Consider the following 115343-nt stretch of genomic DNA (forward strand, 5'->3'; position numbering starts at 1 on the left):
AGATGTGTATAAGAGACAGGCCCCCGCCTCAGCACGGACGCGATCGGCACCCTGCAGAGCCTCGCCGGACGCCGGTGGAACCCCACGCTCCTCCGCACCGCGGCGGGCCGCGAACTCATCGAGGCGGGCCTCGTCGGTCGGCTCGGCACGCTGCCGGAGTCGACCCAGACCCTGCTCGAACCCTGGCAGGGCGATGCCCAGCCGGTCACGCTGGAACAGCACCTGCCCGACGGTGGCGAGTCGCGCCTCCAGGCCTGGTCGCAGACCGTCGTCGACGGGACCGACGCGGCGGGTGCCGTGGTCGCGTCCGTCACGCCCGACCGGGCCGTCGCGCTGCTGGCCGGGAGGCTCGGCATCGGTCCGACGTGGACCTTCCCGCTCCGCACGGGGTCGCTCCCAGGGCACCTGCTCGGCCGCAAGCTGGCCGGCGGTCCGGACGCACCGGACCTGCCGGAGGCCCTCGCCGAGGCGGACCCGCGCCTCGCGCGGTTCTGGGCCGCGCCGTGGACCGTCTCGTACCTGCGTCGACCGGGCAAGCCGAAGCCGATCACGATCGTGCGTGCCGAGGGGCACGGGTTCGCGCGGGTGGGCGCGACGAAGGCCGGGGAGACCGCCTTCCGGACGGACTCCCCGGCCAACGTCTACCGGTCGGTGGTGCGGGCGCTGCTGGGCTGAGCGCGCCCGGGTTCTCCCACTACGCGGCGGGGCCGGCGGTCAGGGTGATCGTGACCGTCTTCGCGGCGCCGGTGCTGTCGGTGTAGCGGACGCTCACCTTGTCGCCCACCGAGTGAGACTGCACGACCTTGGTGAGCTGGTCCGAGCTCGTGACCGCGGTGCCGTCGATGCTCGTGATCGTGTCCCCGGCGGTCAGGCCGGCGCTCGCGGCGCCGGAGCCCTCGACCGTGCCGGCGACGGCGACGCCGCCCGTGGTGCCGGAGGTGTTGCTGACCTCGACCCCGAGGAACGCGGGCAGCCCGATGGTGATCGTGCTCGAGGACTCCCCGGCGAGGATCTTCTCGGCGATCGTCTTCGCGGTGGTGATCGGGATGGCGTAGCCGGTGACCTCGGCGGTGCCGGAGGAGGCCGCCGTGGCCATGCCGACGACCTCGCCCTCGCTGTCGAGCACCGGTCCGCCGGAGTCGCCGGAGACGATGTCCGCCGAGATCTCGATCAGGCCGGTCAGGGACTCGGTGCCGGTGCCGGACTCGCTCTGCACCTGGATGTCCTGGTCGGTCGCGGTGACGGTGCCCTCGGCGGCGACGAGGTTGCCGGTGCCCTCGGCGTTGCCGACGTCCTTGACGGTGTCACCGGTGCTCGGCTCGCCGTCGTCGTCGAGCGTGACCGTGGACAGTCCGGAGGCGTTCTCGAGCTTCAGGACGGCGACGTCGTTGGTGGCGTCGGCCCCGACCACGTCGGCCTTGTACTCCTTGCCGGTGGTCTCGTCGGTGACGGTGATGCTCGTCGCGCCCTGGATCACGTGGTTGTTCGTCAGGATCGTGCCGTCGGAGGTCAGGACCATGCCGGTGCCGGCCGCCTGTGACGACTCGTCGTAGTTCAGGACGGTGTTGATGGTCACGACGCCCTTCTTGTCGGCGGCCGTCGCCGCGGTGGCGGGGGACTGGGTCGTGCCGGTGCCGGTGCTGCCGTCGCCGCTGGTGCCGCTGCCGTCCCCGGGCACCGTGAAGCCGTTCGTGCCGTCGCTGCTGCCGGTGCCGTCGGTCCCGTCGGTGCCGGATCCGGTGCCGGGGAGCGTGGTGGTGCCCTGCGACTGGCTCGACGTCGTGGTCGTCCCCTGCGAGGACAGGCCGAGGGCGGTGCCACCGGCCGCACCGACGATGGCGAGTGCAGCGATGCCGGAGCCGATCATCAGTCCCAGGCGACGCGGACGCTTCGTCGTACCGGGGTGGTTCGCGGTCGCCGCCGAGTACGCCCAGGCGTGGTTCGCGCCGGCGAGGGCGGGGCTGCCGATCAGGTACGGTCCACGGCCGTCCGGCGTGTAGGCGTAGGGGCCGGAGCCGTCCGGACCGTAGAGGTAGGGACCCGAGCCGTCGAACGCGTACGCCGGGCGCAGGGAGGCCGGGTCGGCGTGCGGCGCCTCCCAGTGCATCCCGGGAGCCTGCTGCTGCGCGGCGGGGGTGCCGTCCTCGTCGTGGTCGGCGGCTGCGGGGTTCGGGGTCTCGTTCATCGGTGCTCTCCGGTCGTCCCTCGACGACCCGGTCGGGCGTCGATGGAGACCAGTACAGGGCGCTTCCCCATGACGAGCCTATGAACGAACCCTGCGCACGCTCCGGGCTTGCTCGGGGGACGCCGAGTGGGGCTCCGGCGTTAGGGTGGCCTTACTTCCATGCCTCCGTCGACGTCCACGCCCCCGGCTCCCAGCTCCGTCCCCCGACTCGTCGGTGCGACCGTGCTGGCGGTCGTCGTCCTCGCCGTGGCGTGTGCGCTGTCGATCGCGTACGGCTCGCGGCCGATCCCGCTCGGCACCGTCCTCGACACGGTGATGCACCCCGGGCGGAGCGACGAGATCGGGCTCATCGTGCTCGGCAACCGCGTGCCCCGCACCGTCGTCGGACTGCTCGCCGGGGCCGCGCTCGGGGTGGCCGGGGCGGTCATGCAGGGCGTGACGCGGAACCCGCTCGCCGACCCGAGCGTCCTCGGCATCAACTCCGGAGCGACCCTGGCCGTGGTGGCCGGGATCGCGGTCTTCGGCGTGAGCGGCACGGCTGCCTACCTGCCGTTCGCGTTCGTCGGGGCCGCCCTCGCCGCCGTGCTCGTGTACGGGATCGCGACCGTCGCCCGACGCGGCCTCTCTCCTGTCGGGCTCGCCCTCGCCGGAGCCGTGGTCGCCGCAGCGCTGTCGTCGGTCACCACCGCGGTGCTCGTGACCGACCAGAGCCTGCTCGACCAGCTGCGGTTCTGGCAGGTCGGTGCCCTCGCCGGCAAGGACCTCGGCACGGCGGGGATCATCACGGCGCCGGTGCTCGTCGGGCTGGTGATCGCGTTCGGTCTCGGTCGGTCGCTCAACACCCTCGCGCTCGGGGACGAACTCGCGGCGTCGCTCGGGCAGCGGGTCGTGCTCGTCCGCGCCGTCGGCGGTCTGGTCGCGGTGCTGCTGGCCGGCTCCGCGGTGGCCGCCGCCGGGCCGATCGCCTTCGTCGGGCTCGCTGTGCCGCACGCCGTCCGCCGGCTGAGCGGCCCGGACCACCGCTGGACCATCCTGCTGTCGGCGATCGTCGCCCCCGCACTGCTGCTCGTCGCCGACGTCATCGGCCGCGTCGTGGCGTACCCGGGGGAGCTGCAGGTCGGCATCGTCACGGCGTTGATCGGGGCGCCGGTGTTCATCGCGCTCGTGCGGTCGAGGGCGGTGCGGGGACTGTGAGGCAGTTGTTCGGCTCCGGCCGCCCGCGGTCCGGCGGTCTGCGCCGCTCGGCCGGCCTGCGTCGTGAGGTCGCGGTGCTCGTCGCCGTGCTCGTGGTCGTCGTGGTGCTCGTCCTGGTCGGGCTCAGCGCCGGTTCGATCCCGCTCACCCCGGGCCAGGTGCTCGCCTCCCTGTTCGGCCAGGGGGACCGGATCTCGGACTTCGTGATCGGGCAGCTCCGCGGGCCGCGGGTGCTCGGTGCCGTCCTCGTCGGCGCCAGTCTCGGCGTCGCCGGCGCGATCGTGCAGAGCGTCGTGCGGAACCCGATCGCAAGCCCCGACGTCATCGGGATCACCTCGGGGGCCAGTGCCGCCGGACTCACCGCCATCGTGCTGTTCGGTGCCAGCGGTGGAACGCTCTTCTCGGTCGTGCTCGTCGGCGCCGTGGTGGTCTCGATCGTCATCGCCGGGCTCGCCTGGCGACGGGGGATCACCGGCAACCGGGTGATCCTCGTCGGGATCGGCGTCGCGGCGATCTGCCTGAGCATCACGGGCTGGATGCTCACGAGCGGCACCGTCACCCAGGCAGGCACCGCGCTGCTCTGGCTCTCGGGCAGCCTGAACGCCGTCGACCGCGACCTGGTCGGGGTGCTCGGCGTCGCGTTCGTCGTGCTCGGCGTGCTCGCGCTGCTGCAGTCCGCCCGTCTGCAGGTGCTGAGCCTCGGGGACGAGGTCGCCGCCGCACTCGGACTCCGGCCGGACCGGGCGAAGGTGCTCCTGCTCCTCACCGCCGTGTGCCTGACCGCCGCAGCCGTCGCCACCGCGGGGCCGGTCTCGTTCGTGGCGCTGATGGCCGCGCCGATCGCCCGACGCCTGGTCGGCGGTGGACGGGTGGCACTCGCGCCGGCCGCTGCCGTCGGAGCCGCGATCACGCTCGGCAGCGACCTCCTGGCACAGTTCGCCTTCCCCGGCACCGCGCTGCCGGTGGGCGTCGTGACGGGCGTCGTGGGGGCGCCGTACCTGCTCTGGTTGCTCGCGCGGGGACGGTGACGCCGGGTCGCACGAGTCGATGACGTCGGGTCCCACGGGTCGCAGACGCGGCTCGTGCGTTCGCGGATCGCGGAAGTCCCTCCACAGTCCCAGATCGGGGCTGCCGCTCGGGCCGTCGTTTCCGATACGCTGGTGGGCCAAGAGGAGGAGGTCCACCGATGCCAGATCCAGTGGTCCCGCAGCCGGGCGGTCAGAAGACCCCGGAGCAGCGGCTGGTCGACACCACGCTGACCTTCAGCATGGACATGGGCGCGGCGCTCACCGCCGAGTCCGGTGTCTCGACCGAAGAACGTGAAGCCGTCAACGCCCTGCCCTCCGGGTCAGCGCTGCTCGTGGTCCGTCGCGGCCCCAACGTGGGTGCGCGGTTCCTCCTCGACTCCGACGTCACGACGGCCGGTCGACACCCCGACGCCGACATCTTCCTCGACGACGTCACCGTGTCGCGCAAGCACGCGCAGTTCCTGCGTCATGGCACGAGCTTCAGCGTCAAGGACAACGGCTCGCTGAACGGCACGTACTTCGACGGTGTCCGCATCGACGAAGCGCTGCTCACCGACGGGGCCGAGGTCCAGGTCGGCAAGTTCCGCCTGACGTTCTACGCATCTCGGGTCGACCTGGCGCGCCTGGCGAACGCGTAGTGGCCGCACGGTCCGCTGCGGCCCGGGCGGGGTCCGCGGCACCGGACCTGCTCACCATCGGGCAGGTCCTCGCTCGCCTCAAGCCCGAGTTCCCGGACCTGTCGAGCTCCAAGCTGCGGTTCCTGGAAGAGCGTGAGCTCGTCACCCCGATCCGCACGGCCAGCGGGTACCGCAAGTTCTCCGCTGCCGACCTCGAGCGGCTCCGGGTGATCCTCGGACTGCAGCGTGACCACTACCTGCCGCTCAAGGTCATCAAGGAGTACCTCGCCGACCTCGATGCCGGACGCGAACCCGTCCTGCCTGGCGGAGGCGACGCGCCGAAGCCGTCGATCCTCGGTCGTGAGCGTCGGTACACCCGCGACGAGACGGTCCGGGCAGCCGGCGCCTCCCCGATGCTCCTCGCCGACGCGGTCTCGGCTTCGCTGCTCCCGGCCACTGACACCTACGGCGACGACGGCGTCTCCGTGCTGAAGGCCCTGGTCGAACTGCAGCGCACGGGTATCGAGCCGCGCCACCTCCGCACGCTGCGCAGCACCGCCGAGCGCGAGGTCGGTCTCATCGAGTCCGCTCTCATGCCGGTCTCCCGCCGGGGCGACGCCACCTCGCGGGCCAAGGCCACGGAGCTCGCGCGTGAGATCGCCGGGCACCTCGAGATCATCCGGTCGAACCTCATCCGCCAGGCCATCGGTCGTCTCGACGCATGACGCCGTCCGGTGCTCCGACAGGGCTTGTGTGTCAGTGGCCGAGGCGTATCCTCGACACGCCGGACGCGCCGGGTCGGATGTCCCGCGCGGGAGCGGTCGGAGTCGCTACCGTGGACCTCGGAACAACTCTCAACCCGTCGTTGAAGCTTCGGGTGGGAGCTCGATCGTCGTGGAAGGCAAGCTCATGAGTGGGAACGACACCCCTGGCACCGAGTCTGATGTGACCCGGTACGACCTCGGGCTGCTCTTCACCGATGGTCTGCCCGAGCACGACGAGCAGAACGGCTACCGTGGCACCGTCGCCGCACGGGCAGCCGGCATCTCGTACCGCCAGCTCGACTACTGGGCCCGCACCGAACTCGTGCAGCCGACGATCCGTGGGGCCGCTGGCTCCGGATCGCAGCGCCTGTACGGGTTCCGCGACATCCTCGTGCTCAAGCTCGTGAAGCGCCTGCTCGACACCGGCATCTCGCTGCAGCAGATCCGCACCGCGGTCAACCAGCTCCGTGAGTCCGGCGTCTCCGACCTGGCGCAGACCACGCTGATGTCTGACGGCGCCTCGGTGTACCTGTGCACCTCCGACGACGAGGTCATCGACCTCGTGTCCCGCGGCCAGGGTGTCTTCGGCATCGCGGTCGGCAAGGTCTTGCGTGAGGTCGAGAGCTCCCTGGTCGAGCTCGACGCCACCGCCGCGGCCGACCCCTCCGACGAGCTCGCCGCTCGTCGCGCTTCCCGCGCTTCCTGACCTTTCGGGTTCGGGCCGCGCGGTCACGAACCGTCGTCTGCGTCTCGCCGAGGTGTCACGAACTGTCGGCTGCGACGCTGCCTGCCGACAGTTGGTGACCTTTCGGCGGACGTGAGCGGCATGTTGTGGCCGCTGGGCGAGCCGGGGTCGGGCGTGCCTGCCGGGGTCGGGGTGGGCCTCCCGGCAGTCGGCGCGCGGTCACGAACCGTCGTGTGCGCGGCGCCGAGGGGTCACGAACTGTCGCCTGCGACGCCGCCTGCCGACAGTTGGTGACCGCTCGGCGGATGTGAGCGGCATGTCACGCGACCGCGACCGCGACCGCGAACACGCGACCGCACGAGCAGCGACCTACGCGGCGCCCCCCTCGGCGTACGGACCGATCTTGCCGGTGCGCATGATGCGCTCGAGCAGCTGGTCGAAGTTCTTCGCCATCTCCTGCGCGGACTCGCCGGGCCAAACGTGCAGCGGCTTCGCGGCACCCTGCGCCTGCTGCAGCGACGTGCGCTCCGGCAGCTGCGGGGAGAGCACGAGCGGGCCGAACATGTCCCGGAGTTCCTTGATGCGGAACTGGTGCTCGAGCGACTGCACCCGGGCACGGTTCACGATGATGCCGAGGGGCTGCAGGCGTGGGGAGAGGCCGCGGCGGATCTCCTCGATGGCGCGCAGCGCACGGTCGGCGGCGGCGACGGAGAACAGGCCGGGCTCGGTGACGACGGTGACGCGGTCGGACGCGGCCCACGCGGTGCGGGTCAGGGCGTTCAGCGACGGCGCACAGTCGATGAGGACGAGCTCGTAGTCCTGCTCGACGTTGGCCAGGGCCTCTTCGAGCTTCCAGATGTCGCGGATCGACGGGTGCGGCCCGTCGAAGTTGATGGCGGAGGGCGACCCGACCATGACGTCGATCTTGCCCTGCGACCCCTTCGTCCAGCCCGAGGGGGCGATCGCCTGACGGACGATCTTCTCCTTCGGGTTCTCGAGGACGTCGGCGACGTTGAGATGGCCGGCGAGGTTGATGTCGAGGCCCGTGGAGACGTCGGACTGCGGGTCCAGATCCACCACCAGCGTGCGCAGTCCCTTGGCGAACGCGGCCGAGGTCAGGCCGAGCGTCACCGTCGTCTTGCCGACACCACCCTTGAGGGAGCTCACGCTGAGTACATGCACGTTGAGCAACGTTACCGCCACTAGGGTTGTCTCACCTCAACCCGGGCTGAAAGGGACGTCGTGTTCACGAAGATCCTCGTTGCGAACCGTGGCGAGATCGCCATCCGCGCGTTCCGTGCCGCCTACGAGTTGGGGGCCCGTACGGTGGCCGTCTACCCGTACGAAGACCGGAACTCCCTGCACCGTCTCAAGGCCGACGAGGCCTACCTGATCGGGGAGCGGGGCCACCCGGTCCGGGCGTACCTGGACGTCTCCGAGATCATCCGCGTCGCCCGCGAGTCGGGGGCCGACGCAATCTACCCGGGGTACGGGTTCCTGTCCGAGAACCCCGAGCTCGCCGCGGCAGCAGCCGCGAACGGCATCACCTTCATCGGTCCGGGCGAGCACGTGCTCGAGATGGCCGGCAACAAGGTCACCGCGAAGGAGCACGCGATCGCGGCCGGCGTCCCGGTCCTCGCGAGCACCCCGGCGAGCCGCGACATCGACGAACTGATCGCCGGCGCGGACGCGATCGGGTTCCCGGTCTTCGCCAAGGCCGTCGCCGGTGGTGGTGGACGTGGCATGCGCCGGGTGGAGACGAAGCCCGAGCTGCGCGAAGCCCTCGAAGCCGCCATGCGCGAGGCCGACAGTGCGTTCGGCGACCCGACGATGTTCCTCGAGCAGGCCGTCATCCGTCCGCGCCACATCGAGGTGCAGATCCTCGCCGACGCGACCGGCACCGACGCGGGCACGATCCACCTGTTCGAGCGGGACTGCTCGGTGCAGCGGCGCAACCAGAAGGTCGTCGAGATCGCGCCGGCGCCCAACCTCGACCCCGCGATCGCACAGGCACTGCACCGTGATGCCGTGGCCTTCGCCCGGTCGATCGGGTACGTGAACGCCGGCACCGTGGAGTTCCTGCTCGACACCGAGGGCGAGCGCGAGGGGCAGCACGTCTTCATCGAGATGAACCCGCGCATCCAGGTCGAGCACACGGTCACCGAAGAGGTCACCGACGTCGACCTGGTGCAGTCGCAGATGCGCATCGCGGCGGGGGAGACCCTCGCCGACCTCGGCCTGTCGCAGGACACCGTCGCCGTGCACGGCGCCGCGCTGCAGACCCGCATCACGACCGAGGACCCGACGCAGGGCTTCCGTCCGGACACCGGCCGGATCAGCACCTACCGCAGCCCCGGCGGTGCCGGCGTCCGGCTCGACGGCGGCACGGTCGCCACCGGCGCACAGATCAGCCCGCACTTCGACTCGATGCTCGCGAAGATGACGTGCCGCGGTCGGGACTTCCCGGCGGCGGTGTCCCGTGCCAAGCGCGCCCTCGCCGAGTTCCGCATCCGCGGCGTCAGCACGAACATCCCGTTCCTGCAGGCCGTGCTCGAGGACCCGGACTTCGCCCGCGGCGACGTCTCGACGAAGTTCATCGAGGAACGCCCGCAGCTCTTCGGCGGCCACGTCTCGAAGGACCGCGGCACGAAGGTGCTCACCTGGCTCGCCGACGTCACGGTGAACAAGCCGAACGGGGAGCGGTCGCCGCTGGTCACCGACCCGGCCGACAAGCTCCCGGCCACGGACCTGACGGCGCCGGTGCCCGAGGGACAGCGCGACCGCCTGCTGGCCATGGGGCCGGCCGAGTGGTCGAAGGCCCTGCGCGCCCAGACGGCCCTCGCGGTGACCGAGACGACGATGCGCGACGCCCACCAGTCGCTCCTCGCCACCCGGGTCCGCACGAAGGACCTCGTCGCCGTCGCGCCGCACGTCGCGCGGCTCACCCCGCAGCTGCTCAGCGTCGAGGCCTGGGGAGGTGCCACGTACGACGTGGCACTCCGGTTCCTTGGTGAGGACCCCTGGGAGCGCCTGTCCTCGCTGCGCGAAGCGATGCCGAACATCCCGATCCAGATGCTGCTGCGTGGCCGCAACACCGTCGGGTACACGCCGTACCCGACCGAGGTCACCGACGCCTTCGTCGACGAGGCTGCTCGGTCCGGCGTGGACGTCTTCCGCGTGTTCGACGCGCTGAACGACGTCAGCCAGCTGCGTCCAGCCCTGGAGGCCGTGCTCGCGACCGGCACGGCCGTCGCCGAGGCGGCGCTCTGCTACACCGCCGACCTCCTCGACCCCGCCGAGGACCTCTACACGCTCGACTACTACCTCCGCCTGGCGGAGCAGATGGTCGAGGCCGGCGCGCACGTCATCGGCATCAAGGACATGGCGGGGCTCCTCCGTGCCGGTGCGGCCGAGAAGCTCGTCACCGCCCTGCGCGAGCGCTTCGACCAGCCAGTGCACGTGCACACCCACGACACCGCCGGCGGCCAGCTCGCGACCCTGCTCGCCGCCTCGCGCGCCGGGGCCGACGCCGTCGACGTGGCCGCAGCACCCATGGCCGGCACGACCAGCCAGCCGAGCATGTCCGCCCTGGTCGCCGCCCTGGCCCACACCGAGCGCGACACCGGCCTGTCCCTCGACGCCGTCGGTGACCTCGAGCCGTACTGGGAGTCGGTCCGTCGCGTGTACGCCCCGTTCGAGTCCGGGCTCGCCGGTCCGACCGGGCGTGTCTACAAGCACGAGATCCCCGGCGGTCAGCTGTCGAACCTCCGGCAGCAGGCGATCGCCCTGGGCCTGGGTGACCGGTTCGAGCAGGTCGAGGACTGGTACGCCGAGGCGAACCGGATCCTCGGACGCCCGACCAAGGTCACGCCGTCGTCGAAGGTCGTCGGCGACCTCGCGCTGCAACTCGCCGCGGTCGGTGCCGACCCGGTCGACTTCGAGCAGAACCCCGACAAGTACGACATCCCGGACTCCGTCGTTGGGTTCATGGCCGGCGAACTGGGCGACCTGCCCGGCGGCTGGCCCGAGCCGTTCCGCTCGAAGGTCCTGGCCGGGCGCGACGTCCGCCTCGAGATCACCCCGGTGCCCGCGGACGAGCGCGCGCACCTCGAGACTCCCGGGCCGGAGCGTCAGCAGGCGCTCAACCGCCTGCTCTTCCCGCAGCCGACGCAGCAGTTCCAGCGCGTGCGGGAGCAGTACGGCGACCTGTCCGTCGTGCCGACCGTCGACTACCTGTACGGGCTGCGCCCCGGGCAGGAGCACAGCGTCCCGCTCGGCAAGGGCGTCGACCTGTTCGTCGGGCTCGAGGCGATCGGCGAGGTGGACGCCAAGGGCATCCGCACGGTCATGGCGACGATGAACGGGCAGCTCCGCCCGGTCGCCGTCCGCGACCGTTCGGTCGAGGTCGAGACGAAGGCGGCCGAGAAGGCCGACGCGTCCGACCCCAAGCACGTGGCCGCGCCGTTCTCCGGCGTGGTGACGCTCAAGGTCGCCGTCGGTGACGTCGTCGAGGCCGGTACGCCGGTGGCGAGCATCGAGGCGATGAAGATGGAAGCGGCCATCACGGCGCCCGTGTCGGGCACCGTCGGCCGACTCGCGATCCCGGTGACCCAGCAGGTGGACGCCGGCGACCTCCTGGTGGTGCTGCAGTAAATTGACCGTTCGTCCCATCCGCCTGTTCGGCGACCCCGTCCTCCGCTCGCCGGCCGACCCGATCCGCCCCGAACTGCTCGGGAGCGCCGGGGTCCGTGACCTCGTGCAGGACCTCATCGACACCGTCAAGGAACCCGGACGTGCCGGGGTGGCCGCGCCCCAGATCGGCGTCGGACTCCGTGCGTTCTCGTACAACGTGGACGGTGAGGTCGGCTACGTCCTCAACCCCGAGATCGTCGAGGTCTCCGGCGAGCCCGAGCTCATGGAGGAAGGCTGCCTCTCCGTCCCGGGGCTCGGCTACCCGACGCGTCGCTCCCCGTACGCGAAGGTGCGGGGTGTCGACGTCGACGGCGACGAGGTCGTCCTCGAGGGCACGGGCTTGATGGCCGAGGCGCTCCAACACGAGTGCGACCACCTCGACGGCACCGTCTACGTGATGACGCTCGACCCCGAGGTCCGCCGTCAGGCACTGCGCGACATCCGTGCGCAGGACTGGTTCCACTGAGCGCTTGCACAGTCCCGCGTTCGCCGGCTGTGAACAGTGGTGTGACACCCCCACGGGGGATTGTCGCTTTGTCCTGACGAGGGGGTACCGTGCTGCTGTCGGCCTCCCACCGATGACCATCCCATCCCCCCAGGACTCCCGCATGACCAGTCAGAACGACGAGCTCAGCTCGCACCGCACCCGCACCAACCGTCGACCAGCCGAGACCACCGTCACGACCGGTTCGACCGCCGTCCTCGACGCCCCCGCGACGGAGCAGTCGCAGGAGGCCTGAGCCCCGCAGGTGCCTCCGGCGCCCGCTGAACGGCCTGGAGGCCCGGATCACGTCCGACGGACGTGATCCGGGCCTCCAGGCCGTTGCGTCCACACCCGCGCGTACCTGGCGGAATCGGGCGTACCTGGTCGGAAGAATCGACCCGGTACGCCCGAATCGACCCGGTCCGCCCGAATCGACCCGGTACGCCCGGGGCTGGTCGTTCGGCGGGGCGGCCGCGCGCGTACCTGGCGGAATCGGGCGTACCTGGTCGGAAGAATCGACGCGGTACGCCCGAAACGACCAGGTACGCCCGGAGCTGGTCGCTCAGCGGGGCGGCCGCGCGCGTACCTGGCGGAATCGGGCGTACCTGGTCGGAAGAACCGTCCCGGGACGCCCGGAACGACCAGGTACGCCCGGAGCTGGTCGCTCAGCGGGGCGGCCGCGCGCGTACCTGGCGGAATCGGGCGTACCTGGTCGGAAGAATCGACCCGGTACGCCCGGAACGACCTGGTACGCCCGGAACGAGCTGGTACGCCCGAATCGACCCGGTACGCCCGGGGCTGGTCGCTCAGCGGGGCGGCCGCGCGTGTACCTGGCGGAATCGGGTGTACCTGGTCAGAAGAATCGACCCGGTACGCCCGAAACGACCAGGTACGCCCGAAAGCTGCCAGCCGCACGCGCGGCGACCGCCTGGAGGCCCGGTGCCAGTCCGGCGGACCGGCGCCGGGCCTCCAGGTCGTCGCGTCCACGACCACGCGCACCTTACGCAATCGGGCGTACCTGGTCGGAAGAACCGACCCGGTACGCCCGGAACGACCAGGTACGCCCGGCGGGCGCTACGCGCGGTTGCGGCGCCGACCCTCGATCACCGGGGTCGCCGTCGTCTGCACTTTCGACCCGGAGTAGATGTGGTCGATGTCCGCGGCGAAGTCCTTGAGGATCACCGACCGCTTGATCGTGAGCTTCGGCGTGAGGTGCCCGGAGGCCTCGGTCAGGTCCGTGTCGAGGATCGTGAACGACCGGACCGACTCGGCGCGGGAGACCCGGCCGTTGGCGGCGTCGATGGCCTCTTGGACGGCGGAGAGCACTCGCTCGTCGTAGGCGGCCTCGTGCCCGCTCAGCGCCGGGGTGATCCCGCGGGACTCGCACCAGCCGGGGAGCATCTCGCGGTCGAGCGTCACGAGTGCTGCGACGAACGGCTTGCCCTCGCCGACGACCACGACCTGGCCGATGAGCGGGTGCTCGCGGATGCCGTCCTCGAGCGGTGCCGGCGCGACGTTCTTGCCGCTCGCGGTGACGATGAGCTCCTTGGCGCGTCCGGTGACCGTGAGGACCCCGTCGGCGTCGATCCGGCCGAGGTCGCCGGTGCGGAACCAGCCGTCGGCGAATGCGTGCTCGGTCGCCTCGTCGTTCCGCCAGTACCGGTCGAAGACGTCGACGCCGCGGATCAGGATCTCGCCGTCGTCGGCGATCCGGACCTCGATGCCGGGCAGCGCCCGCCCGACCGTCCCGATGCGGAGTTCCCGGGCACGGTTGACGGTGGCGGGAGCGGTGGTCTCGGTCAGGCCGTAGCCCTCGAGGATGAGCACCCCGATCGATCGGAAGAAGTGCGACAGCCGCGGGGAGAGGGGTGCCGAACCGCTGACGGCGTACTCGACGCGGCCGCCGAGGGCGTCGCGGAGCTTGGCGTACACGAGCCGGTCGAACAGCTTGAACTTCAGCCCGAGCAGGAACGGCACCCTGCCGGCTGCGAGGGCCTCGGAGTGGGCGACCGCGGTGTCGGCCGCCGCGCGGAAGATCCTGCCCTTGCCGCCGAGGTCGGCCTTCTGCTCGGCGGAGTTGTAGATCTTCTCGAACACCCGGGGGACTGCGAGCAGGAACGTCGGCTTGAAGGTCGACACCGCCCGCATCAGGTCCTTGGTGTCCGGCTCGTGGCCGACGAGGACGCCGGCGGACACCGACATCGCGGCGATGAACCGGGCGAAGACGTGGGCGAGCGGGATGAACAGCAGGGTCGAGGCGCCGTCGGCGACGACCTCGGGCATGGCTTCGCTCGCGCCCTCCACCGTGGCGGTGAAGTTGTCGTGCCGCAGGACGCAGCCCTTCGGTCGACCGGTGCTGCCCGAGGTGTAGATGATCGTGGCGTCGTCGTGGCCGTGCACGTTCGCGGTCCGGGCGTCGAGTTCGTCGTCGGTGACGTCCTCGCCGAGCCGGGTCAGGTCGTCGAGGCCGCCGCCGTCGATCGTCCAGTGCTGGCCCAGGGACGGCAGGTCGGGTGCGATGGAGGCGACGCGGCGCGCGTGTTCCTCTTGCTCCACGATGATCGCGACCGACTCGGAGTCGGACAGGATCCAGCGCACCTGGTCGGGGGAGCTCGTCTCGTACACGGGCACGGACACCAGGCCGGCTGTCCACACGGCGAAGTCGACCAGGGTCCACTCCAGACGGGTGCGGGACAGGATCGCGACGTGCGCGCCCGGTTCGAGCCCGGCGGCGACGAAGCCCTTCGCGATGCCGCGCACCCGGGCGAGCGTCTCCGCCGCGGTGAAGGTGGTCCAGGTGTCGCCGTGGCGCTGGGCCAGGATCGGACGGTCGGGCGTCAGCCGGACGCGGTCGCCGAGGAGCCGCGCTGCCGAGCCGTGGTCCGGGGCGACGGGACCGGCGCTGGGCGGTGTGGCGTGCCTCCCGGCCGACGGCGTGGTCCCGGTGGCGGCGCTGCCAACGGTGGACGTGTCGGTGGAGGCGCTGCTGCGTGCAGGACGCTGATCGTTCACGGTGACTCCCTTGTCTGCCGGTTCGACTCGAGTGCGCCTCAACACCGAGGCGACACCGCCAGCATAGGACGCGTCACCGGGCGTTCCGTGACTTCGCGGCGAACCGGTAGGCTCGTTGCTCGTGCACGCCATCGGAATCGACATCGGGGGCACCAAGATCGCGGGTGCGGTCGTGACGGAACTGGGCGAGATCGTCGCCGAGGACCGCGTGGCCACCAACGCTGCGGACCCGAACGCCATGCTCGACGACGTCGTCTCGATGGTCGAGCGACTCAGCTCGCTCCACCAGGTCGGCGCCGTGGGGGTCGCTGCCCCCGGGTTCATCGACGCCTCGCAGTCGATCGTCTACTACACGCCGAACATCCGGTGGCGGAACGAACCGCTCCGGCAGAAGCTGCAGCAGCGCCTCGGCGACCTGCACATCACGGTGGACAACGACGCGAACGCCGCCGGCTGGGCCGAGTTCCGGTTCGGCGCCGGTCGACTCGTGTCCGACATGACCATGCTGACCATCGGCACGGGCGTCGGTGGGGCCATCGTGACCGAGGACCGCCTGTTCCGCGGGGGCTTCGGCACCGGCGGCGAGATCGGCCACCTGCGCATCGTCCCGAACGGGCTGCCCTGCGGCTGCGGCGCCCGCGGCTGCATCGAGCAGTACGGCTCGGGCCGCGCCCTGCAGCGCATGGCGAACGACGTCGCCGACGCCGGTGGCATCGGTTCGGCCCTGGCCGACGCCCGCGCCGACAACGGCGGCCAGCTCGACGGCAAGATCGTCGGCGACCTGATCCTGGCCGATGACCCGGGTGCCCTCGCGGCCCTCCGTCGGCTCGGTCGACACCTCGGCGAGGCGTGCGCGTCGCTGTCCGCGGTGCTCGACCCGCAGCTCTTCGTGTTCGGCGGCGGCGTCGCCAGCGCGGGGGACCGGCTGCTCGACCCGATCAAGCAGGCGTACCTCAACAACCTGCCGGCCCGCGGGTACCACCCCGAGCCGGACTTCGTGATCGCCGAACTCGTCAACGACGCCGGCGTCGTCGGTGCCGCCGACCTCGCCCGCATCCACGCCCGCACGGCGTAGGGTCGGCGCGCACACGCGCACACGCGCACACGCGCACACGCACACACGAACGACCGCCCACCCCGGGCCGTGCACCACCCGGACCTTCTCACCACCTGGAGTCGTCGATGACCTACTGGCTGCTGAAGAACTTCGTGCTCGGCCCGCTCATCCTCACCCTGTTCCGGCCGTGGGTCGTCGGGCGTGAGCACGTCCCGACCTCGGGCCCGGTCATCTTCGCCTCGAACCACATCTCGTTCATCGACTCGGTGATCCTGCCGGCGGTGCTCGACCGTCGACTCTCGTTCCTGGCGAAGAGCGACTACTTCACCGGCCGTGGCCTGAAGGGCTGGGCGACGAAGACGTTCTTCAACGCCATCGGCCAGCTGCCGATCGACCGCTCCGGCGGCAAGGCGTCCGAGGCATCGCTCCGCACCGGCCTGCAGGTCCTGGCGCGCGGTGAGCAGCTCGGCATCTACCCCGAGGGCACCCGCAGCCCCGACGGCAAGCTCTACCGCGGCCGCACCGGCATCGCTCGGATGATCCTCGAGGGGCGCGTGCTCGTCGTCCCCGTGGCCATGGTCGGCACGCGCGAGGTGCAGCAGATCGGGCAGCGGTTCCCGAAGATCAAGCGCGTCGGGGTCGTGTTCGGCAAGCCGCTCGACTTCTCGCGGTTCCAGGGGTTCGAGACCGACCGCTTCATCCTGCGCAGCGTCACGGACGAGGTCATGCACGAGCTCGCCGGCCTGAGCCGTCAGGAGTACGTGGACGTCTACGCGACCAGCGTGAAGGAGCGGGCGAGCTCCGCGCGCGAGGCCGTCATGCGGGAACGGAAGTCGACGCCTGCACGTTAGGCTCTGATGGTCCCGGCACCCCGCCAGGACGCCCATCGACGACGCGCGGCCCGGTGCCGGTCAGCGTCGTCGGGCCGCCCGCACAGAACACCGAGGTAACGCCCTTGCCCGAGTCGACCGACTTCGTCGCCCTGCAGGATCCGGACGTCATCGAGGGACTCGACTATTGGCGGACGCTCCCGATCAAGCAGCAGCCGACCTGGCCGGACGCCGCCGCGGCCGAGGCCGCCTCGGCCGAGATCGCCACGCTCCCGCCGCTCGTGTTCGCGGGCGAGGTCGACAAGCTGCGTGAGCGGCTCGCCGCCGCCGCCCAGGGCAAGGCGTTCCTGCTGCAGGGCGGTGACTGCGCCGAGACCTTCGCCGGTGCCACCGCCGACTCCATCCGCGACCGGGTCAAGACGATCCTGCAGATGGCCGTCGTGCTGACCTACGGTGCCTCGATGCCCGTGATCAAGATGGGGCGCATGGCCGGGCAGTTCGCCAAGCCCCGCTCGAGCGACTTCGAGACCCGCGGCGACGTCACGCTGCCCGCCTACCGCGGCGACATCGTGAACGGCTACGACTTCACGCCGGAGAGCCGGACGGCCGACCCGCGCCGCCTGGTGCAGGGGTACCACACCGCTGCTTCCACGCTGAACCTCGTCCGGGCCTTCACCCAGGGGGGCTTCGCCGACCTGCGCCAGGTGCACTCCTGGAACAAGGGCTTCGCCTCGAACCCCGCGAACGCCCGCTACGAGCACCTCGCCAAGGAGATCGACCGCGCGATCCGCTTCATGGACGCCTGCGGTGCCGACTTCGAGGCGCTCAAGCACGTCGAGTTCTACGCCTCGCACGAGGGGCTGCTGATGGACTACGAGCGCCCGATGACCCGCATCGACTCGCGCTCCGGCCTGGCGTACGACACGTCCGGGCACTTCATCTGGATCGGTGAGCGCACGCGCGACATCGACGGCGCCCACGTGGACTTCCTGTCGCGGGTGCGCAACCCGATCGGCGTGAAGCTCGGCCCGACGACGAGCGTCGACGACATGAAGGCGCTCGTCGACAAGCTCGACCCCAACCGTGAGCCGGGTCGCCTGACCTTCATCACGCGGATGGGCGCCGGCAAGATCCGCGACGAGCTGCCCAAGCTGCTCGAGGCGATCAAGGGCATGGACGCCAACCCGCTGTGGGTCACCGACCCGATGCACGGCAACGGCCTGACCACGCCGACGGGCTACAAGACCCGCCGGTTCGACGACGTCGTGGACGAGGTCCTCGGCTTCTTCGAGGCGCACCGCCAGGTCGGGACGTACCCGGGGGGCATGCACGTCGAGCTCACCGGTGACGACGTCACCGAGTGCCTCGGCGGCTCGGAGCACATCGACGAGGCCACCCTCGCCACCCGCTACGAGTCGCTGTGCGACCCGCGCCTCAACCACATGCAGTCCCTCGAGCTCGCCTTCCTGGTGGCCGAGGAACTCGGCGCGCACCAGCCCGACCGCTCGTAACGCAGGAACCGTTTCGTCAGAGCGACAGAACCCCGCGGCATGTTCGCGGGGTTCTGTCGCTTTCGCGTGTCGGACGGGAGGCCCGTGACGGCGCCGCCACGGGCCTCCCGTCCGTCCTGGGGTCGCGTCCAGGGCCGAGGGTGCGGTGTCCGCACCTACTGGTCGTAGGACAGGGTGATCGTGTCGCCGCGGTAGACGGTGGCGCCGGCGCCCGGGTCGGTGCCGGTGACGGGCAGCTTCGACTTCCAGTCGTAGAAGCCGCAGAGGATGTTCGTGCAGTCGGGCACGGACACCTTGAGGCCGAGGTCCTCGAGGGTCTTCGTCGCCTCGTTGATCGTGGGCCGCTCCGCTCCGAGGTCCGGCACGGTGATCGGCGTCGGCCCCTTCGACACGACGACGTCCACCGCCGACCCGCGCACGGCGGGGGAGTCCTGCACGGCGGCGGAGACGATCTGGCCCGAGAGCACGGTGTCGCTGTACTCCTCGGTGCGGGCGCCGAGGATCAGGCCGACCTCGTCGAGTGCGGCGGAGGCCTCGTCGACCGTCTTGCCGACCACGTCGGGAACCGGCCCGAGCGAGACGGTCAGGGTGACCGGCCCGGTCTCGCCGTAGGCCTGCACCGTCGTGAGGTCGAGGGCCTTGCCGCCGGACGCCCGACCGGTCGCCGCGACCACGGTGTCCTTCGGGGCATCGGCGGAGAACTCGTACCGGTCGTCCTGCAGCTCGAAGTCGTCGTCGAGCGCGGCCGTCACGGTGGAGAGCGGCTGGCCGACGATCGCCGGCAGCGGGATCATCCGGGGGCCGTTCGACACGACGATCTGCACCGCCGTGCCCTTCTGCACCTCGCGCTCCGCGGCCGGCTTCGTCGTGGAGACCTGCCCCTTCGCGACGACGGCGTCGAACCGTGTCCCGGTCTTCGACGCCGCCTGCAGGCCCTGTGCTTCGAGCAGCTGCCGGGCCTGCGAGACCGACTTGCCCGTGACTTCCGGGATCCGCACGTTGCCACCCGGCCCCGGGCCGAAGTACCAGCCGAAGCCGGCTCCGATCAGCGCGAGCACGACGACCACGGACAGCAGGATCCAGCCGCGCTTCCGACGCTTCGCCGACTGGTCGGCGAGCCGCTGTCCGGCGGGGGAGAGCACGCCCGGCTGGGCCCCGGTGCGACGGGGACCCGGAGCGTTGCCGCGGGCACGGGCGGGCGCTCGACCGCGGTCGCCGGTGTCCCGGTCGCCGGACCGGTCGATGATCGCGGTCTCGTCCGCTCCTGCGGCTCCTGCAGCCCCCACCGAGGCGGCGGCCGCTGCGGCACCGAGCGTGCCGGCGCCACCGGACGGCAGGATCGCGGTCCCGTTCTCGGGGCGGAGCACGGCCGTGCGGTACTGGCCGGTCGCGCGCTGCTGGTTGCCCGACATGTGGTCGAGCATCTCGCGGGCGTCGCGGGGGCGGTCCTCGGGGTCGCGTGCGGTCGACCAGGCGACCAGCTCGTCGAGCTCGGGCGGCACCCCGGACACGGCGGCACTCGGTGCCGGCACGGAGTCGTTGGCGTGCTGGTAGGCGATCTGCATCGGCTGCTCGCCCTTGTAGGGCTGCTCGCCGGTGAGCATCTCGTAGAGCATGATGCCGAGCGCGTAGATGTCGCTGCGCGAGTCGGCGGCGCCGCGCGTCACGAGCTCGGGGGACAGGTAGGCGATCGTGCCGAGGAGTGCCGCGCCGGTTGCCGTGTTCGCGGTCGTGGCGCGGGCCAGGCCGAAGTCGCCGAGCTTGATTCGGCCGTCGTCGGCGAGCAGGACGTTCTCGGGCTTCAGGTCGCGGTGCACGATGCCGGCGCGGTGGGCCGAGGCGAGGCCGGCCAGCACGGCGCGCAGGATGTCGGTCGCCTGCTCGGGCGTCAGGGCGTGGTGTTCCTGCAGCAGGTCCCGCAGCGTGATGCCGGGGATGTACTCCATGACGATGTAGGCGATCTCGCCCTCGGCGCCCTGGTCGTAGACGCCCACCAGGTTCGGGTGCGACAGCCGGGCGGCCGAACGGGCTTCCTGGATGAAGCGCTCACGGAACGCCTGGTCGTCGGCCAGGTGCCCGTGCATGATCTTGATCGCGACGCGTCGCTCGAGGCGCACGTCGGTCGCGAGGTAGACGGTCGCCATGCCCCCGCGCGCGATGCGGGAGCGGACGCGGTACCGCTGATCGATCATGCGACCGATCATCGGGTCCGTGGCGGCGTTGGTGGTCATCGGCGGCATTCTACGAATCGAGACCGCACTCGGACGCACCGGCGCACCGGCCGTGACCCAATCTCGATCTTCCGGATGAGGCTCAGAGGGTCGCCAGCCAGCCCTCGGCGGCGCTCGCCCAGGTGGCGTAGGCCTTCGGGTAAGCGGAGAGCTGCACGGCCTGGGCCGCGTCGGTGATGCTCATCGAGGACCAGCCGGGCACGTCGAGCAGCCCGCGGGTCTTGCCGGCGTTCGGGTTGTTCCGCCCGCCGAAGAACAGCGCGGTGGCGTGCGCCGGATCCTGCAGCTTCAGCGCGCTGCCCCAACCCTGGCTCGGGCGCTGCTGGAACAGGCCGACCGAGTCGCGGTCGCCGTGCGGCAGGTTCCGGAGGCTCGACTCCTGCATCGCGGCGGCGAGGGCCACGACGATGCCGCGGTCCGGGACGCCGAGCGATCGACCCACGGCGACGATGGTCGCGGCGTTCTGGCGCTGCTCGGCGCTCAGGCCGACGGCACCGCTGACCGCAGCACTCGCGGCGACCGCGGGCGCGGCGGTGGCGTTCGACGACGGGATGACGAGCGTCTTGCCGGCGTAGATCGTGCTCGTGTACGACAGGCCGTTCGCCGACAGGAGCGACTTGACCGAGACGTGGTGCGCGGCGGCGATCGAGGCCACGGTGTCGCCGGCGCTGATCTGCACGCTCGACTTGGTCGACGGGGCCGAGGCGGTGGAGACCGACGGCGTCGACGACGTGCCGTGCGGCACCCGCAGCGTCTGGCCGGGGTAGATGACGCTGCGCTGCGACAGATTGTTCGCGCTGAGGAGCGCCGTGGTCGACACGCCGACGCGGGACGCGATGCCGGAGGCGGTGTCGCCGTGCTTCACGTGGTAGCTCGAGGTGTCCGAGCCGGAGCCGCCGGTCGACCCGGAGGTCCGGACCGCGGCGGTGGTGACTGCGGGGGTCGATGCCAGGTGGAGGGTCTGCCCGGGGTGGATGATCGTGTTCCAGCCGAGGCCGTTGCGCACGAGGATCTCCTGCGCCGACAGGTCGAAGCGGGCGGCGATGCCCGAGACCGTGTCGCCGTGGTGGACGGTGTATGTGGTGGGGGCCTTCGTGGTCGCGGCGACGGTCCGCACGACGGTCTGCGACGGCCGGGCGACGGCGGTGCCGAACACCGGGCGGTCGGTCACGGTGCGGTCCTGGTCGACGTGGCGCTTGTGGTTCGCGTCGGCGTCGTCGTGCCGGGGCTCGGCGTGCGCGACCGGGCCGGTGAGGCCTGCGGTCACGGCGATGGTGCCCGCGAGGACGATGGGCATGGTGGCGAACCGGGCGGATCGTGCGCGCCGGGCGACTTCGTCTGCAGCGTGGTCCACGGGTTTCTCCTGATCTCGACTGAGCCGTGCGCACGCATGCGCGCACTCACAGGTGCCACAACGCTGGCATGGCCTGATTCCCAAGTCAACCAGAGAGTCAGATGGGGTGGATGTGACGAATGTGACGAACGAGGCGCATTCACTCCGGCGGTCACTCTGGCACCATGGGCGTGTGAGTGCCGCACCCGTCGACGACCTGTCCCTCTCCGAACGCTGGCTGACCGTCCCCGAGCTGGTGGACATGTTCAGCACCAGTCCCGGACGGATCCACCGACTCTTCGAGCAGAAGACCCTGCTCGCAGCCCGCGTCGGCGGTGTGCTGCGCGTGCCCGTCGAGTTCCTCGAGGACGGCGAGCCCATGCCCGAACTCCGCGGCACGCTGATCGTGCTCGGTGACAACGGCTTCACCGACGACGAGGCCGTGCGCTGGATGCTCACCGTCGACGACGCGATGGGCACCACGCCGATCGCGGCGCTGCGCGCCGGTCGCAAGGCCGAGGTGCGTCGCATCGCCCAGTCGTTGCTCTAGACGCGTTCCGGACAGACGGGAGGCCCGGTGCCAGCTGGCACCGGGCCTCCCGTCTGTCCTGGGGGTGTGTCTAGGACGACCGGCGGCTGACCGTGTCGGCCAGCGACGCGAGCTGCTCGCGTGCCGACGGCGTCAGCGGCGAGGCGTCCAGCGCCGCCTTCGCGCGCTGGACGTGCCGCTCGATCGACCGTTCCACGGCGGCGACGGCACCCGACTCGGTGAGGGTCGCGCGGAGCATCTGCACCTGTTCCTCGTCGAGGTCGGGGTCGCCGAGGAGCTCGTCGAGGAGCTGCCGCGGGCCGCTCGCCAGCGTCTTGCGCGCCGAGGCGATGAGGACGGTGCGCTTGCCCTCGCGCAGGTCGTCGCCGGCCGGCTTGCCGGTGACCTCGGGATCCCCGAAGACGCCGAGCATGTCGTCGCGGAGCTGGTACGCCACGCCGAGGGGGAGTCCGAAGGCGCGGAGGCCCTCGAGCTGGGAGTCGCTCGCGCCGGCGACCAGGGCGCCGATGACCAGCGGGGCCTCGATCGAGTACTTCGCCGACTTGAAGACGATGACGCGCTGGGCGCGGAGCAGGTGCTCGGACTCGTCGATGACGGGCCAGGCGGTTTCCTCGTGCACGTCGAGGTACTGCCCCGCCGTGACGTCGAGGCGCATCGCGTGGAATTCCTGGCGGACGATGCGGGCCCGCACCGGGTCGAGGAGCGCGAGGCCCTCGTCGAACACCGAGTCGCTCAGCGAGAGCAGCAGGTCGCCGAGCAGCAGCGCGGAGTTCGTGCCGTACTGCCCGCGGTCGCCGACGAAGCCGGACTCCTCGTGCAGGGACTCGAAGCGGCGGTGCGCGGCCGGACGCCCACGACGGGTGTCCGAGCGGTCCATGATGTCGTCGTGCACCAGGGCTGCGGCGTGGAAGACCTCGAGCGCTGCGGCGACCGTGACGACGGCCTCGGCGGTGGTCTGCCGGGACCCTTCGGCCAGCGGGTCGAACGAGCCCGAACGGCCCGCCACCGACTGCCATCCCCAGTAGCAGAACAGCGCCCGGAAGCGCTTGCCGCCGGACAACAGGTCTCGGGCGTACCGGTCGAACGGCGCGAGGTCGGGGCTGATCGCGAGGAGCCGTTCACGCTGCTCGTCGAGTGCCCGGTCGATACGCGCCGATACGAGGTCCACTAATCGCGTACTCTCAGCCACGATCCCTACCCTAGTGGAGTGGTCGAGGCATAGAATCGGTCCACTCAACCCGCGTTTTTCAACCCCGCGTCGATCCCAGGAACAGAGGGAACCAAGATGCCGCTCTCGGAACAGGAGCAGCGCCTTCTCGAAGAGATGGAGCGCAGCCTCTACCAGAACGATTCCGATTTCGTGGCTCGTGTCACACGTCGACAGGGTCGTCCGACGTACACAGCCATCACGCTCGGTGTCCTCGGCGCACTCGCCGGGGTCGCCATCGTCATCGTCGGCCTCGTGATCAAGGCGCCGCTGCTGGGCATCCTCGGTTTCGTCGTGATGCTCGCTGGTGTCCTGTTCGCGCTGCGCCCGGGCATGCGTGCCCCGAAGGCGAAGCCCGCTCGGCCGGGCAAGCCCGCGTCCGGTGGGTCGGCGCGTCCGTCCGCCGGTGGTGGCGGGTCCTTCATGGACCGGATGAACGAGCGCTGGGACAAGCGCAACGACCAGAGTCAGTAGCTGACGGGGGTCGCCAGGACTCCCTCCACACTCCTCCACGGGGTCGGCCTTCGGGTCGGCCCCGTTTCGTGTTCCCGGTGGCCTGTGGGTCGGGCGGGCCGGGGTCGTGCCGGCGCGAGTGGTCACGACATGCCGTGTGCTGGCCGCCGAGGTCGCAGGAACCGTCGGCTGGGGCCCGCGCGAGCGACAGTTCGTGACCACTCGGCGTCGCGGTGGCGGTGCGTCGTGACCACGCCCTGACCGGCGGCCGGGCGTGGTGGAGCCGACCGTGCGCCCGCGTGAGCGCCGCGGCCGAGGTGGGACGGGCCTCCAGGCCGGGGAGGCCGGGGTGGACCGCCGCGGGTGCGTGCGCGAGTGGTCACGACGTGCCGCGCGGTGGACGCCGAGGGTGCAGGAACTGTCGGCTGGGGCCCGCGCGAGCGACAGTTCGTGACCACTCGGCGTCGTGGGCCCGCGGCGCGCCCCGAGGCGCTCCACCGGCTGCGAAAGTCCTCCACTTTCCTCCACGCCTGCTCCGGCCCTCGCGAACCGCATGGATCCGGGCATCCGCGGTCATCCCTGTGGGGTGCATTCCGGCTTCGATGCCCCCAGTAGGGGTGTTGCGGGCGGAAAAGGGAGCGGATTCCTGGTCGAGGGGAGGGGAGTGGAGTAAAGTGGGGCTCGCAACGGTCCGGTGGAGCGGAGGGGAGGCCCGACGTGCTGCTCGGTACTCATGCCCCGAAGCTCGACGAGAAGGGTCGCGTGATCCTCCCCGCCAAGTTCCGGGACGAACTGTCCGGCGGGCTCGTGATGACCCGCGGCCAGGAACGCTGCGTCGTGGTCTTCAGCGCCCGGACGTTCGAGGAACTCCACGAGCGCATCCGGACCGCCCCGATGACGTCGAAGCGCACCAGGGACTACATGCGTCTGTTCCTCTCGGGGGCCAGCGCCGAACAGCCCGACAAGCAGAACCGCGTGACGATCCCGCAGAACCTCCGCGAGTACGCGGGGCTCGAGCGGGACCTCACGGTCATCGGCAGCGGTGACCGTGCCGAGATCTGGTCCACCCCGGCGTGGGAGGCCTACTACGCCGAAGCCGAAGAGGCATTCGCCGACAACGACGAGGAGGTGATCCCGGGGATCTTCTGATCCGCGGATCGGGACTCCCAGCCGTGAAGCCCTGACGCCACTTCCCCGGTGTCAGGTCGCATGGATGGGGATCCGGACCCACGGCCCAGGAGACGAGGGGCTGCACATGGCCGACAACGACAACGAGACGCCACGCTTCCCGCACACGCCGGTGATGCTCCAGCGCATCGTCGACCTCTTCACGCCGACGCTCGAGGGCCCGGGCAAGGTCGTCGTCGACGCCACGCTCGGCATGGGCGGCCACTCCGAGGGCCTGCTCGAGCGGTTCCCGGAGCTGACGCTCATCGGACTCGACCGCGACACCGACGCACTCGGCATCGCGGGGGAGCGCCTGGCCCGCTTCGGCGACCGCGTCCGCCTCGTGCACACGGTGTACGACGGCATCGTCGACGCGATCGAGGGCGAGGGCTTCACGAAGGTCGACGGTGTGCTGTTCGACCTCGGCGTGAGCTCGCTGCAGCTCGACCGGGCCGAGCGCGGGTTCGCGTACAGCCAGGACGCACCGCTCGACATGCGCATGGACCGGACCGAGGGGCAGACCGCCGCCGACGTCCTGGCCACCTACGACGAGGGCGAACTCCGCCGCATCTTCCAGCGCTACGGCGAGGAGAAGCTCGCCGGCCGCTACGCCCGAGCGATCGTCGAGCGGCGGGCGACGAAGCCGTTCGAGATGTCCGGCGACCTGGTCCAGGTGCTCCACGACGCGACCCCGGTCGCCATCCAGCGTCAGGGGCACCCGGCCAAGCGCGTCTTCCAGGCACTCCGCATCGAGGTCAACGCCGAACTGAGCGTGCTCGAGCGGGCGATCCCGGCGGCGCTGGACGCCATCGCGGTCGGCGGCCGGATCGTCGTCGAGTCGTACCAGTCCCTCGAGGACCGCATCGTCAAGCGGGCCCTGGTGGAGCGCACGAAGTCGAGCGCCCCCGCCGGCCTGCCGGTGGAGCTGCCCGAGCACGCCCCAACCTTCTCCCTGATCGTCAAGGGCGCCGAGCTGGCCGACGAGGCCGAACGCGCCGCCAACCCCCGAGCAACCCCCGTGCGCCTGCGCGCGGCCGAGCGGATCCGGAACTGACATGAGCACGAACCTCGCACTCGTCGACCCTGCGGTCGTCCCGTCGCGGGCCCCGCGCCCCGACCGTCAGCACCGCCCCGAGCTGGTCGAGGTCACCCCGACCGCGGCCCAGCGCCGGGCACGCCCCCGCATCGGGTACGCCGTGGTGGCCGTCGCCGCGCTCGGGATCCTGCTGCTGGCCCAGCTCGGCATCAGCATGGTGCTCAGCCAGGGCGCCTACACGCTCAACTCGCTGTCGGCCGAGCAGACGAACCTGTCCCGCACGCAGCAGTCGCTGTCCGAGCAGCTCCGGGTCCTCGACTCGCCGCAGAACCTGGCCCGCAACGCCCAGTCGCTCGGCATGATCGCCAACTCGACGCCGGTGTACCTCGACCCGAAGACCGGTCGGGTGTACGGCACGCCGACGCCGGCGAAGCCCGACGAGGCCACGGCGTCCACCGAGAACCAGGTGCCGAACTCGCTGCTGAACGACGTCCCGCTGGCCACGAAGCCGGGGGACACCTCCACCAGCAAGGAGACGGGCACGACGAGCACGACGGACACGTCGGGCACGTCGAGCACGAAGGAGTCGTCGGGCACCACGGGCACAACGGGATCGACCGACAGCACCGCCACGTCTGAGAAGACGAGCGGCGCCAGCGCGTCGGACCAGGGGACGGCGAAGTCGTCCGTAGAGTCCGACGCGAACCCGCTCCAGGCGCCCTCCACCCGGTGACCGGCGGGTCCGCCGCACCCTCAGCACCGCCCGGGAAGGACCGCACCGCGTGACGAAGACGATCCGCAACCGACGCCTGCGCTACAGCATCGTGATGCTCGCCGTGATCGCCCTCGTCGGGGTGTTCGTGGTGCGGCTCGTCGACATCCAGGTCGTCCAGGCGTCCGAGCTGAACAAGGCGTCGGCCCAGAAGCGCAGCATCCCCGTGACGATCTACGGCACCCGGGGGTCGATCGTGGACCGCAACGGCACCGAACTCGCCGACAGCGTCACCCGGTACAACATCACGACCTCGCCGCGTCTGGTCAAGCAGTTCACGGGCAAGCTCGGCGGCACCCGCATCAAGGACGTCAGCGTCGGCACCGCCCTCAGCGCGTTGGCGAAGGCCTCCGGTGGCGACGTCGCGACCATGCGGAAGAACATCGCCGCGAACCCGAAGTCCGACTTCGCCTACCTGGTCAAGGGCCTCGACGTGCAGCACTACGAGGCCGTGCGGGCACTCGGCATCCCCTGGCTGTACCCGGAGCCGCAGGCGGCGCGGGTGTACCCGACGGGTGCGACCACGGGCAACCTGACCGGCTTCATGGGCACCGACGGTGCCCAGGCCGGCCTGGAGTACTCCTACAACCAGTGCCTGGCGGGCACCAACGGGTCCGAGACCTACGAGCGCGGCGAGGACGGCGTGCAGCTCCCGGGCAGCACCGTGACCACGAAGAAGGCCAAGGACGGCGGCACGCTCGAGACCACGATCGACAGCGACCTGCAGTACATGGCGCAGCAGACCATCGCGTCCGCCGCAAAGACCCTGCAGGCGGAGTCCGCTACGGCGACGGTCACGAGCGTCAAGACGGGTGAGCTGCTCGCGGTCGCCGACTACCCGACGGTGGACCCGAACGACGTCGACGCCACGACCGACAAGGGCGCCTTCGGTTCCCGTGCCCTGACGGCGTCGTACGAGCCGGGGTCCACGATCAAGGCCGCCATCGCCGCGGCACTGCTCGACCAGGGCAAGTCGAACCCCACCGACCAGGCGGTCGTGCCCTACTCGCGCACGTTCCCCTGGGGCGGCACGATCCACGACTCGGAGTTCCACCCCACCGAGAACCTCACGCTCACCGGCATCCTGCAGAACTCGTCGAACGTCGGCATCACCGAGCTCGGCGCACGGCTGACCGCCCAGCAGCGCTTCGACTACATGAAGAAGTTCGGGCTGTTCGAGCCGGAGACGGCCATCGACTACCCGGGCCAGCCCTCGATGGACTACGGCACGAGTCCGAACTGGGACCAGCAGACGAACATCAACTCGATGTTCGGTCAGGGCATCTCGACGACGGCCGTGCAGGTCGCGAGCGTGTTCCAGACGATCGCGAACGACGGTGTCCGGATCCCGCTGCACTTCGTCAAGGGCTGCACCACGGCCGACGGCAAGACGATCGACGCGCCCGACGTGCAGAAGCAGCGGGTCGTCTCCGCAGCCGCCGCCACGCAGGTCACCGGCATGCTGCAGAGCGTCGTCACGGGTGGCACGCTGGTGGGCATGAAGCCGATCTCCGGCTACAACATCGCCGCGAAGACGGGGACCGCCGAGGTGGCCGAGGGGTCGCAGGGCTACGGCGGTCAGCGCATCACGTCGGTGGCCGGAATGGCACCCGCCGAAGACCCCCAGTATGTTGTCACGGTGACGTTCACGAAGCCGCAGACCAACAAGTGGTCCAGCGGAGCGGCTCCGGCGTTCCGCACACTCATGTCCCAGGTGCTCGAGAAGTACCGAGTAGCCCCCTCCGCGTCCGAGGCGAAGCTCTACCCGTCCACGTGGTGAGGAAGAAGGAACACTTGTCCGCACGGATCCCCCCGGTCCTCCGACCCGAACACCCGACCCCGAGGGCCGTCTCCGAACTCGCCAACGCGTTCGGTCTGCGAGTCGTCGGCTCGGTCGACAGCATCGAGACCACCGGTGTCACCCTGAGCGCCACCGAGGTGCAGCCGGGTGACCTGTTCGTCGGCGTGCACGGTGCGAACCGGCACGGCGCGCAGTTCGCGACGGAGGCCGCCGAGCGCGGCGCCGTCGCCGTCCTGACCGACCAGGACGGCGTCGCACTGGTCGAGCCGTCCGGGCTGCCGGTGCTCGTCGTCGACGACCCCCGCGCCGCCCTCGGCGACGTCGCGGCGTGGGTCTACCGCACGCACCCCGACGAGGCCACCGACCTGCCGCAGCTGTTCGCCGTCACCGGCACGAACGGCAAGACGAGCACGTCCTACATCCTCGAGGGCATCCTCAAGCAGCTCGGCCTGGTCACCGGCCTGAGCTCGACCGCCGAGCGCCACATCGGTTCGCTCAGCGTGACGAGCCGCCTGACCACGCCCGAGGCCAGCGAGATGCACGCGCTCCTCGCCCGCATGCGCGAGAGCGAGGTCCGCGCGGTCGCCGTCGAGGTCAGCGCCCAGGCCCTCAGCCGGCACCGCGTCGACGGCATCGTCTTCGACGTCGCGGCCTTCACGAACCTGTCGCACGACCACCTCGACGACTACGCCGACATGGAGGAGTACTACCAGGCGAAGCTCCCGCTGTTCCAGCCCGAGCACGCCCGTCGCGGCGTCGTCTCGCTGGACACCGACTGGGGCCACCGCGTGGTGCAGGACTCCCGCATCCCGGTCACCACGATCACCGTGCACCCCGACGTCGAGGCTGAGTGGCACGTCGACATCGTCGAGGCGCACGCCGCCTACACCGAGTTCCGTCTGACCGGCCCCGAGGGCCGCGAACTGACCACCCGTGTGCCGCTGATCGGATGGCACATGGCGGCGAACGCGGCACTCGCGATCGTCATGCTCGTCGAGGGCGGCTTCGAGCTGGGTGCCATCGCGCACGCGCTGGAGAGCAACCACCGCCGCTACCCCGACGAGGACGACGCGAGCGAGCGTGACGGCGAGACCCACCGCGTCTCCGCCATCGAGTGCTACCTGCCCGGCCGCACCGAGCGTGTCTCCGGCGAGCACGGCCCGAGCGTCTACGTCGACTTCGGCCACAGCGCCGACGCCTTCGAGAACACCCTCGCCGCGGTCCGGCAGTTCACCTCCGGCAAGGTCCTCATGCTGTTCGGCGCCGACGGCGACCGCGACACCACGAAGCGCGGCGACATGGCCCGCGTGGCCGCGGCCGGCAGCGACATCCTCGTCGTCACCGACCACCACCCCCGCTTCGAGGACGCCGCGTCGATCCGGAAGACCCTGGTCGACGCCGCACGTGCGGCGTACCCCGACCACGAGATCCACGAGGTCAGCCCGCCCGAGGCCGCCATCCGCACGGCCGTGAGCCTGGTCGGCGAGGGAGACTCGATCCTCTGGGCCGGCCCGGGTCACCAGGACTACCGCGACATCCAGGGCGTCCGCACGCCGTACTCCGCCCGCGACGAGGCCCGTGTGGCCCTGCGCGAGGCCGGCTGGGAGCCGAACTCCGGTCCGGCGGAGGACGTCCGATGATCGCCATGACCCTCGCCGAGATCGCCACCGCGGTCGGCGGCGAGCTGATCGGCGGCGCGCAGGCGACCGACGTCGCCGAGTCCGGCGACCTGGTCGTCGAGGGCTCGGTCGAGACCGACTCCCGCCTGGTCCGCCCCGGCAGCGTCTTCTTCGCCCTGCCCGGTGAGGTCACCGACGGCCGACGCTTCGTGCCCGCAGCGGTCGACGCCGGTGCCGCCCTGGTGATCACGCCCGACCGCGTGGACACCACCGCGCCGCAGATCGTCGTCGCCGACGGGTACGAAGCCCTCGCCGCGCTCGCGCACGAGGTCGTCACGCGCGTCCGGATGAGCACCGCGGACCGCGTCGACGCCGACGGTCGCCCGGCACCCCTGCGGGTCGTCGGCATCACCGGCTCGAACGGCAAGACGAGCACGAAGAACATGCTCCGCACGATCCTCGAGCAGCACGGTGCGACCGTCGCGCCCGAGGGCTCGTTCAACAACCACGTCGGCGCACCGATCTCGATGCTCCGCGTCACCTACGACACCCGGTACCTGGTGGTCGAGATGGGCGCGAGCGGCGTCGGTCACATCGCCAAGCTCGTCTCGATCGCCGAGCCCGACCTCGGCGTCGTCCTCAAGGTGGGCCTCGCGCACGCCGGCGAGTTCGGCGGCATCGAGGCGACGCAGCGCGCGAAGTCCGAGATGGTCACCGACCTGCCCGAGACCGCCACGGCGCTGCTCAACCTCGACGACGACCGCGTCGCGTCGATGCGCGACCTGACGGCCGCGCGGGTGGTGGGCTTCGGCACGTCGGCCGAGGCCGACTACCGCATCACCGGCATCGAGACGGACCGCAGCGGCACCCGCTTCACCCTCACCGCGCCTCCCCTCCGCCCCGAAGGCGACCGTCCGACGGACGCGACCCTGTCTGGAGGCCCGGATCACGTCGACGTGCGCCTCGCGATCCTGGGTGAGCACCACGCCATGAACGCGTCCGCCGCGCTAACCGTCGCCCACCTGTGGGGCGTCCCGCTCGCCGACGGCGCCGCGGCGCTCGCGTCGATGACGCGCGCCGAGCGCTGGCGCATGGAGCTGCTCCAGGGCGGCCCCGAGGGCGTCACCGTCATCAACGACGCGTACAACGCGTCGCCCGACTCCACCGCGGCGGCGCTGCGGACCCTGGCGCAGATCGTGCGCCCGGGGGAGCGGACCGTCGCCGTGCTCGGTGAGATGGCCGAGCTCGGTGAGTACTCCGTCGAGGAGCACGACCGCATCGGTCGGCTCGTCGTCCGCCTCGGTATCGGACAGCTCGTGGTCGTCGGCCGCGGCGCGATGCCCATCCACCAGGCCGCCACCCTCGAGGGATCGTGGGACGGCGAGTCCGTGTACATCGAGGACGTCGACGACGCCGTCCGTGCCATGCAGGAGATGCTCCGCCCCGGCGACGTCGTCCTCGTCAAGTCCTCGAAGTCTGCCGAACTGCGATTCCTCGGCGACCGCCTCGGAGGTGTCACCGAATGATCGCGCTCCTCATCGCCGGCGCCACGTCGCTGGTGTTCACGTTGCTGCTCACCCCGTCCTTCATCAAGCTCTTCCACCGTCTCGGGTGGGGGCAGTTCATCCGTGATGACGGTCCGCAGTCCCACCACACCAAGCGCGGGACCGCCACCATGGGTGGCATCGTGCTGATCATCGGTGCGGTGATCGGCTACTTCGTCGGCCACCTGATCGGAGGCGACTCGATCACGCTGTCCGGGCTGCTCGTGCTGTTCCTGATGGTCGGGCTCGGGTTCGTCGGCTTCATCGACGACTTCCTCAAGGTGCGCCGTCAGCGGAGCCTCGGGCTCGGCGGCTGGGCCAAGATCCTCGGCCAGGTCATCGTCGGCGTCATCTTCGCGACGATCGCCCTGGTCGTGCCCACGTCGAACGGCAAGCCGCCGGCGTCCACGATGATCTCGGCGATCCGCGACGTGCCGTGGCTCGACTTCATGGCGCTCGGCACCGTCATCGGCACCGTGCTGTTCCTCGCCTGGATCGTCCTGCTGACGGTGTCCACGTCGAACGGCGTGAACGTGGCCGACGGGCTCGACGGCCTGGCCACCGGGTCGAGCATCCTGGCGATCGGCTCGTACGTCATCATCGGCTTCTGGCAGTCGAACCAGATCTGCGGCGGGGCACGGCTCGACTCGAACACCGCCCACGCCTGCTACACCGTCTCGAACCCGCTCGACCTCGCCGTGGTCGCGGCCGCGGTCTGCGGTGGGCTCATCGGGTTCCTCTGGTACAACACCTCGCCGGCGCAGATCTTCCTCGGTGACACCGGGTCGCTCGGCCTCGGCGGTGCCCTGGCCGGCCTCGCGATCCTCAGCCGTACCGAGCTGCTGCTCATCCTCATCGGTGGCCTGTTCTTCATCGTCACCGGCTCCGTCATCCTGCAGCGGGCCTACTTCAAGATCACCCACGGCAAGCGCATCTTCCTGATGAGTCCGCTGCACCACCACTTCGAACTGAAGGGGTGGGCCGAGGTGACCGTCGTCGTCCGCTTCTGGATCATCGCCGGGCTCTTCGTCGCGGCGGGGGTCGGACTCTTCTACCTCGAATGGATCGCACGCGTTGGTTGACCCGGTGTCCTCGCCGTCCCGCCTCCAGTCCCTCGACAGCTGGTACTCCGAGGGGTGGAAGGGGCTCAACGTCGCCGTCCTCGGCCTCGGTGCCACCGGCTTCTCGGTCGCCGACACGCTCGTGGAGCTCGGCAGCGAGGTGACGGTCTACTCGTCCGACGCCCCCGCCGACAGCGTCGAGCTGCTCGACGTGATCGGTGCCCGGTTCCTGCAGACGCCGCTCGACACCGTGCCGGACGCCCTCGTGCAGCAGGCACCCGACGTGGTCATCGTGTCGCCGGGGCTGCCCCCGCACAACGCCACCGTGCAGTGGTCGGTGACGAACAGCACCGTCTGGGGCGACATCGAGCTCGCCTGGCGCGTGCGCGACAAGGTCGTCCGCGGCCCGGTCGCGGCCCCCTGGATCACGATCACGGGCACGAACGGCAAGACGACGACGACACAGCTCACGACCGCGATGTACGAGGCCGGCGGCCTGCGCGCCGTCGCGTGCGGGAACATCGGCGTGCCGGTGCTCGACGTCGTCCGCGACCCGGTCGGCTACGACGTGCTCGTCGTCGAGCTCTCGAGCCACCAGCTGCACTACGCGGCGACCTCCGGTGACGGCGCCGTGGTGCCGCTCGCGAGCGCCTGCCTGAACATCGCCGACGACCACCTGGAGTGGCACGGCTCCGCCGAGGCGTACCGCGCGGCGAAGGCCAAGGTCTACGAGCGCACCGTGATGGCGTGCGTCTACAACACCTCGGACGAGGCCACCCGGCAGATGGTGCAGGAGGCCGACGTGGTGGAGGGCTGCCGTGCGGTCGGCTTCACCCCCGGCGTCCCCGCTCCCGGTGACGTCGGCATCGTCGAGGACGTCCTGTGCGACCGGGCCTTCAACGAGGACCGCCGCAACAGCGCGCTCGAGCTGTCGACCATCGCCGACCTCGAGGCCGCCGGGCTCGCCAGCCCGCACATGACCATGAACGTCCTGGCCGCCGCTGCCCTGGCCCGTGCCGGCACCGTCCAGCCGAGCGCCATCCAGTCGGCCGTCCGGGCGTTCCGCGCCGACCACCACCGCACCGAGCTCGTCGCCCAGGCGGACGGCATCACCTGGGTCGACGACTCCAAGGCCACGAACCCGCACGCCGCCACCGCGTCGCTCGCGTCGTTCGACACCGTGGTGTGGATCGTCGGCGGTCTGTTCAAGGGCGTCGACGTCGACGGGCTGGTCGAGCGCTTCGGCCCCGGCGTCCGCGCCGTCGTGGTCATCGGCACCGACCGGACCCCGGTGCTCGAGGCATTCGCGCGACACGCGTCCACGGTCCCGGTGCTCCAGGTGGAGACGACGGACACTGATCAGGTCATGCGCGAGGCGGTCCGGCATGCCGCATCGGTCGCGAGGCCGGGCGACACCGTCCTCCTCGCCCCGGCGGCGGCGTCGTTCGACCAGTTCGGCTCCTACGCCGACCGGGGGCAGCGTTTCGCGGCCGCGGTCAACGAGTACCTGGGAGGAGAAGTCGATGGCGACGACACCGACGGATCTTCCGAACAGCCGTAACGGCCGGACCGCGACGACCCCACGACGGACGAACGGCGCGATCGTCGCCGTCAAGAACGTCTTCGTCGCGGAGTCCAGCACCTTCTACACGATCCTCGGCGTCACGCTGTTCCTCGTCGTCTTCGGCGTCGTGATGGTGCTGTCCTCGTCGAGCGTCGAGGAGTACGCGGCGACCCACGACTTCTTCGGGGCGGCGTCCCGCCAGGGCCTGTACGCCGTGCTCGGCGTGCCGCTCATGCTCATCGCCAGCCGGGTCCCGACCCGGATCTGGCGCAAGTGGGCGATGCGGCTGCTCGGTGCGGCGCTCGTCCTGCAGCTGCTCGTGTTCACCCCGCTCGGCATCGACATCCAGGGCAACCGGAACTGGATCGAGCTCGGGTCGTTCACCGCGCAGCCGTCCGAGGTCGTGAAGCTCGGCCTGGTGCTCGGCATCGGCGCCATCATCTACGTCAAGCGGGACAAGCTCGACGACTGGAAAGAGGTGTTCATCCCGATCGGGATCGCCTCGATGCTCTCGCTCGGGCTCGTCGTCCTCGGCGGTGACCAGGGCACCGCGATGGTCATGCTCATCCTGGTGTTCGGCGCGCTGTACATCGGCGGCGTCCGCGCCCGGCACCTGCTCGTCGGCCTCGGTGCGTTCGCCGTGATGCTGCCCTTCGTGACGATGGCCTCGGCCTCGCGCTCGACCCGCATCAGCGCCTGGCTGTCGGGGTGCACCGACACCAGCCAGTACCAGGACATCTGCTGGCAGCCCGTGCACGGCATGTGGGCGCTCGCGTCCGGCGGTGTGTTCGGCGTCGGCCTCGGCAACTCGAAGGCGAAGTGGTCGTGGCTGCCCGAGGCGGACAACGACTACATCTTCGCGATCATCGGCGAGGAGCTCGGCCTGATCGGCGCCGTCGTGGTGCTCAGCCTGTTCGTGGTGCTCGCCGTCGGCATGATCAAGATCATCCGGCAGTCCCGCGACCCCTTCGTGAAGACCGTCACCGGTGGCATCCTCGCGTGGATCATCGGCCAGGCGCTCATCAACATCGCGGTCGTCCTCGGCCTGCTGCCCGTGCTCGGTGTGCCGCTGCCACTCATCTCGGCCGGTGGTTCGGCCCTCATCATGACCCTGGTGGCGATCGGCGTCGTGCTCTCCTTCGCCCGTGACCTGCCCGGCAAGAACGACCCCGGCCTGACGAACGCCCCACTCGGCCGGACCTCCACGAACGGATCACTGCGGTGAGCAAGTACCTCTTCGCCGGCGGCGGCACCGCCGGCCACGTCAACCCCCTGCTCGCGGTCGCCGACCGGCTGACCGAGCGGGAGCCGGGCGCCGAGGTGCTCGTGCTGGGCACCGCCGAGGGCCTGGAGTCCCGTCTCGTCCCGATGCGCGGCTACGAGCTGCTGACGATCCCGCGCCTGCCGTTCCCGCGGAAGCTGAACGGAGCCGCCCTGCGCTTCCCGCAGCGGTTCGCGGCGGCGGTCAAGCGGACCGAGCAGATCATCCGCGACCACGAGATCGAGGTGGTCCTCGGTGTCGGTGGCTACGCGGCCGCTCCGGCGTACATCGCCGCCCGCCGCACCGGCACCCCGATCGTCGTGCACGAGCAGAACGCGAAGCCCGGGCTCGCGAACCGCCTCGCCGCGTTCCTCACCGAGCACGTCGGCCTGACCTTCTCGAACACCCGCCTGCGTCACGGCCGCGTCGTCGGCATGCCGCTCCGTCGCGAGATCGAGTCGCTCGACCGCCGTGCTGTCCGGGCCGAGGGGCTCGCCGAGTTCGGGCTCGACCCGGACCGTCCCGTGCTGCTCGTGACCGGTGGCTCCTCGGGCGCACGGAGCATCAACCGGACGATCAACAAGTCCGCCGCCGCGATCGTCGGAGCCGGCTGGCAGGTCCTGCACGTCGTGGGCGCCGCGTCGGACATCGGCCCGAGCGACCTCGACGGCTACCACGTGCTGCCCTACTGCGACCGGATGGACCTGGCGTACGCGGCGAGCGACTTCGTCGTGTCGCGCTCCGGTGCCGGCATGGTGTGCGAGCTGACCGCCGTCGGGCTGCCGAGTGTGCTCGTGCCGTACCCGGTGGGCAACGGTGAGCAGCGCCACAACGCGAAGGACGTCGTCGACGCCGGGGGAGCCGTCCTGGTGGCCGACGGGGAATTCGATCAGGACTGGGTGACGTTCCAGCTGCTGAGCATCCTGCAGGACCGCTCCCGCATCGCGGACATGACCGTCCGGGCGGGCAGCGTCGGCCACCGCGACGGCGCCGACCGGATGACCGACCTGGTCCTCGACGCCGCGAAGCAGGCCCCCAGCACCACGGAGGAACGATGACCATCAAGCCGGACCTGACCCAGCCGATTCCGAACGACCTGGGCACGGTGCACTTCGTCGGCATCGGCGGCGCGGGGATGAGCGGGATCGCGCGGATGTTCCTCGCCGCCGGGCACCGCGTCACGGGCAGCGACTCCCGCGAGACGGAGACGACCGCCACGATGCGCGACCTCGGGGCGACCGTGCACATCGGTCACGACGCCGCGAACGTCGGCCAGGCCGACACCATCGTCGTCACGAGTGCCCTCTGGCCCGACAACCCCGAACTCCTCGAGGCGCAGCGCCGCGGTCTGCCGGTGCTCCACCGCTCGCAGGCCCTCGCCGCCCTGATCGCCGAGCACCGCCTGGTCGCGGTCGCCGGTGCGCACGGCAAGACCACCTCGACCGGCATGATCGTCACCGCGATGGTCGAGCTCGGCCTCGACCCGAGCTTCGTCAACGGCGGCGTCATCCAGTCCCTCGGCACCAGCTCGGCCCCGGGGTCCAGCGACCTGTTCGTGGTCGAGGCCGACGAGTCCGACGGCTCGTTCCTGCTCTACGACGTCGCTGTGGCACTGATCACCAACGTCGACGCCGACCACCTGGACCACTACGGCAGCGAGGAGGCCTTCACCGAGGCCTTCGTCGAGTTCGCCGCGAAGGCGAGCGAGCGCGTCGTCATCTCGAGCGACGACGCCGGCGCGAAGACGGTCACGGCCGGCATCCGCCAGCGCCCGGACGCCCCCGAGATCGTCACGTTCGGCGAGGCCGTCGACGCGGACGTCCGCATCGAGGGCATCACCGAGTCGGCCGGCGTCGAGGTCGACTTCCGCGCCGGTGGCGAGGCGTACCACCTGACCCTCCGCGTGCCCGGCCGCCACAACGCGATCAACGCCGTCGGCGCCTTCGCGGTCCTGACCGGCCTCGGCGTCGCCCCGGCCGACGCGGTCCGCGGGCTCGAGGCGTTCGGTGGCACCCAGCGCCGCTTCGAGCTGCACGGTGTCGAGCGCGGCGTCTCGGTCTACGACGACTACGCGCACCACCCGACCGAGGTCGCCGCGGCGCTCAAGGCAGCCCGCAACGTCGTCGGTGACGGTCGCATCATCGCGATCCACCAGCCGCACCTGTACTCGCGCACCCGCCTGATGGCCGGCGACTTCGCCAAGGTGTACGAGGAGCTCGCCGACCACACGGTCGTGCTCGACGTCTACGGCGCCCGCGAGGACCCGGAGCCCGGCGTGACCGGTGCCCTGGTGCAGGAGCGCTTCGCCGACCAGTCGCGCGTCGAGTTCCTGCCCGACTGGGACGAAGCGGCGGCCCGCGCGGCCGCGGTCGCCCGTGACGGCGACATCATCATGACGCTCAGCTGCGGCGACGTGTACCGGATCATCCCGCAGGTGCTCGGCGCCCTGGGCACCGACGGAGCGTCGTCCCGGTGAAGCGCCCCGAGGGGTTCGACGAGGGGGACGCCCGCAGGGACGCCCCGGCCGAGGCTGCGGAAGCGCCCCGGCAGCGTCGTGGTTCCTCGAAGCCGCGGCTGCCGTTCCGCGGACGCGTCGCCGACGACCGGGAGGCCCGTCCCGCGTCCGCCCCGGACGCCCCGGTCGACGAGGCCCCGGCCTCCACCACCCCGGCCATCGCTCCGGCACCCGGTCCCTCCGGATCGCGCCCCCCAGCGGTCGATGCGCCCTCGAGCATCGGGACGCGACGACCGTCCGCGGGCGCGGATCCGACCACCGATGCCGCCGACTCGACGCGCGACCGCGTCGGCGCCCTCGCGGGCGCGGCCGGCCGTCGCGTCGGCGCCGGCTTCGGGGCGGTCGCCGACCGCCTGCGCGAGTACACACCGGACGAGGACCACCGCGATCCGCGCCCCGACGCGGGCAACGCGCCCCGAGGAGACGGGGCGCGACGACCGTCCGGGGGCGCGGCGGGCAGTGCACGCGACCACGACGCGACCGTGACCGACGTGCTCGACGCAGGCAGTGCCTCCCGGACCGACCAGCACGCCGAAGCGCCCATCGGGGCGCGGGTGCGCGCTGCCGAGACCGCCCGCGAGGCGCGCATCGCGAAGCGGCGCCGCCGGCTGCTCGAGCGTGCCGAGGTCCGCCGGTTCACCCGGCGCAGCCGGCACCGCCGCGCCGCGTGGATCACGGCGGCGAGCGTCGTCCTGGTGCTCGGGGTCTCGATCCTCGTCGCGGTGTTCTCCCCGCTGATGGCGCTCCGCACCATCGAGGTCAAGGGCACCAACCGCGTCGACGAGTCCGCGCTGCGCCAGGCGCTGTCCGACCAGATCGGCACGCCCCTGGCCCGGCTCGACTTCGACGCGATCAAGCGGGACGTCGCCGGGTTCCCGCTCATCGAGAGCTACGTGACCGAAGAGGCCCCGCCGCACACGCTCGTCGTCACGGTGACCGAGCGAACGCCGGTGGTCGCGGTGCGCTCCGGCAGCACCTTCGACCTCGTCGACCCCGCGGGCATCGTCGTCCAGTCGTCGCCGAAGCGCCCGGCGACCATGCCGCTCGCCGACATCGCCCGTGCGCGCCTGGGGTCCTCGAGCTTCCGCACCATGACCGAGGTCGTGCTGGCGCTGCCCTCGACGGTCCGGTCCCAGGTGACGCGCGTCGCCGGGTCGACGGCAGACGACGTCACCCTGACGCTCAAGGACGGCTCGACCGTCGTGTGGGGGAGCCCGGACGACTCGGACGCGAAGGCCGAACTGCTCGCCGCACTGGTCAAGGACCACGCGGCGCGGAACCCCGGCGTCGTCGTCGAGTACGACGTCTCGGCACCGGACAACGGCGTGATCCGCGCCGAGGACTGAATTGCCGGACCTGATCGGCGACACGCGGCGTGGCGGGGCGACACTGCGCCGAACGCACCCGTAGCGTCGGAGCCAGCAACACATCTACCAGCATTGCCCCTGAACTTCAAGTAGAGGTTGAGGGTTCTACCGGAGGCCTGACTGACGTGACCACGAACCACAACTACCTCGCCGTCATCAAGGTCGTCGGTGTCGGCGGCGGCGGCGTCAACGCCGTCAACCGCATGATCGAGCTCGGTCTCCGTGGGGTCGAGTTCATCGCGATCAACACCGACGCCCAGGCACTGCTGCTCAGCGACGCCGACGTCAAGCTCGACGTCGGCCGCGAGATCACCCGCGGCCTCGGCGCCGGCGCGGACCCCGAGGTCGGCCGTCGTGCCGCCGAGGACCACGCCGAGGAGATCGAAGAGGCCCTGGCCGGTGCCGACATGGTGTTCGTCACCGCGGGCGAGGGCGGCGGCACCGGCACCGGTGGCGCACCGGTCGTCGCGCGCATCGCGAAGTCCATCGGCGCACTGACCATCGGTGTCGTCACGAAGCCCTTCAGCTTCGAGGGCAAGCGCCGGCAGTCGCAGGCCGAGAACGGCGTCGCGGGCCTCAAGGACGAGGTGGACACGCTCATCGTCGTCCCGAACGACCGCCTGCTCGAGATCAGCGACCGCGGCATCTCCATGGTCGAGGCGTTCGCCACGGCCGACCAGGTCCTCCTGGCCGGTGTGCAGGGCATCACCGACCTCATCACGACCCCGGGCCTGATCAACCTCGACTTCGCCGACGTCAAGAGCGTCATGCAGGGTGCGGGTTCCGCGCTCATGGGCATCGGCTCCTCGCGCGGCGCCGACCGTGCGATCAAGGCGGCCGAACTCGCCGTCGCGTCGCCGCTGCTCGAGGCCTCGATCGACGGTGCGCACGGCGTGCTGCTGTCGATCCAGGGTGGCTCGAACCTCGGCATCTTCGAGATCAACGACGCCGCGCGTCTGGTGCAGGAAGCCGTGCACCCCGAGGCGAACATCATCTTCGGTGCGGTCATCGACGACACCCTGGGCGACGAGGTCCGCGTGACCGTCATCGCCGCGGGCTTCGACGGCGGCGAGCCGGCGCAGCAGCAGAAGGAACGTCGCTCGAGCTACGTCGACCCGGAGTCGAGCGCAGCGGCGCCCGTCGCCGCCTCGACCGGCGCGATCGAGGACTCCACCACGTCGAGCCCGTCCTGGGCCTCGCAGGAACACCAGCCGCCGGTGCAGCGCGCCGCCGACCCGGCGTTCGACGACGACGACGAGCTCGACGTCCCCGACTTCCTGAAGTAACCCACCCTTGGTAGCCGACACGCGCCTCCAGGCCTCGTCTCACGACGATGGACTGGAGGCGCGCGTTGCGTCCGTCAGGAGCGGCATCGCCGACGCGGCGCGAGTCGCAGGGCGGTCACCCGACGAGCTGACGCTCGTCGTCGTCACGAAGTACCACCCGGCGTCGCTCGTGCGCGAGCTCGCCGCACTCGGCGTGACGGACGTGGGGGAGAACCGCCACCAGGAGGCGCAGGCGAAGGCCGCCGAGCTGGCGGACCTCGGCCTGACCTGGCACTTCGTCGGGCAGCTGCAGTCGAAGAAGGCCCGGCAGGCCCGGCGGTACGCCCACGTCGTGCAGTCGCTCGACCGTGGCTCCGTCGTCGACGCGTTCGCCCCGACCGAAGCCGAGCCGGAGCCGCCGGTCATCGACGGCTTCGTGCAGGTCAACCTCACCGACGACCCCGGCCGTGGCGGGGTGCAGCCGGACGACGTCGAGGCGATGGTGGCGCGTGTGCTCGCCACCGGGACCATCCGACTGCGGGGTGTGATGGCGGTCGCGCCCCTCGACGAGGAGCCCCGAGCCGCCTTCGCCCGACTCCGCTCGATCTCCGAACGGGTCGTGTCACTGGAGCCCGGTGCCACCGACATCTCGGCCGGCATGAGCGGGGACTACGCCGAGGCGATCCTCGAGGGCGCGACACACCTGCGGATCGGCACCGCAATCACGGGAAACCGGCCGCCCGCACCCTAGCCTCGTTGCAGGGCACCACGAGCACGAACCCCGGAGGAACCATGGCCAACCCGCTGAAGAAGACGATGGTCTACCTCGGCCTCGCCGATGAGGAACTCGACTACGAGGACGAGCAGCAGTCCGAGCCCGCGCGCCAGCAGGCAGCCCCTGCTCGCCAGGCCGCAGCGGCTGCTCCGGCGCCCGCCGAACCGCAGGAGACGCCCGCAGCGGCAGCAGCCCCGGCGGCCGCTCCCGCAGCGGCGCCGGCTCCCACCAAGACGCACACCCACCAGCGCGGCGCCCAGGTCACTCCGCTCCGCCGCTCGCACACGACCGCACAGAAGGCGACCCCGGTCCAGGAAATGAACGAGATCCTCACCGTCCACCCGCGCGAGTACAAGGACGCCCAGTCCATCGCCGAGAGCTTCCGCGACGGCATCCCCGTCATCATCAACCTCTCGCAGATGACCGAGGGTGACGCCCGACGCATGATCGACTTCGCCTCCGGGCTGTCGCTCGGCCTGTTCGGCAAGATCGAGCGCGTCACGAACAAGGTCTTCCTCCTGTCGCCGGCCCACGTCGCAGTGAGCGGTGAGCCCGCTGAGGTAGAGTCCGACATCGAGGCGAACTTCTTCGCCCAGTCCTGAGCCGTACCCGGCACACCCGCCCCTGAGCGTCGTCCGACGACGCTCGCCCGAGACGAGCGAGCCCCATCGTGTCCGTGATCCTAGGGATCATCTCCCTCGCGTTGCTCCTGTACTTCTTCGTGATGTGGGGGCGCTTCGCGCTCGACCTCGTGCAGAGCTTCAACCGTTCCTGGCGGCCGCGCGGGGGCATGCTCGTGGTGTCCGAGTTCGTCTACACGGTCACGGATCCGCCCATCCGAGCGGTGCGACGGGTCCTCCCGCCGCTCCGCCTCGGGCCGGTGGCGCTCGACTTCGGCTGGACGATCGTGATGCTCGTCGTCATCATCGCCCGGTTCGTGGTCGCCGCTCTGGCACGCGGTATCTGAGCGGACTCCCGTCCGCGACACGCGCCACGCCCGGCGCAGGTCACGGTTCCGCCCCATCGTCGGTGTACGGTGGTCGGGATCGATGCCCGCTCCGGTGGCGCATCCGCACCGCACGGTACGACTGGTAGATTCGGTCGCACCGCACGCGGTTCCACACGTTCAGCAGTTCTATTGAGGTGACGGCAATGGCTTTGACGCCGGAAGACGTAGTCAACAAGCGGTTCCAGCCGACGAAGTTCCGCGAGGGCTACGACCAGGACGAGGTCGACGACTTCCTCGACGAGGTCGTGGTCGAGCTCCGTCGCCTGACCGCGGAGAACGACGAGCTCCGCCAGCGCCTGCAGGCGGCCGAGTCGGCCCCGCAGCCGGCGCAGGCCGAGCAGCCCGCTCCCGCAGCCGAGCCGGAGCCCACCCCGGCCCCGGTCGAGGCAGCACCGGAGCCCGCTCCGGTCGCCGCGGCGGCTCCGGCCACGACGGTCCCAGCCGACGAGGACACCGAGGGCACCACGAACCTCCTGACCCTGGCGCGTCGTCTCCACGAGGAGCACGTCCGCGAGGGCATCGAGAAGCGCGACGCGCTCATCGCCGAGGGCACGGCCCAGGCGGCTCGCCTGGTCTCCGAGGCCGAGGCGAAGCAGCGCCAGATCATCGCCGACACCGAGAACACGAATCGTCAGCGTGTCGCGGTGCTCGAGCAGGAGCAGCGCCAGCTCGAGGGCAAGATCGACGAGCTCCGGACCTTCGAGCGCGACTACCGTGCGCAGCTCAAGAGCTACATCCAGGGTCAGCTCTCCGAGCTCGACACCTCGGGCGAGCAGTCCGGTCTCACCCCGGCGCCGGCTTCGGCGCAGGGCTTCGGCAACTGACGTTGTCGCGACCAGCATCACGAGCGAAGGTCAGTGTCCGCGCGATCGCGGCACTGGCCTTCGCCGCTGTCGTGGTGGTGGCGTTCGACCAGGTCGCCAAGACGCTGGTCGTCGCGAACCTGCCCTACGGCACTCCCGTCCCGGTCCTCGGCGGGGCGTTGCAGTTCCTGTACGTCCGGAACCCGGGGGCCGCGTTCTCGTTCGCGGTGAACATGACCTGGGTGTTCTCGGTCATCTCGGCCGCGGTCGTCGTCGCGATCATCGTGTACTCGCGTCGCATCCGGTCGATGTGGTGGGCCATCGTGCTCGGCATGCTGCTCGGCGGCGCGCTGGGCAACCTGCTCGACCGGCTCTTCCGTGAGCCCGGCTTCGGTCGGGGCCACGTCGTCGACTTCATCTCGACGCCGTGGATGATGCCGGCGATCTACAACGTCGCCGACTCCTTCATCTGCATCAGCATGGTGGTCTTCGTGCTGCTGGTGATCCTCGGCGTGAACCTCGACGGCACCCGCACGCTCTCGGCCAAGCGCCAGGCTCAGCTCGACGCGGCGCAGCCGGTCGACGCGGCGGAGCCGCTCGACGGTGGGGCCGCGTTCTCGTCGGCCGATGCCGCTCTCGACGAGCCGACCCGCGCCTCCAGGCCGGAGGACCGCGACCGTCGCGACACGCTGGGCCACGACGCCACGTGAGCGAATCGCGTTCTCTTCCCGTGCCCGACGGGCTCGCCGGTGAGCGCGTCGACGCCGCCATCGCGAAGCTCCTCGGCTTCAGCCGGTCGTTCGCGGCCGACGTCGTCGCCGCCGGTGGCGTCCGCGTCGACGGTGTGCCCGTCGACAAGTCGGACCGGCTGCACGCCGACTCCTGGCTCGAGGTCGAGTGGACCCCGAAGGAGCCGCCGCGCATCGTCCCGGCGGCCGTGCCGGGCATGACGATCGTGCACGACGACGAGGACATCGTCGTCGTGGACAAGCCCGTCGGTGTCGCCGCGCACCCCTCGCCGGGGTGGGACGGTCCGACCGTGCCCGGGGGCCTCGCCGCCGCCGGCTTCACGATCGCGACGTCGGGCGCCGCCGAACGCGCCGGGATCGTGCACCGCCTCGACGTCGGGACCTCGGGCCTGATGGTCGTCGCGAAGACCGAGCTGGCGTACACGCACCTGAAGCGGGCCTTCAAGGAGCGCACGGTCGAGAAGGTCTACCACGCACTCGCGCAGGGCCACCCCGACCCGACCTCGGGCACGATCGACGCCCCCATCGGCCGGCACCCGTCGAGCGACTGGAAGTTCGCGGTCACGTCGGAGGGCAAGCCCAGCGTCACCCACTACGAGACGCTCGAGGCCTTCCGTGCCGCCACCCTGCTCGAGGTGCACCTGGAGACCGGGCGCACCCACCAGATCCGGGTGCACATGGCGGCCACACGCCACCCGCTCGTCGGGGACACGATGTACGGCGCCGACCCGGTGCTGGCGGCCGAGCTCGGGCTGACGCGCCAGTGGCTCGATGCCGTCCGGCTCGGCTTCGACCACCCCCGCACGGGCGAGTGGGTGTCGTTCGAGGCGCAGTACCCGGACGACCTGCAGGCAGCGCTGGAGCAGATCCGGAGCGCGTCGCTCTGACGCGCCCGGGCGCTTGCGCCGAGGGGTCGCGAACTGTCGGCTGCGGCGCCGCCAGGCGACGCTTTCTGCGCCCGCGGCGGCCTGCCTGCGGCGTGTCCTGCTCCCTCGGCGGGGCGCCCCGCGCGTGTCGCGACCCGGTGCCGGTCTGGAGGCGCGGTGTGGCCCCGCCACGCGCCTCCCGTCCGCCGTGCCCGGGCCGTTGCGCCGAGGGGTCCTGAACTGTCGGCTGGGGCGCCGCCAGGCGACGCTTTCTGCACCCGCGGCGGAGCGCGTGCGGCGTGTCCTGCCCCCTCGGCAGCGCGCCCCGCGCCTGTCCAGACCGCCGCGCCCGGGCGCTTGTGCCGAGGGGTCACGAACTGTCGGCTGCGGCGCCGCCAGGCGACGCTTTCTGCGCCCGCGGCGGCATGGGTGCGGCGTGTCCTGGCCTCTCGGCGTGGCGCTTCGGGCGTGTCGCGACCCGGTGCCGGCCTGGAGGCGCGGTGCGGCCCCGCCACGCGCCTCCAGGCCGACGCGCCCGGACCGTTGCGCCGAGGGGGTACGAACTGTCGGCTGCGGCGCCGCCAGGCGACGCTTTCTGCGCCCGCGGCGGAGCGCGTGCGGCGTGTCTTGCCCCCTCGGCGTGGCGCCCCGCGCGCGTCGCGACCCGGTGCCGGTCTGGAGGCGCGGTGCGGCCCCGCCCCGTGCCTCCAGTCCGCCCCGACGCGCGCGGGAATGTGGGCGGCCGCGGTTAGGCTGTTCCCACCCTGCAGCACACCGTACGAACCGGAGGTTCCGTGTCGGATTCCGACTCCTTCGTCCACCTGCACGTGCACAGCGAGTACTCGATGCTCGACGGTGCCGCCAGGCTCTCCGACCTCGTGGCGGAGACCGCCGCGCAGGGGATGCCCGCCGTGGCGGTAACCGACCACGGCAACATGTTCGGCGCCTTCGAGTTCTGGAAGGCCGCCAAGGCCGGTGGCGTCAAACCGATCATCGGGACCGAGGCGTACATCACGCCCCGCACGCACCGCTCGGACAAGACCCGCGTGCGCTGGGGTGACGGTGGCGGCGACGACGTGTCCGGCGCCGGCTCGTACACGCACATGACGATGTTCGCCGAGAACACGACGGGCATGCACAACCTGTTCCGGCTGTCGTCCAAGGCGTCGCTCGAGGGCTACTACTTCAAGCCGCGCATGGACATCGAGCTCCTGCAGGAGTACCACGAGGGCATCATCGCCACGACGGGCTGCCCCTCGGGGGAGATCCAGACGCGCCTGCGGCTCGGCCAGTACGACGAAGCAGTGCAGGCCGCCGCCGACTACCGCGACATCTTCGGCAAGGAGAACTACTTCGCCGAGGTCATGGACCACGGTCTCGAGATCGAACGCCGGATCATGAGCGACCTGATCCGCCTGGCGAAGGACCTCGACATCCCGCTGGTCGGCACCAACGACCTGCACTACACGCACGCCCACGACGCCAAGTCGCACGCGGCACTGCTCTGCGTGCAGTCCGGCTCGACCCTGAACGACCCCAACCGCTTCAAGTTCGACGCCGACGAGTTCTACCTGAAGACCCCGGCGCAGATGCGGCACGTCTTCCGCGACAACCTCGAGGCCTGCGACAACACGCTGCTCATCGCGGAACGCTGCAACGTCGAGTTCGACACCTCGGCCAACTACATGCCGAAGTTCCCGGTGCCCGAGGGCGAGACCGAGCACTCCTGGTTCGAGAAAGAGGTCGCGAAGGGGCTGGACTACCGGTACCCGGACGGCATCTCGAAAGAGGTGCAGGACCGCGCCGACTACGAGGTCGGCATCATCAACCAGATGGGGTTCCCGGGCTACTTCCTGGTGGTCGCGGACTTCATCAACTGGTCCAAGAACAACGGCATCCGCGTCGGTCCGGGTCGTGGCTCCGGCGCCGGCTCGATGGTGGCGTACGCGATGCGCATCACCGACCTCGACCCGATCCGGCACGGGCTGATCTTCGAGCGCTTCCTCAACCCGGACCGCGTCTCGATGCCCGACTTCGACGTCGACTTCGACGACCGGCGCCGCGGTGAGGCGATCAAGTACGTCACCGAGAAGTACGGGTCGGAGCGCGTCGCGCAGATCGTCACGTACGGCACGATCAAGGCGAAGCAGGCGCTCAAGGACTCCTCGCGCGTCCTCGGGTTCCCGTTCGGCATGGGCGAGAAGCTCACGAAGGCGATGCCGCCGCCCGTGATGGGCAAGGACATCCCGCTCACCGGGATCTTCGACAAGGACCACCCGCGCTACAAGGAAGCCGTCGACGTCCGTACCGTGGTCGAGACCGACCCCGAGGCGAAGACGGTCTTCGACACCGCCCTCGGGCTCGAGGGGCTGAAGCGCCAGTGGGGCGTGCACGCTGCCGGCGTCATCATGTCGAGCGATCCGCTCATCGACATCATCCCGATCATGAAGCGGGAGCAGGACGGCCAGATCGTCACGCAGTTCGACTACCCGGCAGCGGAGTCGCTCGGCCTGATCAAGATGGACTTCCTGGGGCTCCGCAACCTCACGATCATCAGTGACGCCCTCGACAACATCAAGACGAACCGTGGGACCGAGCTCGACCTCGAGAACATGGGGCTCGAGGACCCCGAGGCGTACGCGCTCCTGCAGCGCGGCGACACGCTCGGTGTGTTCCAGCTCGACGGTGGGCCGATGCGTGGCCTGCTGCGGCTGATGAAGCCCGACAACTTCGAGGACATCTCCGCGCTCATCGCCCTGTACCGCCCGGGGCCCATGGGTGCGAACTCGCACACGAACTACGCGCTCCGCAAGAACGGCGAGCAGCCGATCACGCCGATCCACCCGGAGCTCGAGGAGCCCCTCAAGGACATCATCGGCACGACCTACGGCCTGATCATCTACCAGGAGCAGGTCATGGCCATCGCGCAGAAGGTCGCCGGGTTCTCCCTCGGCCAGGCGGACATCCTCCGCCGCGCGATGGGCAAGAAGAAGAAGTCCGAGCTCGACAAGCAGTACGCGGGCTTCCAGCAGGGCATGAAGGACAACGGGTACTCCGACGCGGCGATCAAGACGCTGTGGGACATCCTGCTGCCCTTCTCCGACTACGCGTTCAACAAGGCGCACTCGGCGGCCTACGGTGTGGTGTCCTTCTGGACCGCGTACCTCAAGGCGCACTACCCGGCCGAGTACATGGCGGCGCTGCTGACGAGCGTCGGCGACGCCCGCGACAAGCTCGCCCTGTACCTGAACGAGTGCCGCCGCATGGGCATCAAGGTGATGCCGCCGGACGTCAACGAGTCGATCGGCTTCTTCGCCGCAGTCGGCGACGACATCCGCTTCGGCATGGGTGCCATCCGCAACGTCGGGTTCAACGTCGTCGACGACATCGTCAAGGCGCGGACCGAGAAGGGCGCCTTCGAGTCGTTCCACGACTTCCTGCGCAAGATCCCGATCTCGTCGGCGAACAAGCGCACGGTCGAGTCGCTCATCAAGGCCGGTGCCTTCGACGAGTTCGGCGACACCCGCCGAGCCCTGGTGGAGATCCACGAGGGCGCGGTCGAGGGCGCGGTGAAGGTCAAGCGCGACGAGGCCCACGGCAACGTCGGGTTCGACTTCGACTCGCTCTTCGCCGAGGCAGCCGAGGACGCCCCGAATGCCGCGGTGTCCCAGGTGCCGGACCGTCCGGAGTGGTCCAAGCGCGACAAGCTCGCGTTCGAGCGGGACATGCTCGGGCTCTACGTGTCCGACCACCCGCTCGCCGGGCTCGAGATCGAGCTCGCGAAGCACCAGTCGATCACCATCGCCGACCTGCTCACCGCCGACGACTCGATCGAGGGCGAGACGGTGACCGTCGCCGGCCTGCTGACGAGCGTGCAGCACCGGGTGGCGAAGACGAGCGGCAACCCGTACGGCATCGTCGACATCGAGGACTTCGGCGGCCAGATCGGCGTGATGTTCCTGGGCAAGACCTACCAGGAGTTCGGCCCGTCCCTGGTGCCCGACTCGATCGTCGTCCTGCGCGGCCGCGTCAACGTCCGCGACGACGGCAAGGCACTGCACGCGGTGAGCATGTTCCAGCCGAACGTCGGCGACGCGATGGGCTCCGGCCCGCTCACCCTGTCGCTGCCGGAACGCCAGGCCACGACGACCACGGTGACGGAACTCGCCGCCGTGCTCGGCCGCCACCAGGGTGACACCGAGGTCCGGCTGAAGCTGCTCAAGGACGACGTCGCGCGCACCTTCGAGCTGCCGTTCCCGGTGAACCTGACCCCCGACCTGTTCGGCGAGCTGAAGAGCCTGCTCGGACCCCGCTGCCTGGTGTAGGAGCAGCGACCATGGCCGGTCACCGGATCTTCGGGACGCCCGTCGCGGACGTCTACGGGCACTACCTGGCGAAGGTGGAGCGGAAGGGCCACACGAAGGCGGAGCTCGACACCGTCATCGAGTGGTTGACCGGCTTCGACGACCGGGCGCTCGCGCAGCACCTGGCCGACCGGACCACGTTCCAGGACTTCTTCGCCAGCGCGCACCTGAACCCGAACGCCCCGCTGATCACCGGGGTGATCTGCGGGGTGCGGATCGAGGAGCTCGACGACCCGCTCATGCGGCAGATCCGGTACCTCGACAAGCTCGTCGACGAGGTCGCCAAGGGCCGGCCGATGGCGAAGATCCTCCGGACCGCGTGACCGACGGCCAGCCGGCACCGCACGTCCTCCGGGCGTTCGGCGTACACGACCGGCCGCTCGAGCGCCTCGGCGGCGGGCGCGGACGCACGTGGCGCGCCGGGGACGTCGTCCTCCGCCCGTCCGGTGACCGCCAGGAGGCCCGGTGGCGGTCCGCCACGCTGGCGCGGCTCGTCCACACGGCCGGGTTCCGGACGCCGCGCCCGGTGGCCGCCACGTCCGGGGACTGGGTCGTGGACGCCCGCGCCGACTCCGACGCCGACGCCCGCACCGGCGTCAGCACCGGTGACGACGGTTGGGAGGCCTGGCGGTGGGTCGACGGTTGGACCGACCCGACTCGCGTGGACGACGTGATCGCCGCGGGTGCAGCGTTCCACCGGGCGATCGCCCATCTGCCACGCCCGGACTTCCTCGACCACCGCGACGAGCCCTGGAGTCGGGCGGACCGCATGGCCTGGGGCGGAACAGCCCTGCCCGACGACCCGACGCTGGACCGCCTGGCCGCGACGTTCCGGCCGGTGACGTCCCCGTCGCAGCTCGTTCACGGCGACCTGCTCGGCAACGTGCTCTTCACGCCGGGGGAGCCGCCCACGGTGTTCGACTGGGCACCGTACTGGCGCCCGGCGGGCCTCGGTGCCGCGATCGCCGCGGTCGACGCCGTGTGCTGGCACGGGGTCGCCGTCGGTCGGCTCGGCGTGCTCGGCACCGGCGTCCCCGAGTGGCCGCAGCTGCTCGTCCGTGCGCTGGCGTTCCGGATCGCCACGCTGCACCTGCTCGATGCGTGGGACGCCGACCAGACGGCCCGCCACCGGCCCGTGGTCGACGCGGTCGTGCAGCACGCCGCCGGTACGCTGGACCCCTCATGATGCAGCGAATCGACCTCCGCGGCGGCCTCCCCGCCCGTGCCGAACTCCTCCGACTCATGCCCCGCGCCGCGGGTGACGTGTCGCACGCGGTCGACGCCGCGCGCGAGTTGATCGAGGACGTCCGGCACCGTGGGGCCGCTGCCCTGCACGACCAGGCCGAGCGCTTCGACGGTGGGGCCCCGGCGAACGTCCGGGTGCCCGCTGCCGAGATCACCGCAGCCGTGGCCGGGCTCACGCCCGAGGTCCGGGCAGCCCTCGACGAGGCCATCCGCCGGGTCCGGGCCGCGAGTGCCGCGCAGATCCCCGCCCCGTCCGTGACCACCCTGGCCGACGGCGCCGAGGTCCACCAGCGCTGGCAGCCGATGCGCCGCGTGGGGCTCTACGTGCCCGGTGGCAAGGCCGTCTACCCGTCCAGCGTCGTGATGAACGTCGTCGCGGCCCAGGTCGCGGGCGTGCCCTCGATCGCCCTCGTGTCGCCGCCGCAGCGCGACCACGGCGGCGCGGTGCACCCGACGATCCTCGCCGCGGCGGGGCTGCTCGGCATCGACGAGGTCTACGCCATGGGCGGCGCCGGAGCCGTCGGAGCGCTGGCGTACGGCGTCGCCGAGATCGACCTCGAGCCGGTCGACCTGGTCACCGGTCCGGGCAATAACTACGTCGCCGCGGCCAAGCGCCTGGTGCGCGGGGTGGTGGGCATCGACTCCGAGGCCGGGGCGACCGAGATCCTCGTGATCGCGGACGACACCGCCGACGCCGGGTTCGTGGCCGCCGACCTCATCAGCCAGGCCGAGCACGACGAGCAGGCCGGCAGCGTGCTGGTGACGACGTCCGCGGCGTTCGCCGACGCGGTGGAAGCCGCCATCCCGGAACGCACGGCGGTGCTCGGGACGGCTGCGCGCCTCCAGACCGCCCTGGACGGACCGCAGTCCGCGATCGTCCTGGTGGACTCGCTGACCGACGCCGCGACCGTGAGCAACGCGTACGGGCCCGAGCACCTCGAGATCCAGACGGTCGACGACGACGCCGTGCTGGCCGAAATCGACGCCGCCGGTGCGGTGTTCGTCGGTCCGAGCACGCCGGTGAGCCTGGGGGACTACCTGGCCGGGTCCAACCACGTGCTGCCGACCGGCGGCCAGGCCCGGTTCGGGTCCGGGCTGTCCGCGTCGACGTTCCTGCGACCCCAGCAGATCGTCCGGTACACGCCCGAGGCCCTGGCCGAGGTCGCGCCGCACATCGTCGCCCTGTCCACCGAGGAGCAGCTCCCCGCGCACGGGGCCGCCGTGACGGAGCGCACGAACCGATAGCCTGGGGAACGACATGTTCTGCCCCTTCTGCCGCCACCCGGACTCCCGCGTCGTCGACTCACGGACGAGCGACGACGGAACCTCCATCCGCCGCCGTCGACAGTGCCCCAACTGCGGTCGACGGTTCTCGACCACCGAGACCGCATCGCTCAACGTCGTGAAGCGCAACGGTGTCACCGAGCCGTTCAGCCGCGACAAGATCGTCTCCGGCGTACGCAAGGCGTGCCAGGGGCGCCCGGTCACCGACGGTGACCTGGCCGTGCTCGCGCAGCGCGTCGAGGAGACCGTGCGGTCCTCCGGATCCAGCCAGATCGACGCGAACGACATCGGCCTCGCGATCCTCGCGCCCCTGCGGGAGCTCGACGAGGTCGCCTACCTGCGGTTCGCGAGCGTCTACCAGGCGTTCGACTCGCTCGAGGACTTCGAGGACGCCATCGGCCAGCTCCGCCGCGACCACCACGGGGCATCCGACACGGCCGCCGGGTCGTCCGCACCGTCCGGCACGCGCGCGTGAGCGGCATCGCCGAACGCATCGTGCGCGGCGGCTACCGCGTCGTGTTCCGTTCCGTGTTCGCGAACATGGACCCGGAACGTGCCCACCACCTGGCGTTCGCCGTCATCGCGGGGCTGCCCCGCGTGCCGTTCCTGAGCGGCGTCGTCGAGCGGTACTGCCGTCCCGCGGCGGCCGACGGCATCACCACGATGGGCATCCACTTCCCGTCGCGCTTCGGTCTCGCGGCCGGGTTCGACAAGGACGCCCGCGGCATCGCCGGTCTCGGCCTACTCGGCTTCGGCCACGTCGAGGTCGGCACCATCACCGCCAAGCCGCAGCCCGGCAACGAGCGCCCGCGCCTGTTCCGGCTGATCGGCGACCGCGCCCTGATCAACCGCATGGGCTTCAACAACCACGGCGCCGCAGCGGCCGCCCGGCGCCTCGAGCGCGCCCGCCGCAACCCCGGTCGCCCCGTCATCGGCGTGAACATCGGCAAGAGCCGGGTCGTCTCCGTCGAGGACGCCATCGACGACTACCTCGAGTCCACCCGTCGGCTCGCGACGTTCGCGGACTACCTGGCGGTCAACGTCAGCTCGCCGAACACGCCCGGTCTGCGCGGACTGCAGGAACTCGACCAGCTCCGACCGCTGCTGTCCGCGGTGCGTGACGCCGCCGGTCGCACGCCGGTGCTCGTCAAGATCGCACCGGACCTGACCGACGAGCAGATCGACGCGATCGCGGGCCTCGCGGTCGAGCTCGGGCTGTCCGGGGTGATCGCGAACAACACGACGATCTCCCGCGACGGGCTGACCGCCGATCCGTCCGACGTCGAGGCGATGGGTGCCGGGGGCCTCTCCGGCGCGCCGGTCGCCGGCCGCTCGCTCGAGGTGCTGCGTCGCGTCCGCGCCGCGGTGCCCGCCGACTTCTGCGTCATCGCCGTCGGTGGTGTGACCACCGAGCAGGACGTGCAGGACCGCATCGACGCCGGAGCGACGCTCGTGCAGGGCTACACGGCGTTCCTCTACGAGGGACCGACCTGGGCCGCGCGCATCAACCGGCTGCGCCGTCGGCGGCTGCGTCGCGCCGCGCGGTAGACGCGACCACCTGACGGACTGGAGGCCCGTGGCGACACCGCCACGGGCCTCCAGTCCGTCATGGGGCGCGCCCACGGCCGCTTCGTGAGCAGGAATGGTCGGGTGCGCCGCGCCCACCCGACCATTCCTGCTCACGAAGCACGAACGGGGGAGTGGGAAGTGGGGGAGCGGGAACGACGAAGCGCCGCCCGGCAGGCCGGGCGGCGCTTCGTCGTGTGCGTGTGGCTAGAGCGTGGGGTACTGCCCACGCCGGACCTGGGGCTTCGGCAGCCGCAGGAAGCGCAGCTGCCACGCCCGCGTGAGGATGTAGAGGAACGTGCCGCGCTGGAGCTCGCCGAACTTGTTGGTGAGCTTGCGGCGGAGCGACAGCCACAGCACGACGCAGTCGATGATGAACAGCGCCACGAACGCCCACACGAGCAGGAGCGAGTAGGAGGCGATGACCGTCTGCGCGGCCGCGAACCCGACGATGAGGAACAGCACGAGCACGGGCATCATGACCTCGCCGACGTTCCAGCGGGCGTCGATCCAGTCACGGACGAAGCGTCGCTGCTCACCGCGGTCCTTCGCCGGCAGGTAGCGCTCCTCGCCGTTGGCCATGCCGACCCGGGCACGCTCGCGCTCCGAGTTGAGGCGGGCGCGGGCGGCCTTCTTGTCGACCGGCGTGTTGCCGACGAGGGGGCGGCGGTTCGCTGCCTCTCGCTCGCGGCGGGACGGCGTGGGGCGGCCCTTGCCCTGCTCGAGGAGCTCGGCCTCGGTCGGGTTGACGGTCGTGTTGGTCTTGGGGGCTGCCTTCGCCACGGTGCGTTCCTAACGGCGGTGTGCGTGCGGGATCTCCTCTAGATTACCGGGCATGACCGACAGCGAACAGCACAGCCCCGCGACCGACCCCGCGCTCCTCGACGCCCTGCGCGAACACGTGCAGGGGGCACTGCCCACGACGATCGCCGACCTGTCCGCGCTGGTGCGCCTGCCGTCGGTGTCCTGGTCGGCCTTCGACCCGGCGAACGTGCGCGCGAGTGCCGAGGCCGTCGCGGACCTCGCCCGGTCGACCGGGGTGTTCGGCGCGGACGACGTCCGGATCGTGCGGTCCGCGGTGTCCGGGTCGACGGCCGACGTCGCGGAGGCCGACGCGGAGACCGAGCTCGGCCAGCCCGCGGTGCTCGCGGTGCGCCCGGCGCGAAACGGCAAGCCGACGGTGATGCTCTACGCCCACCACGACGTGCAGCCGCAGGGCGACGAGGCCCTGTGGGAGACGCCGCCGTTCGAGCCGACCCTCCGCGGTGACCGCCTGTACGGCCGCGGTGCCTCGGACGACAAGGCCGGCGTGATGACGCACATCGCGTCGCTCCGCGCGGTGCACGCCCAGTTCGGTGACGACCTCGACCTCGGGATCGTGCTCTTCGTCGAGGGTGAGGAGGAGTTCGGCTCCCGCTCGTTCCGCACGTTCCTGCGCGAGCAGAAGGAGCACCTCGCCGCCGACGTCATCGTCGTGGCGGACAGCGACAACTGGTCCACCGAGGTCCCGTCGATCACGGTCTCCCTGCGCGGCAACGTCACCTTCAAGCTCACCCTGACCACGCTCGAGCACGCCAGCCACAGCGGGATGTTCGGGGGAGCAGCCCCGGACGCGATGATCCCCATGGTGCGGCTGCTCGCCTCGCTGCACGACGCCGACGGCTCGGTCGCCGTCGAGGGGCTGTCCTCGTACGAGGCCGACGTGCCGGAGCGCACCGAGGACGAACTCGCCGTCGACGCCGCGCTCGTGCCCGGTGTCCGCCCGATCGGCACCGGCGCCGTGCTGTCCCGCATGTGGTTCCAGCCGTCGATCACGGTGACCGGCATGGACGTGCCGAGCGTCGCGAACGCCTCGAACACCCTGCTGCCCTCGGTCTCGGCACGGGTATCGGTCCGCGTCGCCCCCGGTCAGGACGCCCGGCAGGCGTCCGCTGCCGTCGAGCGGCACCTGCGCGAGCACGTCCCGTTCGGCGCACGGATGGAGATCACCGAGCCGGACAGCGGCGACGGGTTCCTCGTCGACACCGCCGGCTGGGCCGTCCAGGAGGCCCGCACGGCCATGCGCGAGGGGTGGGGCGCCGAGGCGGTCGAGCAGGGCATCGGTGGGTCGATCCCGTTCGTGTCCGACCTCGCCGCGGAGTTCCCGGACGCGCAGATCCTGGTCACCGGCGTCGAGGACCCGGACACCCGCGCCCACAGCCCGAACGAGTCGCAGCACCTCGGCGTCCTGCACCGTGCCATCGCGTCGGAGACGATCCTGCTCGCCAGGCTCGCGACGCGCAGCTGAGGGTGCTTACAATCGACGCCAGGCGCGGTGACCAGCACCGCCCGGAGGGAGACGCGCGATGAGCGACACCATCACCGAAGCACCGGCGACCGAAACGCAGTCGCACGGCGTCCTCCTGAGCGACGCCGCTGCCGGCAAGGTGGCGAGCCTGCTCGAGCAGGAGGGCCGCGACGACCTGCGCCTGCGCCTCGCCGTCCAGCCCGGTGGCTGCTCGGGCCTGATCTACCAGCTCTACTTCGACGAGCGCCTGCTCGACGGTGACGTCACCGCCGAGTTCGACGGGGTCGAGGTCGTCGTCGACAAGATGAGCGTCCCGTACCTCGACGGCGCGACGATCGACTTCGAGGACACGATCCAGAAGCAGGGCTTCACGATCGACAACCCGAACGCGCAGGGCAGCTGCGCCTGTGGTGACAGCTTCCACTGATCGCCAGCGATCCGACACGCGAGCGGGGAGCGACCGGAAGGGTCGCTCCCCGCTCGCGTTCGTGTGACCGGACGTGGCGCGCCGGGGCGCGGTGCGACCGGGCGAAATCGTGCCCGCAGACGTGCGGATCGAGGCCAGAACCGTGTCGTGTGTGCGCGAGCGGTACCGAGCTGCGAGTAAGCTAGGAGTGTTCCAATCAAGCTGGGAGCCAGCCATGCGCCGCCTTCGTGCGGCTCGCCGTCGGACTCGACGGGCTGACCTCCGAAGCTCACGTCTTTTGCGAGAGGTAACAGTGCGTTCGAATCGCCGTATACGTTGGGCGGCCGTCCCGGTGGCCGTCGGTCTGGTCATCGCACTGGCTGGCTGCACGCAGCAGCAGATGAACGGATGGCTCCCCGGCACGGAGGAGACGAAGGACGTCACCAACCACACGAGCCGCATCGTCGGCCTGTGGACCACCAGCTGGGTCGTTCTCCTCGCCGTCGGTCTCATCGTGTGGGGCCTCGTCATCTGGGCAGCGATCGTCTACCGCCGCCGGAAGGGCCAGACCGGCCTGCCCGTGCAGATGCGGTACAACATGCCGCTCGAGATCTTCTACACGATCGTGCCGCTGATCCTGGTGCTGGGCTTCTTCGCCTTCACCGCGAAGGACCAGGCCGCGATCGAGAAGCCCTTCGCCGACCCCGACGCCACCGTGCACGTGTACGGCAAGCGCTGGGCGTGGGACTTCAACTACATCAACAAGGACAACCCCGAAGAGAGCGTCTACTACCAGGGCATCCAGGCCCAGGAAGAAGAGAACGCCAACGGGGCGATCGACGAGTCGCAGCTGCCGACCCTCTACCTGCCGAAGGGCAAGAAGGTCGCGATCGAGCTCTCCTCGCGCGACGTCGACCACTCCTTCTGGGTCATCGACTTCCTCTACAAGAAGGACATGCTCCCGGGCAAGACCAACTGGGAGTACTTCATCCCGGAGAAGCTCGGCACGTACCAGGGCAAGTGTGCGGAGCTCTGCGGTGAGTACCACTCGCTGATGCTCTTCCAGGTGAAGGTCGTCACGCCGTCCCAGTACCAGGACTACCTCGACACCCTGAAGGACCAGGGCAAGGTCGGCCTGCTCGGTGACGAGTACAACACCAACTCCAACGAACCGAACAACAAGGCGCCGGTCGAGGCGTCCAGCGAGAACAAGTAGGGGCTCGTCAGATGACAACGTCACTCGTCGGCCAACCGACCCAGACCTCGTCGCCGGACTTCCAGGCGTCGAAGGTGGGTCGGAAGGGCAACATCGTCGTCCGGTGGATCACCTCCACCGACCACAAGACCATCGGGTACATGTACCTGATCGCGTCGTTCATCTTCTTCCTGCTCGCAGGTGTGATGGCGCTCGTGATCCGTGCCCAGCTCTTCGAACCCGGCCTGCACGTGGTCGCGACGAAGGAGCAGTACAACCAGCTGTTCACGATGCACGGCACGATCATGCTGCTGATGTTCGCGACGCCACTGTTCTCCGGCTTCGCGAACGCGATCATGCCGCTCCAGATCGGTGCGCCCGACGTCGCCTTCCCGCGACTCAACGGCTTCGCCTTCTGGCTCTACCTGTTCGGCTCGCTCATCGCGGTCGGCGGCTTCCTCACCCCGCAGGGCGCTGCTTCGTTCGGGTGGTTCGCCTACGCGCCACTGAGTGACACGACGTTCACACCAGGGCTCGGCGGAACACTCTGGGTCTTCGGGCTCGGCATGACCGGCTTCTCGACGATCCTCGGCGCGGTGAACTTCATCACGACGATCATCACGATGCGTGCCCCGGGTCTGACCATGTTCCGCATGTCGATCTTCACGTGGAACACCCTCGTGACGGCGCTCCTCGTCCTGATGGCCTTCCCGGTCCTCGCGACGGCGCTCTTCGGCCTCGGGCTCGACCGCGTGTTCGACGCACAGATCTTCAACCCGGCCAACGGCGGGGCCCTGCTCTGGCAGCACCTGTTCTGGTTCTTCGGGCACCCCGAGGTCTACATCATCGCGCTGCCGTTCTTCGGCATCGTCTCCGAGGTCTTCCCGGTGTTCAGCCGCAAGCCGATCTTCGGGTACAAGACCCTGGTCTACGCGACCATCTCGATCGCGGCCCTCTCGGTCACGGTGTGGGCGCACCACATGTACGTCACCGGCGGAGTCCTGCTCCCGTGGTTCTCGCTCATGACGATGCTCATCGCGGTCCCGACCGGCGTGAAGATCTTCAACTGGGTCGGCACGATGTGGCGCGGTTCGGTCACGTTCGAGACGCCGCTGCTCTGGGCCCTCGGCTTCCTGATCACCTTCACCTTCGGTGGTCTGACCGGTGTCATCCTGGCGTCGCCGCCGCTCGACTTCCACGTGTCCGACTCGTACTTCGTCGTCGCGCACTTCCACTACGTGGTCTTCGGAACCGTCGTCTTCGCGATGTTCTCCGGCTTCTACTTCTGGTGGCCGAAGTGGACCGGCAAGATGCTCAACGAGCGTCTCGGCAAGATCCACTTCTGGCTCCTGTTCATCGGGTTCCACACCACGTTCCTCATCCAGCACTGGCTGGGCGTCATCGGCATGCCGCGTCGCTACGCGACCTACCTGCCGAACGACGGCTTCACCTGGATGAACCAGCTGTCGACGATCGGCTCGATGATCCTCGCGATCTCGTTCCTGCCGTTCATCTTCAACGTCTACGTGACCGCCCGGAACGCACCGAAGGTCGCCGTGAACGACCCGTGGGGCTACGGCCGCTCGCTCGAGTGGGCGACCTCCTGCCCGCCGCCGCGCCACAACTTCACGTCGATCCCGCGTATCCGTTCGGAGTCCCCGGCCTTCGACCTGAACCACCCCGAGGCCGGTGTGCCGATCGGTGTGGGTCCCGCGAAGGACGCCCCCGATGCCCCGACCTACGACGCCGCGAAGGGCGAGGTGAAGTAACGCCATGCGCGCGAACACCAACCTGTTCTGGATCCTCTTCGGGTTCTTCATCCTGGCGGACGCCGCCTACACCACGTGGGCGATGATCTACTACGGCGAGCCCGAGTGGGTGGGCACCGTCGCGATCGGCCTGACCGGACTGATGTCGGCGTTCATCGCCTTCTACCTCGGCAAGGTCATGTCGTCCCAGGGCGGGGTCCTGCCCGAGGACCGTCCCGACGCCAACATCGAGGACGGCGACGCCGAGCTCGGGCACTTCAGCCCGTGGTCCTGGTGGCCCATCCTGCTGGCCGCCGCGGTCGCCGTGTGCTTCCTCGGCGTGGCCGCGGGCCTGTGGATCGTCCCGATCGGGCTCGTCCTCGTGGCGATCACCCTGGTCGGCTGGGTCTACGAGTACTACCGCGGCAACTTCGGGCACTGACCCGGCGCTGCAGCGCACCTGACACTTCGGGCGGCACCAGTACGGTGCCGCCCGAAGTGCGTCCAGGAGACGAACTCCGGTCCCGATCCGGAACAAACGGGCCCGCCCGCGACTTGACTGGAGCGGACCTCCCACCACAGCGAAAGGAGTCACCTCAGGTGACCGACAAGCGCACCCTCATCATCTTCGGCGCGACGGGCGACCTCGCCTCCCGCCTGCTCCTGCCGGGCCTCGGCACGTTCCTGCAGAGCGGCCGTGCCGTCCCCGTGCAGCTGATCGGCACGGGCCGCAGCGAGCGCAGCCCCGAGAAGTGGAAGGACATCGTCACGCAGTCCTTCGCGTCGCAGGACGTCAAGGGGCCGGAGGTCGACGCGACCATCGAGTCGACGCAGTTCATCCAGGGCGACCCCACCGACCCGAAGCACCTCGAGGCGCTCCTGGCCGCGGCCGACTCCGAGCCGATCCTCTACTTCGCGCTCCCGCCGCAGATCGCCTCCGACATCTGTGAGGCGCTCGAGCACGTCGAGCTCCCCGAGGGCACGACCCTCGCCTTCGAGAAGCCCTTCGGCACCGACGTCGCCAGCGCCCAGGCCCTCAACGAGACGGTGCTCAAGCTGGTCCCGGAAGAGCGCGTGCACCGCACCGACCACTTCCTCGGCCGCACCACGGTCCTGAACATCATCGGTCTGCGCTTCGCGAACCGCCTGTTCGAGCCCATCTGGAACGCCGACAACATCGAGAAGGTCGACGTCTTCTACGACGAGACCCTCGGTCTCGAGAACCGCGCCCAGTACTACGACGAGGCCGGCGCGATGGTCGACATGATCCAGTCGCACCTGCTGCAGATCCTCGGCATCGTGACGATGGACGCCCCGGCGGACATCGACGCGGTCGAGTTCCGCTCGTCCCTGGCCCGGGTGCTCCGTTCGACCCAGCTCAAGGGCGGCGACCCGAAGATCGCGTCGCGTCGCGCCGTCTACACGGCCGGCACGATCGACGGCAAGGAGCTGCCGTCGTACCAGGACGAGGACGGCGTCGACAAGTCGCGGAGCACCGAGACGCTCGCCGAGATCTCGGTCGAGGTCGACACGGCCCGCTGGAAGGGCGTTCCGTTCACGCTGCGCTCCGGCAAGGCACTCGGCAACAGCCGGAAAGAGGTGCTGATCACCTTCAAGCCGGTCACCCGCCTGCCCTCCGGCCTGAGCGGTCGCCCGAAGGCGGACACGCTCCGCATCGTCCTGAACCCGGACGAGATCGAGCTGACCGTTTCGGCCAACGGCGGTGGCAACCCGTTCGAGATGGGCCAGGTCACCCTGTCATCGTCGTTCAGCGACGGCGAGCTCACCCCGTACGGCGAGGTCCTGAACGGCATCTTCCACGACGACCCGCTGCTCTCCATCCGCGGTGACGTGGCCGAGCGCTGCTGGGAGATCGTGGAGCCGGTCGTTGCCGCCTGGAAGGCCGACGAGGTCCCGCTCGAGGAGTACCGCGCCGGTTCGCGCGGCCCGGCGGACTGGGAGTCGTCGTCCTGACGGACGCGCTGCTGACGTCCTGAACGGACGCCCTGACGGACGGGAGGCCCGGTGCCAGCTGGCACCGGGCCTCCCGTCCGTCGTGGGGTCGCGTGCAGAGCATCGCAAGACGCCGTCGTGTCATCGAGACGCCGCCAGATCCGGCGGCGTCTCGACGGCTTGGCGGCGTCGCGCGAAGACGACGGCGTCTTCAGGGGGCAGAGCGGGACGTCAGGCGGGGGAGCCGGCGCGCTCACCCTCGCCCGTCCACGACCGGGTGCCGCCGTCGTGGACGGGCAACCGCGTGCGGTGCCCGACGGTCGCGCCACGGGCGCGCTCGATGGCGTCCGCTGCCGACACGAGCGTCAGGTGCGACAGCACCTGCGGGGTGTTGCCGATGTGGTGTCCGGTGGCGACGTCGATCTCCTCGGAGAGCATGCCGACGTCGTTCCCGTACCCGACGAGCACGTCCATCAGGCGCTCGGCGTCCTCGACCCGGCCCGAGGCGGCGTACTGCTCCACCAGCCAGAACGAGCACGCCAGGAACGGGTGCTCGGCGCCGGACAGCCCGTCGAAGCCGGCCGTCGTGCGGTAGCGGAGCACGAGACCGTCGTCGCCGACGCGCAGGTCCTCCTCGATGGCGCGCACGGTGCCCGTCATCCGGGGGTCGTCGGCGCGGCAGAACCCGACCTGCGGCAGGACGAGCAGGCTCGCGTCGACCTCGTCGGTGTCGTAGTGCTGGCGGAACGAACCGCGCTCGGCGTTCCAGCCGTGCTCCTCGATCTCGGCGCGGACGGTGTCGCGCAGGGTACGCCAGCGGTCGACGGGGCCCTCGAGGCCGAACTCCTCGACCGCGGCGACCCCGCGGTCGAACGCGGCCCAGATCATCACCCGCGAGTGCGTGAAGCTGCGCCGCGGGCCGCGCATCTCCCAGATGCCGTTGTCCGGTTCCTGCCAGTGCTCCTCGACGTAGCCGAGCAGTGCCCGCTGCAGCGCCCAGGAGTCGGCGTTCTCCTCGACCCCGAGCTCGCGGGCGTCGTGCAGTGCCGCGAGCACCTCGCCGAAGACGTCGCCCTGGTACTGCGTCGAGGCTCCGTTGCCGACCCGCACGGGCGTCGACCCGAGGTACCCGGGCAGCTCGGGCAGCTCCCGTTCGGGCAGCTCGCGTTCGCCGGCGATGCCGTACATGATCTGGACGTCGGCGGGGTCGCCGGCGATCGCGCGCAGCAGCCAGCCGCGCCAGTGCGTGGCCTCGTCGCGGTAGCCGTGGGCGATGAGCGACGCGAGCGCGAGGGAGGCGTCGCGAAGCCACACGTAGCGGTAGTCCCAGTTGCGTTCGCCGCCGGGGTCCTCCGGCAGGCCCGTGGTCGCGGCGGCGACGACGCCACCGGTCTCGCCGTGGGTCATCGCGCGGAGGAACACCAGCGACCGTCGAGCGGCGACGGCGTACCGACCGGTGGTCTGCGCGGGGGCGGTCCACGCCGTCCACCACTGCACCGTGTGGGCGAGGGCCGCGTCGACGTCGAGCGGCTCCGGCGGCTCGCGGTGCGACGGGTACCAGGTGAGCACCGTGTCGAGCACGTCGCCGTCGTGGATCGTCGTGACGGCGGTGTGCCGGTGGTCGTCGGCGCGGAACTGCGGTCCCCGCACGATCACCGAGCCAGGGCCCGCCGTCGCGAGCAGCGCCGGTTCGTCGTCGTCCCCGATCTGCCGGATCCACGGCAGGGCCCGTGCGTAGTCGAACCGGATCCGGAGCGTCTGCCGGAGTTCGACGGTGCCGCGGAGCCCGCGCACCCGGCGGACGATCGAGGGGCGGTGCGCGCCGACGGGCATGAACTCGGTGACCTCGACCACACCGTCACGGGTGGTCCACACGGTCGAGAGCACCAGGGTGTCGCCGTGGTACCGCCACTGGGCCGTGGCCTCGTCGTCGACGGGTCGCAGGGTCCAGTGGCCGTGGTCCTCGGTGCCGAGCAGCGAGGCGAAGGTGGACGAGCTGTCGAAGCGCGGCAGGCACGCCCAGTCGATCGTCCCGTCTCGGCCGACCAGGGCAGCGGTGCCGGTGTCGCCGATGAGGGCGTGGTCCTCGATGCGGTTCGGCGGTGTGTGCGGTGTGTGCGGTGTGTGCGGTGTGACTGGGTGCGGCGCGGCTGGGTGTGGTGCGGCTTCGGGCGGTGCGGCCGGCTCGGTGCTCATGGACCGATCGAACACCCGGTGCCCGAGCGCCGCGGTCGGCCACGGGTGCTCCGGGCCGAGAACGTGATGAAGGGTCGCTCAGGCCGGGTCGGAGGCGTCGGACTCGATGATGCCGACCCGCGCGAGCTCGCTCCACAGGCCGGCGCCGTCCGGTGCGTACACCCAGGGCGCCGACGAGTCACGGGAGCGCTCCTGCGCCCGCGACCGCCCACCGGCCAGGACCGCTTCGCTCGTGGACAGCTGCCGGATGGCGACGCCCGCGACGTTGTCCGGGTGTTCCCGCGAGAAGTCGCCGTAGAGGCTCTCGTCGTGCTGTCCGTCGTCGCCGACCAGGAGCCAGCGGATGTCCGGGAAGTCCTTGGCGAGCCGCCGCAGGTTCTCCTGCTTGTGCAGCTGGCCGCTGCGGAAGAACCGGTCGTGGGTGGGACCCCAGTCGGTGAGCAGGAGCGTGCCGGACGGGTACATGTTGCGGGACAGGAAGCGCTGCAGCGTCGGGGCCACGTTCCACGCCCCGGTCGACAGGTAGACCGTCGGGGAGCCGGGGTGCTGCGCGAGGATCCGCTCGTACAGCACGGACATGCCCGGCACCGGGCGGCGGGCGTGCTCGGTCAGGACGAACGAGTTCCAGGCGGCGAGCATGGGGCGGGGGAGCGAGGTCACCATCACGGTGTCGTCGATGTCGGACAGCAGCCCGAAGCGGGTGTCCGGGTGCACGACGAACACGTCGGCCTCGACGTCGCGCCCGCCGCCCGCCGACAGCCGCACCGTGCGCCAGCCGGGCTCGAGGTCGATCGGGACGATGGTGTCGACGACGCCGCCACGGTCGGTCTGCACCACGTGGGAGACGCCGCCGGCGGTGACGGTGACCTCGGCGTGGTCGACGGCGACGCTCGTGAAGCTCTTCCAGCCGCGGACTCCGGCGTAGGAGACGTCTGAGGCGAGACCCCGGCGCGTCAGTAGCACACGGCAGAGGATGCGCACCCAGCCGGGCGCGCCGTAGCCGGTGTACGGGACCACCGTCGGGACGAGTCCGCGACGGCGTGCACGGTGCTCGCGGAACTCCTGGACGGCGTCCTCGATGCGGGCCGCGCGGTGCAGGAGCGGCTCGGCCAACGACGGCTCGTGGGGCGTCGGGTCGGGCATGGCGTCATCCTCCCACGGGCGGCTGACGAAACCCGCGCGCTGCACAGAACTGGTGCGTCGCAAGTGGTGAGTCGCAGCCACGTTCCAGGTGCGTTCTGCGAAAGTTGTCCCCGTCACACCAACCAACCGCGCTGGAGCGCAAGAGGAGAACACGTGCTCGTCACCGAGGTAACGAACGCTCTGCCGGGGGGATCATCACTGCTCAGGAACGAGCCGGTCCAAGCCCGCAGTTCGGCGCGCCTCGCCGGCCTCCTCGACGCCGCAGCCGCGGTGATCGACGAGATCGGGTTCGAACGGCTCACGACCGCCATGGTCGCCGAGCGCGCGGGGGCGTCGATCGGCACCGTCTACCGGTACTTCCCGGACCGCATCGCCGTGGTCGAGGCACTCGCGATCCGCTGCACCCAGCGGCTCGCCGCCCGCTTCGTCGAGGCGCTCGACGCCAGCGGCGCCGAGACCTGGCAGGACGCCAACGACGCGCTCATCGACATGACCGCCGAGATGTACCGCACCGAGCCCGGCTTCCGGGCCATCCGCTTCGGCGACCCGGCGGACACCGGAACGGGCGACGCGGAGGACCGCATGGGTGCGCTCGGCGCGGCCGTCGGCCAGATCATGCGCGACCGCTTCGGCCTGCCGGACGACGAGCGCATCACCCGCGCCTGGGTCGTCCTCGCCGAGTCCGGTCACGCGGTGCTGGCACGGGCACACCGCGACCGCGAGCACCCCGACACGGAGCTGATCGAGGAGTACCGCCGGATGAACCGTGCGCACCTGGAATCGGTGATCGCCGCTTCCTGACCGTCCCGTCGAACCGGCGCGACACGCCGGAGACCGAACCGACCCGCCCGCGCCTCCGAACACCGAGGCGCGGGCGTCGTCGTCCCCGCCGATCCCGTGGTGCCCGTCGGCATCCCCACCGACCTGTGCACCGCCGCGGGTCCGTCACGGATCGTCACAGCGAACCGATGTCGGCACCCCCGGGTACTCTCATCCGGAGTCGGGCTACCTCCGAACAGAAGGGCACCCCATGATCGAGTTCCGCTCGGTGCGCAAGACCTACCCGGACGGCACGACTGCGGTCGAGCACTTCGATCTGGTCATCCCGTCCCGGACCACCACCGTCTTCGTCGGATCCAGCGGCTGTGGCAAGACCACGCTGCTCCGCATGATCAACCGCATGGTCGACCCCACTTCCGGAACCGTCGAGATCGACGGCTCGGACGTCGCCGGGATCAACCCCGTCGAGCTCCGTCGCCACATCGGCTACGTCATGCAGAACTCCGGGCTGCTGCCGCACCGCAAGGTCGTCGACAACATCGCGACCGTCCCGCTGCTGACCGGCGTCTCCAAGGCCGACGCCCGCAAGCGCGCCCTCGAGCTCATGGACACCGTCGGACTCGACCGTGCCTTCGCCGACCGCTACCCGTCACAGCTCTCCGGCGGCCAGCAGCAGCGCGTCGGTGTGGCCCGCGGGCTGGCCGTCGACCCGAACATCCTGCTCATGGACGAGCCGTTCGGTGCGGTGGACCCGCTGGTGCGCAACGACCTGCAGGACGAGCTCATCCGCCTGCAGCGCGAACTCGGCAAGACCGTCGTGTTCGTGACGCACGACATCGACGAGGCGTTCAAGCTCGGCGACCAGGTCGTCATCCTCAAGAAGGGCGGCGAGATCGCCCAGCAGGGGACGCCGGCCGAGATCCTCGCCGCACCCGCCGACGACTTCGTCGCCACGTTCATCGGCGCCGGCCGCGGGCGCCGCGCGCTCCGCGTCGAGCAGACCCCGACCGGTCCGATCGTCGTCGACGGTGAAGGCCGCGCAGCCGGCGTGCTGACGGGCCCCGTCGGGGTCGTCGACGCCGCCGAGGCCGTTCCGCAGTCCGACTCCCGAGCAGCAGAGGCCGGAGCGTCCCACGACGCACCGGGTGCCCCGGCGCAGGGTGGGGGCACCCGGTGAAGTGGGTGCTGGCGAACCTCGACACGATCTGGGACAACACGGTCTCCCACCTCGCGATCGCGATCCCGCCGATCATCGTCGCGTTCCTGCTGTCGATCCCGATCGGGTGGCTGGTGGTCCGGCTGCAGCGCCCCGGTGGGTCGCGCTTCGCATCGGGTGTGGGCAGCAGCATCGTGACCCTCGCCGGTTTGCTCTACGCAATCCCGTCGCTCGCCCTGTTCGTGGCGCTGCCGAGCATCATCGGCACCGGCCTGCAGAGCCCGATCAACGTCGTCATCGGTCTGACGCTGTACGGCCTCGCGCTGATGGTCCGGTCCACGGTCGACGGGCTGACCTCGGTCGACTCCGAGACCAAGTCCGCGTCGACCGCCATGGGCTACTCGCCAGCGCAGCGGTTCTTCCGTGTTGAGCTCCCGCTCGCCGGTCCGGTCCTGCTGGCCGGCCTCCGGGTGGTCTCCGTCTCCACGATCTCGCTGACCACGGTCGGCGCGGTCCTCGGCATCCCGAGTCTCGGCCTGCTGTTCACCGACGGCCTGGGGCGCGGGATCTACGAGGAGATCCTCTCCGGCATCGTGATGGTGCTCGTGCTCGCCTTCGCCCTCGACGGCCTCCTCGTGCTGCTCGGGCGCCTGGTCATGCCGTGGACCCGGACGAACTCGGTGTCACGCCGACAGGCTCGCCGAGTCCTGCAAGCAGCGGAGGTCTCCTCGTGATCATCGGTCAGGCCTTCGCGTGGGTGTTCGACCCCACGAACTACGGCGGGTACAACGGCATCCCCACGCGCCTCTGGGAGCACGTCTGGATCACCCTGCTCGCGGTGCTCATCGCCGCGGTCATCGCCGTGCCGGTCGGGTACGCGATCGGCCACACCCGCCGTGCTCGTGGCTTCTCGATCGCGGTGTCCGGCGGGGTGCGGGCGCTCCCGACGCTCGGCGTGCTCTCGCTGTTCGGGCTGCTGCTCGGCATCGGGCTGCAGGCTCCCTTGCTCGCCCTCGTCATCCTGGCGATCCCGTCGGTGCTCGCCGGTGCGTACTCCGGCATCGAGTCCGTCGACCCGGGGGTCGTCGACGCCGCGAAGGCCCAGGGCATGACCGGCTGGCAGATCCTGTGGAAGGTCGAGATCCCGCTCGGGCTCCCGCTGCTGATCGGTGGCATCCGCGCCGCGGTGCTGCAGGTCGTCGCGACGGCCACGCTCGCCGCGTACGTCGGGGCCGGTGGCCTCGGCGGGTACTTCTTCCTCGGCCTGAAGACCCAGGACTACGCCGAGATGCTCGGCGCCTCCATCCTCGTGATCGCCCTCGCGATCGCGTTCGAGATCGTGTTCGCCGTGCTGCAGCGGGCGGCGGTGCCGAAGGGTACCGCGGACCCGTCGGCCCGACAGCGTCAGGGGTCGCGTGAGCGAGCCCGCAATCCACTCCCGGAAGGAAATCCCTCGTGATCACAGCACCCAAGATCCGCGCCGGTGTCGCCGCCGCGATGGCGGTCGGCGTCGTCGCCGCCCTCGCCGGCTGCGCGTCGAGCGACCCGCTCGACAGCGGCTCCAGCGACTCGTCCGACTCGAAGACGATCGTCGTCGGTTCGCAGCAGTACTACTCGAACGAGATCATCGCCGAGCTGTACGCCCAGGTCCTCGAGAAGGACGGCTTCGACGTGAAGCGCAACTTCAACATCGGGCAGCGTGAGGTCTACATCCCGCAGCTCGAGAAGGGCGCCATCGACGTCATGCCCGAGTACAGCGGCAACCTGCTGCAGTACTTCGACAAGGACTCGGACGCGAAGACCGCCGACCAGATCGACGACGGCCTCGACACGGCCCTGCCGAAGGGCCTCCGGGTCCTCGACGAAGCCGACGCGACCGACCAGGACAGCTACACCGTCACGAAGAAGTTCTCCGAGGACAACGACGTCACGAGCCTGGCCGACCTGAAGAACGTCGACGAGAAGCTCACCGTGGGTGCCAACTCCGAGAACCAGACGCGGCCGTACGGCCCGAAGGGGCTCAAGTCGGTCTACGGCGTCGACGTCGACTTCAAGGCGATCGAGGACGGCGGCGGGGCCCTGACCGTCAAGGCGCTCAAGGACGACACCGTCCAGCTGGCCGACATCTACACGGCCGACCCGAGCATCAAGGCGAACGGCTTCGTCACGCTGAAGGACCCGGAGAACCTGATCCTGCCGCAGAACGTCGTGCCGGTCGTCTCGAAGAAGGTCAACGAGAAGGCTGCGGACGCGATCGACTCGGTCAACGAGAAGCTCACGACCGAGGCCCTGATCGAGCTCAACACCAAGAGCACGGCCGACAAGGAGAAGGCGTCCACCATCGCCGAGGACTGGCTCAAGGCTGAGGGTCTGCTGTAACCACAGCCCTCCGAACAAAGCGACAGGCGTCGGGTATCTACCCGGCGCCTGTCGTCGTTCGTGGAGCAGGCAGCGCGAACATCCGTGCCGCACGGTTGTGCCGTGCAGGGGCCGTGCACGTTTGTGCACGGAGTCGTTCTACAACTTGTCGAAGTGTGATGCCGCGCGATAGCGTTGGGGTGTCCCAAGGGCTGTGACACCTGATGTATCCGTTCCACAGGAAGCAACTGACGTGCACGAACAGCGCGCGGCCACCCGTCTCGGAATCGCCGCATGAACGACCTCCTCGATCCGCTCCTCCTGTCGCGGTGGCAGTTCGGTCTGACGACCATCTACCACTTCCTCTTCGTCCCGCTGACGATCGGCATGGCAGCCGTCGTGGCCGTGTTCCAGACCGCCTGGTACCGGACCGGCCGCGCGCACTACCTGCAGCTGACGCGGTTCTTCGGGCGGATCTTCCTGATCAACTTCGCGATGGGTGTCGTGACGGGCATCGTGCAGGAGTTCCAGTTCGGCATGAACTGGTCGAACTACTCGCGCTTCGTCGGTGACGTCTTCGGCGCACCGCTCGCGCTCGAGGGCATCCTGGCGTTCTTCTTCGAAGCGGCCTTCATCGGCATCTGGATCTTCGGCTGGGACCGCCTGCCCAAGGGCCTGCACCTGGCGAGCATCTGGTGCGTGAGCGCCGGCACGATCATGTCGGCGTACTTCATCATCGCCGCGAACGCGTTCATGCAGCACCCGGTCGGCTTCGCGATGAACGAGGCCAAGGGCCGTGCGGAGCTCACCGACATCTGGGCGGTGCTCGGCAACAAGGTCGCCCTGGCCGCGTTCCCGCACACGCTCTTCGCCTGCTTCATGGTCGCCGCGGCGGTCATCATCTCGGTCGCGGCCTACCACCTGGCCCGCAACCAGAACCTCGAGACGATGCTGCCGGCGCTGAAGTTCGGCATGTGGACCATGCTCGCGGCAGGCGCGCTGACCGTCCTGACCGGCGACCAGCTCGGCCTGACGATGGTCGACACGCAGCCGATGAAGATGGCGGCGGCGGAGGCGCTGTACAACACCGCGACCGGCAAGGACGCCTCGTTCTCGATCTTCACGCTCGGCACGCCCGACGGCGTGCACGAGCTGTTCTCGATCCGGGTGCCGTACCTGCTGTCGTTCCTGTCGACGCACACGTTCAACGGCACGGTCGAGGGCATCAACGACCTGCAGGCGCAGTACACGCAGGTGTACGGCCCCGGCGACTACAAGCCGATCATCTGGGTCACCTACTGGTCGTTCCGCTGGATGATCGCCCTCGGTGTCGGCGCGGTCATGGTCTCGCTGGTCGGGCTGTGGCTGACCCGCAAGGGCCGGTTCCCGACGCAGCGCTGGGTGTGGCGCATCGCCACCTGGACGGTGCCGCTGCCGATGGCCGCGATGATCGTCGGCTGGGTCTTCACCGAGATGGGCCGCCAGCCGTGGCTCGTGTTCGGGCTGCTCCAGACGAAGGACGGTGTGTCGCCGAACGTGACCGGACTCGAGGTCCTCATCTCGCTGCTGGTCTTCACCCTGATCTACGGCTCGCTGGCCGTCGTCGAGTTCAAGCTCATCAAGAAGGTCGCGCAAGAGGGGCCCGCCGACCCGGACGAGGTCGACGAGGAGACCGGCGAGGTCAAGCACGAAGTGACGGTCTACTAGAAATGGACGCTGCCTGATGGATCTCCCCGTTCTCTGGTTCGCGATCGTCGGCGTCTTCTTCGTCGGCTACTTCGTCCTCGACGGATTCGACTTCGGTGTCGGCATGTCCCTGCCGTTCCTCGGCAAGGACGACACCGACCGTCGGGTCCTGATCAACACCATCGGCCCGGTCTGGGACCTCAACGAGACCTGGGTCATCGTCGCCGGGGCGTGCCTGTTCGCGGCGTTCCCGGAGTGGTACGCCACGATGTTCTCCGGCTTCTACCTGGCGCTGCTGCTCATCCTCGCTGCACTCATCCTGCGAGGGGTGTCGTTCGAGTACCGGCACCAGAACAAGCACCTCGAGTGGAAGCGCCGCTTCGACCTGATGATCATCGTCGGCAGTGCCGTGCCGTCGTTCCTGTGGGGCGTCGCGTTCGGCAACGTCGTCCGTGGCATCCCGATGGACGCCGGGCACAACTACACCGGCACGATCTTCGACCTGCTCAACCCGTTCGCGCTGCTGACCGGTGCCGCGACGCTGCTGGTGTTCTTCACCCACGGGGTCGTCTTCGTCGCGCTGAAGACCGAGGGCGACATCCGCGTCCGCGCCAAGCGCCTGGCGACCCGGGCCGGCATCGTCACGATCGTCGTCGGCGCCGCGTTCCTGGTGTCGATGGCCTTCGTCCGGGCCACCCCGGCCTCGCTGGTGCTCTCCGTGGTCGCCGCCCTGGCCCTGGTGCTCGCCGTGCTCTGCAACGCCTGGGGCAAGGAGGGGCGCGCCTTCACGCTGATGGCGGTCACCATCGCTGCGATCGTGCTCGCGATGTTCACGGCGATCTTCCCCGACGTGATGCCGGCCTCGAACGACGTCGCGAACAGCCTGAACGTGTACAACGCCTCGTCCGGGTCGTACACGCTGACCGTGATGAGCTGGGTCGCGCTGATCTTCGTGCCCCTGGTCTTCGCGTACCAGGCCTGGACCTACTGGGTGTTCCGCAAGCGCGTCTCCCGCGCCCACGTCACCGCGGCCGCGCACTAGGCGGACGACGATGAAGCCCCTCGACCCCCGACTCCTGCGGTTGTCCCGGACGGCGCGCGGCTTCATCGTCGCCGCCGCCGGCACCGGTGTCCTCCGCACGCTCGCGACCATCGCGATCGCGTGGGGGATCGCTGCGGCCGTCACCCTCGGGGTCGACGCCGCCGGCGACGGCAGGGTGCCGGCGGCGTTCGGGCAGGCGCTCGCGCTGCTCGGCGCGGCGTTCGTCCTGCGTGCGGTGGCCGCGTGGGCGACCGACGACCTGGCGGCACGCGCTGCGGCGAAGGTGAAGAGCGAGATGCGCACGACGGTGCTCGCCCGTGCCGCCGAGCGCGGTCCGTCGTGGCTCGCCGGCCGGTCGAGCGCCGGCTTCGCCACCACGCTCGGTCCCGGGCTCGACGCACTCGACGCCTACTTCGGCCGGTACCTGCCGCAGCTCGCGCTGACCGCGATCGCGACGCCGATGCTCCTGGTCGCGATCGGCCTGGGCGACCTGACCAGCGGGCTGATCATCCTGTTCGCCCTGCCGGTGATCCCGGTCTTCATGATCCTGATCGGCCTGGCCACGCAGTCGCTGCAGCGGAAGCAGTCGGACGCCCTCGCGAAGCTGGGTGGCGCCTTCACCGAGGCCGTCGAGGGGCTCGCCACGCTCAAGGTGTTCGGCCGTGCGCGCCGCCAGGTCGGTCGCATCGGGGCGGTCACCGACCAGTACCGCCGTGGCACGATCGGCGTGCTCCGGCTGTCGTTCGTGAGCGGCTTCGCGCTCGAGCTCGCGGCGAGTCTGTCCGTCGCACTGGTCGCCGTCTCGATCGGCATCCGCCTGGTGGACGGCTCGCTCGGCCTCGGGGCCGCGATGTTCGTGCTCGTGCTGGCACCGGAGGCCTTCGCCCCGATCCGCCAAGTCGGCGCCGACTTCCACGCCGCCCAGGACGGCGTCGAGGCCTCGGCCGCGGTGCTCGACGTGCTGGCCGACGACGAGACCGCATCACCGTCCGCGACCGGCAGCAGCGGGACCGACACGGACACCGCAGCACTCGCCGCCGCGGTGGACGTCCGGGGGCTCGACGTCCGCGGGCTCACCGTCCGCCGACCCGACGTCGTGATCGGGCCGTTCGACCTGCACGCCGAGCCCGGCACCGTCGTCGTGCTGGCCGGCCCGAGCGGTTCCGGCAAGTCGAGCATCATCGCCGCACTCCGCGGCGTCCTGCCGCACGACGGTGCCGTCACCGTGCCCGGCCCGGCCGGCGCGTCCGTCGCCGAGCGCACCACGTGGGCCGACCAGCGCCCGCGTCTCGTCCGCGGGACGATCGCCGAGAACGTCGCGCTCAGCGCGACCCCCGACGACGCCGACGTGCGCACCGCCCTGGGCGACGCGGGGCTGGGACTCGACCCGGGCCTCCCGGTCGGCGCCGGTGGCAGCGGCCTGTCCGGCGGCCAGGCACAGCGTGTCGCCGTCGCACGCGCGCTGTACCGCGCGCGCCGCGCCGCCACGCCCCTCGTGCTGCTCGACGAGCCGACGTCCGCGCTGGACGCCGAGTCCGAGGAACGCGTCATCGCGGCAGCCCGAGGCCTGGCGGCCGACGGCGCCGTCGTCGTGGTCGCCAGCCACCGACCCGCGGTCGTCGCCGCGGCCGACGTCCGCGTGGACGTCGGCGTCGGCGGGTCCGTGACGGTCCGCAGGGGGGTGCGCGCATGAGCCGGGAGGCCCGTGGCGGCTCCGTCCTGCGGCTCGCGATGCCGCACGGGTCGGGTTGGGCGAAGGCGGTCGCCGCCGGGTCACTCAGCGCGGTCTGCGCCGTCGCGCTCCTCGCCGCGAGCGGCTACCTGATCACCCGTGCCGCCGAGCACCCGCCGATCCTGTACCTGACGCTCGTGATGGTCGGCGTACGTGCGTTCGCGCTGGGGCGTGCGGTGCTGCGGTACGTCGACCGGCTCGCCGGGCACGACGCGTCCTTCCGGCAACTGGCCGTGGTGCGGACGGAGATGTACCGGCGGCTGGCGTCGATCGCTCCCGCCGGACTCGGCCGGACCGGACGCGGCGACCTCATGACGCGCCTGGTGACCGACACCGACCGGCTGCAGGACCTGCCGATCCGCGTCGTCGGGCCGCTCGTCTCCGCCGGGGTCGTCGCGGTGCTGTCGGTCGTCGCCGTGGCGCTCGTGTCGGTGCCGGCGGCGCTCGTGCTCGTCCTCGCGCTGGCGGTCGCGGCCCTGGTCGGCACGATCGTCACCCGGGCGATCGCCGAGCGCTCGGACCGCGAGACCGCTGCCGACCGGGGTCGCGTCGCGGACCTGGTGCTCGACACCGTCCGGACGCTCGACGTCTTCGCCGCCTACGGCACCCTGGACGAGCGGCTCGCACACATCGCCCGGCTCGACGCCCGCGTCACCCGGGCCGTCCGACGCCGCGGCACGGTCGAGTCGCTCGTCGGTGCGATCGTCGGCCTGGTCGGTGGCGGTGCGGTGATCGGGATCCTCGCCGTCGGTGCCCCCGCCGTGGTGTCCGGAGCGCTCGACGGTCCGCTCTGGGCACTGACGGTGTTCGTGCCGCTGGCGCTCTTCGAGGTCGTCGGGACCGTCCCGCTCGCCGTCCTGACGCTCCGCCGGGTGCGTGCCGCGGCCGAACGGGTCGAGCAGGTCGTGCCCGCCGAGGTGCCCGTCGGCATCGTCCCCGAGCCCGAAGAGGACGCCGACCCGGCGTCGCTCGTGGTCGAGGGGCCGGTCACGCTCGCCGTGCAGGACCTGACCGTCCGCTGGCCGGGAGCGGCCGAGCCGGCGGTCGACGGGGTCTCGTTCACGCTCGCCCCCGGCGATGTCGTCGTCCTCCAGGGGCCGAGCGGTGCCGGCAAGTCGACCCTGGTCGACGCGCTCGTCCGGTTCGTGGAGCACGAGGGCTCCTACACGCTCGACGGCGTCGAGGCGAAGGCGATGCACCCCGACGCGGTGCGGGCCCGGGTCGGCCTGATCGAACAGGACCCGTTCGTGTTCGACCAGTCGGTGCGGCAGAACCTGCTCTTCGCCCGCGAGACCGCGACCGACGAGGAACTGCTCGCCGTGCTCGACCGCGTCGGCCTGGGGGACTGGGTCGTCCGACGGGGCGGGCTGGACGCCTCGGTCGGGGAACGCGGCGTGCTCGTGTCCGGCGGCCAGGCGCACCGGCTCGCGCTCGCCCGCGCACTGCTGCACGCGTTCCCGGTGCTGGTGCTCGACGAACCGACCGCCGACGTCGACCCGGACCTCGGTGACAGCGTGCTGCGTGACCTCGTCACCACGGCCCGCGCAGCGGGTCGGACGGTCGTCATCGTGTCGCACGTCCCGGTGGCGCCGGACCTGGTCGACCGCACCCTGCGGATGCGGGACGGGCGCCTGTTCGCCGGGTGAGCCGACAGGCGGACGCGGGACGGGCCTCCCGGCTTGTATCGTTGACGACCGTGACCACCGAGCAGCACGCCGAGGACCCGAACGCCTACGACTTCCGTCGTATCCAGGAGAAGTGGCAGCCCCGCTGGGAAGAGCTCGGGCTCTTCACCACCGACCTCGACGACACCCGTCCGCGCAAGTACATCCTCGAGATGTTCCCGTACCCGTCCGGCGACCTGCACATGGGGCACGCCGAGAACTGGGCGCTCGGGGACTTCGTCGCGCGCTACTGGCGTCAGCAGGGCTTCAACGTGCTGCACCCGATCGGCTGGGACTCGTTCGGGCTGCCCGCCGAGAACGCGGCGATCAAGCGCGGGGTGGACCCGAAGGACTGGACCTACGCGAACATCGAGCAGCAGAAGGCGTCCTTCAAGCGCTACGCGCCGTCGTTCGACTGGACCACCGAGATCCACACCTCGGACCCCGAGTACTACAAGTGGAACCAGTGGCTGTTCCTGAAGATGTACGAGAAGGGCCTGGCGTACCGCAAGGACAGCTGGGTCAACTGGGACCCGGTGGACCAGACCGTGCTCGCGAACGAGCAGGTCCTCGCCGACGGCACCTCGGACCGCTCCGGCGCCGTCGTCGTGAAGAAGAAGCTCACGCAGTGGTACTTCAAGATCACCGAGTACGCCGACCGGCTGCTCGACGACCTGAACCAGCTCGAGGGACGGTGGCCGGCGAAGGTCATCGCGCAGCAGCGCAACTGGATCGGCCGCTCGGTCGGTGCCGACGTCGACTTCGTGATCGAGGGCCGCGACGAGCCCGTCACGGTCTTCACCACCCGCCCGGACACGATCCACGGGGCGACGTTCCTGGTCGTCGCGCCGGACTCCGACCTGGCGGCTGAGCTCGTCGCCGACCCGTCGGTGCCGTCCTCCGTCCGTGACGATTTCGACGCCTACCTGACGGCAACGCAGAAGACGTCCGAGATCGACCGGCAGAACGCCGACCGCCCGAAGACCGGCGTGCCGCTCGGCCGGTCGGCGATCCACCCCCTCACCGGGGAGCGCCTGCCCATCTGGGCCGCCGACTACGTGCTCGCCGACTACGGCCACGGCGCCGTGATGGCCGTGCCCGCGCACGACCAGCGCGACCTCGACTTCGCGCGGGCGTTCGAACTGCCCGTCAAGGTGGTCGTCGACACGAACGCCGCCGTCACCGGCGCGATCCCGGTCATCCCCGAGGGCGCGACGCTCGACGACTTCGACGTGCCGACCCTCGACCCGGTCGCCACCGGCGAAGCGCTGACCGGTCAGGGCCGGATGATCAACTCCGGGCCGCTCGACGGCATGTCGAAGCAGCACGCCATCACCGCTGCCATCGCGCTGCTCGAGGAGCGCGGCACCGGCCGTGCCGCCAAGACCTACCGCCTGCGCGACTGGCTCATCTCGCGCCAGCGCTTCTGGGGCACCCCGATCCCGATCATCCACGGCGCCGACGGCACCGAGCACCCGGTGCCCGAGGACCAGCTGCCGATCGTGCTGCCCGACACCGAGGGGCTCGACCTCAAGCCCAAGGGCACGTCCCCGCTCGGTGGCGCGACCGACTGGGTGAACGTCCCGAACCCCGTCGACGGCACGCCCGCGCTCCGCGACACCGACACGATGGACACCTTCGTCGACTCGTCGTGGTACTTCCTGCGGTTCCTGTCGGCGAACGACGACACCCAGGCGTTCGACCCGGCAGCCGCGCGCCGCTGGGCTCCGGTCGACCAGTACATCGGCGGCATCGAGCACGCGATCCTGCACCTGCTCTACGCCCGCTTCGTCACGAAGGTCCTGTTCGACCTCGGGTACCTCGACTTCACCGAGCCGTTCTCGGCACTGCTCAACCAGGGCATGGTGCTGTCCGGTGGCTCGAAGATGTCGAAGTCGAAGGGCGGCGTCTCGCTCGGTGACGAGCTCGACGCGAACGGCGTCGACGCCATCCGCCTGGTGATGGGCTTCGCGGGCCCGCCGGAGGACGACATCAACTGGGAGGACGTCTCCCCGTCCGCCTCCGCACGGTTCCTGGCGCGGGCGTACCGCCTGGCGCTCGACGTCACGTCCGCACGCGACGTCGTGTGGGCCGACGGCGACCGGGCTCTCCGCCAGGTCACGCACCGGTTCCTCGCGGACGCCCCCGGGATGATGGAGTCGTTCAAGTTCAACGTCGTGATCGCGCGACTGATGGACCTGGTCAACGTCACCCGCAAGGCGATCGACAGCGGCCCCGGTGCCGGTGACCCCGCCGTGCGCGAGGCCGTCGAGACCATCGCGCTCGGGCTGAGCGTCTTCGCGCCGTACACCGGCGAGGAGATGTGGGAGCGGCTGGGCTACGAGGCCACCGTCGCCACGTACGGCTGGCGGAAGGCCGACCCGACGCTGCTCGTGCAGGAGACCCTGACCGCCGTCGTACAGGTCAACGGCAAGGTGCGTGACTCGTTCGAGGTGTCGAAGTCGATCGAGGCGGACGACCTCGAGCAGCTCGCACGGTCGTCGGCGAACGTGCAGCGGTACATCGGTGACCGGGAGATCGTGAAGGTGATCGTCCGGGCGCCGAAGCTCGTGAACATCGCCATCAAGGGGTAGCGACCGTCGCTGGCGTCGTCCCTCACAGCAGGGGCGTTCGCGGCACCTGTCCACGGGTGTGACCTCCGGAGCCCGGCCGATCGGCCGGGCTCCGTAGCGTTCGGGGCATGTCGTCCCCGTCGTCGCCCGGACCCTGGTGGTCCCGTCTCGCGTTGTCACCGCGGGCCGCCGTGGTGCTGGCGGCGGTCGTGGTGGTGGTCGCCGTCCTCGTGGTGCTCGTCGGGGCGCTGGTGTCGGGTGGTGGCGAGGGTGGCGGAGGAACGGGCGGGGTCGTCGTGCGTGGGGCGCCGACGGCCGGTGCGGCGTCGGGCGGCCCGTCGCCGTCGGCTGGTGCGTCTGCCGGTGCTGCTCCGTCCGCTCCTGATGCCGGGCGCGTCGTGGTGCACGTGCTCGGGGCGGTGCGGCGGAGCGGCGTGGTCGAGTTGCCGGCATCGAGCCGGGTCGGTGACGCGCTCGAACGTGCTGGCGGGGCCACCGATGACGCCGACCTCGACCGGCTGAACCTGGCGCGGGTGCTGACGGACGGCGAGCGGTTGTACGTGCCGCGGGTCGGGCAACAGGAGGTGCCGGAGGCGCTCGGGCCGGTGGCGGACGGTGCTGCCGCCGGGCCGACTGCCGGGGCCGGGGCCGGGGCCGGGAGCGGCGGTGGCGCGGCGGGCACCGGGGGCGAGGAGTCCGCCGTCGTCGACCTGAACACCGCCGACCAGGCCGTGCTCGAGACCCTGCCCGGCATCGGACCGGGGCTGGCCGGGCGGATCATCGCCTGGCGTGACGAGCACGGCCGGTTCACCACGGTCGAGGACCTGCTCGACGTCAGCGGCATCGGCGACGTGCGGTTCGCCGAGCTCCGCGATCGTGTGCGGGTCTGAGGGGCGACGGTGCAGCTCGCGCCGAGTGCGATCGACCTGCGGGTCGCGGTGCCGGTGGCGGTCGCCTGGATCGCGACCGCCCTGCTCGTCGGCGTGCCCGACGTGGCAGCCGTGGTCGGTGGGGCCGCGGCGCTCCTCACCGGCGTCAGCGGGATCGTGCTCCGGTGGCGACGGGGCACCGGGGTCGTGCCGGTCGTCGCCGGGCTCCTGCTCGTCGCGGGGGCCCTGACGACGCTGCTCGCGGTGTCGGTCACCGTGGGGGAGTCCCGGCGGGCTCCGGAACCGCTGCGTGCGCTCGTCGCCGGGCCGGGGGCAGGGCGCGTCGACGTCGAGGCGGTGCTGACCCGCGACCTCGTGCCGGGTGACCGCTCCGTCACCGCGACGCTCGTGCGTGCGGACGACCTCGACGGGCTCCGCGTGCCGGTCCGGCTCGTTCCCGACCAGCACGGCGGTGCACCGGGAGCCGTGCTGGCAGCCGGTGCCCGGGTCACCGTGACCGCCGCCGTGCAGCCGGACGAACCCGGATCGGCGACCGCGTTCGTGGCGTTCCTGCGCGGGGCGCCGTCGTCGGTGCCGCCCGACGGACTGCTCGGCGCCACCGACACCGCGCGACAGGCCTTCGTGCGGGCCACTGCCGACCTGCCGCAGCCCGGAGCGGCACTGCTGCGCGGACTCGCGATCGGGGACCGCTCCGGCCTCGACCCGACGACCGAGGCGGCGATGGAGACCTCGGCGCTGACGCACCTGACGGCGGTGTCCGGGGCGAACTGCGCGGTGGTGGTCGGGCTCGTCGTGGTCCTCGGCCGTGCCTGCGGGCTACCGAGAGGCCCCCGAGCGGCGGCGGCCGTCGGCGTGCTCCTGGTGTTCGTCGTGCTCGTGCGGCCCGACCCCTCGATCGTCCGGGCGACGGTGATGGCGATCGTGGTGCTCGTCGTGCACCTGGCCGGCCGACCGGTGCGGGGCGTCCCGCTCATCGCCCTCGCCGCGGTCGGCATGCTCGTCGTCGACCCCTGGTTCGCCCGGTCGTTCGCGTTCGCCCTGTCCGTGCTCGCCACGAGCGGGATCGTGGTGCTCGGACCGCAGCTCACCGAGCTCCTGGCGCGTCGTGTGTGGCCGCCGGTCGCCGCGGCACTCGCGATCCCCGTCGCGGCGCAGGTGGCGTGCTGGCCGGTGACGATCCCGCTGTCGGCGGCGCTCCCGACCTACGCGGTGCCGGCGAACCTGCTGGCGGAGCCGTTCGCGCCGGTCGTCACGGTGGTCGGACTCGCCGCGTGTGGCCTCGCTCCGGTGTGGCCGGTGGGTGCGCAGGGGCTCGCGGCCGTCGCCTGGGTCCCGGCCGCCGCCGTCGGGGGCATTGCACACGGGGCGGCCGCCCTGCCGTACGCCTCGGCACCCTGGCCGGCCGGGGTGCTCGGTGTGGCCGCCGCCGTGCTCGTGTGCGGCTGCATCGCGGTCGCCGTGCTGGTCCGGGGGTGGATCGGCTCCCGGCTGCTGCTCGCCGCGGGGGTCGTGGTCGTGGTCGGTGTCGCAGCGGTCACCGTCCCGGTGCTCGTCGTCCGGGGCTCGGTGCCGGGCGACTGGTCGGTCGCCGCGTGCGACGTCGGGCAGGGGGACGCCGTGCTGCTCCGCGGTGACGACGCCGTCGCGCTCGTGGACACCGGCGACGACGAGGAACGGCTCCGGGCGTGCCTGGACCTGCTCGGGGTCTCCCGGATCGACCTGCTCGTCCTGACGCACTTCGACCGCGACCACGTCGGTGCGGTGGACGCTGTGGCCGGCACCGTCGAGACCGCCCTGGTCGGACCCGTGGGCCGTGCGTCGGACGAGCGGGTGGTCGACGACCTCCGGCGTGCCGGTGTCGACGTCCGGACGGCTCAAGACCGGGTCTCCGGAACCCTCGGGCCGCTCGCCTGGCGTGTGGTGTGGCCGCTGGTCGGCAACCGTGCCGCCGGCAACGACGCGAGCATCGTGCTGGTCACGGGGCCGGCCGACGGAGACTCCTGTCCGGCGTGCCTGACCGGGGTGTTCCTCGGCGACCTGGGGGAGTCGTCGCAGCGTCGGCTCCGGAACGCCGGGGAGCTTCCGGTGGGGCCGATCGACGTCGTGAAGGTGGCGCACCACGGCTCGGCCGACCAGGACCCGCAGCTCTACCGGGGGCTCGCCGCGCGGGTCGGGCTCATCGGGGTCGGCGCGGACAACCCCTACGGACACCCGACGGCATCGGCCCTCGGCATGCTCGAGGCCGCGGGCACGCTGCCGCTCCGCACCGACGAGCTCGGCACCGTGGTGCTCGCCCGGTCCGGCAGCGACGAGGTGCGGGTGTGGACGGAGCGCTCGTCGTCGGCGGCCGCCCGTAGGATCGACGGTGCACCACTCGACCCGGCACCGTCCGGGCCGGCACCACCGGAAGGACCACATGGCCGCCAAGAAGCCCGCGCGCGCCGCAGCGAAGATCGACCAGGTGCCCTGGTCGGGGATCCGTCCGGCGCCCGTCGTGCTCATCACGGGGCCCGAAGCGTTCCTCGCCGATCGCGCCCGCGGTGTGCTGAAGGACCTGCTGCAGGGCGAGGACCCCGCGCTCGAGGTGCACGACCTCGAAGCCGACCAGTACGCCCCCGGGCTCCTCGCGACCCTCGCCAGCCCGTCGCTGTTCGGCGAGCCGCGACTCGTGCAGGTCACGAACGTCGAGAAGTGCACCGACGCCTTCATCACCGAGACGATCTCGTACCTGCAAGCCCCCGCCGACGACGTCACCCTGGTGCTCCGGCACGGGGGTGGTGTGCGCGGCAAGAAGCTCCTCGACACGATCCGCAGCGGTGTCGGCGGCGGGGTCGAGGTGCTGTGCGACGAGCTCAAGCGCGAGACCGACCGCATCGACTTCGTGAACGCCGAGTTCCGCGCCGCACGCCGCCGGATCGCGCCCTCCGCCGTCCGGACCCTGGTGACCGCGTTCGCCGACGACCTCGCCGAACTCGCCGCCGCGTGCCGACAGCTCCTGGCGGACGAGGCCGAGGAGATCACCGACAAGGTCGTCGACAAGTACTACGGCGGTCGCGTCGAGACGAACGCGTTCAAGGTCGCCGACATCGCCCTCGCGGGCCGGTCGGCACCGGCGATCGTCGAGCTGCGGCATGCCCTGGCCACCGGCGAGGCACCCGTGCCGATCGTCGCCGCGTTCGCGAGCAAGATCCGCACGATGGCGAAGGTCAGCGCCTTCCGGGGTCCGAGCGGGCAGGCGGCCTCGGCGCTCGGCATGGCGCCGTGGCAGGTGCAGCGCGCGCAGCGTGACGTCGCCGGCTGGAGCGAGTCCGGGTTGGCCAACGCCATCATCAGCATCGCCGAGGCCGACACCGCGGTGAAGGGTGGCTCGCGCGACGCGCACTACGCGCTCGAGGTCATGGTCCGCACCATCGCCCGACGCGGCGAGCCCCGCTGAGGCGAGCCGGGCCTCCCGGCTGTCCCGCGCCTGTCGGCCGGCATTTCGTGAGCAGAAACGGTCGGGTGCGCCCTCGCGACCCGACCGTTTCTGCTCACGAAACGAAACAGAAGCCCCACACACGACGAAGGCCCCGCACCAACGGTGCGGGGCCTTCGGACCAGAAGGGTCAGGACGTCAGAGCGACGAGACCTTCTTCGCGATGGCCGACTTGCGGTTCGCGGCCTGGTTCTTGTGGATGACACCCTTGCTCACGGCCTTGTCGAGCTTCTTCGACGCGAGGGCCAGGGCAGCAACGGCCTTGTCCTTGTCGCCGGCGGCGACGGCGTCGTTGGCACGACGGATGTGCGTCTTGAGCTCCGACTTGTACGCCTTGTTGCGCTCGGTGGCCTTGAGGTTGGTCTTGATGCGCTTGATCTGCGACTTGATGTTCGCCATGAATTGCTCCTGCTCGTCTCGTACGGGTGGGCGCGACCGCAGGGTAGAGGGGCCCTTGGTCGCATCGCGTTCCACCCGTGGGCGGGGAACGCGGAAGCCAGCCACCAACACTACCAGGCAAGCGGGCTGCCACCAAAGCACGAAACACCGCCGGATCGGCGGAAGCCCGCGGCCGACCGCGCCGAAACCCCACGGCAACACGCACCGGATACCGTGACGGACATGCCCTCCCTCGCACCGCGCATCGACACCGTGCCCGCCTCCGGCATCCGGAGGGTCTTCGAGCAGGCAGCCCTGCTGCAGTCGAGCGGCACTGACGTCACGATGCTCGTGATCGGCGAGCCGGACGTCCCGGTGGCACCGCACATCGGTGAGGCAGCCCGTCGTGCCTGGACCGAGGACCGCACCGGGTACACCCCGAACGGCGGGATCGCGCCCCTCCGCGAAGCCGTCCGGGACAAGCTCCGCCGTGAGAACCGGATCGAGGCCGACCTCGAGCAGATCTGGATGACGATCGGTGCGACGCAGGCACTGTTCCAGGCGATGACGCTGACCCTGAGCCCGGGCGACGAGGTGCTCGTGCCGGACCCCGGCTACACGACCTTCACGATGAACGCCCACATCATCGGGGCGACCCCGGTGCCGTACCGGCTGGAGCCGCAGCACGGGTTCGAACCCGACCTGCAGGCCCTCGAGGCGAGCGTCACCGAACGCACCCGGGTGATCGTCGTCAACTCGCCGTCGAACCCGCTCGGCTCGGTCTTCGGCGAGGAGACCCTGCGCGCGCTGCTGGCCTTCGCGAAGCGGCACGACCTCTGGGTCATCAGCGACGAGGTCTACGAGTACTTCACCTACGGCACCCGGCACGTCAGCCTGGCGGCGCTCGACGAGGACGACCGCGTGTTCTCGGCGTTCTCGCTCAGCAAGACGTACGCGATGACCGGCGTCCGCGTCGGCTACCTCGTCACGCCGAAGGGGCTCGGCGCGACGATGCGGACCACGCAGGAGGCCATGATCAGCTGTGTCGCCGAACCCGACCAGTACGCGGCCCTCGCGGCGATCGTGGGGGACCACTCCGCGGTGCGCGACGCCCGGGAGCACTACCGCGCGAACCTCGAGGTCGCGAAGGAGACGCTCGACGCCGCCGGCATCCGGTACCTCGACCCGCGCGGGGCGTTCTACCTGTGGGTCGACATGTCGCACGCCTCCGACGGGGACATCGCCGAGTGGGCGCTCGGGTTCCTGCAGCGCGAGCGGGTCGCCGTCGCACCGGGCAGCGCCTTCGGACGCACCGGCGAGGGGTGGATCCGCGTCTGCCTCGCAGCCACTTCGGACGCCCTGCGGCGCGGCCTCGGTGCCCTGCCGGCTCCGGTGCACGCGACCGTCTGACGCGCGGTCCACATGGCCAGGAGGCCCGGTGCCGGTCGGCAGGACGGCGCACGGTGCGTGGTCCTCCACCTGGTGCGAGGCTGCTCGCCCCGTGCCGCGCAGCATCCGGACACCGGGCGGTCAAGTGCGCACGGCCCCGCCGCCCTCGCACCGTGCGGCGTCCAGCACGCCAACGCGAGAGCGCACCGGAAGCGGATCAACCGCGCACCGTGCGTGGTGGACGCGCGCCGTGCCTCCAGGTCGGGTGAAGCATGGGAGACTGTTGCGACCGTCCGACCCACCTGAGGAACCGTGAGCCCACAAGCATCCGCACCGCTGGAGCCCGCAGCGACCCCGGCCGACGCGATCCGCAACTTCTGCATCATCGCGCACATCGACCACGGCAAGTCGACGCTGGCCGACCGCATGCTGTCGATCACCGGCATCGTCGAGGACCGCGCGATGCGTGCGCAGTACCTCGACCGCATGGACATCGAGCGCGAGCGCGGCATCACGATCAAGTCGCAGGCCGTGCGCATGCCGTGGGAACTCGACGGTGAGACCTTCGCGCTGAACATGATCGACACCCCAGGGCACGTCGACTTCTCGTACGAGGTCTCCCGCTCCCTGGCCGCCTGCGAGGGCGCGATCCTGCTCGTCGACGCCGCCCAGGGCATCGAGGCGCAGACGCTCGCGAACCTGTACCTGGCGCTCGAGAACGACCTCGAGATCATCCCGGTCCTCAACAAGATCGACCTGCCGGCGGCCGAACCGGACAAGTACGCCGCCGAGCTCGCACAGCTCATCGGTGGCAAGCCCGAGGACGTCCTCCGGGTGTCCGGCAAGACGGGCGTCGGGGTGCCCGAGCTCCTCGACCTGGTCGTCCGTCGTGTTCCGGCCCCCGTCGGCGACGCCGAAGCGGCGCCCCGCGCGATGATCTTCGACTCGGTCTACGACAGCTACCGCGGCGTCGTCACCTACGTCCGCATGATCGACGGCACCATCTCGCCCCGCGAGAAGGTCCAGATGATGTCGACCAAGTCGACGCACGAGATCCTGGAGATCGGGGTCTCGAGCCCGGAGCCGAAGCCCACGAAGGGGCTGTCCGTCGGCGAGGTGGGCTACCTGATCACCGGTGTGAAGGACGTCCGCCAGTCCAAGGTCGGCGACACCGTCACGAGCGCGCAGAAGCCCGCGACCCAGGCGCTGCCCGGCTACACGGACCCGAAGCCGATGGTGTTCTCGGGCCTGTACCCGATCGACGGCAGCGACTACCCGGTGCTCCGCGAGGCGCTCGACAAGCTCAAGCTCTCCGACGCCGCACTGGTCTACGAGCCGGAGACCTCGGTCGCGCTCGGCTTCGGGTTCCGCTGCGGGTTCCTCGGGCTGCTGCACCTCGAGATCATCACCGAGCGGCTGTCCCGCGAGTTCGGCCTCGACCTCATCACCACGGCCCCGAGCGTCATCTACGAGGTCACGACCGAGGACAACGCCGTGACCGAGGTCACGAACCCCTCGGAGTTCCCGACCGGGCGCATCGTCGAGGTCCGTGAGCCGATGGTCCGCGCCGCGATCCTGGCCCCGAAGGACTACGTCGGCGCGATCATGGAGCTCTGCCAGCAGCGCCGCGGCTCCCTGCTCGGCATGGAGTACCTCGGCGAGGACCGCGTCGAGATCCGCTACGAGATGCCCCTCGGCGAGATCGTCTTCGACTTCTTCGACCAGCTGAAGAGCAAGACCCAGGGCTACGCGTCGCTCGACTACGAGCCCACCGGCGACCAGGCCGCCGACCTCGTCAAGGTCGACATCCTGCTGCAGGGCGACCAGGTCGACGCCTTCAGCGCGATCGTGCACCGCGACAAGGCGTACGCCTACGGCACGCTCATGACCGAGCGGCTGCGCAAGCTCATCCCGCGCCAGCAGTTCGAGGTGCCGATCCAGGCCGCCATCGGCGCCCGCATCATCGCCCGCGAGAGCATCCGCGCGATGCGCAAGGACGTCCTGGCCAAGTGCTACGGCGGTGACATCACCCGCAAGCGCAAGCTCCTCGAGAAGCAGAAGGAGGGCAAGAAGCGCATGAAGACCATCGGTCGGGTCGAGGTCCCGCAGGAGGCCTTCATCGCGGCGCTCTCCGGCGACGTCGAAGAGAAGAAGAAGTAGCGCCGGGTCAGCCGCTCCGGTGGGCGCGAGCCCGCAGCGCGGCCAGGCAGAGGGCCGGGAGGCTCGCTGCGGCAAGTCCCGCCAGCGCGGTCCGCAGGATGGCCCAGTGGGCAGCCGCGTCGAAGTCGGTCTGCTCGCCGGAGGCCATCCCGGCGACCACGGCGCCGACCACCATCGCGAGCGTCACGACCGCGAGGACCAGCGCCAGCCGGCGGCCGCGATCACGCCGCACCGCCGACACCAGTGCGGCACCGAACAGCAGCACCCCGGCGCCGGCGCAGCTCGCCCCGACGGCGGCGATGACGTTCGCGGTGTCGAAGCCGTTCCACGCCTCGGGCGCGATCGCGGCGGTGGCGTACCGGGCGGGCGACGCCGCAGCCGACGTGGTCACGTCCACCAGCACCCGGGCGGTCGCCGCCACGCCGAACGCGACGAGCGTGAGCGCGGCGAGGACGGCGGTCCGGCGGTCGACGGATCGCGGGCGGGCGGGGGTGGGGCGGGGCACCTGCTGACGATAGCCGCGGGGCGGACGGTTGTCGGGCCTCCAGTTCGGGGTGCACGGGTGCCGGGCCGACCCGCCGGACGTGAGCGCGGATCGGTTCGATCCGGGGCGGTCCGCCCAAGTACCATGGCAGCATGAGCATCCGCGGGAGCTACCGGACCGCCCTGACGTACGGCGCGGTGGGGGCGACCCAGGCGTCGGACCTCATGACCTACCCGCCGGACGGCTTCACGCCGGCCGAGTCGCGCGCCCGGATCGGACACGGCGACCAGCGGTTCGAGACCGCCGTCGTGCAGGCGCTGACGTGGCAGATCCAGGAACGCAGCGGAGTCCGCGTGCGGGTGGAGGAGCAGCCCGACGACGACGAGGTCCGGTACAACCCGGTGACCTTCGACGACGACGGTGTGCCGATCGCCCCGGCGTCCATCGGGACGCCCCGGGTCGAGAAGTTCGCCCCCGACGGCACCCCGCTGCTGACGGCGGGCACGAGCGCGACGCTGACGATCCACGCGTTCGGGCAGACCGTGCTGGCACCGGTGCGCGTCGTGTCGATCATCGACGAGCACGACCGCAAGGGGTTCGCCTACGGCACGCTCGAGGGGCACCCGCTCTCCGGCGAGGAGTCGTTCGTCGTCGAGCGCACCCCGGACGGGTCGGTGTGGCTGCAGGTCCGGCAGTTCTCGCAGCCGGCGAGCCGGAAGTGGCGCTTCGTGGCGCCGTTCGTGCGGCGGCAGCAGAAGGTCATGGCGGAGAAGTACCTGGCGGCGCTGCGAGGCGACTAGGCGACTAGGCGACTGGTCGCTCGGTCGCGGTCGCGGTCGCTCGCGGTCTCGCGACCCCGCCCGCTCCCGCCCGAGCCCGCTCCTCAGCGGAGCGGTGGGAGCGCGGCGATCGCGTCCTCGATGAGGGCGGCGTCCTGCTGGCAGTCGCGTGCGACGGTCACGGCGTTCGTGTGCCGCAGCGCATCGACGTCGTAGACACCTGTCGCCACGGCCAGGAAGGGGATGCCCGCGGCGTCCGCGGCCTCACCGTCGCGCGGGGTGTCGCCGACGATGACCGCCCGGGTGCCGACCAGTTCCGCGGCGGCGCGCAGGGTGACCCCGGCCCGCTCGACCTCGGTGTCGCCGAAGTACGAGTGCTCCCAGTCGAAGACGTCGGCGTCGAACCCGGCGCCGGTGAGCTTCACCCGGGCGCGGTACTCGGAGTTGCCGGTGAGCAGGCCGTTGCGCCAACCGAGTTCGGCGAAGCGGGTCAGGAGCGCCTTCGCCCCGGGGACGGGGCTGCGGTGGTCGCCGGAGGCGTGCCGTTCGGCGGTCAGGTCGTGCAGGTGCCGGCTGACCGTGGGGATCAGGGTGTCCTCGAACGCGTGGGCCCGCACGTGCTCGGCGATGAGCCCGGCGTCGGTCCGGCCGTGCTGGTGCCCGACCCGCAGGGTGAGGTCGCGGCCCACCGCTCGCTCGAGGGCGAGGTGGTAGAGGTTGCCCGGGGACGACGCGTTCATCACGAGGGTGCCGTCGATGTCCCACAGGACCGTGGTGGGGACGGGATGGTGCTCCATGGCTCCATCATGACGGAGAATGGAGCCCATGCCGAGTGCTCTCCCGATCGCCGATCCAGCACCAGCGGACGGCCTGATCACCCCGTGGGCGGCGGCGGGCTCCGCTGCCGGGCCGGGGGCTGGTCCCACCGCCGGTGACGTGCCCTTCGGCGTGTACGTGCACGTGCCGTTCTGCCGCGTGCGCTGCGGCTACTGCGACTTCAACACCTACACGGCGTCGGAACTCCGCGGCGTCCGTCGCGACGACTACGCCGGGCACGCAGTGCGCGAGATCGAGTGGGCCGCGACCGTGCTCGACCGTTCCGGTGTGCCGCGGCGGCCGGTGTCGACCGTCTTCTTCGGCGGCGGCACCCCGACCATGCTGCCGGCGTCCGACCTGGCGATGATCCTCCGTGCGATCGACGACACCTGGGGCATCCTGCCCGGGGCCGAGGTCACCACCGAGGCGAACCCGGACTCCGTCGACGCGGCGTCGCTCGAGACTCTGCGGGCCGGCGGCTTCAACCGGATCAGCTACGGCATGCAGTCCGCCGTGCCGCACGTGCTCGCCACGCTCGACCGCACGCACGACCCGCTCCGGGTCCCCGTCGTCGTCGACCTCGCGAAGCAGCAGGGACTCGACGTCTCGCTCGACCTCATCTACTCGACGCCGGGGGAGTCCCTCACCGACTGGCGGACCTCGCTCGACGCCGCGATCGCCTGCGAGCCCGACCACGTGTCGGCGTACTCGCTCATCGTCGAGGACGGCACCGCGATGGGCCGCATGGTCGCTCGCGGTGAGCTCCCCGCCCCCGACGACGACCTGGCCGCCGACATGTACGAGCTCGCCGACCAGGTGCTCAGCGACGCCGGCTACTCCTGGTACGAGGTGTCGAACTGGGCGCGCGGCGACGCGCACGCGAGTCGTCACAACCTGTCCTACTGGAAGGGCCACGACTGGTGGGGCGTCGGCCCCGGCGCGCACTCCGCCGTCGCCGGCACGCGCTGGTGGAACGTCAAGCACCCGGCCGCGTACGCGAACCGGGTGCTGTCGGGGGAGTCGCCGGCCGCCGGCCGCGAGACCATCGACGACGAGACGCGGTACGTCGAGCGACTGCTGCTGGCGGCGCGGGTCCGCGGGGAGCTCGCGACGAGCGAGATCCGCCAGGAGGCCCGTGGCCGGGTCGCCGGCCTCATCGCACGCGGACTCGTGGACGGGTCGGCCGCGGTGCGGGGACGGATCGACCTGACCCTGCAGGGTCGCCTGCTCGCCGACGCGGTGGTGCGGGAGCTGCTCGACTGAGGGGCGTGCGCACTGCTTGGTGCGCACTGCGTGCCGCTGCCGCTACTGCTTGATGAACTCGATCGAGAGCGGGTAGCGGTAGAACTGGCCCTGGTTCGCGGCGATCGCGGCCATGATGCTGAAGATCAGCGACACGATGCCCGCTGCCAGCACGATCAGGACCCCGACTCCGAACACCGACGTGAGCGAACCGACCACGTAGGCGATGCCCATCGTGATGTGGAAGTTCAGCGCGACGCGGGTGTGCTCGCGGACGAAGCCGCCGCGGTCGCGGAGGACCAGGTAGGCGACCAACGGCGCGATGAAGTTGAAGAAGATGCCGCCGATGTGCGTCAGCGTGGCCCACAGGCGCTGGTCCTCGGGGCTCATCGGCCGGGGCGGCGTGTAGCCGGCGGGGTACTGCGGTCCGCCGGGGTACTGCGGTCCGCCGGGCTGCTGGGGGCCACCGGGGCCGTGGCCGTACGGGCCGCCGGGCTGCTCGGGTCCGGGGCCGTCGGGCTGCTGTCCGTAGGTCATGGCGGAAGCGTATCGGCCGACCGCCCGGAAGTCCCGGGCCGTCAGCGGTCGGGCGTAGGATCAGCAGTCGACACGTCCGAGTGCCAGGTCGATCGGGAAAGGAGGCGCTCGTGGTCAGTGAACGCAGCCTCGAGGTCCTCAAGGCCATCGTGCGCGACTACGTGGCGTCGCGAGAACCCGTCGGGTCGAAGACCATCGTCGAGCGGCACGCCTTCGGGGTCAGCGCCGCGACGATCCGCAACGACATGGCCCTGCTCGAGGACGAGCAGCTGATCGCCGCGCCGCACACCTCGTCCGGCCGGGTGCCGACCGACAAGGGGTACCGCGTCTTCGTGGACCACCTGGCGGGTGCCCGTCCGCTCTCCAGCGCGCAGCGGCACGCCATCGAGACCTTCCTCGGCGCCCCGAACGACCTCGACGAGGTCCTCGGGCGCACCGTCCGGCTGCTCAGCCAGCTCACCAACCAGGTCGCCCTGGTGCAGTACCCCTCGCTGGTGCGCGCCCGGGTGCAGCACGTCGAGCTCGTCCGGCTCGGTGACGCCCGGTTGATGGTGGTGCTCATCACCGACACCGCCCGCGTCGAACAGCGCGTGGTCGAGACCGACGTCCCACTCGACGAAGACTCGCTGGGCGAACTCCGCACCGTGGTGAACGGCGCGACGGTGGGGCTCCTGCTGCAGGACGTCCCGACCGCGCTCCGAGCCGTGCCGCAGCAGCTCCGCCCCGACGCCCAGACGCTCGGCGGGGTCGTCGTCGCCACGCTCATCGAGCAGGTCGCTGCGAACCGGCAGGACCGCCTGCTGATGGCCGGTGCGGCCAACCTGGCGAAGAGCGAGCAGGACTTCTCCGGCGGGCTCTTCCCGGTGCTCGAAGCGATCGAGGAACAAGTCACCCTGCTCCGGTTGTTCGGGGAGATGCAGGTGGACGACATCGCGGTGGCGGCCAGCATCGGCGTCGAGAACGCCGAGTACGGGCTCGACGCCACGAGCATCGTCGCCGGCGGCTACCTGGCCGGTGGCGAGGTGGCCCGCCTGGGCGTCCTCGGACCGACCCGCATGGACTACGGCACGAACATGGCGGCCGTCCGCGCCGTCGCCCGCTACCTGTCCAAGCTCCTGGGCGAACACTGACCAACCGACCGAACCCAACCGACTGAGGGATACGTGGCAGACCACTACGACGTCCTCGGCGTCCAGCGAGACGCCTCCGATGCCGACATCAAGAAGGCCTACCGCCGCCTGGCGCGTGAGCTCCACCCGGACGTGAACCCGGCACCCGACGCCGCCGAGCGTTTCAAGGACGTGACGCACGCGTACGACGTGCTGAGCGATCCCGAGCAGCGGCGACGGTACGACGCCGGACCGCAGGCCGACAGCCCCTTCGGTGGTGGCGCCGGTGGCTTCAGCGACATCTTCGACGCCTTCTTCGGCGGCGGCGGTGGCGGTGGCCGTGGGTCGGGCCCGCGCAGCCGTGCTGAGCGCGGCCAGGACGCCCTGCTCCGCATCGAGGTCGACCTCGACGAGGTCGTCTTCGGCACCCACAAGGACGTCGAGGTCGACACGGCGGTGCTGTGCGAGACCTGCCACGGCTCCTGCTGCGCACCGGGCACCAGCCCGCGCACGTGCGACATCTGCGGCGGCTCCGGGCACATCCAGCGCCAGGTCCGTTCGCTCCTGGGCAACGTGGTGACGAGCGCCCCGTGCGGCACGTGCCGCGGCTACGGCACCGTCATCCCGAGCCCCTGCCCGACCTGCCAGGGTCAGGGCCGCGTCCGCGCGCGTCGTACCGTGCCGGTGGACGTCCCCGCCGGCGTCGACTCCGGACTCCGCCTGCAGATGCCCGGCCAGGGTGAGGTCGGTCCGGCCGGCGGCCCGTCCGGCGACCTGTACCTCGAGATCCGCGTGCGCCACGACGACGTCTTCAGCCGGGACGGCGACGACCTGCTCGCGACGCTCGAGGTCGGCATGACCGACGCCGTCCTCGGCACGACCACCACGATCGACGGCCTCGACGGTCCGGTCGAGCTCGAGATCCGTCCCGGTGTGCAGAGTGCCGACGTCCTCGTCATCAAGGACCGCGGCATCACGAAGCTGCGCGGGAACGGCCGCGGTGACCTGCGCGTCGGCGTGCAGGTCGTCACGCCGACCAAGTTGTCCCACAAGGAACGGCAGCTGGTCGAGCAGCTCGCGAAGTCGCACAAGACCACCGCCCCGCAGCTCGCTCGGTTCCAGCAGGGCATGTTCGGCAAGCTCCGCGACCGGTTCTTCAACCACTGATGGCGTCGCTGTACCTCGTCGACTCGCTGGACGGCGTCGCCGTCGGTGCCCCGGTGTCGCTCGACGGCGCCGAGGGCCGGCACGCGGTCTCCGTCGCGCGCGTGCGGGTCGGCGAGGTCCTGCGGATCGCCGACGGTCGGGGCACCGTGGTGTCCGGTCCCGTCACCACGCTCGGCAAGGACACGCTGGAGCTCGCGGTCGAGACCGTCGAGCACCAGGATCCACCGCGCCCGTCGCTGACCCTCGTGCAGGCCCTGGCGAAGGGCGGCCGTGACGAGATGGCGGTGCAGGCGGCGACCGAGATCGGCGTCGACCGGGTCGTGCCGTGGTCGGCCGCGCGCAGCGTCTCCCGGTGGGACGGCGCGAAGGTCGAGAAGGGCCGTGCCCGGTGGGCAGCGATCGCGCACGAGGCCGCGAAGCAGGCGATCCGTCCGCGCGTGCCCGTCGTCGCGCCGCTGGTGACGACCGGACAGCTCGTGTCCGCGCTCGGAGCGGGGACCGCCCTCGTCCTGCTCGACCCGACCGCGACCGTGCGACTCGCCACCTGGGAACCCCCGACGGACGCCGAGGACATCGCACTCGTCGTCGGCCCCGAAGGCGGCATCGACGGCGCGGAGCTCGACCGGCTCGAGGCCGCGGGTGCCGTGCGGGTCCGACTCGGCGACAGCGTGCTCCGCACGTCCACCGCCGGACCGGCGGCACTCGCTGTCCTGCAGGCGCGACTGGGCCGCTGGTGAGCCGGACCACGCCGTCGGGCGCGTCCTACGATGGAGCCATGAGCAGCAGCACGCCCAGCGTCTTCTCCAAGATCATCGCGCGCGAGATCCCGGCGACCATCGTCGCCGAGGACGACCGTGTGATCGCGATCGAGGACATCGCCCCGAAGGCTCCCGTCCACGTGCTCGTCGTCCCCAAGACCGAGCAGTACGCGACCGTCGGCGAACTCGCAGCGGGCGACCCCGACCTGCTGGCCCACGTCGTCGCCACCGCGCAGCGCATCGCCGACGACCGCGCCGACGGCCAGTTCCGACTCGTCTTCAACACCGGCGAAGCCGCCGGTCAGACCGTGTTCCACGTGCACGCGCACGTACTCGCAGGTGAACTGCAGGAAGGCACCCTTGCCGGTTAACGAACCAGTACAGCCCACCGCCGCCGACGACGAGCCCGTCTCGGTCTCGCTCCAGGTCGACGGCATCGCCATGGTGCAGCTGCTCGGCCCCCAGGACCGTCTGCTCAAGACGGTCGAGCGCCAGTACCCGGGCGTCCGGGTCGTCGTCCGCGGCAACGAGGTCACGCTGACCGGGCCCGAGCGCGATGTCGCACGCGCGAAGGCGCTCGTCGACGAGCTCGTCGGCATGGTCCGGCGTGGGCAGGAGATCGGCCCGGCCGACATCCCGATGTCGGCACGGATCCTCGACGACGACCGCAAGCCGTCCGACACCTTCGGCACCCCGATCGTGTCGAGCCGCGGCAAGTCCGTGCGGCCGAAGACCGACGGGCAGCGTGCCTACGTCGACGCCATCGACGAGCACACCATCACGTTCGGCATCGGGCCGGCCGGTACCGGCAAGACGTACCTGGCGATGGCCAAGGCCGTGCAGGCGCTGCAGCGGCGCGAGGTCAACCGGATCATCCTCACCCGTCCCGCGGTCGAGGCCGGCGAGCGGCTCGGCTTCCTGCCGGGCACGCTGACCGACAAGATCGACCCGTACCTGCGCCCGCTGTACGACGCCCTGAACGAGATGATGGACCCGGAGCTGGTCCCGAAGCTCCTGGCGGCCGGCACCGTCGAGGTGGCCCCGCTGGCGTACATGCGTGGCCGGACCCTCAACGACTCCTTCGTGGTGCTCGACGAGGCGCAGAACACCACGCCCGAGCAGATGAAGATGTTCCTGACCCGCCTCGGGTTCGGTTCGAAGATGGTCATCACGGGCGACATCACCCAGGTCGACCTGCCGGGCAACGTCTCCGGTCTCCGGCTCGTGACCCGCATCCTCGACCAGGTCGAGGACATCCACTTCGCCCGTCTCGGCAGCGAGGACGTGGTCCGCCACACCCTCGTCGGCCGGATCGTCGACGCCTACACGGTCTACGACGAGGAGCGCCTCGCCGAGCAGGCCGGGCAGCGCCCCGGTGGCCGTGGCACCGCCCCGGTCGGCAACCCCGACGGCGCCAACCGCGCCGAACGCCGTGGGCGCCCGCCGCAGGACCGCGCACGACCCCCGTACCCCCAGAACGACGCCCGAGGAGGCACCCGGTGAGCATCGAGCTCAACAACGAGTCCGGCGTCGAGGTGGACGAGGCCGCGATCCAGCGGCTCGCCGCCTTCGCCCTGGACGCGATGCACGTCCACGCCGATGCGGAGCTCGCGATCGTGCTGGTCGACGAGGGCGCGATGGAGCAGCTGCACGTGCGGTGGATGGACGAGCCCGGTCCGACGGACGTCCTGAGCTTCCCGATGGACGAGCTGCGTCCCGGCACCGAGGACGACCCCACGCCGGCCGGGCTGCTGGGCGACATCGTGCTCTGCCCGCAGGTGGCCGAGGAGCAGGCGAAGACCGCCGGGCACTCGAGCACCGACGAGATGCTGCTGCTCACCTGCCACGGCATCCTGCACCTGCTCGGCTTCGACCACGCCGAGCCCGACGAGAAGGCCGAGATGTTCGGCATCCAGGGCGAGATCCTGACCGCCTTCGCCGCCCAGCACCGAGGGCGGTAGCCGGTGGTCGTCGTCGCCGGACTCCTCGCGGTGGCGCTGGGGCTCGTCGTGCTCGGCGGACTCCTCGCCGCGAGCGACGCCGCGCTCTCGGTGGTCTCCCGTGCCGACCTCGAGGAGATCGCCAGGGGCAACAAGCGCCGCCGCGCCATCGAGGCGATCGCGGACGACGTCGGGGCGCACGTCAACGCGCTGAACTTCTTCCGCGTCCTCGCCGAGACCGCGGCCGCGGTGCTCGTGACGATCGCCCTCGTGCGCGCCTTCGACAGCTGGTGGCTCGCACTCGTGCTCTCCGCCGCGATCATGACCGCGGTGTCGTTCGTCCTGGTCGGGTCGAGCCCGCGCAGCGTCGGACGCGCCCACGCCGAGCGGTTGATCGGTGCGACCGGCGGCATCGTCCGCGGTGTCCGCATCGTGCTCGGTCCGCTGGCCGGGCTGCTCGTGCGGATCGGCGACCGGGTCACCCCGGGCCGCGGCCGGAGTGCCTCCACCGTGTCGAGCGAGGAGCAGCTGCTCTCGCTCGTCGACGAGGCCACCGAGAGCAACGTGCTCGAGGACGAGGACCGTGAGCTCATCCACTCGGTGTTCGAGTTCAGCGACACCCTGGTGCGCGAGGTCATGGTGCCCCGCACGGACATGCTCACCGTCGACGGTGCAGAGACGCTGGCCGCGGCCATGGAGCAGTTCCTGGCAGCCGGGGTGTCCCGGATGCCGGTGACGGGCAAGGACAGCGACGACGTGCGGGGCGTGCTCTACCTGCGCGACGTCGCGCGGTCGCTGTACGAACGACCGGCGTCCCGCAGCGAGCGGGTCAGCCGGCTGCTGCGGCCCGCAGAGTTCGTGCCGGAGTCGAAGCACGCCGACGACACCCTGCGGCACATGCAGGTCGCCAAGAACCACCTGGTGCTGGTGGTCGACGAGTACGGCGGAGTCGCCGGGCTCGTGACCATGGAGGACCTCATCGAAGAGCTCGTCGGGGACATCTCCGACGAGTACGACCGCGCCGTCGTCGACCGGACCGAGGTCGAACCGGGCATCTGGCGGATCTCCGCCCGACTGCCGATCGACGAGCTCGGCGACCTCTTCGGCATCGAGCTCGACGACGACGACGTCGACACCGCCGGTGGCCTGCTCACCAAGGAGCTCGGACACCTGGCGGTCTCCGGCGACACCGTCACCGTGTCCGGGGTCGTCCTGACCGCCGACCGGGTCGAGGGCAAGCGCCGCCACCTCATCACCGTGCTCGCCGAGCGCACCCATGCCCTGGCCGACGTCGAGGACGCCTTCGACGACGCCGAACCCACCACGACGGGAACCACGCACGCATGACCGACACCGACACCACCGAGGCCGGCTCGGACAAGCCCTACCGCGCGGGCTTCGTCTCGTTCGTCGGCCGTCCGAACGTCGGCAAGTCGACGCTGACCAACGCCCTGGTGGGCGAGAAGGTCGCCATCACCTCGTCGAAGCCGCAGACCACCCGGCGCGCCATCCGCGGGATCGTGCACCGGCCCGACGGCCAGGTGATCATCGTCGACACCCCGGGTGTCCACCGTCCGCGCACCCTGCTCGGCGAACGGCTCAACGACCTCGTGCAGTCCACCCTCGGCGACGTCGACGTGATCGGGTTCTGCGTGCCGGCGAACGAGCCCGTCGGTCCCGGTGACCGGTTCATCAACGACACGCTCGACCAGTACCCGCGGGCGAAGAAGATCGCGATCGTCACGAAGATCGACAGCGCCTCGAAGGACCGCGTCGGTGAGCAGCTGCTGGCCGTCTCGAAGCTCCGCGACTGGGACGCTGTGGTGCCGACCTCGGGCACCCGGGGCATGCAGCTCGAAGACCTGCTGGGCGTCGTCACGAGCCTGCTGCCCGAGTCGCCGCAGCTGTACGACTCGAGCGCCGTGACCGAGGAGACCGACGAGGAGCGCATCGGGGAGCTCATCCGCGAAGCCGCGCTCGAGGGCGTCCGCGACGAGCTGCCGCACTCGCTCGCCGTGGTCATCGAGGACATCGTCGAGCCCGACGCCGACGAGGACGCCGACGGCCCCCTGCGCATCTTCGCGAACCTGTTCGTCGAGCGGGACAGCCAGAAGGCGATCGTCATCGGACACAAGGGCGAGCGCCTGAAGGACGTCGGTTCGCGGGCCCGCGTCGAGATCGAGTCGCTGCTCGGGGGCCGGCACGTCTACCTGAACATCCGCGTGAAGGTGGCCAAGGAGTGGCAGCGTGACCCGAAGCAGCTCGGACGCCTCGGCTTCTGACCGTCCGCCGCTCGCACCCCGGGTCATCCGGGCGAGGGACGCGGGGTCGAGCGGCCCGCCGTACCGTGGACGGGTGTTCCGTCCCATGCTGCGCGCGCAGGTCATCACCGACCTGCTGATCGCCGTGCTGCTCGGCGGCCTCGTGCTGGTCGCCAGCGGGCGCGGGCTCGACGGGCCGTTGTCCGTGGTCACCGTCGTCGGGATGACCGGCGCCCTGGCACTCCGGCGCCTGTCACCCGGGCTCGCCCTCGCCGTCGCGTGGGTGTTCGCGGTCTTCGAGATGGTCACCCTGCAGGTGCCGGACGTGTCGAACGCGTTCATCGCCGGCGTCATGTACACGACGAGTGCGTACGGCAGCCGCCGTGTGCGGCTGGCCGGGCTCGTGTCGGCGATCGTCGGCTCCGTGGCCGCGGCCGCCTACATGGGCTTCGACGACTACCAGAACCGACTCACCTACGAGACCGCGTCGACGCCGCTGCAGGAGTCGCTGCAGGTCACCCTGTCGTTCTTCGCCGTCGTCCTGCTCCTGCTGCTGCTGCCGTGGCTCGCCGGACTCGTGGTCCGGACCCGTCGCTCGGCGAGCATGAGTCGCGAGGCCCAGCTGCTCGCCGAACGTGACGCCGCGCGGGCCGACCGGGCCGTCGCGGTCGAGCAGGAGCGCGTGCGGATCGCCCGCGACATGCACGACATCGTCGCGCACTCGCTCGCGGTGGTCATCGCGCAGTCCGACGGCGCCCGGTACGCCCTGAAGGCCGACCCCGCGGTGGCCGACCAGGCCCTCAGCACCATCTCGGCCACGGCCCGGCGCGCACTCGGCGACGTGCGCGAACTCCTCGGCGCGCTCCGGCACGAGCAGGGGACCGCGCCGACGCCCGAGATCGACGACATCGACCGGCTCGTCGACGAGATGCGGCAGCTCGGGCTCGATGTGTGCGTGGAGCGCGAGGGCGATCCCGCGGGGCTGCCGACCACCACGCAGCTCGCGGTCTACCGGATCGTGCAGGAGAGCCTGACGAACGCGTACAAGCACGGAGAGCCCGGCAGCCCGGTGCGTGCCGCTCTGACCTACCGGCCGGACACGGTCGAGATCGCCGTCGTGAACCGCCGTGCCGATGACGGTGTCCGCGGCCCCGGCACGGGCCACGGCCTGGTCGGCATGCGCGAGCGCGCCGTGATGACCGGCGGCACCATGACCGCCGGGGCCCGAGGGGACGACTTCGCGGTCGCCGTCCGGATGCCGACCGTCCCGGCCAGCGGGCAGATGCCCCGGGGCCGGATCACCCCGACCGAGCAGGAGCGCACCGCCCGATGACCACGATCCCGACCGACGAGCACTCGATCCGCGTCGCCCTCGTCGATGACCAGGCGCTGTTCCGCACCGGCATCCGGATGCTCATCGACTCGCAGCCCGACCTGCGGTTCGTCGGCGAGGCGGGCGACGGTGCCGAGGGGGTCGAACTCGTCCGGCGGACCCGTCCCGACGTGGTGCTGATGGACGTCCGGATGCCCGTGATGGACGGCATCACGGCGACCGGTCACATCGTCGAGCAGTCGGGCACCGACGGCGCGAAGGTCCTCGTGCTGACCACGTTCGACTTCGACGAGGCCGCCGCCAAGGCCATCCGCGCCGGTGCGAGCGGCTTCGTGCTCAAGGACGCCGACCCCGAGTTCCTGCTCGCGGCGGTCCGGACCGTGCACGCCGGCACCGCGGTGTTCGCCGCTTCGGCCACGCGGGAGCTCCTGCGCCGGTACGACGACTCGGTCGGCCGCGCCGCCGCCGTGCCCGCTGCGTTCGCCGACCTCACCCCGCGTGAGCGCGAGATCTTCGACCTGGCCGCCCGGGGGTTCAGCAACAGCGAGATCGCCCAGCACGAGTACGTCAGTGAGGCGACCGTGAAGACGCACATCTCGCGGGTCCTGACGAAGCTCGAGCTCCGCGACCGGGTGCGGCTCGTCGTCTTCGCCCACGAGCACGGGCTCGTCACCAAGGCCGACTGACGCCGGGTCATCCGCGGGGATGACCCCTCCACAGGCAACCGAGCCGAGCGGACGATCCACAGGAGCCGATCGGGCGACGCGGGACAGGACCGCTGACCGTCATCGTGGATGCATGACCACGAGCCACGCCCCGATCATCCGCCTCGACCACGTGTCCAAGCACTACGGCGACGACGCCCGACGTGTGACCGCGCTCGACGACGTCAGCGTCGACATCGGCGCGGGGGAGTTCACCGCGGTGATGGGCCCGTCCGGGTCCGGCAAGTCGACGCTCATGCACGTCGCGGCCGGCCTCGACGCCGTGTCCACCGGCCGGATCCAGATCGACGGCGTCGACATCACGGCCCTGGGCGACAAGGACCTCACCGAGCTGCGTCGTCGTCGGCTCGGCTTCGTGTTCCAGTCGTTCAACCTCGTCCCGACGCTCGACGTCAGCGAGAACATCCGGCTGCCGTTCCTGCTCGGTGGGCACAAGCCCTCGCACGAGGAGACCGCCTGGATCGACCGGCTGGTCGAGATGCTCGGGCTCGGCAACCGGCTGACCCATCGTCCACACCAGCTCTCCGGCGGGCAGCAGCAGCGCGTCGCCATCGCACGGGCGCTCGCATCGCGACCGGCGGTGGTCGTCGCCGACGAACCGACCGGCGCGCTCGACTCCCGCACGGGGCGCGACGTGCTCGCGATCCTCCGCGGTGCCGTCCAGGAGTGGGGGCAGAGCGTCGTCATGGTCACGCACGACCCGGTGGCAGCCGCGAACGCCGACCGCATCCTGTTCCTGGCCGACGGCCGGATCGTCGCCGACCGCCCCGCGATGGACGCCGGCGCGATCTCCACGACGATGCTCGGGATGGAGGCAGCAGCGTGAACGGCGTCCGCTCCTTCGCCCCCACCGTCCTGGTCGCCGCCCTCGGCACCACGTTCGGTTCCGCCCTCGTCATCGCACCGGGGATCGTGACCGAGGCGCTCCGAGCCGCCGGGGTCGCCGACCTCGGCCCGATCAAGGCGATCCTGTCGGTGGTCGGGTGGCTGTTCCTCGGCATCGCGCTCTACGTCGGCGCGATCGTCACCGCGAACACCTGCGCCACCCTGATCGCCGGGCAGACCCGGATCATCGCCCTGCAGCGGTTGGTCGGCGCGACCGGTGCGACCTTGCGGGCGCGGATCACGCGCACCGGCCTGGTGGTCGGTGTGCTCGGCGGGGTCGTCGGCGCCGTCGTGGGGACCGCGCTCTCGACCCTGTTCGTCATCGTCCTGCGGGGCAACGGGGTCCTGCCCGAGGCCGACTACACGTACGTGCCGTGGGAGCTCGTCCTGCCGGTCGTGGCCGTCGTCCTCGCCACCTGGGGTGCCTTCGCTGCCGGGTCGCGCCGCGTGCTCACCGTCACCCCGCTCGAAGCGCTGTCGTCGTCCGTCGAGCCGAGCCACGACGACGTCCGGTCCGGTACGGCCCGCAAGGTCTGGGCGATCGTGCTGATGGCCGGCGGCGCGGTGCTGATGCTGCTCGGGCTCGCGGTGAGCTCGCTGTCCCCGGTCGCGGTCCTGCCGGCGGCGCTCGGCGGGTTCGTGTCCTTCGCGGGGGTCGCCGTGGGGGCGACGATCGTGATGCCGCCCGTGCTGCAGCTGATCGGCCGCATCGGCTCGCACGACCCCGTCGTCCTGCTCGCCGGACGGAACGCGATGCGTGCGCCCGGGCGGTCCTCGCGGGCGACCATCGGGCTCGTCATCGGCGTCACGCTGCTCGTCACCTTCGCGGTCGCGCTCGGCATCATGCAGCACGTGCTCGAGACCGAGATGCGCGCCATGAGCGCCGGGAGCGCCACCCCGCAGATGATCGAGGCGCAGCGGGACCTCTTCGTGCAGATCAACGCCGTCGTCAGCGTGGTCGTCGGGTTCTCCGCCGTGATCGCCGCCGTCGGCGTCGTGAACGCCCTGGCGCTCGGGGTGCTCCAGCGTCGACGCGAGCTCGGGCTGCTGCGGGTGCTCGGCCTGACCGGTGCGCAGGTCCGACGGATGATCGTGACCGAGGCCGTGCAGATGGTCGTCGCGGCCGTCGTCGCGGGGCTCGCACTCGGCACGCTGTACGGCTGGGTCGGCGGGCAGACGCTCCTCGGCTCGCTCGGGACGCCCGTGGCGCCGGTGCTGCCGCCGCTGACCATCGGCATCGTGGTGATCGGCGCGCTGGTCCTGGCGGTCGTCGCCACCATCGCCCCCGTGCGGCGCGCGATGCGCGTCCCGCCGACCGAGGCGCTCGCGGTCGACTGACCCGTCGCCCTGGTCGCACCACGCGACGACACGGGAGGCCCGGTGCCAGCTGGCACCGGGCCTCCCGTCCGTCCTGTGGTCGCGCCGACGTGCCCTGCCCGGCCCCGCCACGCCGCTCACGTCCGCCGAGGTGTCACGAACCGTCGTCCAGACGCGGCCCGGGCGACACAACGTGACCACTCGGCGACCGGCCCGCGGCAGGTCTCGACCACTCGGCACCGCACCCGGCACCGCACCCGGCACCCCACTCGGCGCCCCGTTCGACGGCGCCGGGCAGTCCCGCGTCACACGCTTGCGCCAGCCCGCTGCTCCGGTGCTACCGTGGGTCTCGATGTACTCGGCACTCCTCCTCCTTCGCTGCCGCGACGAGGCCTGACACTCCGGCCCACCTCGTCGCGGAGTCCGTCGTGGCCGCACCACAACAGCTCACGAACACGCGACGAAAGCGAAGAACGATGCAGAACACCCAGCAGCCCTCCGGGATGCCGATCCACAAGTACGTCCCGTTCCACGAGCAGATCAGCGTCGACCTGCCGGACCGGACCTGGCCCACGAAGCGCATCGACAAGGCACCGCGCTGGTGTGCCGTCGACCTGCGTGACGGCAACCAGGCCCTCATCGACCCGATGGACGCCGAGCGCAAGCGGGCGATGTTCGACCTCCTCGTCCGGATGGGCTACAAGGAGATCGAGGTCGGGTTCCCGAGCGCCTCGCAGACCGACTTCGACTTCGTCCGGTCGCTGATCGACGAGGGCGCGATCCCCGACGACGTCACCATCCAGGTCCTGACCCAGGCGCGCGAACACCTCATCCAGCGCACCTACGAGGCGATCGACGGCGCGAAGCAGGCCATCGTCCACCTGTACAACTCGACGAGCATCGTGCAGCGCGAGGTCGTCTTCCGCACCGACGTGCAGGGCGTGGTGGACATCGCCGTCACCGGTGCGAAGCTCTGCAAGGCGGCCGAAGCCACGCTGCAGCACGACACGACGATCTACTACGAGTACTCGCCGGAGTCCTACACGGGCACCGAACTCGAGGTCGCACTGGAGATCTGCAACGCCGTCCTCGAGGTCTTCGAGCCGACGCCCGAGCGCAAGGTCATCATCAACCTGCCCGCCACCGTCGAGATGGCCACGCCGAACGTCTACGCCGACTCGATCGAGTGGATGTCCCGCCGCCTCGCCCACCGCGAGGACGTCATCCTGTCGCTGCACCCGCACAACGACCGCGGCACCGCGGTCGCGGCCGCCGAGCTCGGCTACATGGCCGGTGCCGACCGCATCGAGGGCTGCCTGTTCGGCAACGGTGAGCGCACCGGCAACGTGGACCTGGTCGCCCTCGGGATGAACCTGTTCACGCAGGGCATCGACCCGGAGATCTCGTTCGCCGACATCGACCAGGTGAAGCGCACGGTCGAGTACTGCAACCAGCTGCCGGTGCCCGAGCGCCAGCCGTGGGCGGGCGACCTCGTGTACACGGCGTTCAGCGGCTCGCACCAGGACGCCATCAACAAGGGCTTCGAGGCGATGAAGGCGAAGGCCACCGCCGCGGGCAAGGACATCGACGAGATCGAGTGGGCGGTGCCGTACCTGCCCGTCGACCCGAAGGACATCGGCCGATCGTACGAGGCCGTCATCCGCGTCAACTCGCAGTCCGGCAAGGGCGGTGTGGCGTACCTGCTCAAGACCGACCACGCCCTCGACCTGCCCCGCAAGCTGCAGATCGAGTTCTCCGGCGTCGTGCAGCGGCACACCGACACCGAGGGCGGCGAGTTCTCGTCGCAGCGCATCTGGGACGTGTTCCAGGACGAGTACCTGCCGGCGTCGATCGACGACGAGAAGTGGGGCCGGTACGAGCTCACCAAGACCGCGACGTCGAGCGATTTCGAGGGCACGACCTCGCTGTCCGTGGCACTCCGGGTCGACGAGGGCGCGGTCACGGCCGAGGCCGTCGGCACCGGTCCCATCGACGCGTTCCTGAAGGTGCTCGCCGAGCAGGGCGTCCAGGTCACGCTGTACGACTACTCGGAGCACACGATGAGCGCCTCCGGTGACGCGAAGGCCGCGTCCTACGTCGAGCTCGACGTCGACGGCGTGCGCCTGTGGGGCGTCGGCATCGACGCCGACATCTCGACGGCGTCGCTCAAGGCGATCGTGTCCGCGGTGAACCGCGCGGTGCGCGCGGGTGCCGCGGCCGGCGCCGACGCGCCGGAGCTCGTCTCCGCCTGAGACGCAACCAGGCCAGGAGGCGCGGTGCGGGTCCGTCCCGCCCCGCGCCTCCCGGCTGTGCGCACGTTCACTGCCTGACGCAAGACGCCGTCGTGTTGCCGAGGCGCCTCCGAAAGTCGCGGCGTCTCGACGAGTGCGCGGCGTCCGGCGAAGACGACGGCGTCTTGTCGCAGCGCCCCCACCCCGGACCGCACGCGGCTGTCGGCGGGGCGGGGGATACTGGGGGCATGCCGCTGTACCGGGACGAGTGCGTCGTGTTGCGCACCCACAAGCTCGGTGAAGCCGACCGCATCGTCACGATGCTCTCGCGGCAGCACGGCAAGATCCGCGCCGTGGTCAAGGGCGTGCGGCGGACGGCGTCGAAGTTCGGCAGCCGCCTCGAGCCGTTCATGGTCGTCGATGCCCAGTTCTACGAGGGCCGGTCGCTCGACATCGTCACCCAGGCGGAGTCCCTCGGTGCGTACGGCGCCCAGATCGTCGCCGACTACGGCGCGTACACCGCGGCCAGCGCCATGGTCGAGACCGCCGACCGACTGAGCGAGGCCGACGCCGGGCTGCAGCAGTACCTGTTGCTCGTGGGGGCGCTGCGCTCGTTGTCGCGCGGTGAACACCAGTCCAGCGCGACCCTCGACTCGTACCTGCTCCGCGCGATGAGCATCGCGGGGTGGGCGCCCTCGTTCAGCGACTGTGCGGTGACGGGGGAGCCCGGCCCGCACTCGGCGTTCGTGGTGCAGCTCGGTGGTGTCGTCGCCGACCGTGCGGCCCCCCCGGGCACGCCGCGGCTCGACCCGGCGACGCTCGGGGTGCTCGGCTCCCTGCTCGCCGGCGACTGGGCGACGGTCGACGCCACCGACGAGCGGACGCGTTCGCGGGCCTCCGGCGTGGTCGCGGCCTACGCCCAGTGGCACCTGGAACGATCGCTCCGGTCCCTGCCGCACGTCGACCGCTCCGAGCACCCGATGCCGGTGCCGCAGACCCACGGCGGACCCGAGGCGACGGCGCGCGCGGTGGCTTCGACCCCGGCACCCGCCGTGCCCGAACCCGATCCTGATCCCGCTGTCGAAGGAGCCCCCACCGCATGAGCCCCCGCCGCCCCGACGACGTCGAACCGTTCCGTCCGATCGACTGGACCGGCGAGACGCCCCCGGCGATCCCGGCCCGGTTCGTGCCGGAGCACGTGGCCATCGTCATGGACGGCAACGGCCGGTGGGCGAACGGCCGCGGCCTGACCCGGATCGAGGGGCACAAGGCGGGCGAGGCCTCGCTGCTCGACGTCGTAGCGGGCGCGATCCAGATCGGTGTCGGGCACGTGTCGGCGTACGCGTTCTCGACGGAGAACTGGAAGCGCTCCCCGGAAGAGGTCCGGTTCCTGATGGGCTTCAACCGCGACGTCATCCGCCGTCGCCGTGACCAGCTGCACCAGTGGGGCGTCAAGGTGCGGTGGGCAGGCCGGCGTCCGCGGCTGTGGCGGAGCGTCATCGACGAGCTCGAGACCGCCGAGCGGATGACCGCGGGCAACGACGTCCTGACGCTGACGATGTGCGTGAACTACGGCGGCCGGAACGAGATCGTCGACGCCGTGCGGGGCATGGCCGAGGACGTCGCAGCCGGTCGCCTGAAGCCGAGCCAGGTCACCGAGAAGGCACTCGCCAAGCGCCTGTACGTGCCCGAGATGCCCGACGTCGACCTGTTCCTCCGGAGCTCGGGGGAGCAGCGCACGAGCAACTTCCTGCTGTGGCAGTCCGCCTACGCCGAGATGGTGTTCCTCGACCGGCTCTGGCCGGACTTCCGTCGCACCGACCTGTGGGGTGCGATCGAGGAGTACGCCAGCCGTGACCGACGCTACGGCGGCGCCGTCGACACCCCGACGGCCTAGCCCAAGCCCGAGCCCAAGCCCCCGAGCCCGGCCCCTCAGCCCGGCAGCGGCCCCTCGAGCAGGTGGGCCGCGGAGCGCACCGCGTCGAGCGCCGCACGGACGCTCGGCACCCGGTCGGCACCACGGGCGACGACGACCTCGACACGCCGGGCCAGCTCGTCGTCCACGGGGTCGATCGCGACACCGGCGGGGATCACCGTCGTCGCGAGTGCCAGCCGGGGGAGCAGCGCCACCCCGAGCCCGGCGGCGACGAGTCCCACCACCGCGGCCGCGTTGTCCGTCTCCAGCACGATGTCCGGCGTGAACCCCGCGCTCGCGCACGAGGCGAGCAGGTGCCCACGGCAACGCGGGCAGCCCCCGATCCACCGGGCGTCGTGGTGGGACGCGAGGTCCACGACGGTGGAGCCGGCGGTGCGGAGTCGCTCCGTGCCTCCCGGCTCGACCGGTGTCACCAGCGCGAGCGGGTCGCGACCGAGCGCCCGGGTGACGAGGCCCGGGTCCGGGGTGGTCCCGACCTCGTCGCCGACGTAGGTGAAGGTGAGGGCGACGTCGACCTCGCCACCGCGCAGCAGGTCGAGTGCCTCGGGCGGCTCGACCTCGACGTACGAGGTCGTCACGCCGGGCGCCGTCGCGGCGAGCCGGGCGAGCACGGCGGGCACCAGGGCGGAGGACGCGCTCGGGAACCCGGCGAGTCGCACCCGGCCACGGCTGAGTCCGCCGACGGCGTCGAGGTCCTCGCGCGCCGCGGTCAGGGCGGCCTGCACGTGCAGGGCGTGGTCGGCGAGCACCTGCCCGGCGTGTGTGAGGGTCGCGCCCCGTCCGCCGCGCAGCACCAGCGCGTGCCCGAGACGCTGCTCGGCCCGGGCCACCAGCTGGCTGACGGCCGGCTGGCTCGACCCGAGTGCGGCGGCAGCGCGGGTGATCGACCCGCCGTCGGCCACGGCGCGGAGGACCCGGAGCAACTGGGGATCGATCTCGTCCATCATCCGATGTTATCGGTGGCACAACGAATCGGCCCTGGTGTGATGGCTCGGGAACCGGGACGCTGTCCGCATGGACTCCTTCCCCGCCGGCCGCGGCTACCTGGCGGCGTGCACCGCGGGCCTGCCGACCCGCGGCACCCTCGCTGCCCAGCGCGCCGACCTCGACGCGTGGTCCCGGGCCGAGACGTCGCCCGCCCGGTACGGCGCGCTGGTCGAGCAGGGACGTGCGCTCTTCGCCGCGCTGGTCGGCGTCCCGGCGGAGCGCGTCGCGACGGGCTCGCAGACCTCGGTGATGGCCGCGGTCGTCGCCGACGCGCTGCCGGACGGCGCCGAGGTGGTCGTCCCCGACGGGGACTTCAGCTCGGTCGTCTTCCCGTTCCTCGCCCAGGCACACCGCGGCGTCCGGGTCCGGAGCGTCCCGCTGGACCGGCTCGCCGCCTCGGTCGGGCCCGACACCGCCCTCGTCGCGTGGTCCGCGGTGCAGTCCGCCACCGGCGTGGTCACCGACCCCGACCCGGTCGTGGCCGCCGCCCGACGCGTCGGCGCTCTGACCCTCTGCGACCTCACGCAGGCCGCCGGCGTCCTGCCCGTCGACGCCGCCCCGTTCGACGTGACGCTCACGCACATCTACAAGTGGCTCTGCGCGCCGCGCGGCGTCGCCTTCATGACACTCTCCGACACCGCCCTCGGTCGGCTCCGCCCGGTGCAGGCCGGTTGGTATGCCGGGGCGGACGTCTGGTCCTCCTGCTACGGCCCCGCCATGCACCTGGCCGACGACGCGCGTCGCTTCGACGTCTCGCCGGCCTGGCAGGCGTGGCCCGGTGCCGTGGCCGCGCTCGAGCACGCGGTCACGCTCGACCAGCAGGCGGTCTGGAGGCACGCCACCGGTCTCGCGGATCGGCTGTGCGACGCGCTCGGCTCGCCTCGGCAGGGCGACGGGCAGGCGATCGTGACGTTCGCGGACGCCGACGGGTCGGCCCTCCGGGCCCTCACCGCCGCGGGGCTCACCGCTTCGGGGCGTGCCGGGCGACTGCGCATCGCGTTCCACCTGTGGAACGACGAGTCCGACGTGACCGACGTCGTGGCCGCGCTGGGTGGGGTGGGGCCGGCCACGTCGGCGAGGTGAGCGTGGAGGGCGGACCCGGGGCGGGCCTCCCGGGCCGGGATCGCCGGTAGTCTTGCCCGGACCGTTTCCGCACCGAGCACCCAGCTCGGCGACCTCTGGAGCACCCTTTGGCACAGCCCTCCCGTCTCGACAGCGTCATCGCCCTGGCCAAGCGCCGCGGCTTCGTCTTCCAGTCGGGTGAGATCTACGGAGGCTCCCGCTCCGCGTGGGACTACGGGCCCCTCGGTGTGGAGCTCAAGGAGAACATCAAGCGCCAGTGGTGGCAGCGGTTCGTCCGCGGCCGCGGGGACATGGTCGGCCTCGACTCCGCGGTGATCCTGCCCCGCAAGGTGTGGGAGGCCTCCGGCCACGTCGCGACCTTCACCGACCCGCTGGTGGAGTGCCTGCACTGCCACCACCGGTTCCGCGAGGACCACCTGATCGAGGCGTTCGTCGCGAAGAAGGGCCGCGACCCCGAAGGCCGCATGGCCGAGATCGCCTGCCCGAACTGCGGCACCCGCGGTGAGTGGACCGAGCCCCGCGAGTTCTCCGGGATGCTCAAGACCTACCTCGGCCCGGTCGAGTCGGAAGAGGGCCTGAACTTCCTGCGCCCCGAGACCGCCCAGGGCATCTTCGTCGACTTCGCGCAGGTCGTCACGACGAGCCGCATGAAGCCCCCGTTCGGCATCGGGCAGGTCGGCAAGGCGTTCCGCAACGAGATCACGCCCGGCAACTTCATCTTCCGCACGCGCGAGTTCGAGCAGATGGAGATCGAGTACTTCGTCCCGCCGGCCTCGGCCCAGGAGCACTACGAGCAGTGGATCGCCGACTCGGTCGCGTTCTACACCGACCTCGGCATCGACCCCGAGAACCTGCGTCGATTCGACGTCCCGGACGGCGAGCGGGCGCACTACTCCGACGCCACCGCCGACATCGAGTACCGCTTCGGCTTCACCGGCTCGGAGTGGGGCGAGCTGATGGGCGTCGCGAACCGCACCGACTTCGACCTGAACAACCACATCGAGGCGTCCGGCCAGGACCTCCGGTTCTTCGACCAGGCCGCCAACGAGAAGTACGTGCCGTACGTCATCGAGCCGTCGTTCGGTCTGACCCGTGCACTCATGGCGTTCCTGCTCGACTCGTACCACGAGGACGAGGCCCCGAACGCGAAGGGCGGCGTCGACAAGCGCACCGTCCTGCGCCTCGACCCGCGCCTGGCCCCGGTGAAGGCCGCCGTCCTGCCGCTGTCGCGCAACGAGCAGCTCTCGCCCGTCGCCCGCGGCCTGGCCGACGACCTGCGCAAGAACTGGAACGTGGACTTCGACGACGCCGGTGCCATCGGACGTCGCTACCGTCGCCACGACGAGATCGGCACGCCGTTCTGCATCACGGTCGACTTCGACACGCTCGAGGACAAGGCCGTCACGGTGCGCGAGCGCGACACCATGGGCCAGGAGCGCGTCTCGCTCGACCAGCTGCAGGGGTACCTGGCGCAGCGGTTGCTCGGCGCCTAGGGGTTTCGGCTCCGCAAGACACCGGTGTTCGTGCGTTGCACACCCGCAATCGGGTGTTCGACCTGCGAACACCGGTGTCTTGCTGCCAGCGACGGGAATGCGTGCCGCACGAGCGCGTTGGGGTCAGCATGAACGACTCCGTGAAGGTCGATGTCTGGTCGGACATCGCCTGCCCCTGGTGCTACATCGGCAAGCGCAAGTTCGAGGCCGGCGTCGCCGCGTTCGGCGCGTCGACCGAGGGCCGTCCCGTCGAGGTCGAGTACCACTCCTTCGAGCTCAGCCCGGACACCCCCGTCGACTTCGAGGGCACCGAGGCCGAGTTCCTCTCCGGCCACAAGGGCATGCCCGTCGACCAGGCGCAGCAGATGCTCGACCAGGTCACGGCCATCGCCGCGGGCGTCGGCCTGGAGTACGACTTCGAGGCGATGCACCACACCAACACCGTGAAGGCCCACCAGGTCATCCACCTCGCCAAGCAGCACGGCAAGCAGCTCGAGATGGTCGAGCGCCTGTTCACCGCCTACTTCGAGCGCGGCGAGCACGTCGGACAGGAGTCCTCGCTCGCCGACCTGGCGGCGGAGATCGGTCTCGACCGCGACGAGGTCCTCAGCACCCTGCGCGACGACGCCCAGCTCGCTGCGGTCCGCGCCGACCAGGCCCAGGCGCAGGCATACGGGATCAACGGCGTGCCGTTCTTCGTGATCGACGGCAAGTACGGCGTCTCGGGCGCCCAGGACCCCAGGGCGTTCGAGCAGGTGCTCCGCCAGGTGGTCGCGCTCCGCGAGACCACGCCGGAGGAGGTCGCCTCGGCGGCCGAGCGCGCTGCGGACGACGCGAGCGCCGACGTGGCGGTGACCCGATGACGGACATGACCATCAGCGACAAGGGCGCGGTGCGCCTCCAGGCCGTGACGTCGGTACCGTCCGTGCCGGACGCGCTCACGGGGCTGCCGGGCGTCCGCGGCTTCTCCGCCGCTTCCAGCGTTCCCAACCTGGAGGCCCGTCCCGCGTTGCTGACGCTCGTCACGCCCGGCGGTGCGCCGGTCTGCGAGGGCGACGCCTGCCTGATCGACGCCGGCTCGTTCGCCGGGGCCGAGGGCGACTGGTCCGAGGTGCCGGACTGACGGCTGCGTCAGTCGCGCTGCGGTTCCTCGTCGGTGATGTCGGCGACGGTCGCGCCGTAGGCGGCGACGAGCGCGTCGGCGTCGACGAAGGCGCTCGCCCCGTGCCGGCCCGCACCCAGGGCGACGCGGCGTCCGACGATGCGCTCGTCGGCGTACACCGGCAGGTCGCCCGTGGCGCCGATCGGCGTGATGGTGCCGCGCTCGTAGCCGGACGCCCCGAGCGCGGTGGCGGCGTCGGGCATCGAGAGCTTGTTCACGCCGACGACCGTGCGGAGCTTCTTCCAGGCGATGCTGCGGCCGCCGGGCACCAGGGCGAGCAGGAACCCGCCGTCGTGGCGCTTCACCACCAGGGTCTTGACGATGTCGCCGGGCTCGATGCCGAGCAGTTCGGCGGCCTCGTGCAGGGAGTTCGCGGCCGGGCGCTCGACCACTTCGACCGGCAGGCCGCGGGCCTGGGCGTCGGCGTCGAACCGGGTGCTGGCGTCGGTCGTCATGTGGAGAACGCTACCGGCGCGCACCGACGTGGGAAGATGGAACAGGTATGACGATCACACAAGCACCCGCCTCGCGAGTCGGCGGCCCCCTGCGCATCGGCCCGATCGAGGTCGACGTGCCGGTCGTGCTCGCGCCGATGGCCGGGATCACGAACATGGCCTACCGCCGGCTGTGCCGCGAGTACGGCGCCGGGCTCTACGTGTGCGAGATGATCACCTCGCGTGCGCTGGTCGAACGGACCCCCGTGTCGATGCAGCTCATCCAGCACCACGAGTCCGAGACCCCGCGGTCGATCCAGCTGTACGGCGTCGAGCCGAACACCGTGGCCGAGGCGGCGTCGATCCTGGTGGGCGAGGACCGTGCCGACCACATCGACCTGAACTTCGGGTGCCCGGTGCCCAAGGTCACCCGCAAGGGCGGCGGCGCGGCCCTGCCCTGGAAGCTCGACCTGTTCCGCGAACTCGTCACCAAGACCGTGCGCGCCGCCGGCGACGTCCCCGTCACGGTGAAGATGCGCAAGGGCATCGACGAGGACCATCTGACCTACCTCGACGCCGCCCGCATCGCGCGTGACGCCGGGGTCGCCGCGGTCTCGCTGCACGCCCGCACCGCGAACGAGCACTACTCCGGGCACGCCGACTGGTCGGCGATCGCCACGCTGAAGGAGACCGTCACCGACATCCCGATCCTCGGCAACGGCGACATCTGGTCGGCCGCCGACGCGCTCCGGATGATCGACGAGACCGGCGCCGACGGCGTGGTCGTCGGGCGTGGCTGCCTCGGCCGCCCGTGGTTGTTCGGTGACCTGGCCGCGGCGTTCCGCGGCGAGGGGCTGCGGTACATGCCGTCCCTGGGCGAGGTCGCCGACGGGTTCCGCCGGCACGCCGAGCTGCTCGTCGAGTTCTTCGGCGACGAAGAGCACGCCTGCCGCGACATCCGCAAGCACGTTGCCTGGTACTTCAAGGGGTACCCGATCGGCAGCGACGTCCGGGCCGGCCTGGCGATGGCGTCGAGCCTGCAGGAGATCGACGACTTCCTCGGCCAGCTCGACCACGACGCGCCGTACCCGGGCGCCGACGCCGAGGGGCCGCGCGGTCGTGCCGGGCACCCGAAGCGCACCGCCCTGCCCGACCGCTGGCTCGAGAGCCGCGACGTCGACTCCGAGTTCCGCAAGGTCCTGGCCGCCGCCGAGCTGCACCACAGCGGCGGATGAGCGCCACCGCCTCGTACGGCCCGGCCGACGCGGAGCGCTGGCTCCCCGAAGAACACGGCAACCGCCGCTCGGACTTCGCCCGTGACCGCGCCCGACTGCTGCACTCCAGTGCGCTCCGGCGTCTGGCCGCCAAGACCCAGGTGCTCAGCCCGACCGCGGGACTCGACTTCGCCCGCAACCGGCTGACCCACTCGCTCGAGGTCGCGCAGGTCGGCCGCGAGCTCGCCGACTCGCTCGGGCTCGACCCCGACGTGGTCGACACGGCGTGCCTGGCGCACGACATCGGGCACCCGCCGTTCGGGCACAACGGCGAGACCGCGGTGAACGCCTGGGCGACCGGCATCGGCGGCTTCGAGGGCAATGCGCAGACGCTCCGGCTGCTGACGCGGCTCGAGCCGAAGGTCTACGGCGTCCGGCCCGGGGCCGACGTCGACCGTCCGTTCGGGCTCAACCTGACCCGTGCGTCGTTGGACGCCAGCTGCAAGTACCCGTGGCCCGCTGCGCAGGGGGTGTCGGAGTCGTCGTCCGGGCGCACCAAGTTCGGCTTCTACGACGACGACCACGACGCCTTCGAGTGGCTCCGCGCCGGCGCCCCGCGTCGCCAGCGGTGCATCGAGGCGCAGGTCATGGACCTCGCCGACGACATCGCGTACTCGGTGCACGACTTCGAGGACGCCGTCGTCGCCGGGTTCATCGACGTCGCGGCCCTGGGTGACCGCGTCGGCGAGAACGACATCGTGACCGCCATGCACGCCTGGGTCGGCGACGACCTGAGCCGCGACGAGCTGCTCGAGGCGTTCGACCGCCTGCGTGCGCTGCCGCTCTGGATGACCGCGTACGACGGCTCCCGCCGTGACGCCGCACGCCTCAAGAACCTGACGTCGCAGCTGATCGGACGCTTCGCGCGCACCGCCACGACGGCCACCCGCGAGTCCTACGCCTCGGGATCGCTCGTGCGGTTCGCCGCGTCGGTCGTCACCCCGCCCGAGATCATCGGCGAGATCGCGGTGCTCAAGGGCATCGTCGCGGCCTTCGTGATGACCCAGGGCGACCGTCAGCCCGTGTACGAGGACCAGCGTCGCGTGCTGACCGAACTGCTCGACGCGCTGGCGGCGACCGGTGCGTCCGACCTCGAGCCGGGCTTCGCCGCCGACTGGCACGCCGCGGACGACGACGCCGGCCGATTGCGCGCCGTCGTCGACCAGGTCGCGAGCCTGACCGACCAGGGCGCACTCGCCTGGCACCGACGTCTGGTGGTGGGTGACCGTGACCCGGTCCACATCGCCGTCTGACCGGTCCGCCGACGTCGGTCCCACGAACTAGGATCGAGGGGTGGCTGGCAGGATCGCGCGGAACGACATCGACGAGGTCCGCTCGCGTGTCAACATCGCCGACGTCGTGGGCGACTACGTCACGCTGAAGCACGCGGGCGTCGGGTCGATGAAGGGCCTGTGCCCCTTCCACGACGAGCGCTCCCCGTCGTTCCACGTCCGGCCACAGGTCGGCCGCTACCACTGCTTCGGCTGCGGCGAGGACGGCGACGTCTTCAGCTTCATCATGGCGCAGGACCACACCACCTTCGCCGAGGCCGTCGAGCGCATGGCCGCGAAGATCGGCTTCACCCTGCACTACGAAGAGGGCGACGGGCCGCGCACCGACTACAACACCCGTGCCCGGCTGATCGCGGCGAACGAAGCCGCGCTCGAGTACTTCACGGGGCAGCTCACCACGGCCGCCGCCGACCCCGCCCGCCGGTTCCTGGGGGAGCGCGGGTTCGACCCCTCGGCCGCCCAGCACTTCGGCGTCGGGTTCGCGCCGAAGTCCTACGACATGCTCAAGGACCACCTGCGCGGGCGCGGCTTCACGATGGAAGAGCTCGTGTCCGCCGGCCTCGTCAGCCAGGGGGACCGCTCGCCGTACGACCGGTTCCGCGGGCGCCTGATGTGGCCGATCCGCGACGTCACCGGGGCCACCATCGGGTTCGGGGCGCGCCGCCTGCTCGAGGACGACAAGGGCCCCAAGTACCTCAACACGCCCGAGACCCCGATCTACCACAAGAGCCAGGTGCTCTACGGGCTCGACCTGGCCCGCCGCGACATCTCGAAGCAGAAGCAGGTCGTCATCGTCGAGGGCTACACCGACGTGATGGCGTGTCACGTCGCGGGCGTCACGACCGCGGTCGCCACCTGCGGCACGTCGTTCGGCGTCGACCACATCAAGGTGCTGCGCCCGATGCTCGGTGACCTGGCCGGCGCCGACCCGAACGCCAACGGCGAGGTCGTCTTCACGTTCGACCCCGACGAGGCCGGGCAGCGCGCAGCCTCGCGTGCCTTCGCGGAAGAACAGCGGTTCGCGGCGCAGACCTACGTCGCCGTGGCACCCGGCGGGCTCGACCCGTGCGACCTCCGGCTCGCCCGCGGTGACGACGCCATCCGCCGATTGGTCACGAACAAGCGCCCGATGTTCGAGTTCATGATCCGCCGCACCCTGGACGGCCACGACCTCGAGACCGTCGAGGGGCGCGTCGGTGCCCTGCGTGCGGCCGCCCCCGTGCTCGCTGGCATCCGCGACCGCTCGCTGACACAGGGCTACGTCCGCGAACTCGCCGGCTGGCTCGGCATGGAGATCCCCGAGGTCCGTCGGTCGGTCGAGACCGCCCGACGCCGTGCGGGCTCCGCCGGGCAGGACGACCGGTCCGCAGGCGCAGGGCGCGACGGCCGTGCCGGCAACGGCACGGACGGGGCCGACACCCCCGACGAGCCCGTCGCCGGGATCCGCTCGCTGCCGAACGACCCGATCAGCCGCATGGAGCGCGACGCCGTGATGGCGATGGTGCAGCAGCCCACGTCCGTCGGCGCACCGATGCTCGGACTCGCCGCGTCGGCCACGTTCTCGACGCCGATGCTCGCCGCGGTGCGGGACGCCGTGGTCGCCAACGTCGACGTCATCGGTGCGGGGGACTGGCTCGACCGGCTGCTCGCCGACGTGCCGGCGCCGCTGCGAACCCTGACGCACGAACTCGCCCTCGCACCGATCCCCGCGCGCAACGCGGAGGACCTGGCGGCCTACTGCCGGAGCATCGTCGTGGCCCTGGTCGAGCGCGACCTGCTCGCCCGCAAGGCCTCGTTGCTCGGGCAGCTGCAGCGCGCCGACCCGCACGAGCAGGCCGAGCGCCGCGTTGAGATCCAGCGGCAGCTCGTCGACATCGACGGGCAGCGGATGCGGTTGCGCGCCGACGCCGAGGCGTCCTAGGGCCCTTCGCGCGGCTGGTGCCGGGCGTGCGCGAGGTCGCACGACGCGCCGCATGCGTGTCGCCGAGGTCGCACGAACTGTCGTGCGGCGGGGCTGCGAGCGGCAGTTCGTGCGACCTCGGCGGTCCGTGAGTGGTCAGGACGTGCTGTCTGTCGGGCCTCGAGTGGTCGCAGATCGTCGGTTGGCCGGGGTCCGGCCGACGGGACGTGACCGCTCGGGGTGGGGCGGGCGGTGAGTCGTGACCGGTCGGCGGGGGCGTGGGACGCGGCGGACGCGGGGCGGGCCTCCAGGCCGGCGGCACGGCTTCACGACGCGCCGCGTGCGCTTCGCCGAGATCGCACGAACCGTCGCTCGACAGGCGCTCTCGGCCGCCGGACCGCCCCGGTTGCACCACGCAACTTTCGTGCGTGACGCGCCGCTCGACTCCGGCGGAATCATGCATCATGCGGCAGGCCCGTGCATTACAGCGGTGTAAACAAATCGCCCCCGGTTCGTTCTGT

98 protein-coding genes and 1 pseudogene are annotated in these 115343 nt (G+C 71.1%); 84 read left to right on the plus strand and 15 right to left on the minus strand.

Translation table 11 applies throughout. The features are described from left to right. The first annotated feature begins 297 nt into the window (after positions 1-297). Complete coding sequence (locus DEJ03_RS10830; RefSeq protein ID WP_110864610.1) at positions 298-675, plus strand: hypothetical protein; 378 nt, start codon at positions 298-300, stop codon at positions 673-675. Between the two features lie 19 nt (positions 676-694). Here the strand turns inward: DEJ03_RS10830 and DEJ03_RS10835 are convergent, their stop codons facing one another. Continuing rightward, positions 695-2185: a trypsin-like peptidase domain-containing protein gene (locus tag DEJ03_RS10835; RefSeq protein WP_258370748.1), complete on the minus strand. Its 1491-nt coding sequence runs from the start codon at positions 2183-2185 to the stop codon at positions 695-697. Positions 2186-2344: 159 nt separating this feature from the next. On the opposite strand from DEJ03_RS10835, the gene DEJ03_RS10840 reads away from it, so the two are divergent. The 5 genes from DEJ03_RS10840 (at position 2345) to DEJ03_RS10860 (ending at position 6494) form a co-directional block, all read left to right on the plus strand. Beyond that, a complete protein-coding gene (locus tag DEJ03_RS10840; protein WP_110864611.1) occupies positions 2345-3379 on the plus strand; it encodes an iron ABC transporter permease in 1035 nt (344 codons plus the stop codon). Continuing rightward, on the plus strand, positions 3376-4407 hold the full coding sequence (locus tag DEJ03_RS10845; RefSeq protein WP_258370750.1) for an iron ABC transporter permease: 1032 nt from the start codon (positions 3376-3378) through the stop codon (positions 4405-4407). Before DEJ03_RS10840 ends, DEJ03_RS10845 begins: the two co-directional genes overlap by 4 nt. A gap of 158 nt (positions 4408-4565) precedes the next feature. Next, the gene (locus DEJ03_RS10850) at positions 4566-5045 is read left to right on the plus strand and encodes an FHA domain-containing protein (RefSeq protein ID WP_051596676.1); all 480 of its coding nucleotides are present in this window, start codon (positions 4566-4568) and stop codon (positions 5043-5045) included. Then, positions 5045-5749, plus strand: coding sequence for a MerR family transcriptional regulator (locus DEJ03_RS10855; RefSeq protein WP_027465230.1), 705 nt, complete (start codon positions 5045-5047; stop codon positions 5747-5749). The genes DEJ03_RS10850 and DEJ03_RS10855 overlap by 1 nt, the downstream gene beginning before the upstream one ends. A 184-nt stretch (positions 5750-5933) precedes the next feature. Then, complete coding sequence (locus DEJ03_RS10860) at positions 5934-6494, plus strand: MerR family transcriptional regulator (protein WP_027465231.1); 561 nt, start codon at positions 5934-5936, stop codon at positions 6492-6494. Between the two features lie 348 nt (positions 6495-6842). Here the strand turns inward: DEJ03_RS10860 and DEJ03_RS10865 are convergent, their stop codons facing one another. Then, positions 6843-7655 (minus strand): ParA family protein, encoded by an 813-nt coding sequence (locus DEJ03_RS10865; protein ID WP_027465232.1) that lies wholly within the window; start codon positions 7653-7655, stop codon positions 6843-6845. Between the two features lie 60 nt (positions 7656-7715). Between DEJ03_RS10865 and DEJ03_RS10870 the strand changes: the two genes are divergently transcribed. The 3 genes from DEJ03_RS10870 (at position 7716) to DEJ03_RS18240 (ending at position 11905) form a co-directional block, all read left to right on the plus strand. Further along, entirely contained in the window at positions 7716-11126 is a 3411-nt protein-coding gene (locus DEJ03_RS10870; protein ID WP_110864612.1) for a pyruvate carboxylase, read from the plus strand. Position 11127: 1 nt separating this feature from the next. Then, entirely contained in the window at positions 11128-11631 is a 504-nt protein-coding gene (locus DEJ03_RS10875) for a peptide deformylase (protein WP_071405406.1), read from the plus strand. Between the two features lie 142 nt (positions 11632-11773). Continuing rightward, a complete protein-coding gene (locus tag DEJ03_RS18240; protein ID WP_258366694.1) occupies positions 11774-11905 on the plus strand; it encodes a hypothetical protein in 132 nt (43 codons plus the stop codon). A gap of 818 nt (positions 11906-12723) precedes the next feature. On the opposite strand, the gene DEJ03_RS10880 is transcribed toward DEJ03_RS18240, so the two are convergent. Then, positions 12724-14661 carry a long-chain fatty acid--CoA ligase gene (locus DEJ03_RS10880; RefSeq protein ID WP_110864613.1) on the minus strand — a complete coding sequence of 646 codons (1938 nt, stop codon included), beginning with the start codon at positions 14659-14661 and terminating at the stop codon, positions 12724-12726. Positions 14662-14782: 121 nt separating this feature from the next. On the opposite strand from DEJ03_RS10880, the gene DEJ03_RS10885 reads away from it, so the two are divergent. The 3 genes from DEJ03_RS10885 (at position 14783) to DEJ03_RS10895 (ending at position 18059) form a co-directional block, all read left to right on the plus strand. After that, the gene (locus DEJ03_RS10885) at positions 14783-15736 is read left to right on the plus strand and encodes an ROK family glucokinase (RefSeq protein ID WP_017886608.1); all 954 of its coding nucleotides are present in this window, start codon (positions 14783-14785) and stop codon (positions 15734-15736) included. A 107-nt stretch (positions 15737-15843) separates the two neighbouring features. After that, positions 15844-16569 carry a 1-acyl-sn-glycerol-3-phosphate acyltransferase gene (locus DEJ03_RS10890; protein ID WP_071405408.1) on the plus strand — a complete coding sequence of 242 codons (726 nt, stop codon included), beginning with the start codon at positions 15844-15846 and terminating at the stop codon, positions 16567-16569. Positions 16570-16673: 104 nt separating this feature from the next. Continuing rightward, entirely contained in the window at positions 16674-18059 is a 1386-nt protein-coding gene (locus DEJ03_RS10895; protein WP_110864693.1) for a class II 3-deoxy-7-phosphoheptulonate synthase, read from the plus strand. 155 nt (positions 18060-18214) lie between these two features. Here the strand turns inward: DEJ03_RS10895 and pknB are convergent, their stop codons facing one another. Both pknB and DEJ03_RS10905 read right to left on the minus strand, forming a co-directional pair. Further along, positions 18215-20290, minus strand: a complete 2076-nt coding sequence (gene pknB / locus DEJ03_RS10900) for a Stk1 family PASTA domain-containing Ser/Thr kinase (protein WP_110864694.1) — start codon at positions 20288-20290, stop codon at positions 18215-18217. A gap of 82 nt (positions 20291-20372) precedes the next feature. Further along, positions 20373-21644, minus strand: a complete 1272-nt coding sequence (locus DEJ03_RS10905; protein ID WP_258370753.1) for a LysM peptidoglycan-binding domain-containing protein — start codon at positions 21642-21644, stop codon at positions 20373-20375. A gap of 172 nt (positions 21645-21816) precedes the next feature. Between DEJ03_RS10905 and DEJ03_RS10910 the strand changes: the two genes are divergently transcribed. Further along, positions 21817-22173 (plus strand): Rv2175c family DNA-binding protein, encoded by a 357-nt coding sequence (locus DEJ03_RS10910; protein WP_171907813.1) that lies wholly within the window; start codon positions 21817-21819, stop codon positions 22171-22173. Positions 22174-22243: 70 nt separating this feature from the next. Here DEJ03_RS10910 and DEJ03_RS10915 read toward each other — a convergent pair whose 3' ends face one another. Continuing rightward, on the minus strand, positions 22244-23362 hold the full coding sequence (locus tag DEJ03_RS10915; protein ID WP_071405410.1) for a polyprenyl synthetase family protein: 1119 nt from the start codon (positions 23360-23362) through the stop codon (positions 22244-22246). Positions 23363-23458: 96 nt separating this feature from the next. Here DEJ03_RS10915 and DEJ03_RS10920 point away from each other — a divergent pair, with 96 nt between their 5' ends. The 26 genes from DEJ03_RS10920 (at position 23459) to DEJ03_RS11045 (ending at position 53448) form a co-directional block, all read left to right on the plus strand. Continuing rightward, positions 23459-23854: a DUF3040 domain-containing protein gene (locus DEJ03_RS10920; RefSeq protein WP_110864614.1), complete on the plus strand. Its 396-nt coding sequence runs from the start codon at positions 23459-23461 to the stop codon at positions 23852-23854. 696 nt (positions 23855-24550) lie between these two features. Continuing rightward, entirely contained in the window at positions 24551-24982 is a 432-nt protein-coding gene (gene mraZ, locus DEJ03_RS10925; protein WP_017886616.1) for a division/cell wall cluster transcriptional repressor MraZ, read from the plus strand. Between the two features lie 106 nt (positions 24983-25088). Next, positions 25089-26054, plus strand: a complete 966-nt coding sequence (rsmH, locus tag DEJ03_RS10930) for a 16S rRNA (cytosine(1402)-N(4))-methyltransferase RsmH (protein WP_071405412.1) — start codon at positions 25089-25091, stop codon at positions 26052-26054. Between the two features lies 1 nt (position 26055). Continuing rightward, positions 26056-26769 carry a hypothetical protein gene (locus tag DEJ03_RS10935; protein ID WP_071405413.1) on the plus strand — a complete coding sequence of 238 codons (714 nt, stop codon included), beginning with the start codon at positions 26056-26058 and terminating at the stop codon, positions 26767-26769. A 49-nt stretch (positions 26770-26818) separates the two neighbouring features. Then, complete coding sequence (locus tag DEJ03_RS10940) at positions 26819-28588, plus strand: penicillin-binding protein 2 (protein WP_110864615.1); 1770 nt, start codon at positions 26819-26821, stop codon at positions 28586-28588. Positions 28589-28602: 14 nt separating this feature from the next. Continuing rightward, positions 28603-30249, plus strand: coding sequence for a Mur ligase family protein (locus DEJ03_RS10945; RefSeq protein ID WP_071405414.1), 1647 nt, complete (start codon positions 28603-28605; stop codon positions 30247-30249). Next, the gene (gene murF, locus DEJ03_RS10950; protein ID WP_110864616.1) at positions 30246-31754 is read left to right on the plus strand and encodes a UDP-N-acetylmuramoyl-tripeptide--D-alanyl-D-alanine ligase; all 1509 of its coding nucleotides are present in this window, start codon (positions 30246-30248) and stop codon (positions 31752-31754) included. The genes DEJ03_RS10945 and murF overlap by 4 nt, the downstream gene beginning before the upstream one ends. Then, positions 31751-32854, plus strand: a complete 1104-nt coding sequence (mraY, locus tag DEJ03_RS10955; RefSeq protein WP_071405416.1) for a phospho-N-acetylmuramoyl-pentapeptide-transferase — start codon at positions 31751-31753, stop codon at positions 32852-32854. Before murF ends, mraY begins: the two co-directional genes overlap by 4 nt. A gap of 4 nt (positions 32855-32858) precedes the next feature. Next, positions 32859-34394, plus strand: a complete 1536-nt coding sequence (gene murD / locus DEJ03_RS10960) for a UDP-N-acetylmuramoyl-L-alanine--D-glutamate ligase (protein ID WP_110864617.1) — start codon at positions 32859-32861, stop codon at positions 34392-34394. Beyond that, positions 34357-35622 (plus strand): putative lipid II flippase FtsW, encoded by a 1266-nt coding sequence (gene ftsW / locus DEJ03_RS10965; protein WP_110864618.1) that lies wholly within the window; start codon positions 34357-34359, stop codon positions 35620-35622. Before murD ends, ftsW begins: the two co-directional genes overlap by 38 nt. After that, the gene (murG, locus tag DEJ03_RS10970) at positions 35619-36716 is read left to right on the plus strand and encodes an undecaprenyldiphospho-muramoylpentapeptide beta-N-acetylglucosaminyltransferase (RefSeq protein ID WP_071405419.1); all 1098 of its coding nucleotides are present in this window, start codon (positions 35619-35621) and stop codon (positions 36714-36716) included. The genes ftsW and murG overlap by 4 nt, the downstream gene beginning before the upstream one ends. Beyond that, positions 36713-38134, plus strand: a complete 1422-nt coding sequence (gene murC, locus DEJ03_RS10975) for a UDP-N-acetylmuramate--L-alanine ligase (RefSeq protein ID WP_110864619.1) — start codon at positions 36713-36715, stop codon at positions 38132-38134. The genes murG and murC overlap by 4 nt, the downstream gene beginning before the upstream one ends. Continuing rightward, positions 38131-39519, plus strand: coding sequence for an FtsQ-type POTRA domain-containing protein (locus DEJ03_RS10980; RefSeq protein WP_110864620.1), 1389 nt, complete (start codon positions 38131-38133; stop codon positions 39517-39519). Before murC ends, DEJ03_RS10980 begins: the two co-directional genes overlap by 4 nt. Positions 39520-39665: 146 nt before the next feature. Continuing rightward, positions 39666-40826 (plus strand): cell division protein FtsZ, encoded by a 1161-nt coding sequence (ftsZ, locus tag DEJ03_RS10985; protein ID WP_027465251.1) that lies wholly within the window; start codon positions 39666-39668, stop codon positions 40824-40826. A gap of 7 nt (positions 40827-40833) precedes the next feature. After that, on the plus strand, positions 40834-41556 hold the full coding sequence (locus DEJ03_RS10990) for a YggS family pyridoxal phosphate-dependent enzyme (RefSeq protein ID WP_110864621.1): 723 nt from the start codon (positions 40834-40836) through the stop codon (positions 41554-41556). 41 nt (positions 41557-41597) lie between these two features. Further along, positions 41598-42182 carry a cell division protein SepF gene (locus DEJ03_RS10995; protein ID WP_110864622.1) on the plus strand — a complete coding sequence of 195 codons (585 nt, stop codon included), beginning with the start codon at positions 41598-41600 and terminating at the stop codon, positions 42180-42182. 68 nt (positions 42183-42250) lie between these two features. Next, positions 42251-42547, plus strand: coding sequence for a YggT family protein (locus DEJ03_RS11000; protein ID WP_084741074.1), 297 nt, complete (start codon positions 42251-42253; stop codon positions 42545-42547). A 185-nt stretch (positions 42548-42732) separates the two neighbouring features. After that, entirely contained in the window at positions 42733-43413 is a 681-nt protein-coding gene (locus DEJ03_RS11005) for a DivIVA domain-containing protein (protein WP_071405424.1), read from the plus strand. A 2-nt stretch (positions 43414-43415) separates the two neighbouring features. Then, the gene (lspA, locus tag DEJ03_RS11010; RefSeq protein ID WP_241660342.1) at positions 43416-44102 is read left to right on the plus strand and encodes a signal peptidase II; all 687 of its coding nucleotides are present in this window, start codon (positions 43416-43418) and stop codon (positions 44100-44102) included. Then, complete coding sequence (locus tag DEJ03_RS11015) at positions 44099-45028, plus strand: RluA family pseudouridine synthase (RefSeq protein ID WP_110864623.1); 930 nt, start codon at positions 44099-44101, stop codon at positions 45026-45028. Before lspA ends, DEJ03_RS11015 begins: the two co-directional genes overlap by 4 nt. 824 nt (positions 45029-45852) lie before the next feature. Then, positions 45853-49332: a DNA polymerase III subunit alpha gene (dnaE, locus tag DEJ03_RS11020; RefSeq protein ID WP_375342294.1), complete on the plus strand. Its 3480-nt coding sequence runs from the start codon at positions 45853-45855 to the stop codon at positions 49330-49332. Positions 49333-49343: 11 nt separating this feature from the next. Then, positions 49344-49694 (plus strand): DUF2200 domain-containing protein, encoded by a 351-nt coding sequence (locus tag DEJ03_RS11025; protein WP_110864625.1) that lies wholly within the window; start codon positions 49344-49346, stop codon positions 49692-49694. Then, positions 49691-50557 (plus strand): hypothetical protein, encoded by an 867-nt coding sequence (locus DEJ03_RS11030; protein ID WP_110864626.1) that lies wholly within the window; start codon positions 49691-49693, stop codon positions 50555-50557. The genes DEJ03_RS11025 and DEJ03_RS11030 overlap by 4 nt, the downstream gene beginning before the upstream one ends. Next, a complete protein-coding gene (hisD, locus tag DEJ03_RS11035; RefSeq protein ID WP_110864627.1) occupies positions 50554-51861 on the plus strand; it encodes a histidinol dehydrogenase in 1308 nt (435 codons plus the stop codon). Before DEJ03_RS11030 ends, hisD begins: the two co-directional genes overlap by 4 nt. A gap of 13 nt (positions 51862-51874) precedes the next feature. Next, positions 51875-52375, plus strand: coding sequence for a transcriptional regulator NrdR (gene nrdR / locus DEJ03_RS11040; protein WP_027465260.1), 501 nt, complete (start codon positions 51875-51877; stop codon positions 52373-52375). Next, complete coding sequence (locus DEJ03_RS11045) at positions 52372-53448, plus strand: quinone-dependent dihydroorotate dehydrogenase (protein ID WP_110864628.1); 1077 nt, start codon at positions 52372-52374, stop codon at positions 53446-53448. Before nrdR ends, DEJ03_RS11045 begins: the two co-directional genes overlap by 4 nt. A gap of 225 nt (positions 53449-53673) precedes the next feature. Here DEJ03_RS11045 and DEJ03_RS11050 read toward each other — a convergent pair whose 3' ends face one another. Next, positions 53674-54249, minus strand: coding sequence for a DUF3043 domain-containing protein (locus tag DEJ03_RS11050; RefSeq protein WP_110864629.1), 576 nt, complete (start codon positions 54247-54249; stop codon positions 53674-53676). A 52-nt stretch (positions 54250-54301) separates the two neighbouring features. Here DEJ03_RS11050 and DEJ03_RS11055 point away from each other — a divergent pair, with 52 nt between their 5' ends. From DEJ03_RS11055 to DEJ03_RS11080, 6 genes are all read left to right on the plus strand, one after another. Further along, the gene (locus DEJ03_RS11055) at positions 54302-55753 is read left to right on the plus strand and encodes a dipeptidase (protein WP_110864630.1); all 1452 of its coding nucleotides are present in this window, start codon (positions 54302-54304) and stop codon (positions 55751-55753) included. 58 nt (positions 55754-55811) lie between these two features. Continuing rightward, complete coding sequence (locus tag DEJ03_RS11060) at positions 55812-56180, plus strand: iron-sulfur cluster assembly accessory protein (RefSeq protein ID WP_035808216.1); 369 nt, start codon at positions 55812-55814, stop codon at positions 56178-56180. 292 nt (positions 56181-56472) lie between these two features. Next, positions 56473-57375 carry a cytochrome c oxidase subunit II gene (gene coxB, locus DEJ03_RS11065; protein WP_110864631.1) on the plus strand — a complete coding sequence of 301 codons (903 nt, stop codon included), beginning with the start codon at positions 56473-56475 and terminating at the stop codon, positions 57373-57375. Positions 57376-57386: 11 nt separating this feature from the next. Beyond that, positions 57387-59123, plus strand: coding sequence for a cytochrome c oxidase subunit I (gene ctaD, locus DEJ03_RS11070; protein ID WP_027465266.1), 1737 nt, complete (start codon positions 57387-57389; stop codon positions 59121-59123). Positions 59124-59127: 4 nt separating this feature from the next. After that, the gene (locus DEJ03_RS11075) at positions 59128-59544 is read left to right on the plus strand and encodes a cytochrome c oxidase subunit 4 (RefSeq protein ID WP_027465267.1); all 417 of its coding nucleotides are present in this window, start codon (positions 59128-59130) and stop codon (positions 59542-59544) included. A gap of 158 nt (positions 59545-59702) precedes the next feature. Continuing rightward, entirely contained in the window at positions 59703-61076 is a 1374-nt protein-coding gene (locus DEJ03_RS11080) for a glucose-6-phosphate dehydrogenase (protein ID WP_071405720.1), read from the plus strand. Between the two features lie 210 nt (positions 61077-61286). Here DEJ03_RS11080 and DEJ03_RS11085 read toward each other — a convergent pair whose 3' ends face one another. Together DEJ03_RS11085 and DEJ03_RS11090 are read right to left on the minus strand one after the other, a co-directional pair. After that, complete coding sequence (locus tag DEJ03_RS11085) at positions 61287-63251, minus strand: glycoside hydrolase family 15 protein (protein WP_258370755.1); 1965 nt, start codon at positions 63249-63251, stop codon at positions 61287-61289. Between the two features lie 78 nt (positions 63252-63329). After that, positions 63330-64394, minus strand: a complete 1065-nt coding sequence (locus DEJ03_RS11090) for an App1 family protein (RefSeq protein ID WP_110864632.1) — start codon at positions 64392-64394, stop codon at positions 63330-63332. A gap of 153 nt (positions 64395-64547) precedes the next feature. Here DEJ03_RS11090 and DEJ03_RS11095 point away from each other — a divergent pair, with 153 nt between their 5' ends. The 13 genes and pseudogenes from DEJ03_RS11095 (at position 64548) to holA (ending at position 81711) form a co-directional block, all read left to right on the plus strand. Continuing rightward, positions 64548-65195 (plus strand): TetR/AcrR family transcriptional regulator, encoded by a 648-nt coding sequence (locus DEJ03_RS11095; RefSeq protein ID WP_110864633.1) that lies wholly within the window; start codon positions 64548-64550, stop codon positions 65193-65195. 229 nt (positions 65196-65424) lie between these two features. Further along, positions 65425-66351, plus strand: a complete 927-nt coding sequence (locus DEJ03_RS11100) for an ABC transporter ATP-binding protein (RefSeq protein WP_027465271.1) — start codon at positions 65425-65427, stop codon at positions 66349-66351. Continuing rightward, positions 66348-67064, plus strand: coding sequence for an ABC transporter permease (locus DEJ03_RS11105; RefSeq protein ID WP_110864634.1), 717 nt, complete (start codon positions 66348-66350; stop codon positions 67062-67064). Before DEJ03_RS11100 ends, DEJ03_RS11105 begins: the two co-directional genes overlap by 4 nt. Next, positions 67061-67789 (plus strand): ABC transporter permease, encoded by a 729-nt coding sequence (locus DEJ03_RS11110; RefSeq protein WP_071405717.1) that lies wholly within the window; start codon positions 67061-67063, stop codon positions 67787-67789. The genes DEJ03_RS11105 and DEJ03_RS11110 overlap by 4 nt, the downstream gene beginning before the upstream one ends. Next, entirely contained in the window at positions 67786-68709 is a 924-nt protein-coding gene (locus DEJ03_RS11115; protein WP_110864635.1) for an ABC transporter substrate-binding protein, read from the plus strand. Before DEJ03_RS11110 ends, DEJ03_RS11115 begins: the two co-directional genes overlap by 4 nt. A gap of 273 nt (positions 68710-68982) precedes the next feature. Beyond that, positions 68983-70395: a cytochrome ubiquinol oxidase subunit I gene (locus tag DEJ03_RS11120; protein ID WP_071405716.1), complete on the plus strand. Its 1413-nt coding sequence runs from the start codon at positions 68983-68985 to the stop codon at positions 70393-70395. A gap of 16 nt (positions 70396-70411) precedes the next feature. Then, entirely contained in the window at positions 70412-71416 is a 1005-nt protein-coding gene (cydB, locus tag DEJ03_RS11125; RefSeq protein ID WP_110864636.1) for a cytochrome d ubiquinol oxidase subunit II, read from the plus strand. 10 nt (positions 71417-71426) lie between these two features. Then, the gene (gene cydD, locus DEJ03_RS11130; RefSeq protein WP_110864637.1) at positions 71427-73109 is read left to right on the plus strand and encodes a thiol reductant ABC exporter subunit CydD; all 1683 of its coding nucleotides are present in this window, start codon (positions 71427-71429) and stop codon (positions 73107-73109) included. Next, complete coding sequence (gene cydC, locus DEJ03_RS11135; RefSeq protein WP_110864638.1) at positions 73106-74794, plus strand: thiol reductant ABC exporter subunit CydC; 1689 nt, start codon at positions 73106-73108, stop codon at positions 74792-74794. Before cydD ends, cydC begins: the two co-directional genes overlap by 4 nt. A gap of 50 nt (positions 74795-74844) precedes the next feature. Then, on the plus strand, positions 74845-77406 hold the full coding sequence (gene leuS / locus DEJ03_RS11140) for a leucine--tRNA ligase (RefSeq protein WP_110864639.1): 2562 nt from the start codon (positions 74845-74847) through the stop codon (positions 77404-77406). A gap of 107 nt (positions 77407-77513) precedes the next feature. Further along, positions 77514-78275, plus strand: a complete 762-nt coding sequence (locus DEJ03_RS11145) for a ComEA family DNA-binding protein (RefSeq protein ID WP_110864640.1) — start codon at positions 77514-77516, stop codon at positions 78273-78275. A gap of 720 nt (positions 78276-78995) precedes the next feature. After that, positions 78996-80015: pseudogene (locus DEJ03_RS18385) on the plus strand (ComEC/Rec2 family competence protein); the annotation flags it as partial. A 676-nt stretch (positions 80016-80691) separates the two neighbouring features. Further along, positions 80692-81711, plus strand: coding sequence for a DNA polymerase III subunit delta (holA, locus tag DEJ03_RS11155; RefSeq protein ID WP_027465301.1), 1020 nt, complete (start codon positions 80692-80694; stop codon positions 81709-81711). 177 nt (positions 81712-81888) lie between these two features. Here holA and rpsT read toward each other — a convergent pair whose 3' ends face one another. Beyond that, a complete protein-coding gene (gene rpsT / locus DEJ03_RS11160) occupies positions 81889-82149 on the minus strand; it encodes a 30S ribosomal protein S20 (RefSeq protein WP_017886662.1) in 261 nt (86 codons plus the stop codon). Between the two features lie 222 nt (positions 82150-82371). On the opposite strand from rpsT, the gene DEJ03_RS11165 reads away from it, so the two are divergent. Together DEJ03_RS11165 and lepA are read left to right on the plus strand one after the other, a co-directional pair. Next, on the plus strand, positions 82372-83538 hold the full coding sequence (locus DEJ03_RS11165; protein WP_110864641.1) for a pyridoxal phosphate-dependent aminotransferase: 1167 nt from the start codon (positions 82372-82374) through the stop codon (positions 83536-83538). Positions 83539-83829: 291 nt separating this feature from the next. Then, the gene (lepA, locus tag DEJ03_RS11170; RefSeq protein WP_017886664.1) at positions 83830-85677 is read left to right on the plus strand and encodes a translation elongation factor 4; all 1848 of its coding nucleotides are present in this window, start codon (positions 83830-83832) and stop codon (positions 85675-85677) included. Between the two features lie 7 nt (positions 85678-85684). Here the strand turns inward: lepA and DEJ03_RS11175 are convergent, their stop codons facing one another. Then, complete coding sequence (locus tag DEJ03_RS11175; RefSeq protein ID WP_110864642.1) at positions 85685-86182, minus strand: hypothetical protein; 498 nt, start codon at positions 86180-86182, stop codon at positions 85685-85687. 131 nt (positions 86183-86313) lie between these two features. On the opposite strand from DEJ03_RS11175, the gene DEJ03_RS11180 reads away from it, so the two are divergent. Further along, complete coding sequence (locus DEJ03_RS11180; protein WP_035808235.1) at positions 86314-86961, plus strand: DUF1990 family protein; 648 nt, start codon at positions 86314-86316, stop codon at positions 86959-86961. An 83-nt stretch (positions 86962-87044) separates the two neighbouring features. On the opposite strand, the gene DEJ03_RS11185 is transcribed toward DEJ03_RS11180, so the two are convergent. Further along, complete coding sequence (locus DEJ03_RS11185) at positions 87045-87737, minus strand: HAD family hydrolase (protein WP_181422685.1); 693 nt, start codon at positions 87735-87737, stop codon at positions 87045-87047. A 28-nt stretch (positions 87738-87765) separates the two neighbouring features. Here DEJ03_RS11185 and hemW point away from each other — a divergent pair, with 28 nt between their 5' ends. Further along, positions 87766-89019, plus strand: a complete 1254-nt coding sequence (gene hemW, locus DEJ03_RS11190; RefSeq protein WP_110864644.1) for a radical SAM family heme chaperone HemW — start codon at positions 87766-87768, stop codon at positions 89017-89019. Positions 89020-89061: 42 nt separating this feature from the next. Here the strand turns inward: hemW and DEJ03_RS11195 are convergent, their stop codons facing one another. Continuing rightward, positions 89062-89535: a DUF4870 domain-containing protein gene (locus DEJ03_RS11195; protein ID WP_309146892.1), complete on the minus strand. Its 474-nt coding sequence runs from the start codon at positions 89533-89535 to the stop codon at positions 89062-89064. A 110-nt stretch (positions 89536-89645) separates the two neighbouring features. Between DEJ03_RS11195 and hrcA the strand changes: the two genes are divergently transcribed. The 15 genes from hrcA to DEJ03_RS11270 all read left to right on the plus strand — a co-directional run bounded on the left by hrcA (position 89646) and on the right by DEJ03_RS11270 (position 105158). Then, positions 89646-90665, plus strand: a complete 1020-nt coding sequence (gene hrcA / locus DEJ03_RS11200) for a heat-inducible transcriptional repressor HrcA (RefSeq protein ID WP_110864645.1) — start codon at positions 89646-89648, stop codon at positions 90663-90665. A 33-nt stretch (positions 90666-90698) separates the two neighbouring features. Then, a complete protein-coding gene (dnaJ, locus tag DEJ03_RS11205; RefSeq protein WP_017886671.1) occupies positions 90699-91811 on the plus strand; it encodes a molecular chaperone DnaJ in 1113 nt (370 codons plus the stop codon). After that, a complete protein-coding gene (locus DEJ03_RS11210; protein ID WP_110864646.1) occupies positions 91811-92548 on the plus strand; it encodes a 16S rRNA (uracil(1498)-N(3))-methyltransferase in 738 nt (245 codons plus the stop codon). Before dnaJ ends, DEJ03_RS11210 begins: the two co-directional genes overlap by 1 nt. A 38-nt stretch (positions 92549-92586) precedes the next feature. Continuing rightward, positions 92587-92940 carry a histidine triad nucleotide-binding protein gene (locus tag DEJ03_RS11215; protein ID WP_110864647.1) on the plus strand — a complete coding sequence of 118 codons (354 nt, stop codon included), beginning with the start codon at positions 92587-92589 and terminating at the stop codon, positions 92938-92940. After that, the gene (locus DEJ03_RS11220) at positions 92930-94072 is read left to right on the plus strand and encodes a PhoH family protein (RefSeq protein WP_071405705.1); all 1143 of its coding nucleotides are present in this window, start codon (positions 92930-92932) and stop codon (positions 94070-94072) included. Before DEJ03_RS11215 ends, DEJ03_RS11220 begins: the two co-directional genes overlap by 11 nt. Beyond that, positions 94069-94530: an rRNA maturation RNase YbeY gene (ybeY, locus tag DEJ03_RS11225; protein WP_017886675.1), complete on the plus strand. Its 462-nt coding sequence runs from the start codon at positions 94069-94071 to the stop codon at positions 94528-94530. The genes DEJ03_RS11220 and ybeY overlap by 4 nt, the downstream gene beginning before the upstream one ends. Positions 94531-94533: 3 nt before the next feature. Then, complete coding sequence (locus tag DEJ03_RS11230; RefSeq protein WP_110864648.1) at positions 94534-95856, plus strand: hemolysin family protein; 1323 nt, start codon at positions 94534-94536, stop codon at positions 95854-95856. Then, a complete protein-coding gene (era, locus tag DEJ03_RS11235) occupies positions 95853-96791 on the plus strand; it encodes a GTPase Era (RefSeq protein ID WP_110864649.1) in 939 nt (312 codons plus the stop codon). Before DEJ03_RS11230 ends, era begins: the two co-directional genes overlap by 4 nt. Before the next feature lie 73 nt (positions 96792-96864). Next, positions 96865-98103 (plus strand): sensor histidine kinase, encoded by a 1239-nt coding sequence (locus DEJ03_RS11240; protein WP_220034132.1) that lies wholly within the window; start codon positions 96865-96867, stop codon positions 98101-98103. Further along, positions 98100-98789: a response regulator transcription factor gene (locus DEJ03_RS11245; protein ID WP_035808237.1), complete on the plus strand. Its 690-nt coding sequence runs from the start codon at positions 98100-98102 to the stop codon at positions 98787-98789. The genes DEJ03_RS11240 and DEJ03_RS11245 overlap by 4 nt, the downstream gene beginning before the upstream one ends. A gap of 112 nt (positions 98790-98901) precedes the next feature. Further along, on the plus strand, positions 98902-99654 hold the full coding sequence (locus DEJ03_RS11250) for an ABC transporter ATP-binding protein (protein ID WP_071405701.1): 753 nt from the start codon (positions 98902-98904) through the stop codon (positions 99652-99654). Further along, positions 99651-101051: an ABC transporter permease gene (locus DEJ03_RS11255; protein WP_110864651.1), complete on the plus strand. Its 1401-nt coding sequence runs from the start codon at positions 99651-99653 to the stop codon at positions 101049-101051. The genes DEJ03_RS11250 and DEJ03_RS11255 overlap by 4 nt, the downstream gene beginning before the upstream one ends. A 455-nt stretch (positions 101052-101506) precedes the next feature. Further along, the gene (leuA, locus tag DEJ03_RS11260) at positions 101507-103282 is read left to right on the plus strand and encodes a 2-isopropylmalate synthase (RefSeq protein WP_110864652.1); all 1776 of its coding nucleotides are present in this window, start codon (positions 101507-101509) and stop codon (positions 103280-103282) included. 227 nt (positions 103283-103509) lie between these two features. Then, complete coding sequence (gene recO / locus DEJ03_RS11265) at positions 103510-104364, plus strand: DNA repair protein RecO (RefSeq protein ID WP_110864653.1); 855 nt, start codon at positions 103510-103512, stop codon at positions 104362-104364. Then, positions 104361-105158 carry an isoprenyl transferase gene (locus DEJ03_RS11270; protein WP_071251399.1) on the plus strand — a complete coding sequence of 266 codons (798 nt, stop codon included), beginning with the start codon at positions 104361-104363 and terminating at the stop codon, positions 105156-105158. The genes recO and DEJ03_RS11270 overlap by 4 nt, the downstream gene beginning before the upstream one ends. Before the next feature lie 35 nt (positions 105159-105193). Here DEJ03_RS11270 and DEJ03_RS11275 read toward each other — a convergent pair whose 3' ends face one another. Further along, positions 105194-106141 carry a LysR family transcriptional regulator gene (locus DEJ03_RS11275; protein WP_258370770.1) on the minus strand — a complete coding sequence of 316 codons (948 nt, stop codon included), beginning with the start codon at positions 106139-106141 and terminating at the stop codon, positions 105194-105196. 70 nt (positions 106142-106211) lie between these two features. Here DEJ03_RS11275 and DEJ03_RS11280 point away from each other — a divergent pair, with 70 nt between their 5' ends. The 4 genes from DEJ03_RS11280 to DEJ03_RS11295 all read left to right on the plus strand — a co-directional run bounded on the left by DEJ03_RS11280 (position 106212) and on the right by DEJ03_RS11295 (position 109883). Further along, positions 106212-107267, plus strand: a complete 1056-nt coding sequence (locus DEJ03_RS11280; protein ID WP_110864655.1) for an aminotransferase class V-fold PLP-dependent enzyme — start codon at positions 106212-106214, stop codon at positions 107265-107267. Between the two features lie 107 nt (positions 107268-107374). Next, positions 107375-108760 carry a glycine--tRNA ligase gene (locus DEJ03_RS11285; protein WP_110864656.1) on the plus strand — a complete coding sequence of 462 codons (1386 nt, stop codon included), beginning with the start codon at positions 107375-107377 and terminating at the stop codon, positions 108758-108760. Positions 108761-108888: 128 nt separating this feature from the next. Next, a complete protein-coding gene (locus DEJ03_RS11290; protein WP_110864657.1) occupies positions 108889-109623 on the plus strand; it encodes a DsbA family protein in 735 nt (244 codons plus the stop codon). Then, positions 109620-109883 carry a hypothetical protein gene (locus DEJ03_RS11295; protein ID WP_110864658.1) on the plus strand — a complete coding sequence of 88 codons (264 nt, stop codon included), beginning with the start codon at positions 109620-109622 and terminating at the stop codon, positions 109881-109883. The genes DEJ03_RS11290 and DEJ03_RS11295 overlap by 4 nt, the downstream gene beginning before the upstream one ends. A gap of 8 nt (positions 109884-109891) precedes the next feature. Here the strand turns inward: DEJ03_RS11295 and DEJ03_RS11300 are convergent, their stop codons facing one another. Then, positions 109892-110377 carry an aminoacyl-tRNA deacylase gene (locus tag DEJ03_RS11300; protein ID WP_110864659.1) on the minus strand — a complete coding sequence of 162 codons (486 nt, stop codon included), beginning with the start codon at positions 110375-110377 and terminating at the stop codon, positions 109892-109894. Between the two features lie 47 nt (positions 110378-110424). Between DEJ03_RS11300 and dusB the strand changes: the two genes are divergently transcribed. From dusB to dnaG, 3 genes are read left to right on the plus strand one after another with little or no spacing between them, the layout of a single operon-like run. Further along, positions 110425-111591, plus strand: coding sequence for a tRNA dihydrouridine synthase DusB (dusB, locus tag DEJ03_RS11305; protein WP_110860455.1), 1167 nt, complete (start codon positions 110425-110427; stop codon positions 111589-111591). Further along, positions 111588-112883 (plus strand): deoxyguanosinetriphosphate triphosphohydrolase, encoded by a 1296-nt coding sequence (locus tag DEJ03_RS11310; protein WP_110864660.1) that lies wholly within the window; start codon positions 111588-111590, stop codon positions 112881-112883. Before dusB ends, DEJ03_RS11310 begins: the two co-directional genes overlap by 4 nt. Positions 112884-112923: 40 nt before the next feature. After that, positions 112924-114843, plus strand: coding sequence for a DNA primase (gene dnaG / locus DEJ03_RS11315; RefSeq protein ID WP_110864661.1), 1920 nt, complete (start codon positions 112924-112926; stop codon positions 114841-114843). The last annotated feature ends 500 nt before the right edge of the window (positions 114844-115343 follow it).

This window comes from Curtobacterium sp. MCLR17_043 (genome assembly GCF_003224215.1).
Taxonomy (GTDB): domain Bacteria; phylum Actinomycetota; class Actinomycetes; order Actinomycetales; family Microbacteriaceae; genus Curtobacterium; species Curtobacterium flaccumfaciens.

Bases quoted from the DNA above. Each gene is read 5' to 3' on its own strand.
- rsmH (WP_071405412.1), top strand. From the start codon at position 25,089: ATGGCCGACAACGACAACGAGACGCCACGCTTCCCGCACACGCCGGTG.
- cydB (WP_110864636.1), top strand. From the start codon at position 70,412: ATGGATCTCCCCGTTCTCTGGTTCGCGATCGTCGGCGTCTTCTTCGTC.
- DEJ03_RS11055 (WP_110864630.1), top strand. From the start codon at position 54,302: ATGACCGACAGCGAACAGCACAGCCCCGCGACCGACCCCGCGCTCCTC.
- DEJ03_RS11085 (WP_258370755.1), bottom strand. From the start codon at position 63,251: ATGAGCACCGAGCCGGCCGCACCGCCCGAAGCCGCACCACACCCAGCC.
- pknB (WP_110864694.1), bottom strand. From the start codon at position 20,290: ATGACCACCAACGCCGCCACGGACCCGATGATCGGTCGCATGATCGAT.
- DEJ03_RS11120 (WP_071405716.1), top strand. From the start codon at position 68,983: ATGAACGACCTCCTCGATCCGCTCCTCCTGTCGCGGTGGCAGTTCGGT.
- DEJ03_RS11280 (WP_110864655.1), top strand. From the start codon at position 106,212: ATGGACTCCTTCCCCGCCGGCCGCGGCTACCTGGCGGCGTGCACCGCG.
- DEJ03_RS10860 (WP_027465231.1), top strand. From the start codon at position 5,934: ATGAGTGGGAACGACACCCCTGGCACCGAGTCTGATGTGACCCGGTAC.
- DEJ03_RS10920 (WP_110864614.1), top strand. From the start codon at position 23,459: ATGCCGCTCTCGGAACAGGAGCAGCGCCTTCTCGAAGAGATGGAGCGC.
- DEJ03_RS11275 (WP_258370770.1), bottom strand. From the start codon at position 106,141: ATGGACGAGATCGATCCCCAGTTGCTCCGGGTCCTCCGCGCCGTGGCC.
- DEJ03_RS11195 (WP_309146892.1), bottom strand. From the start codon at position 89,535: ATGACCTACGGACAGCAGCCCGACGGCCCCGGACCCGAGCAGCCCGGC.
- era (WP_110864649.1), top strand. From the start codon at position 95,853: ATGACCGACACCGACACCACCGAGGCCGGCTCGGACAAGCCCTACCGC.
- cydC (WP_110864638.1), top strand. From the start codon at position 73,106: ATGAGCCGGGAGGCCCGTGGCGGCTCCGTCCTGCGGCTCGCGATGCCG.
- mraY (WP_071405416.1), top strand. From the start codon at position 31,751: ATGATCGCGCTCCTCATCGCCGGCGCCACGTCGCTGGTGTTCACGTTG.
- DEJ03_RS11210 (WP_110864646.1), top strand. From the start codon at position 91,811: ATGGCGTCGCTGTACCTCGTCGACTCGCTGGACGGCGTCGCCGTCGGT.
- ctaD (WP_027465266.1), top strand. From the start codon at position 57,387: ATGACAACGTCACTCGTCGGCCAACCGACCCAGACCTCGTCGCCGGAC.
- DEJ03_RS11250 (WP_071405701.1), top strand. From the start codon at position 98,902: ATGACCACGAGCCACGCCCCGATCATCCGCCTCGACCACGTGTCCAAG.
- DEJ03_RS11270 (WP_071251399.1), top strand. From the start codon at position 104,361: ATGAGCCCCCGCCGCCCCGACGACGTCGAACCGTTCCGTCCGATCGAC.
- DEJ03_RS11180 (WP_035808235.1), top strand. From the start codon at position 86,314: ATGAGCATCCGCGGGAGCTACCGGACCGCCCTGACGTACGGCGCGGTG.
- DEJ03_RS11290 (WP_110864657.1), top strand. From the start codon at position 108,889: ATGAACGACTCCGTGAAGGTCGATGTCTGGTCGGACATCGCCTGCCCC.
- DEJ03_RS11060 (WP_035808216.1), top strand. From the start codon at position 55,812: ATGAGCGACACCATCACCGAAGCACCGGCGACCGAAACGCAGTCGCAC.
- DEJ03_RS11215 (WP_110864647.1), top strand. From the start codon at position 92,587: ATGAGCAGCAGCACGCCCAGCGTCTTCTCCAAGATCATCGCGCGCGAG.
- DEJ03_RS10835 (WP_258370748.1), bottom strand. From the start codon at position 2,185: ATGAACGAGACCCCGAACCCCGCAGCCGCCGACCACGACGAGGACGGC.
- hemW (WP_110864644.1), top strand. From the start codon at position 87,766: ATGCCGAGTGCTCTCCCGATCGCCGATCCAGCACCAGCGGACGGCCTG.
- DEJ03_RS11310 (WP_110864660.1), top strand. From the start codon at position 111,588: ATGAGCGCCACCGCCTCGTACGGCCCGGCCGACGCGGAGCGCTGGCTC.
- nrdR (WP_027465260.1), top strand. From the start codon at position 51,875: ATGTTCTGCCCCTTCTGCCGCCACCCGGACTCCCGCGTCGTCGACTCA.
- DEJ03_RS11185 (WP_181422685.1), bottom strand. From the start codon at position 87,737: ATGGAGCACCATCCCGTCCCCACCACGGTCCTGTGGGACATCGACGGC.
- DEJ03_RS11005 (WP_071405424.1), top strand. From the start codon at position 42,733: ATGGCTTTGACGCCGGAAGACGTAGTCAACAAGCGGTTCCAGCCGACG.
- dnaE (WP_375342294.1), top strand. From the start codon at position 45,853: ATGCTCGACGGTGCCGCCAGGCTCTCCGACCTCGTGGCGGAGACCGCC.
- DEJ03_RS11295 (WP_110864658.1), top strand. From the start codon at position 109,620: ATGACGGACATGACCATCAGCGACAAGGGCGCGGTGCGCCTCCAGGCC.
- ftsW (WP_110864618.1), top strand. From the start codon at position 34,357: ATGGCGACGACACCGACGGATCTTCCGAACAGCCGTAACGGCCGGACC.
- murF (WP_110864616.1), top strand. From the start codon at position 30,246: ATGATCGCCATGACCCTCGCCGAGATCGCCACCGCGGTCGGCGGCGAG.
- DEJ03_RS18240 (WP_258366694.1), top strand. From the start codon at position 11,774: ATGACCAGTCAGAACGACGAGCTCAGCTCGCACCGCACCCGCACCAAC.
- DEJ03_RS11165 (WP_110864641.1), top strand. From the start codon at position 82,372: ATGCCCTCCCTCGCACCGCGCATCGACACCGTGCCCGCCTCCGGCATC.
- dusB (WP_110860455.1), top strand. From the start codon at position 110,425: ATGACGATCACACAAGCACCCGCCTCGCGAGTCGGCGGCCCCCTGCGC.
- DEJ03_RS11100 (WP_027465271.1), top strand. From the start codon at position 65,425: ATGATCGAGTTCCGCTCGGTGCGCAAGACCTACCCGGACGGCACGACT.
- DEJ03_RS11075 (WP_027465267.1), top strand. From the start codon at position 59,128: ATGCGCGCGAACACCAACCTGTTCTGGATCCTCTTCGGGTTCTTCATC.
- holA (WP_027465301.1), top strand. From the start codon at position 80,692: ATGGCCGCCAAGAAGCCCGCGCGCGCCGCAGCGAAGATCGACCAGGTG.
- murC (WP_110864619.1), top strand. From the start codon at position 36,713: ATGACCATCAAGCCGGACCTGACCCAGCCGATTCCGAACGACCTGGGC.
- DEJ03_RS10840 (WP_110864611.1), top strand. From the start codon at position 2,345: ATGCCTCCGTCGACGTCCACGCCCCCGGCTCCCAGCTCCGTCCCCCGA.
- DEJ03_RS11025 (WP_110864625.1), top strand. From the start codon at position 49,344: ATGGCCGGTCACCGGATCTTCGGGACGCCCGTCGCGGACGTCTACGGG.
- DEJ03_RS11300 (WP_110864659.1), bottom strand. From the start codon at position 110,377: ATGACGACCGACGCCAGCACCCGGTTCGACGCCGACGCCCAGGCCCGC.
- DEJ03_RS10850 (WP_051596676.1), top strand. From the start codon at position 4,566: ATGCCAGATCCAGTGGTCCCGCAGCCGGGCGGTCAGAAGACCCCGGAG.
- DEJ03_RS11090 (WP_110864632.1), bottom strand. From the start codon at position 64,394: ATGCCCGACCCGACGCCCCACGAGCCGTCGTTGGCCGAGCCGCTCCTG.
- DEJ03_RS11145 (WP_110864640.1), top strand. From the start codon at position 77,514: ATGTCGTCCCCGTCGTCGCCCGGACCCTGGTGGTCCCGTCTCGCGTTG.
- DEJ03_RS11245 (WP_035808237.1), top strand. From the start codon at position 98,100: ATGACCACGATCCCGACCGACGAGCACTCGATCCGCGTCGCCCTCGTC.
- leuA (WP_110864652.1), top strand. From the start codon at position 101,507: ATGCAGAACACCCAGCAGCCCTCCGGGATGCCGATCCACAAGTACGTC.
- DEJ03_RS10890 (WP_071405408.1), top strand. From the start codon at position 15,844: ATGACCTACTGGCTGCTGAAGAACTTCGTGCTCGGCCCGCTCATCCTC.
- cydD (WP_110864637.1), top strand. From the start codon at position 71,427: ATGAAGCCCCTCGACCCCCGACTCCTGCGGTTGTCCCGGACGGCGCGC.
- recO (WP_110864653.1), top strand. From the start codon at position 103,510: ATGCCGCTGTACCGGGACGAGTGCGTCGTGTTGCGCACCCACAAGCTC.
- DEJ03_RS10935 (WP_071405413.1), top strand. From the start codon at position 26,056: ATGAGCACGAACCTCGCACTCGTCGACCCTGCGGTCGTCCCGTCGCGG.
- hisD (WP_110864627.1), top strand. From the start codon at position 50,554: ATGATGCAGCGAATCGACCTCCGCGGCGGCCTCCCCGCCCGTGCCGAA.
- DEJ03_RS10995 (WP_110864622.1), top strand. From the start codon at position 41,598: ATGGCCAACCCGCTGAAGAAGACGATGGTCTACCTCGGCCTCGCCGAT.
- rpsT (WP_017886662.1), bottom strand. From the start codon at position 82,149: ATGGCGAACATCAAGTCGCAGATCAAGCGCATCAAGACCAACCTCAAG.